We start from the raw sequence: 115343 nt of genomic DNA, 5'->3' as shown, positions 1-115343 counted from the left end.
AATAGAAAGTAGGGGTTATGGAATTAGAACAACTTGTGGAGCAGCACGAGGACAAGCTCAAGCAACATGACAAAGAATTATCTCGACTTAATGATATGTCGGTTGAAATGCAAAAGCAAATGAATGACGGTCTGACTCGTGTGGATGAATCCAATCGCTTTTTAAGAGAACAGAACACTCGTCAATCTGAACAAAATGCTCAAATATTGCAAGCTGTTATTAAAGGTAATGAAAGCTCAGATGAACATCAGTTTCAGTTGAAGCTGCTTGATAAAACAAACTTTTGGAAGTTGGCGCTTGGAATCGGCGGTTCTGCAGCAGCAATTTTTGCAGCATTAACTGAAATAATCAAAGTATTTTTTAAATAAAGGAGAAAGAACATGAAAACAATTGATAAAGGAACGCTTACACGTACAGTTTTGCTTTGGTTAGCTATCATTAACCAAATTCTAACAGCATTGGGTATTAATCCATTGCCGCTTGACGATAATACTGTCAGCACAGTTATCACAACAGTTTTTGCACTTTGGGCTTGGTGGAAGAATAACGACTTCACTCATGCAGCTAAAAAAGGAACTGAACTTACAAAAAGTTTGAAAAATGGAGATAGCGTTCAAGTAGTTAAGGCATCTGATGCTGACCATGAATTCACAGAAGGAGGCGAATAATGTCAAGTATTGAAAATATGATAGCTTGGATGCAAGCACGAAAGGGTAAGGTAACTTACTCAATGACTTCACGAATGGGGCCAAACTCTTATGATTGTAGCTCGTCAGTATTCTTTGCCATGATTGCTGGTGGATTTCTGTCGGTTGGCTCAATGGGTAATACTGAAACTTTGTTTGGAATGTCAGGAACAAAACTGGAAGAAATCAGTCGTGGAGAAGTGCAACGTGGGGATATTTTTATCTCAGGCACTCCAGGCGGTTCGGCTGGTTCAGACGGGCACACAGGTATTTTCTTAAGTAACGGTTCATTCATTCACTGTTCTTACACTCACAATGGAATTGCGGTTGATACGAATGATGCATACATGAGCACTCGCTTGCCACATCACTTTTATCGAATTGTTGGTTCAGGTTCAGGGAACACTGACAACAAGCCACAAATGGTTAAATTAAATGTTGATGGTCAGTTTGGTAATGCGACCGCTAAACGATTACAAGAATACTTTGATACGGCTGGTAAAGACGGAGTAATCAGTCACCAGTACAAACAAACCTTTAATCAAAATATCTATGCGGCACAGTTTGATTCATCACTGACAGGTTCAAACGTGGTCAAAGCATTGCAAAGGTTCTTAGGAATCGGACAAGATGGGTTGTTTGGCCAAGGGACTATTAAGGAATTGCAAAAACATCTTGGAACGACGCAAGACGGAACTATCAGCCCAGTTTCTGATTCTGTGAGAGAATTACAACGTCGATTGAATGCGAATAAACTATAAAAATTATGCCTGACTTCGGTCAGGGCTTTTTTTGTTAATAAATGTTACTTCGTCATTTTATTGATATTGTTATAATGATGGAATCATGAATGCTATTCCAATTACAAATACAAATAGCTAAGTGTTTATGAAGAGATAAAGCGCCCTTTTCCAAAGCGAGGGCGTTTTTTCTTTACAACGGAAACAGTAAATTGTATAATAATTTTATCCTTTTACATAAGGTTATAAATAACTCCGAGAACATCGTTTTGACTAAGTGACGGTGTTTTTTATTTGAAAACGAATACAAAAAGTAGTAGAATGAATTCATCTTACCTATATAAGATAACGTCTGCCCTTAAACAGGGCTTTTTGTTCTAGTTAAGGAAGTAGATATATACTATATTTACCCAAAAATATATAATTTTTCATAAATTTACTCCGAGCGTCCCTCTCCTAACTGGGGCGCTTTTTTTTATGCTATAATATAGTCGGGATGTTTGTGAGATTTCATCCTATTCCTAGAGTCAAGCCATTCTTCGGAGTGGCTTTTTTCAAATAAAAAAACTCTAGCTGGATGACTTCAAGGAGTCCAACTAGAGGATAATGAGTGTTAGTACAAATTCAGAAAAAGATTTACTATATACAAAACATAAGAGGTACTAACAATTTAAATATTAACAATTTTTCAGACAATTGTCAATTATTTATAGTAGTGTGTTATAATAGTTTTAGTGGATGAGAAAAACATTCAATTACACACACTTGATAATCTGCAGTTCCATCCACCCAGATCTTATATAATAACCAAGATAAGTGCTACAGATTATCATACTAGGTTCTTTAGCTCAGTTGGTAGCTAACCGTTCGGTCGCTGGTTCGAGTCCAGCAAGAACCATAAATAAATGGAGAGTGAAAAAAAGAGGGGGGAAATCTTGCTAACTCTTTTATAATAGCGTTTTAGAAACTCCCCTCGCCTCCATTGAATGGATTTTATAGAATCCAAAAGTATTAGTAATCGTTCAATAGAGCGGTTTTTGTTTTTTGAAAATAGTTGTAGATAGTTAAAATACAAAAAAAGGCAGACCCAAAAGCAGACCCAAAAAATATAAAAAACTAGCTATTTTTAGCTAGTTAAAAGTCAATGTATGCAGAGAATTTATCTCCGATATTATCTTTAGTGAATTCTGTGATATGCGTATAAACATTCATAGTAGTTTTTTAATCATCTATATTAAACTTGTTTAAAAGTCATACCTGAATCAAATAGTAAGCTAGCATGGATGTGTCTAAATGCGTCAATTCTGATAGGTTCAATGTTTTTTCTTTGAATATCTTAAACCGAAATTTGATGAATTAAAACAAATGGAAAAGATTACTTTAAAAGTAACGAGTATAGTTTTTATCGTGATATTATTTTGGTTCTTATAAAAAAAATCTATAAAGAATTTATTCAAAAGAAATTCTTTCAGAAATACTTCCAAGCACCACCTGTGGTGCTTTTTATGTACGGCTTTTGAGTCTTTGTATTGGTTTGGTTACGAAATGGGTTTGTTTTTGTAATGCTTAGCTTAAAGTGATATACTCTAATCGTTGAATTATTAAAGGACTCACAATATTTTTGAGGATTCTTGTTTTATTTATATATATAAATGTGATGTCTAGGAGGATATTATGAAAAAAATAGGTTTAGTAATTTTAGCAGCAATGGCATTTATAATGGGAGGGGTTATTAATGCACACCAAGTTTCTGCAGATACAGATCCACTTCACGAAAGATTATATAGAGTTTATAATCCAAATTCAGGTGAACATTTACTTACACCTGCTGGTTGGGAGATTCTAACTTTAGAAAAAGCGGGATGGAAATCTGAAGGAGTCGCATTTTATATCCCATTAACTGAACCTCCATACTCAGGATATCCAGTTGTGCAACGTTTATATAACCCGAATGCAGGTGGCCACCATTATACAACAAGTGATTTTGAAGCTGCTAGCCTTGTTTCTATTGGGTGGAATAATGATGGAACAGCATTTAGATTCCCAGTTGCTAAAGCGAATACTGGAGTCCCTGTTTATCGTCTTTATAATCCAAATGCAAAAGTAGGTTCGCATCACTTTACAATGAGCTCTTTTGAAAGAGATTCTTTGATAAAAGCCGGCTGGAAAAATGAAGGAATAGCATTTAACGCTTATACTAAATAAAAAAATTATTAAAAATAACCCTGACTTTGGTCAGGGTTTTATTTTATTTTTTTTATAACAATGTGGCGAAAGCAATAACTAATATTCAAATGATTGTGCAAGTTAAGTTATCTAGCGATTTATTAGATATCATCGTGTAAACAAAAAGTACGAGAATAATTGGGCTTATACTTGCTATAATCAAATATAGCTGCTGTACTTCACCAATATTTCTGTGCAGTTTATTCCGTGTTACCTATGAAATACACTAATTCATATTAAAACAACAATAAATAAGTAATAATGAACAGATAAAATTATACCTACAAAGTTTGATTTAATCTAAATAAAATTAAAATTCTGAATATAATGTCAGTCATCTGCTGCCATTTTTATTTTTATAATCGACCATTTTACTTGAAAATATCTATACAACTTCATATAATTGAATTATCTATACACCAATTTCTGTCTTATAAAGTAATTTATTCTATAAGATATTTCAGTGTGTAGCAAGACGTTTAAATTAATTAGACGTCTTTTTATTATTCATTAAGAAAAGAAGTGTGTAATGAATTTATTCCAGTCGCCTATCACTTTAGACGCTTTTTTATAAAAAAACCGCTAGAATTTTAAAAACTAGTGGAATTGATGTGTACCAGATCTTTTAAGTTAAAAATAAATCATGATTTCTATATTTTAGAATGGTACATTATAATTCTATCAATTTTAGCTTAAACGAATAATAAGTTTTATAAAATTAGTATGATATGATACATCTTCTTAGACACTATTTCTAATTTATTGATTGAGATTTTTTAAGCATTGTAATTACAAAATAATTGGAATTATAAGAAGGATAGGGAAATTCAAATACTAGTCATCAAAATATAAATTTAGTTCACAATATATTGATGAAGAAAATAAAAAACCTCTACTAGACAACAAAATAGTAGAAGAAATTATTTCAAAATTGGCCGGATTCTGATTATAAAAAGATAATGTGTAAATAGCAAATATAGTCAATAAAATAGTTTTCTTTGGCCATGATTATTATAACACTAGATAAAATATTTTGTCGTTAACAAAAGCTAACAAAAAAACTTAAATTTACTAAGAATGAGAGGCCAGTAAATGAGTAACAATAAAACTAACTCGACTAGCTTTATTAAACTAAAAAATATTTTAGCACTAATATTATTACCTATTATTAACTAATAATAGCATTCCTTACGCTCATAATTTGATATTAGGGTTCCACAGTGAACGAATGATAAACTTAAAATAAAAAATTATCTCGATTAGTAAAAACTGGTTCATGGGAAAAGCTGATATGATAGAAGAGGAGCCTAAGAATTTGATAGTAAAAATTTACAGAGTATTAGATAAATATATTAAAAACTCCTCATTACAATAAGGAGTTTTATTTTTTTTGAATTAAATATATCTTTAATCACAAAATTTAGAAGTAGCTATTTTATGCTGGAAAATTATTTACTGCATATTGAGCTTCTTTAGCCGTAAATTTTCGCCAGCTGCAGAATATTAGCTAAAGGTTTACCGATTGAAAATAGGAAGTCAAAAGATTTTTATGTACAGATAAAATTTCTTTGTATTGTATTGGGTGCCTACTTGGTTTGTTTTTGTAACAATAGATAAAAACGATATACTTTATTAATCAATGGAGGATTACCCAAGCCTGGCTGAAGGGAACGGTCTTGAAAACCGTCAGGCGTGTAAAAGCGTGCGTGGGTTCGAATCCCACATCCTCCTTAGACAGCCAATGTATATTGGTTATCTTATCCATCATCTTCCTATATGAAGATTTCTTTAAATGGCCCGCCAATGGTGGGTTTTTCATGTTATTATCGCCCCTCGCCTTCTCATCGTTGAAAGGTGGAATAGTCAACTGTCAACTAAGAGAAAAAATATAAATTATTATATAATATGTTAATAAAAATAAGTGGAGTATTATTATGAAAAAAGTATATTTTCTTTGTACAGGTAACTCTTGTCGTTCTCAAATTGCCGAAGGTTATGGGCATAAAAATTTGGAAGGGTGGGAGGTTCGGTCCGCAGGGATAGAAACGCATGGTTTAAATCCCCGTGCAGTTAAAGTAATGGCAGAAGAGGGAATAGATATTTCTTCTCAGAAATCTGAGCTAATTGATTTAGATTATTTTAATGAATGTGATTTGATAATTACTTTATGTGGAGATGCTCTTGATAAATATCCGATGATTCCTAAAGGAGTTAATCACGAACACTGGGACTTACAAGACCCTGCTTGTGCGACAGGGACAGAAACAGAAATTTTGGCTGAGTTTAGAAAAACAAGAGATTTAATAAAAGAAAAAGTTAAAATGATTGAAAAATGATTTATTTTATCTATTAAAAAGGAGTAAAAATGAAGTATAAAATCGGACAATTAGTAAATTTACCAGAAACAAGATATAAAGGAATTATCGGTACAGTAATCGCTGAAAACAAAGCAGGAATCTTAGTTAGGTTTAACGGAAGTCAACAATTGTATTTTAAAGAAGAAGAACTTAAAGCATATAAAAAATAAATAAGTTTTAACTGATTTCGGTCAGCTTTTTATTTTCATTTATTATATAATGTTTATCGCTTTCATTTTGTTAGTGATAGTATTATAATAAAATTATAAGAATAGGTGGAGGTATTATTATGGCGAAACAGTATAAAAAAATATTAGTTCCTGTCGATGGTTCTGACCAAGCTTATAATGCGGTTCGAGAAGGAGTGATGTTAGCGCAATGGTCTGAAGCGGAGTTAATTGTATTGACCGTTAAAGATTTAGTGCGATATTATGGCATTGCTAACTATGGTATTGTTGAGACTCCAGGATTGGATAAGTTGGCAAATGATATTTTACTCAAAGTAGGCTCTATTATTCCAGCAGAATCTAAATTCAAAACGCAAATTTTATCGGGTTCTCCAAAACGAGAAATTGTTCAATATGCTAAGGAAAACGATATTGATTTAATTGTCATGGGGGCAACAGGAGCAGGAGCGTTTGATAGATTACTTGCAGGATCTACGACGAATTATGTTGTCAATCATGCACCTTGTGGTGTAACTATCGTTCAAGGATAAGAATCAGTTTATAATAAAAAGACCTATCATTAGTGATAGTTCTTTTTATTTTTTATATCTAATTTATACTGATATAATCTAGTTGAGGAGAAATTTATGATATCACTTATTTTAATAATTATTGTAGGAATAGAGCATTTATTGTTTGGATTTATTGAGATGTTTGGAGGAACAAAGTTACAAGCTGACGCTTTTGGTTTTGATGAATCTGAATTAAAAAATAAGACATTACAGGTTGCGCTCTCCAACCAAGGGATTTATAACCTTGGTTTTGGTTTGATGATTATAGTACTAGCCATAATGAATGCAGCTACTTCCGTTTTTATTATTGCGATGCTTTTTGTCATCTTAGTTGGAATCTATGGTGCTTTGACAGTGACGAAAAAAATATTATTTGTTCAAGCTTTACCGGCACTTGTAACTTTAATAGTTCTTTTGCTATCGCTTTGAACCTAAAATTAACTTCTTTAAGGATAAAAAAACGCTGCGATTAGCGTTTTTTTATTTCAAATTTATTTAGTGGTTTAGTAAGTGACCAATAATAAATAAAATCCAGATATGTATTGGATAAAAACCATAGAAAAAATATTTTTCAAAGGTTGAAGAGCGACCACCCTTTTTGCCATTGTATAGGTAAATAAAAGGAAGAACGGTGATGATTAGGAATTCTGGGTTAAGAGAAATACTTTGCCAAAGCGACATGGAAGTGTCAAAAGAAAAGGCCTGTAGAAGAAATAAGATTGATAAAAGTAGTGTACCAATATAAAGAATCCAATCTTTTCCACTTTTACGTGATGCGTACATTAAATATGGAAGGATTAGAGCAACTAAACTTGCTTCTGTAAATATTGAAAGAGCTGAAACGAAAATGAGCGGAAAAATCAGCAATATTTTCTTCTTTTCTATAATAGTATCAAGGAGCCATACAGCACCAAAACCACAGGCTAAACTCAGAAAGATATTTGGATTAAGGATAGTAAAAAAACTTATGGAGACATTCATGAGATAATGTATGACTAAATTTCCGAGAGCCATGACTGCTCCAGCAACTAGAAGGCGTGTTAGATATTTTTTTCGACTTCGGGTATAAAAGAACCCTTCAATCATTAGAAAAAAGAAGAGAGGAGAGACAAATCGGGATGCCATATCTAAGATAGAAAAATCGGGTATCCCAGGAAGTCCTAGAAGAACTTCTAGGTAAATATGGTCAAGTAGCATGAAGATGATTGCTATTATTTTAAGTTGATAGCCAGATAAACCAAAACGTTGTTTCAAAAAAGTACCTCACAAAAATATATTTTACTTATCTATTTTAATATGGAAAATAGAAGGCATAACTTACGTTTATGTAAGGTCAGTTTTGAGGAAATACTCATTTATATTTCAGAAATAAATTGTTTGGAGTCAAGAAATCTATAAATCGCAAAACGGTAATAAAAAAAGCGTTGTTTAGACGCTTAATCAAAATTGCTATGTCTTCCCCAATTTATTGCCATTAAAATAGTCACTATTGGCAGAGCGTACAACCAAACAAGTGATATCAGAGCTCCAGGTAGTAAAAAGACTAGAAAGATTTTAATTCTTTCCAGATTTCTCTTTCGAAGAGTAGCACTCCCATTGTATTGTTTATAAATTATTTGACTGAAAACAATCAAACTAATCCAAGGAATTAAATAGGTTGAAACATAGGCTAAACTTGCAGTCAAAGAGTTTGGATGTTCTGCGTGTGCAACAGTTGAAAAGGGGAAGAGACAAACAATAAGTAGAATCCAATGATTAGACCAGAGAATTAACTCATCAATTTTATTTGATTTGATAAATGTCATTACATGGTGCAGTGAGTTCCAAATGGAAGCAAGAGCAACAAAAGTAGTGACATAAATAAGGAGCATAAGTAATACATTGGGTGAAAAAAGATTTCCGTCTTCTGGGACTTTAAATTCTAAAACTGTTAGGGTCATTACTACGGCAAATATTCCGTCAGTAAGCGCCTCTATTCTGCTTTTATTCATACTTATAATTATAGCAAAAAAAGCTAATAAACTCTGTTATAGAAAGAGCTTATTAGCTTTTTATTAATATCTTATATAGGTGTTGTTAGTTGAATCACGAGTGACTAGATAGAAAGACCCATCTGGCAAAACTTGATAAAATCCCACTGTTCCACTTCCACCACTTGCAAGTATTTTATTGGAAATTACACTAATTATGCAAGTATCTCCATCTTTATCAGGAAGGAAACTATAGTTTTCTGCGTCTGCACCAAAGAAAGCTTTAAAATAGGTGAGTACAGATGATTCTGTAAAGTTATTTGGATCTAATTTGGCTATAAACGAGATGTGCTATTAGTGTCAATTATACGAATGTCATTAATTTTATTTGCTTCATTATTAAAATTAAAGATAATTTTCCTTGATTGAATTCATAAGTTTGGCTAAATGGAGCAGATTCTGTTTTAGATTATGAAAAGAATACAAAGAAATATATCTAAATAATAGATATTTAGATTAATTTAAGCTAGAATGATTTTAGGAGGAGTATCAGATGAAAAAGTTAACAAAAAGGCAATTTGCTGCTATTGGAGCGGTGGCAGTTTTACTTATTGGTGGAGTAAGCTTTGCATTAGTAAAACATAATGAAACTGGTGGAGTAAAGACAAATACTTCTAGTTTAAAAAGTAGCTCAAAAAAGGAAATGACTTCAAAAACTAGTGAAATAAAAGAAAGTCAGAAAAGTTCAAGCAGCCAATCATCAAGTAGCAGTCAAGAAGAAACAACTCAAAGTCAGTTGAGTGTGGACACAAAGAATTTAACTGAAAATCAATTTGAGCAATGGGTAGCAATCACGCAGAGCAATCAAATGCAAGATACTCATCCTCTTCGAATTACTGTTTCTAAAAGTGATAATAATTTGTATCAAGCAAAAATAGATTACACTGCGACACGAATTGATTCCGTTAACTCTTATAAAGTTAATAGCTCAGGAGAACTTGAAGCGATTGACTTTGAACATTATCCGGGAATGAAAGTTGTATCACAAAGTTTTCCAGAAATTAAACAGAATCAATTAACAACGAATCAAATAAATATGTGGGTAGTAGCTGTTCAAGATGTTTTATTTGAACAAAAGGGGTTGAAACCTGGGATTGATGTGGTTTATGATTTAGAAACGGTTACTGATGGTAGTATCGCAAATGTGAAGGCTTTTAAAATCGATTATACACCTTCCGCTAATGGGGGTGCCGATAATGCTAACAAAACATTAATTAACGAATTTAGAATTAATTCTGATGGTAATTTAGAGATTAAAGAGGTAAATTGTGAGACTGGTTACAGAATTATATCTAAAGTTTATATGGATACTTCCATGGTTCAATAAATGACAGTTTTTAAAATGATCTAAACAATTTTTGATCTTATCAGGAATTTGTTTAAGGTCATTTTTTTATGAAAATCATTCAAAAGTTTGAGAATCATTTTGAATTTTATAATATAATATAGAATGCAGAAGGAGTATTTATGTTAAAAATTGGATCTTATATCCTATTATTTTATTTGACTTTTAGGTTATCAAAACATTCGTTCGAATTTGAAAAAGTTAGCAGGCTTGAATTAATTATTTTGCCTTTGTATTCAACGCTGATGTTTTTTATCACGATGACTTGGGGTGAAGAAAATATAATGGTGGCTATTATATTACTCTTTTTATCATTTTTGGTGGGATGGCTGCAAGCTTCAAAAGTTGAATTTAAAGATGAGGGAAAAGAGGATAAATATCAACGTCCGATTGTTTTGATGAAAAAGAATTGGTCTTATATAATTGGTTGGGGTATTTTGTTTTTATTAATAATTGGTGCTCATTTTTATTCAAATTCACACATGGAAGTGGAAGAAGTAGTGACGGAATTCTGGAAAGAAATAGTTAAAGAAATTTCAATATTTGCTAGATTTAATGCTAAAGATGGTTGGGAAACTTGGTTAATAACAGGGGTTTCAAGTTTAACTTTTACGGCTTTTATAAAAAGTAAAAATAAAAAATTGGAAAAAAGTTTAGCGAGAAAAAGAAAAAATAGTTCTTTTAGTGAGTAGATATTTTTGTGATTAACAAAAGTTACCAATAAATGGTATTGAAAGCGAACTCGAAAATGGGTAGAATTATCTTATCCAATATCTCTTAGATTTTTCAAATTTCCAAGAATTTGATTTAACAGATATAATAACCAATAGTGACCTCTTGAAAGAGGTCATTTTTTATTTCAAAATGTGATATAATAATTGACAGAAATAGAGAGAATTTAAGGATATAATGATGGAAAATAGTTTAAATATCATTGAAAAAATGAATCCTAATCAAAAAATAAATTATGATCGTGTTTTTCAAAAAGTTCGTGAAAGTTGGGAAAGAGATTCTGTTCGTCCCAAAATTTTGCTTCATTCTTGTTGTGCCCCTTGTAGTACTTATTCATTAGAATACCTTACGCAATCAGCCGATGTGACGATTTATTTTGCTAATTCAAATATTCATCCGTCAACTGAATATACAAGAAGAAAAATGGTTCAAGAACAATTTGTAAAAGATTTTAATGAACGGACAGGAAATAATGTTCAATTTATTGCTGCCGAATATGAACCAAATGTCTTTTTACAAATGGTTCGTCAAAAACATTTAGAAAATGAACCTGAGGGTGGGAAACGTTGCACCTCTTGTTTTGAAATGCGATTGGATATAGTTGCTGAGAAGGCTTTAGAACTTGGTTTTGATTATTTTGGTAGTGCTTTGACTTTATCACCAAAGAAGAATAGCCAATTAATTAATGAAATTGGTCTTGATATTCAAAAGATTTATGATGTGAATTATCTTCCAAGTGATTTTAAGAAGAATAATGGTTATAAACGTTCAGTAGAGATGTGTAAAGAATACGATGTTTATCGTCAATGTTATTGTGGATGTATTTTTGCGGCTAAAGCACAAGGAATTGATTTAAAAGAACAGAATCGAGAAGCTATTAAATTTATTAGAAATCAATCATAATCATAGATTTGTATTTAAAAAATAAGAAAATAACTTGACAAAAAAGCCCATTTTTAATAAAATGAGGGTAACTTAAATATTCCAAAGGGGAGTAGCGTCGGTAAGACCGAAACAAAGTCGTCAATTCGTGAGATTCTCACCGGCTTTGTTGACATACTTATGTATGTTTAGCAAGACCTTTGCCAGTTTTGATATCTGGCAGAGGTCTTTTTTTGTAAAACCTCTCATGATATCAGTTAGAAATAAAGGAGAATCATTATGCAGCCTTACAATCAATCCGTCAATGAAGTTTTAGAGGAAACTAAAAGTCAATTCGAAGGTTTGAGCCCAAAAGAAGTTGAAAATCGTCAAGCTAAAGATGGTTTCAATGAATTGAAAGAAAAGAAAAAAACTTCAACTTGGGAACTTTTTATTGATACTTTGAAAGACCCAATGGTTATCATCTTACTTTTAGTTGCTTTTGTCCAACTTTTCTTGGGGGAATTTGTTGAATCACTTGTTATTTTCATTGTTTTGATGATTAATTCAGTGGTTGCGGTCGTGCAAACTAAACGAGCAGAAAGTTCTTTAGATGCTTTGAGACAGATGTCGGCACCCTCAGCTAAAGTTTTACGTAATGGAGAGAAAACATCAATTCCTGCGCGTGAGCTTGTTGTTGGCGATATTGTTTCACTTGAGGCCGGTGATTTTATTCCAGCAGATGGACGTTTAATTGATGTTCAAAACTTACGTGTCGAAGAAGGAATGCTGACAGGTGAGTCTGAACCGGTTGAAAAATTTTCAGATGTCATTGAGGGAGAAGTTGCACTTGGTGACCGCAAGAATATGGTCTTCAGTTCAAGTCTTGTTGTTTATGGACGAGCAGATTTTCTTGTAACAGCAATTGCTGAGCAAACTGAGATTGGTAAAATTGCTCAAATGTTGGAAACTGCGGAAGCTAAACAAACGCCACTTCAACAAAAATTGGAAAAATTTGGGAAACAATTAGGTTGGGCAATTTTAGCGCTCTGTGCTTTAATTTTTGCTGTTCAAATTTTGAGACTCTTTACGACAAATCAAACGGCTGATATGCAAAAGGCTGTTCTTGATTCATTCATGTTTGCAGTTGCGGTTGCGGTTGCTGCAATTCCTGAAGCTCTTTCATCTGTTGTTACAATCGTTTTATCTGTTGGAACAAATAAAATGGCAAAACAGCATGCGATTATGCGTAATTTGCCAGCTGTAGAAACATTGGGTTCAACTTCAGTCATTTGTACTGACAAAACCGGAACTTTGACTCAAAACAAAATGACCGTTGTTGATTCTTTCTTGCCAACGCAAGGCAGTAAAGAACTGACAGATTTAACACAGGCAGACCAAAAATTGTTACTTAATGCAATGGTGCTTTGTAATGATTCATCATTTTCACAAGAAGGTCAGCTACTTGGTGACCCTACTGAAGTGGCTTTAATTGCTTACAGTGATAAAATCGGTTATCCATATCAAGATTTAAGAGAAAAATCACCACGTCTGGCTGAATTTCCATTTGATTCAGAACGTAAATTGATGAGTACAATCAATGATTTTGAAGGTCAGAAAACAATTTTTGTTAAAGGTGGCCCAGATGTACTCTTTAATCGCTGTAATCAAGTTTTCTTGGATGGAAAAGTGCAAGAATTTACTCCTGAATTGAAAGAGAAATTTCAAGCTCAAAATGAAGCTTTCAGTCAAAAAGCGCTTCGTGTATTAGCTTATGCTTACAAACCTGTCAGTGATAATAAGACTGAACTCACACTTACTGACGAAAATGATTTGATTCTGATTGGTCTGTCAGCAATGATTGACCCACCTCGTGAGGCTGTTTATGATTCTATTGCTGAAGCAAAAAAAGCCGGCATTAAAACGATTATGATTACGGGTGACCACAAAACGACAGCACAAGCCATTGCCAAAGATATTGGTTTGATGAACGAAGGAGATATGGCGCTCACTGGTCAAGAACTTGACGCACTGACTGAGGATGAACTTCGTGAAAATTTAGAAAAGATTTCGGTTTATGCTCGTGTGTCTCCTGAAAATAAAATTCGGATTGTTCGTGCTTGGCAAAATGAGCATCAAGTAACCGCGATGACTGGTGATGGTGTAAATGATGCTCCAGCCCTGAAACAAGCTAATATTGGGATTGCAATGGGTTCAGGAACAGATGTAGCAAAAGATGCGTCAAGTATGATTTTGACTGATGATAATTTCGTATCAATTGTTTCTGCTGTATCAATTGGTCGTGTGGTTTATGATAATATCAAAAAATCAATTAGTTACCTTTTCTCTGGAAACTTAGGAGCGATTATTGCGATTGTCTTTGCTTTGGTCGTGGGCTGGGTCAATCCATTTACTGCTTTGCAACTTTTATTTATTAACTTGGTCAATGACTCTGTCCCAGCAATTGCCTTAGGGATGGAAAAAGCAGAACCAGATGTTATGGAAAAAGCTCCTCGTCAGTTAAATGAAGGAATCTTTGCCAATGGGTTAATGCGGGTTATTTTGATTCGGGGTTCATTGATTGGGATTGCGGCGATTATTTCACAATATGTTGGACAAAAAACATCACCTGAAATGGGTGTGGCTATGGCCTTTACAACTTTGATTTTGGCACGTACTTTGCAAACTTTTGCTGCACGTTCAAATTCACAAAATATTTTAAAACTTGGTTTTACAACGAATAAGTACGTTTTGATGGCTGTGACTTTCTGTCTTGCTTTATACAGCTTGACTACTCTTCCATTCCTCAGAGAAATTTTCTCAATTCCAGCTGCTTTTGGTTGGTCTCAATGGATTGTAGCAGCAGGGCTTGCCGTAATTGCTGTAATCTGTATGGAAATTCTCAAGTCAATTAAAGGCGTTTTTGAAAAACATTAAAATTTTAAAAAAATCACTGACAAAAATCTGTCAGTGATTTTTAAATACTTGAACTTTTATCATATTGATTTAAATGATAAGTTTCAATCATATTGATAAGTTTGTCAGCATAAGTGGGGTCTGTTGCATAGCCAGAATTTTGAACGGCTTTAGCAGCAGTTTTATAATCAGTTGCACTAAGAACCGAAGCGTATTGTTTAGAATTCCAAGTTGTTCCGTAAAGGAAAAGCTGGGTGTGTGCCGAAACTGAGTCAGCAAAATTTGGATAAACACGGAAAACACCTTGGACAGTGACCCACTGACCATTTTCATATTCTTGCGTAGCAAGCGAAACCTTTGGCACATCACCAGATGCTTTGACACCAAAAAGATTATGATATTTGCTTGCAAGTTCGCTTTTGCCAAAATTAGACTCAAGACAGGCCTGAGCGATGGTGATAGAAGCGAGTACCTGACTTTCTTTTTGTGATTTTTGAGCGAGTGGAGCAATTTCTTTGATGAATTTATGTTCATTAATTTCTTGAAGTTGTGCTTCAGACGGCTTTTGTGCTTGGTTATTAAAAATTTTATTATAGACTAAGATTCCTAAAATAACTAGGAAAATAAAGATGAGCTGTTTTAACAAGGATTGACGTCGATTTGGTTTTCTTCGTCGAGTTTTATATTTCATAAAAATAGTTTAACATAAAATTCAAGTTCTTGGCTTAAAAATCAATATTTGTTATACTAAAATTAGTTAAGAAGTAAGCGATAAAATTTCTGTCAGTAAAATTTTACTGACAGCCATAAATTTTTACTGACAGAATCGGTATTGTCAATAAATAATTAAATAAAAGTCATGGAGGCAATCAAATGAATTTTTATGATTTTAGTGCCGTTAAAATGAACGGCGAAACTGTTTCAATGTCTAATTTTAAAGGCAAAGTTGTAATTGTGGTCAACACTGCAAGTAAATGTGGCTTTACACCGCAATTTGAAGGACTTGAAAAGTTGTATGAAAACTATAAAGACCAAGGATTGGAAATTTTAGGTTTTCCCTGTAATCAATTTGCTAATCAAGACGCTGGCGAAAATTCGGAGATCAATGAATTTTGTCAGTTAAATTATGGAGTCACTTTCCCCATGTTTCAAAAAATTAAAGTCAATGGTAAAGAAGCACATCCCCTTTATCAATTTTTGAAAAAAGAAGCAAAAGGGGCACTTAGCGGGACCATTAAATGGAATTTCACAAAATTTTTAATTGACCGAGAAGGAAATGTTATTGAACGTTTTGCGCCAAAAACGGAACCTAAAGAAATGGAAGAAGAAATCCAAAAATTACTTTAATTAATTTCTTAAGGAAAAGTGTTTTAAAACTTGTAAAAGCTCAATTATTTTGCTAAACTAATAAACAATAAAACTTTTAATCTAGTCCAGAGAGGCTAGCAAGGTTGTGAACAAGAAATATTATCCTTAAAAGTTACTGACAGAACTGTCAGTAAGTTGCTAAGGCATTTTAGGACACATCTGCTAGGTTTCTGGCAGATGTTTTTGCTTTATTTATGACATTTTAATGTTGAAAATAAAGTGCGCAAGGAGCGAAGCGGGTTGTGAATCATTTGCAACGAAGTTATGCTTTACTACAAAGGAGAAAACAAATGCCAAAACGCAATGATATCAAAAAAATCATGATTATCGGTTCTGGACCAATCATTATTGGTCAAGCCGCAGAATTTGATTATGCAGGAACACAAGCCTGTCTTGCACTTAAAGAAGAAGGCTACGAAGTTGTTTTAGTCAATTCAAATCCGGCAACAATCATGACTGACAGAGAAATAGCTGACACTGTCTATATTGAACCAATTACTTTAGAGTTTGTCAGTAAAATTTTGCGTAAGGAACGTCCTGATGCCTTATTGCCAACACTTGGTGGACAAACAGGACTTAACATGGCAATGGAATTATCCAAAACAGGAATTCTTGAAGAGCTTAATGTTGAACTTCTTGGAACAAAATTAAGCGCCATTGACCAAGCAGAAGACCGTGAGCTCTTTAAAGAATTATGTGAAAGAATTGGTGAGCCACTCTGTGCCAGTGATATTGCAACAACGGTTGATGAAGCTGTTGAAATTGCTGACAAAATTGGTTATCCTATCATCGTCCGTCCAGCATTTACCATGGGTGGAACAGGTGGAGGAATTTGTGATACCGAAGAAGAACTTCGTGAGATTGTGGCAAATGGACTAAAACTTTCTCCAGTAACACAATGCCTAATTGAAGAATCAATTGCTGGTTATAAAGAAATCGAATATGAAGTTATGCGTGATTCTGCTGACAATGCGATTGTTGTCTGCAATATGGAAAATTTTGACCCAGTTGGAGTCCACACAGGTGACTCAATCGTTTTCGCACCAAGTCAAACGCTCTCAGATAACGAATATCAAATGCTTCGTGACGCTTCACTAAATATTATTCGTGCCCTAAAAATTGAAGGGGGATGTAATGTTCAACTTGCCCTTGACCCACACTCTTATGAATATCGTGTAATCGAAGTTAACCCACGGGTAAGTCGTTCATCAGCTTTAGCTTCTAAAGCAACAGGATATCCAATTGCAAAAATGTCTGCTAAAATTGCGATTGGGATGACGCTAGATGAAATCATTAATCCAGTCACTAATAAAACTTATGCCATGTTTGAACCAGCACTTGACTACGTTGTAGCAAAAATCGCTCGCTTCCCATTTGATAAATTTGAAAATGGTGACCGCCACCTAGGAACACAAATGAAAGCAACAGGCGAAGTCATGGCAATTGGACGTAACATCGAAGAAAGTCTACTAAAAGCTGTACGCTCACTTGAAATTGGTGTTTTTCATAATGATTTACAAGAAGCACAAGAAGCAGATGATGAAATCCTCTATGAAAAAATGGTTAAAACACAAGATGACCGACTTTTCTATGTTTCAGAAGCGATTCGTCGTGGAATTCCGATTGAAGAAATTGCTGATTTAACCAAGATTGATATTTTCTTTCTTGATAAATTACTCCATATCGTCGAAATTGAAGACCAATTAAAAGTAAATATATTTGAACCAGAACTCTTAAAAACGGCTAAGAAAAATGGATTTTCTGACCGTCAGATTGCCAAATTATGGAACGTTAGTCCAGAAGAAGTAAGACGTCGTAGACAAGAAAATCAAATTATTCCAGATTACAAAATGGTTGATACTTGCGCGGCTGAATTTGAAAGCTCAACACCTTACTTCTATTCAACTTATGAATGGGAAAATGAATCTAAACGTTCAAGCAAAGAGAAAATAATTGTACTCGGCTCAGGTCCCATCCGAATTGGACAAGGAGTTGAATTTGATTATGCGACAGTTCACTGTGTAAAAGCACTTCAAGCCCTTGGAAAAGAAGCAATTGTCATCAACTCTAATCCAGAAACCGTTTCGACAGATTTCTCAATTTCAGATAAGCTCTATTTTGAACCACTAACTTTTGAAGATGTGATGAATATCATTGACTTAGAACAACCAGAAGGCGTGATTGTTCAATTTGGCGGACAAACAGCTATCAATTTAGCGGAACCTCTCTCTAAAGCTGGGGTTAAAATTTTAGGAACACAAGTTGAAGATTTAGACCGTGCTGAGGACAGAGATTTATTTGAAAAAGCATTACAAGATTTAGAGATTCCACAACCACCAGGAGCTACAGCAACAAATGAAGAAGAAGCTGTTGCTAACGCCAATAAAATTGGTTATCCAGTCCTTATTCGCCCATCTTTTGTTTTAGGCGGTCGAGCAATGGAAATCATTAATAATGAAAAAGACCTGCGTGATTACATGAATCGTGCGGTAAAAGCTTCACCTGAACATCCAGTACTCGTTGATTCTTATTTACAAGGACGTGAATGTGAAGTCGATGCAATCTGTGATGGCACAGAAGTTCTTCTTCCAGGAATTATGGAACATATTGAACGAGCAGGGGTTCACTCAGGTGACTCAATGGCTGTCTATCCACCACAAACTTTTTCACAAGAAATTATTGATACAATTGTTGATTACACTAAACGATTAGCAATTGGTTTGAACTGCATCGGAATGATGAACATTCAATTTGTTATTTTTGAAGAACAAGTTTATGTCATTGAGGTAAATCCACGCGCGTCACGGACTGTTCCCTTTTTATCTAAAGTGACAAACATTCCAATGGCACAATTGGCGACACAAATGATTTTAGGGAAAAACTTGAAGGATTTAGGCTACACAGAGGGCTTAGCAGAAACTCCTGATATGGTTCACGTGAAAGCACCAGTCTTTAGCTTTACAAAACTAGCAAAAGTTGACAGCTTACTTGGTCCAGAAATGAAATCAACAGGTGAAGCAATGGGTTCAGATGTGACCCTTGAAAAAGCACTTTATAAATCATTTGAAGCCGCTAAACTGCACATGGCAGATTATGGTTCGGTCTTATTCACAGTTGCTGATGAAGATAAAGAAGAAACGCTAGCACTTGCTAAAGATTTCGCAGAAATAGGTTATTCATTAGTTGCAACTCAAGGAACTGCAGCATTCTTTAAGCAAAATGGACTTTATGTCCGTGAAGTTGAAAAACTAGCTGGTGGAGAAGATGAAGAAGGAACATTAGTTGAAGATATCCGTCATGGACGCGTTCAAGCAGTTGTGAATACAATGGGAAATACTCGTGCCTCATTAACAACGGCTACCGATGGTTTCCGTATTCGCCAAGAAGCAATTAGTCGCGGTATTCCACTTTTCACATCACTAGATACTGTTGCTGCAATTTTAAAAGTAATGCAAAGTCGTAGTTTTACAACTAAAAATATTTAAAAAATAAAAAGTTTCAAAATTTAATTTGTCTATAACAAAACCATTATAAGAAAGAATGTTCTAAGGATTACTATCCCTGAACAAGGATATTATAAGTCGTCAGTTTGTTACTACTTGTCTTATTTTCATTATTTTGTTGTGGAAACATAAAAAACTCAAAAAGAGAAGAAACGAATGCTTAGTAAAAAAACTTCCTTTTACTCTAAAATAAAAAACTTTCATTTTAAACGGGAGTTTTTTATTATTTTATTAGGGGCTTATACTAATATTAAATATTCTAATATTTTATTCTATTATTGGTCTTAAAGCAGTAAATCAATTAAAATTCCTCCATCAGTCTTAGCTATGACTCTGTTTGTAAGCTAATAATTATTTTTTTTGGTAAAATAATTAATAGAAATAGATTTGAGAAAGATGAACTTTTGCAAAAAAATTATGATTATATTATTTAATAAACCTTATGATGTACTAACAAAATTTACTGACGGAGAGGGGCGGAAAACTTTAAAAGATTATATTAAAATACCAAATGTTTATGCTGCTGGAAGATTGGATAAAGATAGTGAAGGTTTACTTTTACTGACAGATGATGGAAAGCTCAATCATTTACTGACAGATCCAAAATCAAAATCTTACAAGACTTATTTGGTTCAAGTAGAGGGAGAATTTTCGTCAGAAGCAGCGCAAAAGTTGCAAAAAGGTCTTCTATTAAAAGATGGAAAAACATTGCCTGCGAAAGTAAAATTAATTGATGAACCGGATTGGCTTTGGGAACGGACTCCACCAATTCGTGAACGAAAGGCAATTCCGACTAGCTGGGTTGAAATTTCAATCAAAGAAGGAAAAAATCGGCAAATTAGAAGAATGACGGCAGCGGTCGGTTTCCCAACGCTTCGATTAATTCGTTGGTCAATTGGTCAATATTCACTGGGTAATCTAAAATCTGGGGAATATAAAATTATTCAAAAATAAAAAGGAATCATTTTGTGATTCCTTTTTATTTAGAAAGAACGCCCGCCACCAGAACCGTCACTGAAATTATTGTTATCAGAAGAAGGACGAGGGATAATTCTTGTAGTTATAAATGTATTGACTAAAATATCTTCACGTTGATGGAGTTCTAAATTACCATTTCGGCCGTAATCGTAACGCCATACGGCATGAGCGTCTTTCATTTGATAACGACGATAGATGGTCCAAACGAAGCCACCAGCTGCAATCAAAGAAATGATAAGAGCAATCAAAATTGATAAGGGTTGAAAGCTGCGATGGAAAGTTACAGCTCCTGTTTCGGAATTGATAGAATACTTTCTTGATGTTGGAATTCCTGCTTGGTAATATTTAGAAACTTGGTCAAAAAATCCACTGACAGCCTGATAATAATTATTGTCAGTCAATTCGGGTTGGACAATGTCTAAGGTTTTTTCAATTCGACTCGAAGGCAAGTAGTATTTAAGATTTCCTGTTGCCCAAATATAAACTTTACGTAAGTTCATATTAATGACCAAAACGACACCGTTGTTTTTAGCGCCTACTTTATCAGCTAGATAAGTTTTTGCCATTTGACTAGCAGGGGTAGAGCTATCTGTCGTGACAACATAGACACCCGCTTTTGTTTCATTAGCCAATTTCTGAGCTTCTTGTTCAAGGAGGGTTACATTTCCACCTAAAAGCTGAAGATTATCTTCAAGACCTGACGAGAACGTCGCCGCTGATGTTTTTGGTGCAATGAGTAAAAAGAAGATGCTTAAGAAAAATAAAGAAAGAAATACTAATTTTTTTCTCATGATAGCAAATACCCCACAATAATTCCAAGAAGAAGCACTAGAATAAAGATTCCAATGGCAACTGTCCAAAGTTTTTTCTTATCAATGGGTAGAAGTCCGGCTACTTTACCAGTTTGACCATTCATCGCGTAATAAAAGAGACGGTCATTGCCAACTTCTTTATAAGTAACCAGCCAGATTGGGAGTAAAACGTAATCTTCATCGATATTTTTAATCTGCTGATTACTTTGTAAATTACTGACAGAAGTATAACCGACAATTGTTGATTCCATTAATCCGTCAGCATATTGACGAAATTCCCGCTCAACATTTTCTTTCATATCAGGGAATTCAATATCTCGTTTTTCAGTTAAAAAGCCAGAAAGATATTGATTTTTAAAAGGAATAGCAGCAGTCATATCAAAAGGCTGAACGGCGCCAACCATCTTGTCTGACAGATTTTTTTTCAAGGCATTTTTGATTAAATCTTTAAATTTTGTCTCTCCGCCCCGCTGAATCTCATATTGAGAATGCTCAGTGTACTCGGTATCGCCAACCATCCAAACGCGTAAATTGGTGGCTTGCGCCGAAATACCGCCAGATAATTCAGCATCAACAGCCCAATAGGGGAAATAAACGCCTGATAGATTTTGAATTTGTTTTTTGTCAAAAAAGGCCTTGGGAACAAATTTTTTCTTGCCCACCCAGTCTAAAAATTGTTCTTCAGCCGCTTTTCTCTCAATTTGAAAAGGGAGAATTTTTTCGGGAAGAAATTTACCCGACAATCGCTCGGTCAAAACAACTGGATTATGACAATAATAGCACCAAGTTGAAGCAGTTGTTGCATCAGTGACGATTTCTGCACCACAAGATGGACAGAGAAATAGTCCAATTTCTTCGTCAGTGTTTTCGTCAGCTCTTTTTTGGTCGCTGTCAGTAATTTTTTCCTTTTCGTCAGTCGTTTCAGCGTTACTGACAGAGCTGATAGGACTGTCAGTAACTTTTGCTGGCTCTTGCTTGGCCTCGAAATCAGAAACTTCTTGTTCCGTAAATGTTGAACCACAATATTCACAGTGAAATTTTTGATTTTTGGGTTCAAAAAGCAGTGGACCTCCACAATTGGGACATTTATGTGTAAGAACTTTGCTTTCGCTCATCGTTACTCCTTACTTTTAAGTTATGAAACCTGCTTATTTAGCAGGGGAAATTCAGTTAGAAACTAAAAGAATTTTCATCAGAAATAAATTCTTAAAAATACGCAAAGACAAGCAGCCCTAAGTTAGAACTACTTTATCTTAAATCATTATTTACATGATTTACATGTCTTAGAGCGCTTTGGCCACAAAAGGCTTACCACATTCAGGACAGAATTTAGGAACACCATTCGCCAAATTAACGACTGCTCCACACTCGTTACAAGCCATATTTAATTCAGGCATAACAGGAGTTGCTGAGGGTTTCGCTTGCCCACAATTTGAGCAGAACTTACCGGTATTTTTAGTATTACATTCAGGACAAGTCCAAGTATCGGCCTTGTTCTCTGCTTGGGCTTGCATTTGAGCTTGGTTAGTTTGTGAAAAACCAGCTAGATTTTGTCCACCCATATTCATTCCCATAAAGGCATTTGTCGCACCACCAGTGTTTGAACCAGCGGCTTCAAGACCACGAGCAACAGCTCCTTGGACAAAACCTTCACGGATAGAAGGGTCACCAAGCATTGCGCCTTGATTACGCATGTTAATCAATTTTTGACTGTCATCAGTGTAAGAAATACTAGCGACAGCAACGGAAACAATTTCCATTCCTCGCAACTGTTTCCAATCTTCATCAAGAACAGAGGCCATGTATTTGCTGAGCTCCATACTTTTTGAAGTTAAGAATGAAACCCGTTCGCCTTGAGCAGAATATTGGTTAATTGACGTATTTAAAGCCGTTAAAAATTCAGCCAAATATTGGTCATTAATTTCTTGAATTTCGACATGGTCAGCATTTTTAGGAATGACGTTTGCGTAAAAAGCAAGAGGGTCAGTGATTTTTATTGAATAAGTTCCATGTGTACGCAAGAAAAGCTCTGCATTATAAAAATTATCAAAGTATTGAAGAGGTGTCGCTGTTCCAAATTTAATGCCTTTAATTTCTTGAAGATTGACATAATAAACTTCTTGTTTTTGAGGAGTTGTTCCACCAAATTTGAAACGGAAGAAGCTTTCTTGAATTGAATCACGCAAATCACCATTAAAAAGACTTGGCGCAGTGTCGTTTTTGACAGTATAATATCCAGGTTCAGCGGTGTAATCAATAATTTTACCACCATCCACAAGAATCATCATCATGTTTTCATAAACGTGAACGATAGAACCGTCAGTAATTACGTCTTCGGTTCCTTTACGATTAGAACCACGTTTTGCATCTTTTCTTACTTTAATTCCCTTAGTGAAAACCGTTTGGTCTGACATTTCATTTGGCTCAATGACCTCAAGCCATTGGTCAGCCAACGCCCCACCGAGTGAACCTGTTGCAGCTTTAATAATTCCCATGTATTCTTTTACAAACAAATTCAATTCAAAACAAAATTTTAGAGAATGAATTTGCCTTCCTTTCCTTTAGTGAATAGCTCAGCTATTTGACTTAATTATATCAAATTTCTCTGACGAAACCTATCAATTATTTGAAAATTTACTAAAATCAGACTAAAGTCGGAATTTATTGATTCTCTCCTGTTTCTTTAAATAAATTCTTGTATCATAGGATTAACAAGTTAAGGCTTGCATTTTATCAGATTTATAGATATAATAGATAAGTTATAACTTTCGTACAGATAACATAAATTATGTTGAATTATACAGAGGCGAAATTATTATTTTAGGATAATAATTTCGTCTCTTTTTGTTTAGTTTTAGGAGATTTTATTGCATGAATAAAAACAACCATTTCCACTTATTGGGGGCAGTGATTGCTACAGGGATTTTGTCATTTTCTGGCGTTTTGATTGAAACGGCGATGAATGTGACTTTCCCAACGCTGATTAATGAGTTTGGACTTTCTACTTCAAAAATACAATGGGTAACGACGATTTATCTGCTTGTGATTGCGATTACGATTCCGCTCTCTTCTTATTTTAATGAGCGATTTTCAGCAAGAAAACTTTTCTTGGTCGCTAATCTTATCTTTTTAGTTGGGGTTTTAACCAACTGTTTCTCACCAAATTTTGCCATGCTATTATTTGGCCGACTTTTACAAGGGGTGGGAACCGGGATTGGTTTACCTCTGATGTTCCACCTGATTTTGACTAAAGCACCACTTCATAAAAGAGGAATGATGATGGGGATTGGGACTTTAACGACTTCCATCGCTCCGGCTATTGGCCCAACTTATGGAGGAATTATTTCTAATTCGCTTGATTGGCGTTATATCTATATTTTCCTTTTACCTTTGGTGGTAATTTCTTTAGTGCTTGGTTTGGCTTGTCTTCCAAGAGAAGGGGCAAAAACGCCTAAGAAATTGGCGCTTCGTCCAGTTATTGCATTATCAATCATGTTCTTTGCTTTCATTTCGGCTCTAAGTGCAGAGCATTTAATGACTTTCGCCTTACTCTTTATTGTAGGATTGGTTGGAGCTTTCTTGTTTGTTCAATTCAACCGCAAAGAAAGTTTAATTGATTTAGGAATTTTGCAAAATCACCGATTTGTGGCGCTGATTTTTAGCCTTTTGGTATATCAAGCTTTGCTATTAGGTCTATCTTTTGTTTTACCAAGTTTTATTCAAGTTTCTGCGGGATTTAGTTCATCAGTGGCGGGACTATTTATGTTTCCTGGAGCTTTGATTGGCGCAGTTTTAGCACCAATTTCTGGGAATGTTTTGGACCAAATTGGTGCCAGAAAACCAATTACGACTGGTTTGATTTTAGCAGCCCTTGGTCTTGCATTGCTCTTCGCCTTTTTACCAACAAAAAGCCTTGCTTTACTCTTGGTGGCACACATTGTCGTGATGTTAGGTCTTGGGATTTCATATAGTAACTTAATGACTTGTAGCTTGAGCACTTTAGCTACTGACCAACTTTCTGATGGAAATGCTTTGGTCAATACTTTGCAACAATTTATTGGTGCAGTAGCAACAGCAGTTGTCGCAACGACACTTTCAATTTTCCAAGGACTCAATGGCTTCAAAGTTGGAACGAGTCATGGAACTTCAATTATTTTAGCTCTATTTTTCATCTTAATTATCGTGAGTTTAATTGTCAGTTTCCCAAATTTGAAAAAAATTAGGGCCAATCATTAAAAAAATCTTTGACGAATGACACTTTTTTCGTTATAATATTTTAAAACCTTTAACTAAGTCCAGAGAGGCTTGCAAGGATACGGAAAATTTAATTTGGTTTACTGACAGCTTAAAGATGAACTTTTTTAGCCCATTTATTCTGTCAGTAAATTACCAGTTTTTTAGTACACTTGTAAGTTCTCTTACAAGTGTTTTTTTGTGTCAATTAAGGAGTTGTCAGTAAATCTGATCTTTCTGTCAGTAATGCGATTAACATGAGTATTTTATCGATAAATAAAAGAAGGTTCAGCAAGCTGTAGCTTCTGTCCGAATAAAGAATGGAGAAATAATGCCTAAGTTACAAGAGATGATGACGATTGTCAGCCAACGTGAGGTTGCTTCTAATATTTTCGAGATAGTTTTTAAAGGAGAGCTAGTAGAAGAGATGGATTTGCCGGGACAATTTTTACATCTTGCGGTGCCTAATGCTAGTATGCTTTTACGTCGCCCAATCTCTATTTCCAGTTGGGATAAAGTCGCAAAAACTTGTACGATTCTTTATCGAATTGGGGACGAAACAAGTGGAACTTATGAAATTTCAAAATTACAAACAGGTGCAAAAATTGATGTAATGGGCCCACTGGGAAATGGTTTTCCAGTAGATGAAGTAGTTTCGACTGATAAAATTTTAATTGTCGGCGGAGGAATTGGGGTCCCCCCTCTCTATGAATTGGCTAAACAACTTGAAGAAAAAAACTGCCAAATGACCATTTTGCTAGGTTTCGCTTCTGAAAAGGTCAAGATTTTAGAGAAGGAATTTGCTGAACTAAAAAATGTAAGCTTGAAAATTGCAACTGACGATGGCTCTTATGGAACAAAAGGTCATATTGGGATGTTACTGGAAGAAGTTGATTTTGAAGTTGACGCTCTTTATACTTGTGGTGCGCCAGCCATGCTCAAAGCTGTTGCAAAAAAATATGACCAGTTGGAACGACTTTATATTTCAATGGAAAGCCGGATGGCTTGTGGAATCGGAGCATGTTATGCTTGCGTTGAACATGATAAAGAAGATGAGAATCATGCCCTTAAAGTCTGTGAAGATGGCCCTGTATTTTTAGGAAAACAACTATTACTATAATTGGACTACTCTATCAGCATAAAAAAATCATCAGTAGAGCTGATGATTGCCACAAAAAAATTAGGAGAAAAAATGACCAAAAATAATCGTCTGTCAGTAAAATTACCCGGACTTGATTTAAAAAATCCAATCATTCCAGCTTCAGGTTGTTTTGCCTTTGGTGAAGAATATGCCAAATATTATGATTTGAACAAATTAGGGTCAATCATGGTCAAAGCAACAACCCTTCATCCTCGTTTTGGCAATCCGACACCCCGTGTGGCTGAAACAGCGAGTGGCATGCTTAATGCAATTGGACTACAAAATCCAGGATTAGAAGTTATAATGGCCGAAAAATTGCCTTGGCTCAATGAAAATTTTCCAGACCTTCCGATTATTGCTAATGTAGCTGGTTCTGAAGAAGATGATTATGTGGCTGTTTGTGCAAAAATTGGAGATGCACCCAATGTGAAAGCCATTGAATTAAATATCTCATGCCCTAATGTTAAACACGGCGGACAAGCTTTTGGGACAGATCCAGATGTTGCAGCTGCGCTAGTCAAAGCTTGTAAAGCGGTCAGTAAGGTGCCTTTGTATGTGAAACTTTCACCCAACGTGACCGACATTGTTCCGATTGCAAAAGCAGTTGAGCATGCTTGCGCAGATGGATTGACAATGATAAATACACTGATGGGTGTACGTTTTGATTTGAAAACACGAAAACCTGTTTTAGCAAATATCACAGGTGGATTGTCGGGTCCTGCAATTAAACCAGTTGCACTCAAACTCATTCATCAAGTGGCTCAAGTAGTTGACATTCCAATCATTGGAATGGGCGGGGTTGAAAGTGCTCAAGACGTTTTAGAAATGTATATGGCAGGAGCTTCAGCCGTTGCCGTTGGCACTGCCAATTTTGCTGACCCATTTGTCTGTCCAAAAATCATTGAAAAATTACCAGAGGTAATGGATCAATATGGAATTGATAGCTTAGAAAACTTGATTCAAGAAGTTAAAAACTCAAAAAAATGATTTTATTATTAGCTAAAATTACTGACAGCCTGTTTAATCATTCTGTCAGTAAAATGCGACCAAAGCGAGCATTTTATCCATAGCTAAAAGAACTGTCAGCGGAGCTGATAATTCTCTCGTTCGTTAGCGACCAAAGCGAGCATTTTATCGATAGTTAAAAGAATTGTCAGTGGAACTGATAATTTTCTCGTTCGTTAGCGACCAAAGCGAGCATTTTATGGATAGCTAAAAGAATTGTCAGCGGAGCTGATAATTCTGTCATTAAATATTTAGAAAAAGGAAGTAGAAAAAATGCAAGAAAATAGACCTGTCATTGCCCTTGATTTCCCTGAATTCTCAGACGTAAAAGATTTTCTCGAAAAATTTGATCCGTCAGAACAATTGTATATTAAACTAGGAATGGAACTTTTTTACACGGCTGGACCCCAAGTTGTTTACTATGTAAAATCGCTCGGTCACAGTGTATTCCTTGATTTAAAACTCCATGATATTCCAAATACTGTTGAATCCTCAATGCGTGTTTTAGCACGTTTAGGAGTGGATATGGTTAATGTTCACGCCGCTGGTGGTGTTGAAATGATGGTCGCGGCTAAACGTGGTTTAGAGGCTGGAACGCCAGTTGGACGGCAAAGACCAAAATTAATTGCGGTCACACAATTAACCTCAACTTCTGAGGAAATTATGCAAAATGACCAAAAAATTATGACTAGTCTTGAAGAATCGGTTATTAATTACGCACAAAAAACCGCTCAAGCAGGACTTGACGGTGTCGTTTGTTCGGCACATGAAGTTGAAAAAATTAAAGCAGCGACATCGAAAGAATTCATTTGTCTCACACCAGGAATCCGCCCAGAAGGTGCAAGTAAAGGCGACCAAAAACGAGTAATGACACCTAAAGAAGCAAGAACAATTGGTTCAGATTATATTGTTGTCGGCCGTCCAATTACCCAAGCAAAAGATCCAGTAGCTAGCTATCATGCGATAAAAGCAGAATGGAATCAATAAAATGAAAAAATTACTTCACTTTTTGGTTGTGTTACTTGGAATATTTGTAGCTTTTATACTGGCTCGATTATTCATAGAGATTTATACGATTGTTGGTGATGTTTATTTACAAGTTGATAATAAAACAATCACTCTTTATAAAGTTTTAGCCGAGATTGATTATTTATCAGTTGGGATTACTTTTGCGATGGTTTTTGCTTACATGCTCCTATTAGACTTAATTGTTGTTGTCGTCGTAAGGTCATGGTTTAAAATTCAAAATAAAAGTCAAAAACAAAGTCAAAAAGTGTGGAAGAATAAATTTACTAAATTTTGGTTTCGCTATCGGTCAATACATATTACTTTTATCTTACTCTCAATCTTTACTAGCCTTTCACTGACGGCACCTGCAATGGTCATGAATAGTTTTACTGCGATTGTTTCTATTTCAGTATTGGTGATTAATCTCAGCAAAAAAATCGGCTAAAAATGGCCGATTTTTTTATTTTATTGGATTTTTTGCAGGAGTTCCGGCTTTGCGTGGGTATTTTTTAGGGGTTTCTTTTTTCTTTTCAATCAGAGCAATGTGACGCTCATCACCGTTAGGCAATTCATAAGCGACTTCTTTGATAAATTTTCCGCCAAGTGTAGCAATTGCCTTTTTAGCGTCATTCAATTCTTCTTCAAATTGAGCTGCTTTTAATGACAATAAAATACCATTTTTCTTGAGAAAGGGAATCGTAAATTCAGTTAAAACAGAAAGTCTAGCAACCGCACGGGCAGTAACAAAATCAAAAGTTCCACGATAATTAGCATCCTGACCAAAATCTTCAGCTCGTCCGTGAAGTAAAGTCACATTTTCGAGGCCTAATTCCTCTGTCAGTAAACTTAAAAAATTAATTCGCTTATTGAGAGAATCAATGATAGTCACTTTTAATTCAGGGAAAATAATTTTCATTGGTAAGCTAGGAAAACCAGCTCCAGCACCAATATCTAAAATGCTGACAGGTTGGTCAGTAATCAATCCATATAAAATTGGTGCAATAGAATCATAAAAATGTTTTAAATAGACTTCATTTTTTTCAGTAATTGCTGTCAGGTTAATTTTTTCATTCCATTCAACCAAAAGTTCAAAATAGCGTTCAAACTGTTTGATTTGTTTATCAGAGAGTTGAATATCAAATTCTGTCAGTGCTGACAAAAATTCATCAGGGGTCATAAAGTTCGCTCCAAAAGTTTTCTAGTAATTTCAGCAATTAGCTCACGATTTTTACCTTTTGGTAATTTATCAATTAAATTTAATGCTGAAAGAGTATAAGATTTTGCAAGTGCTTTGGTTTTTTCAAGGGCATCAGAAGTTTTGATAAAATCATAAACTTCATCAAATTTTTCATTTTTAATTAATTCAGAAACAAGAGCATTGTTTTCTTGTAAAGCAAAGAGAACAGGAGCAGAATAAATGCCTTGTTTAATGTCTTCAAATACCGGTTTTCCAAGCGTTTGAGCAGTCGATGCATAATCTAAACAATCATCCATAATTTGGAAAGAAATTCCAATATTCATTCCAATTTTATAAGCTCGTTTGGTCAATGTATTATTTTTAGAAATTAAAGGAGCAACAGAAGCAGAAAGTGCAAAAAGTTCTCCCGTTTTTCCTGAAATATTTTCAATATAATCATCTAAAGTTTGTTGAAGATTAAAATGATGATTAAGTTGACCAAGCTCACCACCTAATAAACGCTCAATTGAACCAATATTTTTGGTTAAATTTGATAATTCTAATGAGTGTTCAGACATTAGACGAAAGACAGCAATAAATAAATAGTCCCCAGCATAGACGGCAATTTCTGGTCCGTATTTTGCTGACAAAGTAGCTACGCCACGCCGTGTGTCTGCGTGGTCAATGACATCATCGTGAACCAAAGTCGCTGTATGCATCATTTCGACAGAAGCCGCAAGTGCCAATCTTTCATTTTCAGAAAGATCAGTAAATCTTGAAAATAAAAGTAAATAAGCTGGACGCAACATTTTTCCGCCCGCATCAAATATATCAAAAATAGCCGATTTAACATCTGAATTTTTGATGGTAACGTGGCTTTTCATTAATTGTTGAACTTGAACCAATTCTTTTTCAAGCTCTGGATAGTCTTTCCAAAAGTTATTTTTTAAGTCCATTGTTTACTTTCTTTAATAAATAGTTCTTGAATAGGTTTAACACGTGTAATTAATTGATTCCCAGCAATGCCAATTGCAAAACCAGCAAGTATTCCAAAAAAGGCAAGCCAAGGCAAATAAAGCATAACAGAAGTTGTTTTAGCTAAAAGAGAAGCCATTGCTAATTGGCCAAAATTATGAAAAAATCCACCAACTGTCGAAATTCCAATCATTGAAACCAGTTTTGGTCCAAATTGCTTCATCAAATACATGGCTAACAGAGATAAGATTCCGCCTGCAAAAGAGTATAGAAAAACGGAAAAACCAGTAAAAAGTGCTGTAATTAATAGACGAAGAATTTGCATGACCCAAACTTGTCGCCATCTTAAAGTGAAAACTGCAATAATCATCACCAAATTGGCAAGGCCCACTTTAGCTCCAGGTGCAAAAGCAAAAAAAGGAGGTAAAGAGCTTTCAATAATTCCCATAACTACCGCAGCAGCTGTCAATAGAGAAACATAAACGTATTCTTTAATATTCATACTTTATAATCTACCTGTTCATCCTTTTGACCACTCATAACTTCAATCACTAAATTATGAGGTAAACAGACGATAGTTTCCCCAGTCTTAGAAATATAGCCCCTTTGGACGTCAATTTGGTCTTTACAATTGGCTTCGACAACCGCAATTTCACCATTTTTAACTTGTATTTTATTATAATCGCCATCTTTATCACGGTAGGTCCAAGTTTGATTTTTATTTAAATCAAAAGTTTTAATCACCTTACCACTAATTCTTAGTTCGGCCTGAGCTCCTTTGGAACCAGTAGCGAAGAAGAACAAAGTTGAAAAAGAAGCGATGAACAGTAGAAAAATAATAACAAAATCAAGCGGTTTTGTCTTTATGCTTTTAAAAAAATTAACCGTGTTTTTAAAGAAGTTCATTAAGGTTAATTATAGCAGAATTAATGAAAAAATTCACGAAATCAAAAAGAAAAAGCCTTTCGGCTCTTTCTTATTTTTTAGTGATATTTTTTGAGTCATCTTTAGAAAGCTCTTTTGCTTTTTCAATGATGTAGTTTTTCAAATTCGCCCCGATTTGTGGGTGTTCTAAACCATATTCAATTGTTGTTTCAACAAAACCAAGTTTATCACCAACATCATAACGTTTTCCAGTAAATTCATGAGCAAAAACGCGTTGTGTTTTATTCAAACGTTCGATAGCATCAGTCAATTGGATTTCATTTCCAGCACCGGGAACTTGTGTTTCTAAAACATCAAAAATTTCAGGAGTTAAGAGGTAACGACCGATAATTGCAAGGTCAGAAGGAGCTTCATCAACATTTGGTTTTTCGACAAAACGTTCAACATTGTAAAGGCCTTTAGAAACTTCACCGTTAGGGTCAATGACACCATATTTATCAACATCATCATGAGGAACTTTCATAACCGCGATTGTTGAAGCGTGAGTTTTTTCATAATCATTGATTAGGTCTTTAGTTAAAGGAGTTTCATTCCCAGTAATATTCATCAAGTCATCGCCAAGCATGACTACAAAAGGCTCATTTCCAACAAAAGCTTTAGCTTGAAGAACGGCATGTCCCAATCCTTTTGGATGAGATTGACGGATAAAGTGAAGATTAATATCTGTCGTTTCTTCAACAAGTTTAAGTAATTCTGTTTTTCCTTTTTCAAGCAAATTTTGTTCAAGCTCAATGTTTGAGTCAAAATGGTCTTCAATAGGACGTTTTGCTTTACCAGTAACAATCAAAATATCTTCGATTCCTGATTTCAAGGCTTCTTCAACGATAAATTGAATAGTAGGTTTGTCAACGATTGGCAACATTTCTTTGGCAATCGCTTTAGTTGCTGGCAAAAAGCGAGTTCCGAGACCAGCGGCAGGAATAACAGCTTTACGTACTTTTCTGGCTTTAGTTGGAATAGCGTTTTGTTTCATGGATAATAACTCCTTTATAGTTAGATAAATCGTATTTACTTTTTATTTATTATTAATGAATTCATTTTCGGCACGAGTTTCGCGGCGCATGATATCAAGAATTCCAGTTTTTGCATCTAGATTTTCATAGAGAACTTTGTAGATTGTTTCGGTAATTGGCATATCGATATCTAGCTGTTGAGCAAGCTCAAAAGCAGCTTTAGTGGTTGAAACACCTTCAATAACCATTCCCATATTTTTTTCAATATCAGCTAACTTTTCGCCGCGACCAAGAGCATCACCCGCACGCCAGTTTCGTGAGTGAATTGAAGTACCTGTTACAATTAAGTCACCAACACCAGACAAACCGCTATAAGTTAAAGGTTCAGCTCCCATAGCCACACCTAAACGAGTAATTTCGGCAAGACCACGTGTAATAATTGCTGCTTTAGCATTATCACCAAAACCAAGACCGTGAAGAGCACCCGCGCCTACGGCAATAATATTTTTAAGGGCACCGGCTGTTTCAACACCAACAACATCAGTATTAGTATAAAGACGGAAGTAGTCGTTGCTAAAGATTGCTTGAGCGTATTTCGCTTCATCATGGTCTTTAGAAGCTGCAGAAATTAAAGTAATATCACGAACAATTGTTTCTTCAGCATGAGAAGGGCCAGAAACTACCACGATTTCTCCTCGCAATTGAGCGGGGATTTCTTCTTCAAGAATAGTAGAAATTCGCTCATGTGTCCCTTGTTCAAGCCCTTTAGAAGCGTGAAGGATGTGTACTTTGTGTTTGAGGACTTCGGCTACTTGTTTTGCGACCAAACGTGTTACTTTTGTTGGTACAACAAATAAAATGGCATCAACATCTTCTAAAGCTAAATCTAAACGATCAAATGCTTTTATTTTTTCATCCAAAACAACATCTTTAAAATAGCGTGTATTTGTATGCTTTTCATTAATTTCAGCCATCTGTTCTGGGTTATTTCCCCAGATACGAACTTCATGACCATTATCATTAAGAACTTGTGAAAGTGCAGTTCCCCACGAACCTGGGCCTAAAACTGCAATTTTTTGTGGATTCATAGAAATGATCCTTTCTTTCGTTTTGGTTTCCTTTACATTTTAACATAAGCAAGAATAAAAATCAGCCCTAAGTATGATTTAGGGTTCAAATATTATGATAAAATAGAGATATATCCGAAAGGTTATTCTTAAAAATGAAATTTAAAAATTAGAAACTTGTGAGAACAGGACGCAAGCGGGAGGAAAAAAATATGCCAGTCAGTTTATTTATGAATCATCAGGACATGATGTTCGGTTATGGTCATCTAGGAATCGTGAATGTGATTTTTGGATTAGTTCTCTTTTTCTTAATTATAAAAATGATTATCGGAATTAGTTTTATGCGAAAAAACCCCGATGAAAGAGAAGAAGGATATAAGGATAAAGGAATGAGCAAAAAAGAAAATATTGAACGTTACCACGAAGCAGGACTCTCAGATACGGATATTAAAATTTTCCGTGAAAACTTGTCAGAAGCAAAAGAAAATATCAAAACTTGGGAAAAATTATTGAAAAAAGAAGATGATTTACAAGTTGTTGAATCAGTGACAGGTGGTTTAGAAGCCAGCAAACAAACGTTTAAATATATTGTTCAAAATCCACAAGAACTCACAAAACAAAATGAGTTTCTATATAAAGACTTGCCAAACATGGTCAAATTGTCAGAGAAATTTATTGAGATGAAGAAACAGTCAGTAAGAACAGAAGAAATCAATCGTGATTTAGATGAAACCTTACTTTTGATAAAAACACTCTCACATTCAATTTCTAAAAACTACCATGAAATTTTGATGGACGATGTCAATGTCATCAAACATCAAGTTGATTTTGACAAATAATTTTACTGACAGACATTTTAAAAATTCTTGTCAGTAAAACTGATGATTCTGTCAGTAAAAAAACAAATATTCCTGTCAATTTTGGCAGGAATCATTTATAATTAAAAGTAAAGAAATATAAGTATAGCAAAGGAAATTAAAGATATGGATAATCCAATTTTAGATGATTTGATGACCAATGATAAAGTCATTAAAGAGGCAGAGCAATTAGATGAACAACAAAAGTCAGAAATTGTAAAAATGCACGAAAAAGCCTCTTTAGCAGCAGTAGAAGTTCTTTCTACGGAAGAATTAGAAAAAGCAAAAGAATTATCAAAACAGTTGGATGAATCAAGTGCTCAATCTGTCATTAACTATGGAGCAAGCGCCCAAGATAAGATTTCGGCTTTTTCTCAAAGTGTCTTAAATAAAGTTCAGGCACAAGATTTGGGTGAAGTTGGTTCTTCACTGACAGATTTGATGTTTAACTTACAACAAGCTAATCCAAACGAATTGGTGGCTGAAAATAAAGGGATTTTTACCAAAATGTTTGGTAAAGTTAAACGTTCAATTTTTGAAGTGACGCAAAAATACCAAAAAATTGGGGCAGGTATTGATAAAATTTCTGCAAAATTGAACAATGAGCAACAAGGACTTTTGCAAGATAATGAAATGCTCGATAAACTTTACGATGAAAACTTGAATTATTTCAAGGCTTTGAATGTTTATATTGCAGGTGCTGAATTAAAAGTCCAAGAATTAGATACAGAAATTATTCCGCAAGCTCGAAAAGAAGCTCAAGATTCGACTGACAATGCCTTGATTGTTCAAAAAGTGAATGATTTAGAATCATATAAAAATCGCTTAGAAAAACGAGCTCATGACTTGCGTCTTGCTCGTCAGTTGACAATTCAACAAGCCCCACAAATTCGTCTCATTCAAAATACCAATCAAGAATTAGCTGAGAAAATCCAAACTTCAATTAACACTGCCATTCCACTATGGAAAAATCAGGTTGCGATTGCTTTGACCCTCTTAAAACAAAAAGATGCTTTGACAAGTCAACGTATTGTTTCAGAAACAACCAACGATTTGTTGCGTAAAAATTCAGAAATGCTTAAAGCATCAACAATTGAGGCTGCAACTGAAAATGAACGTGGTTTAGTAGATATTGAAACATTAAATTTAACTCAACAAAACTTAGTTGATACTATTCAAGAAACCATGAGAATTCAGGCCGAAGGACGTCAAAAACGTCAACAAGGTGAGGTTGAACTTTCTAAAATGGAAGAAGAAATTAAAGAAAAATTGTTACAATTATCAAATAATAAACAATTAAATTAAATTTTAAAATTACTGACAGAAATTGAGCGCTATTTTCATCTGCTAAAGCATGATTTGTATAGGCTCAGGCAAAATCTGTCAGTAATTTTTTATAGCGATAATTGGTATATACTGTTTATTGACAAAAAAGATAAAGGGTGCTAAAATTAAAGAAAAAGAAGAGGAGATATTTATGACTTACTATATTAAAGCAGATCAATTTTTCTACGCTTATGAAACAAAAAAAGGTGGTTTCTTAGAAATTACTGATGGAAAATTTGGAGAGTGGACTGAAGAAGCACCAGCAGGAGCTGACATTTTAGATTATTCAGGTCAATCAATTGCCCCAGGTCTTGTTGAAACACATATCCATGGTTTTGGTGGAGCGGATGCCCAAGATGCTGAAGTTGAAGGAATTATGGGAACAATGTCAGAAGGCTTGTTGTCAGCAGGGGTCACTTCATTTTTACCAAGTCCTTTGACCGATGATCATGAAGGATTGAAAGCAGTTTGTACGGTTGTAGGAGAACATTACCAAGAAGCTCGCGGAGCCAAAGTTCGTGGTATTTTCTTTGAAGGTCCATTCTTTACAGAAGAAAAGAAAGGGGCTCAAAACCCTAAATACATGCGCGATGCCAAAATGTGGGAACTTGAAGATTGGCAAGAAGCTGCACATGGAATGCTCAAAAAAATCGGTCTTGCCCCAGAACGTGATGGTTCAGAAGACTTCATCCGTAAAGCAACTGAATCAGGTGTTGTTATTGCATTGGGACATTCAAATGCGACTTATAAACAAGCAGTTGCTGGGGTACAAGCTGGAGCATCTGTTTGGGTTCACACCTTTAACGGAATGTCTGGAATGACTCACCAAGAACCAGGAATGGTTGGAGCAATTTTAAATACGCCAAACACTTATGCTGAGTTAATTTGTGATGGTCACCATGTTCGTCCAGAAGCAGCTGAAATTGTAATGAAAATGAAAGGTGGTGACCATGTTGTTTTGATTACAGACTCAATGCGTGCCGCAGGACTTCCTGACGGACCTTATATGCTTGGCGAATACGAAGTAGAAGTTCGTGACGGAGCCGCATGGCTTCCAACAGGACGCCCTGCTGCTTCAATTTTAACACTCAAAACAGCTGTTAAAAATGTCATTGACTGGGGGATTGCCACACCAGCAGAAGCAATTATGATGGCTTCATTGACACCAGCAAAATCTGTAAACATTGATGATGTTTGTGGTCAAATAAAACCAGGTTTGTCAGCTGATTTTATCGTTTTAGACAATGATTTTGATTTAGTTGCAACTTATCTTGATGGTGAAAAACGCTATGAAGCGTAATATAAAAAATGAATTTCGCAAGGAATTCATTTTTTTATGAAAATATTTCATTTTTCAAGTTGAATAATCAGAAAAATAAACAAAAAGGTAAAAGATTATTTACTTTTTTGTTAAAATATAAAAGAATAGAATGGCTATTATTATGTCATATTATAGAAGAATTAAGAGCAAATGAAGTCTATAAATTTTATTTGAAAATGCTAGAAAACCCTTGCAAAATAAGGCTTAGAAAAAAAGAAACAATGAAAACGTTTCATACAGTTTGTAAAGAGATTTTTTTATAAATACGTGATATAATGAACTAGACAACAAATGAACATGGTAAAAATATTAATAACGTTTACGTATTTTTGCTATGTATCTCAATTTCGGAGGACAGATTTAAATGAAACGCATTGCAGTTTTGACTTCTGGTGGTGATGCCCCAGGAATGAATGCGGCTATTCGTGCAGTTGTTCGCAAAGCAATTTCTGAAGGTATCGAAGTTTACGGTATCAATCACGGATATGCGGGCATGGTTGCGGGAGATATTTTCCCGCTTACGTCAGCTTCAGTTGGTGATAAAATCGGTCGTGGTGGTACATTCTTGTATTCAGCACGCTACCCAGAATTTGCTCAAGTAGAAGGACAACTTGCTGGGATTGAGCAACTTAAAAAATTCGGTATCGAAGGTGTCGTTGTAATCGGTGGTGATGGTTCTTATCATGGAGCTATGCGTCTTACAGAACATGGTTTCCCAGCTGTTGGACTTCCAGGAACAATCGATAACGATATCGTAGGAACTGATTTTACAATTGGATTTGATACAGCTGTTTCAACAGTTGTAGATGCCTTGGATAAAATTCGTGATACTTCATCATCACATAACCGTACTTTCGTTGTAGAAGTAATGGGACGTAATGCTGGAGATATCGCTTTGAATGCTGGTATCGCTGCTGGTGCAGATGATATTTGTATTCCAGAAAAAGAATTTAAGTTTGAAAACGTAGTTAACAACATTAACAAAGGCTACGAAAAAGGTAAAAATCACCACATCATCGTTCTTGCTGAAGGTGTAATGACTGGTGAAGAATTTGCTACAAAACTTAAAGAAGCTGGTTATAAAGGAGACCTTCGCGTTTCTGTCCTTGGACACATCCAACGTGGTGGTTCACCAACAGCTCGTGACCGTGTTCTTGCTTCACGTATGGGTGCTCGTGCCGTTGAATTGCTCCGTGATGGAATCGGTGGCGTAGCCGTTGGTATCCGTAATGAAGAACTTGTAGAAAGTCCAATTCTCGGAACAGCTGAAGAAGGAGCACTCTTTAGTTTGACTACTGAAGGTGGAATCAAAGTAAATAACCCGCATAAAGCTGGTCTTGAACTTTACCGTCTTAACTCAGCACTCAACAATCTTAACCTTAACTAAGTTACTGCAAATCTGTTTCTAGTTAAGTGTTAAACGCATAATTAGGGCAGAGATATATAATTAATCATTATAGGAGAAAAACACAAAATGAATAAACGTGTAAAAATCGTCTCAACTCTTGGACCTGCTGTCGAAATTCGTGGTGGCAAAAAATTTGGTGAAAGCGGCTATTGGGGAGAATCTCTTGACGTCGAAGCATCAGCAAAAAACATTGCAGCTTTGATTGAAGAAGGCGCAAATGTCTTCCGTTTCAACTTCTCACACGGTGACCATCCTGAACAAGGTGCTCGTATGGCAACAGTTCACCGCGCTGAAGAAATCGCTGGTCATAAAGTAGGTTTCTTGCTTGATACTAAAGGTCCTGAAATGCGTACAGAACTCTTTGCTGACGGTGCTGATGCAATCAGCGTTGTTACTGGAGATAAATTCCGCGTTGCAACTAAACAAGGTCTTAAATCAACTCCTGAATTGATTGCTTTGAACGTAGCTGGTGGTCTTGATATCTTTGATGATGTTGAAATCGGTCAAACTATTTTGATTGACGATGGTAAACTTGGTTTGTCATTGACTGGTAAAGATGCAGCAACTCGTGAGTTTGAAGTTGAAGCACAAAATGATGGCGTTATTGGTAAGCAAAAAGGTGTTAACATTCCTAACACTAAAATTCCTTTCCCAGCTCTTGCTGAACGTGATGATGCGGATATCCGTTTCGGACTTTCACAACCTGGTGGAATCAACTTTATCGCTATCTCATTCGTACGTACTGCAAATGACGTTAAAGAAGTACGTCGTATTTGTGAAGAAACTGGAAATCCACACGTACAACTTTTGGCTAAAATTGAAAACCAACAAGGTATCGAAAACCTTGATGAAATCATCGAAGCAGCTGATGGTATCATGATTGCTCGTGGTGACATGGGTATCGAAGTTCCATTTGAAATGGTTCCAGTTTACCAAAAATTGATCATCAGCAAAGTTAACAAAGCAGGTAAAATCGTTGTTACTGCAACAAACATGCTTGAATCAATGACTTACAACCCACGTGCTACACGTTCAGAAATTTCAGACGTATTCAACGCTGTTATTGACGGAACTGACGCAACAATGCTTTCAGGTGAATCTGCTAATGGTAAATACCCACGCGAATCAGTTCGTACAATGGCTACTGTTAACAAAAACGCTCAAACAATGTTGAAAGAATACGGACGTCTTCACCCAGAACGTTACGACAAATCAACTGTAACAGAAGTAGTTGCTGCATCAGTTAAAAATGCTGCAGAAGCTATGGATATCAAATTGATTGTTGCTTTGACTGAATCAGGTAACACTGCTCGTTTGATTTCTAAACACCGTCCTAATGCTGACATCTTGGCTATTACATTTGACGAAAAAGTTGAACGTGGATTGATGATTAACTGGGGTGTAATCCCAACGATGACTGAAAAACCTTCATCTACAGATGACATGTTTGAAGTTGCTGAAAAAGTTGCTTTGGCTTCAGGTTTAGTTGAATCTGGTGACAATATCATCATCGTTGCTGGTGTTCCAGTTGGTACTGGTCGTACAAATACAATGCGTATCCGCACTGTTAAATAATTTGTCAATTAAGAATCTTAAAACAATAATGCCTGCCGCTATCGACAGGCCCTATTGTTGAAAAGATTATATTTTATAAAATACTCGTTTATAATTTGAAAGGAATTAAAGAAAATCATGGCTGATAAACAACGTAAAAAAGTTATCCTTGTAGGTGACGGTGCTGTAGGTTCATCATACGCTTTTGCTCTTGTAAACCAAGGGATTGCACAAGAATTAGGAATTGTTGACCTTTTTAAAGAAAAAACTCAAGGAGATGCAGAAGACCTTTCTCATGCCTTGGCATTTACTTCACCTAAAAAGATTTACTCTGCAGACTACTCTGATGCAAGCGACGCTGACCTCGTTGTCTTGACTTCTGGTGCTCCACAAAAACCAGGTGAAACTCGTCTTGACCTTGTTGAAAAAAATCTTCGTATCACTAAAGATGTTGTAACTAAAATTGTTGCTTCAGGTTTCAAAGGAATCTTCCTTGTTGCTGCTAACCCAGTTGATATCTTGACATACGCTACTTGGAAATTCTCAGGTTTCCCTAAAAACCGCGTTGTAGGTTCAGGTACTTCACTTGATACTGCACGTTTCCGTCAAGCATTGGCAGAAAAAGTTGATGTTGACGCTCGTTCAATCCACGCATACATCATGGGTGAACACGGTGACTCAGAATTTGCCGTTTGGTCACACGCTAACGTTGCTGGTGTTAAATTGGAACAATGGTTCCAAGAAAATGACTACCTTAACGAAGCTGAAATCGTTGAATTATTTGAATCTGTACGTGATGCTGCTTACTCAATCATCGCTAAAAAAGGTGCAACATTCTACGGTGTCGCTGTAGCTCTTGCTCGTATTACTAAAGCAATTCTTGATGATGAACATGCAGTACTTCCTGTATCAGTATTCCAAGATGGACAATATGGCGTAAGCGACTGCTACCTTGGTCAACCAGCTGTAGTTGGTGCTGAAGGTGTTGTTAACCCAATCCAGATTCCATTGAATGATGCTGAAATGCAAAAAATGGAAGCTTCTGGTGCTCAATTGAAAGCAATCATTGACGAAGCTTTTGCTAAAGAAGAATTTGCTTCTGCAGTTAAAAACTAAAAATAAAAAGAGTTGGTTGAGATTTCAACTAGCTCTTTTTATTTTAAATTAAATTTGTTAAGCTAAAAGTATAATAAAAAAGTCTGTTCATCAACAGACTTTTTTATTTTTGTAAATTTATTTAGATTTGATGTAGTTAACACCATCAGCCTTAGGCGCAATTGCTTTTCCAAGAAAGAGTGCCAAGACAATAATTGTAAAGACATATGGAGCCATTTGTAGGAATGAAGAAGGGATTTCTTTGATTCCAGGGATTTGACCACCGACAACAGCAAGTGAGGTAAAGAGCCCAAAGAGAAGTGATGATAACATTGCTCCAATAGGATTCCATTTACCAAAAATCATCGCTGCAAGTGAAATGAACCCTTGACCAGCAATTGTTGAAACTGAGAAGTTACCGGAAATTGCTTGAGCATAAATTGCACCACCTACACCACCGAGGACACCTGAGAGAAGCACACCAGCCCAACGGTAGGCATAAACGTTGATTCCAAGGGTATCAGCTGCTTGTGGGTTTTCACCAACTGAGCGAAGGCGAAGACCGAAACGTGTTTTAAATAGAACGTACCAAGCGAGAATGGCTACAACAATTGCAAGAAACCCTGGTAGAGAAGTTTGACTAAAGAAGATTTTACCAATGACAGGGATGTTTGATAGTAGTGGAACGTTCCAATAACCGATTTGTTCACTGATATTAATTTGACCTTGTTGATAGAAAACTTGAAGTAGGAAAACTCCGAGTGCTGGAGCCATCAAGTTGAGTACAGTACCAGATACGATATGGTCTGCTCTTAGATTCACTGTAGCCACCGCATGAAGAGAAGAGAAGAGAGCACCAATTAAAGCTCCAAAAAGGATTGAGAGCCATGGAGTCATACTTCCAAACATTCCGGCAGTAGTTAAGTTGAATACAACGGAACTGAAAGCTCCGATAGTCATTATTCCTTCAAGACCGACATTGACGATACCGCCTCGTTCGGAGAAGACACCACCAATACTTGTAAAGATTAGAGGAGTTGAATAGATGAGCATATTAGCGACAATGATTTGTAAAGTATTTACAAGATTCATGCTTTTTCTCCTTTCTTCTTAGCAGCTTCTGATGCTTTGATTTCTTTAGCTTTTGGTAACATGACTTCGATAATGAATTTCACTGCAATGAAGAAAATAATTGAAGCAGTGACGACTTTAACGATTTCTGGTGGGATACCATCATTTGTCATACCAGGAGCACCTGTTTGAAGAACTGAGAAAAGAAGAGCGGCAAAGAGAATACCTATAGGACTATTACCACCAAGAAGTGCAACGGCCATCCCGTTGAATCCGATGTCGAGGGACGCTGACTGAGAAACAAAGTTTTGCATGTATCCAAATCCGTAAACAACACCACCAAGACCAGCAAGGGCACCAGCGACAACCATAGATAGGATAAGGGTACGTTTTGCTGAAATACCAGCATATTCTGAAGCATCAGGATTTAAACCAACAGCTTTGATTTCAAATCCTAGAGTTGTTTTTGTAAAGATAATCGCCATAATCACAAGGGCAATCAATGCAATGATTAATCCAATATTTAAGGTTGAATTATCAGTTAATGATGACATCCAATTTGTTCTGAAAGAAGCATTGGCACCAATTAGTTTTGTCTGGTCAGTAGTATTATCCATCAGGATACTTTTTTGGAACATGCTATGAATCATAAATGTTGAGAAGAACAACATGATATAGTTTAGCATGATTGTGGTGATAACTTCTGATGTTCCAAGGAGAGCACGAAGAATACCTGGTATGAATCCCATAAATGCACCGAAGAACATTCCAATGATTACAACTAAAGGAATCATCAATAAACGTGGGATATCTGGGAAACTCAAAGCAAACCACATCGAGCTAATCCAACCAGCAAGTGCTTGACCAGACATCCCGATATTGAAGAGACCCACTTTCATTGCAACTGCAAAAGATAAAGCGGTCAAAATTAGTGGGCCCATTGTTTGTAAGGTTTCACCGATTGCTCTTGCATTTCCTAAAGCAGAAATGAAGAGGTCTTCATAACCCCAAATTGGGTTGTAGCCAAAGGCTAGCATGATAATTGCTCCCAATAAGAAACCAAAAACAATGGCTACCAGAGGAACAAGGACTTTTTTTGTTTTACTATTCATTTATGTTTCCTCCAACCATTAAAATACCGAGCTCTTGTTTTGTGGTTGTTTCAGGGCTTACAATTCCCTGAATTTGACCATCGTGAATAACAGCGATTCGGTCGGAAACATTTAGAATTTCGTCAAGTTCAAAAGAAATAACAAGAACTGCTTTTCCTTCATCACGAGCTTGGATTAAACGTTTATGAATATATTCAATCGCACCAACATCGAGTCCACGAGTGGGTTGTGATACGATTAGGAGGTCAGGATTTCGGTCGATTTCACGGGCGATAATTGCTTTTTGCTGATTACCACCAGAAAGAGAGGCAGCAGAAACCCACTCACCAGCACCACGAACGTCAAATTCTTCCATGAGTTTGCGAGCGTGACTATTTATTTGATTATAATCAAGGAAACCATATTTGCTCATTGGTGGTTTGTAGTAGGTTTGCAAAGCAATATTTTCGGCTACTGTCATTTCCAAAACAAGTCCGTCCCGATGTCTGTCTTCTGGGACATGCCCGACAGATTGTTCTGTGATTTTACGGGGGCGTTGGTTGGTGATATCTTTATTGTGGAGTTTGATAGAACCGGAATCAACCTTTGTCAAACCAGTAATAGCTTTCACTAATTCTGTTTGACCATTTCCATCAATTCCGGCAACCCCTACAATTTCACCGGCACGAACATCAAGTGATAATCCTTTTACTTTTAGAGATCCGCGACTTTCTTTGATATTTAAGTCCTTAATTTCGAGGACAATATCTTTAGGTTGAGCGGGAGCTTTCTCGGTGATGAATGAAACTGAGCGTCCGACCATCAATTCTGCAAGTTCTTGGTTCGTTTTGTCACCAAGTTCAACAGTATCAATTGATTTACCACGACGAATAACTGTGATACGGTCAGCTACCGCACGGATTTCATCCAATTTATGTGTGATGAGGATGATTGACTTTCCTTCTTTAATTAAATTCTTCATGATTTGCATCAATTCAGAAATTTCAGCTGGAGTCAAAACCGCTGTTGGTTCATCAAAAATTAAGATATCAGCTCCACGATAGAGTGTTTTTAAGATTTCAACCCTTTGTTGCTGACCGACAGAAATATCACGGATGAGCGCATCAGGTTCAACAGAAAGACCATAACGCTCAGAAAGTTCAAGTATTTTTTTCTTAGCAGTCTTTAAATCGAGATTGATTCCTTTAGTAACTTCATTACCAAGGATGATGTTTTCAGTAACTGTGAAGGCGTCAACTAACATGAAGTGTTGGTGAACCATTCCGATACCGAGGTTTGCTGCTTTAGACGGAGAGTCGATATTTTCGAGCTTTCCCTTAACGTGGACTTCACCTTCGCTAGGCTCGAGGAGTCCTGAGAGAATGTTCATCAAGGTTGACTTACCGGCTCCATTTTCGCCGAGCAAAGCATGAATCTCACCTTTCTTCAACTCAAGATTGACTTTGTCATTAGCGACAAAATCACCAAAACGTTTGGTGACATCAATCATTTGAATGACAGTTTCATTTGCCATATTGGCTCCTTCTTATAAAATAATATAATAATGTAAATTGTAAAAATTACAAATTTAATTATATCAAATTTGTCCAATTTATGAAAGCCCCGTCATTCCAATAATGAGAGTGCTTTTCCTAATAATTGGTTTTTAAAAAAGCTTGGTTAAAATACAGTTATTTTTCAGTTAAAAAGATTTTTTTTGTCGCTTTAATAAATCAATTTCAATACTGATTGTTACTTCCAAGGATTCAAATTTCTTTAAATTTTCAATTCCTTCTGGTTTGATTTTCCAATAATGTGGTGTCATCAATAGCAGACTTAATAAATCTTCGGTAGATTTAATGGTAACTTTATATGAAAAATTTTCTTGTTCAACGCAAAAGCCGGGGAAAGTTTTGATAGATGAAGTTTTTACTTTTTCATGAATTTCAGGATAAATAATATTTTTTAATTCGATAAGATGATTGTTTGCGGCTCTGACAATAATAATATTTCCGTCGTCAGTAAGAATTCGGTCGATTTCTGGAACAGAATATTCGGCAAACATTGATAAAACGGTGCTGACAGATTTGTCCTTGAAAGGAAGTTTGGCAAAATTAGCGACTAACCAATGAATCATTGGATTTTTTTTAGCTGCCATGCGAATTCCTAATTTAGAAATATCCATTCCATAGAAATTAGAGGCTTTCGGAGCAATCTCTTTTTGGAAGCGTGAAAGGTAGTAGCCCTCGCCGCAACCAATATCAAGGATAGCTTGGTCAGTTGAATGAGATTTTTTAAGTCTTTGATTAACTCTATCTGATAGTTTTTCATAATAGCCTTTGGCGAGAAAGTCGCGTCTGGCTGCCATCATTTCTTTTGAGTCGCCAGAAGTTTTTTTGGCATTTAAAAGAAGGTTGAGGTAACCTTCCTTAGCTAAATCAAAAGTATGGTTATTTTCACACTTATAAGTATTTTGTTCCTTTATGAGCAAGTGGCTGCATACAGGGCAGCTGATGATTTCAGACATTTGTTCTCCAATATAAAAATTAAGTTTTGTCAGTAAAATTTACTTACCAATTTTGCGAGATTTAATGACAGATTCGTCAGGAGTCACTCGAATCGTTTTTTCACGGTCATAAGTAACAAACCCTGGAGCTGTTCCTGTTGGCTTGTGTAATTTTTTGACATCCAAAACATCTACTTGAACAAGGTTGGAATAGCGTGCTTTGCTGAAATAAGCTGCTAATTCCCCAGCAAAAGTAATTGTTTCATCAGATGGATTTGCATTTCCTGTAATCAAAACATGGCTTCCCGGAATATCCTTAACGTGAAACCAAAGATCGCCACGGCGTGAAAGTTTGAAACTGACTTGTTCATTTTGTAAGTTATTTTTACCTACTAAAATAATTGTTCCATCTTCAGCTTGATATTTTTCTGGTGGGAGCATTTTTTGCTTTTTATTACGATATTTTTGCTTAATATAGCCTGTTTGAATTAATTCTTCACGAATATCAGCAATTTCAGCAACGTCAGCATTTTCAAGATTTGATTCAACAGATTCTAAATAATGAATCGTTTCCTTGGTTTTAGCAATTTGCTCTCCTAAAAATTTGACGGCTTGTTTCAATTTTTGATAACGATGAAAGTAACGTTGAGCATTTTGAACAGGACTTAAAGCTGGATTTAGAGCAATTTCAATTGGTTCATTAGTATAGTAATTTTCCAAAGTTACACTTGCTTTATCATTAGGAACTTGATTTAAAAATGTATTAAGCAGTTCACCTTTTTGACGGAAAATTTCAGCGTTGTCAGTCGCAAGTAATTCTCGTTCTTGTTTTTTTAATTTATCACGATTTTTCTTCAGTTCATTTTGAATTTTTTTAATGACAGAAGCAGCAACCTGTTTAACACGGTCACGTTCGGCCTTATCCGCATAGTAAGTATCAAGCATTTCAGAGAGGCTGTCAAAACTTACAAATTCGTCAGCAAGTTTGATACTGGAAAAAGTATCATTAGGATAAATTGATGGAGTGACTGTCAGTAATTTTTCATTGAATTCTTTTACTGACAGACCTGTCAACGCATTTTTAGAATCACGTCCGATTCCTTGTAATTTTTGTTGTAATTGTTCAGTTTGTAAAGCTTCAAAAATTTCTTCGTCAGTAGCTTTGAAAGGGTCAATAGCAGTATTTAAAGGTGGTGCAATATAAGTTGAACCTGGTAGAATTGTGCGATATTGATTCTGTGAAAAGCCAATATGTTTAATGGATTCAATAATTTTTTGCGAGGTTTTTTCTAGTAGAATAATATTACTATGTTTACCCATAATTTCTGTAATTAAAGCAATTTTTAAACTGTCACCAATTTCATCTTTGGTTGAAATATGGAGAATAATCTGACGATCATTGCCCACTTGTTCAATTTGTTCAATAAAAGCGCCAGCTAAATATTTGCGTAAAATCATCACAAAATTATTTGGATTTTGTGGATTTTGAAAATCAGTTTTGGTCAGCTGAACACGACCAAAAACAGGGTGGGCTGAGAGTAAAAGTTTATGAGATTTACCAGCTGACCGAACTGTTAGAACAAGTTCTTGGTCAAAAGGTTGATTAATTTTTTGAATACGTCCACCAACCAACGGTTGAAGTTCAGCCGTCATGTGGTGTAAAAAAATACCATCAAAGGACATTAGGTGCCTCTTTCGTTTTATAATTCTTATAAGCAGTTTTCACTGTTAATTAGGGAGTGATTATATCTTTTCGATTTATTGGCAAACCTGTCAGTAAATATGAGAAGTTTTATAATTATTTCTATGCCAATTTTACCAAAAAAAGAGTAATTTTTCTTCTATTATTAAAGAAGGGCTTGTATTTCTTTCAAAAATTTTGAAAAAACTTTGGATAAGTGAGAAAGTAACTTTTATCAGTAAAAAATGTTAAAATAAAATAGAAATAAGTTCAGGAAAATTAGTAAATTAGAAAATATAGGATAATTAAATGAATAAAATTGTCGGCATAGTTGAGCGTATTCTACGGATTATCATGTTTGTCGTTGCTGTGGCAATGCTTGGAGGAGCTCTCTTTTTATTAGGCTTGCATCAAACAAATAAAAACTTAGAGAAAATACCTGTTTCAGGAAAAATTGTTTACGGAACAGAGGTTAAAGCAATCCATGAAGTAACATACAGTTTTGAAGGAAAAGAATATCAAAAAAGACCTTTAGATGTATATTTTAGAAAATTAGGAGATGATGGCAAAAAAATTACTGTATATGTGGCTAAAGACCATCCTACTCGTATTTTCATTTCAAAGACTGGGCGACCACTCATCGATTCAGCAGGACTAATTGGAGGTTGGAGCTTGGTTTTATTACTAATTTTATTTGGAGAACATCAACTTTTGCGTAGAATGAAAATGTTAGAAGAAAATTCCGAGAAATAAATAAAATACAAAATAAAATCATATAGAATAAAAATACAAAAATAAAATAAAAACATAAAAATAAAGAAATCGCTATCATTGGCGATTTTTTTTATTTTTAAAATGTCATCTAAAATTGATAGAAGGTCCTGAAAACGGGGGATTTGAGACTTAATTGTTTTCACACAAGCTCTTGTGAAAGTCAGCAATGGTCAAGCAAAAACAAAAGTATTTTTATGTTTTTTTATAAAAAAATGATGTATAAATAGTGTATAGAATAGATTACTTAATACATGTTGCTTAAAAATATTTTATGCCTGATCAACATAAGATATTTTCCCAAACGATTTAGGAGGAATTTGACAAAATGGAAATGCAGAAACAAAAACCACCACGTAAGAAAAATAAAATTATTACTAAACGTAAAGTATTATCAGCAACGATGTCAGGAACTCTATTAATGACATCGGTAGTTATTCCAACAGCTTACAGCCTTCTTTCTAATCAGATCACAGCACAAGCAGCTGCCTTGAATATTGACCTATTGCAAAATATCACTTCAAGTAATAATAGTGGTACAAGTACAACTAATCGATGGACCAGTAATTCAGGGAGCCACAATGTAGATTTTACCATCTCTGGTGGTGCTTTAGCGAATATCTCTGTACTACCAGGAACAAGATATGCTACTTTGGTGGTCCCGCCAGAGCTACGAGGTTATGTGGCTGCTACCGGGAATACTTCAGTCTCTACCAATATCACCATTGATTTCAACAAAGTTGCCCTCATTACTGCTATTGTGAATGCTGGAGATACATTGATATCTGATATTGCTCCGCTCTTGAGTAGTAATCCTTTGGTTACTCTTAACCTAGCTCAAGTGACTCAACAGCTCAACCTTTTACGAGGAATTCAAGATATTGGCGGTGGAACATTTACATCTACAACGACATTAAGTAATGAGAATGCACTACTTAGTGCACCATTAGATGATGGAGTAGGACATATTTTATCTCTGAACGTGAAAACGATTCTTCAAAACCTGGAAACCGCTGTTAATAATCTCAATGCAACAGGTCCAGGGGCTATAGCGGTCAATGCTGCTTTAACTCCTTTAAAGTTGGTTTTAAATGGAGCTATCGATGATGTTTTATTACCATTAACTAATGGAACAGGTAATATTTTAGATTTATTGTTAAATGTCTCAGCTCTCGGTGATACAACAATTACTATTCCTACCAAAATAACAGCGCCAACAACTATCCAAAGTGATATTGATGCAAAATTTGTAGGATCCGCAGTTCAGACAACTTTACTGGATGTTAACATTCTGAGTGGTGCAAATGGTATTTCCTATGTTTATTTAGCTGGCGATGTTAATTTAACGCTTGTCGCGCCAACTGGTGATTTGACAGCTACGACTTCAGCGGTTGGTGCTGCAGATGCGAGCGCGACTTTTCCGACAACTTTGAAAAATAGTGCTGGTGCAGATATACCAGTAACTTCTAAAATCACGAATGCTTCAGGTACAGCAGTAACGAATGGTCAATTGACAGCTGGCGCCTACACAGTCACCTATTCAGCCACAGGTTATGACGATGTGACTCAAAGTTTAGTCGTTAGTGACCCAGCAGATACGACCGCCCCATCTGCCCCAGTTGTCAATGATGTGACGGGGAACAGCACGAATGGCTACACTGTGACTGGGACAGCCGAACCAGGTTCGACAGTCACAGTCAAAGATGAGACAGGAACGCCGATAGGTACAGGTACCGCTGGTGAAACTGGTGATTATAGTGTGACACTTCCCGGTAGTGTTGGTCCTAACGCTCCGTTGACTGTAACCGCGACTGACAAAGCTGGAAATGAGAGTGCCCCAACCTCAGCGACTACTCCAGCAGATCCAGTGAGCCCCGTTCTAGTCGCACCAACTGGTAATTTGACAGCTACGACCTCGGCAGTAGGCTCGTCAGATGCGACGGCGACTCTTCCGACAACTTTGAAAAATAGTGCTGGTGCGGATATATCAGTAACTTCTAAAATCACCAATAATTCAGGAATAGCAGTAACGAATGGGCAACTATCAAAAGGAACCTATAAGGTGATTTATTCGGCATCAGGTTATAAAGATGTAACCCAAAACTTAGTCGTTAGTGATCCAGCAGACACAACTGCTCCAGAAGCTCCAAGTGTTGATACAATAACTGGGAACACTGATACAGGTTATACAGTAGGTGGTAAGGGGGAACCTGGATCCACAATAACAATTAAAAACCCAGCAACTGGTGAGGTTTTGGGAACTACTATAGTGGATAAAGATGGAAACTATAGCATCAAACTTCCGATGGGGGTTAAACCGGGTACTCAACTTTCAGCTACCGCAACTGATGCTGCAGGAAATATAAGTGATCCAACAGACTTTATTATTCCGGTCTTGACTTCTGGAATGGCAATAGGTAATAGTGGGGATAATATGGGTGGTAAGTATTTCTCAAGTGGTAAATTACCAGCAACAAATGGTGCAGACACTGGCTGGCTTGGTGTAATTGGAACAGTCATTCTATCTCTGCTTGGCAGTCTATTGTTCTGGCGTAAAAATAAAAAGGAGGATGAAAGCTAACACCTATAAAATTTTTCAAACAAATAATTAGTTAAAGTTTATAAAATACGATAGAATAAGAGAGTCAAGGCATATCCAACCTTGACATCTCTGAAATTCTTTTCAAATTACAAACATTGAGCCAGTCCATTCGACTGGCTTTTTTGTTGTTTAATGGGGTATTCAAATTATCTATATCAAAAGTAAGCTTTTTTCTTCATAAAATGTTATTTTTTTGGTATAATTACGTTAAGAGAATGAAATGATTCTCTATATCCTTTAGATTTTTTTTAAGCTATATAGTAGTTTTAGAGGTGGCCTATTCGGTTAATCATCTAAAAGCACTAATGGGAGGAAATCAATTGTCTAAAAAAATATCAGTAAAAGTGGTCAAAAATAGTAAACAACAAACAGAGAGAAATACTCTGCTTGCAGACACCTTTGAAAATCGATGGTTCCAAAACGAATGGAAGCATAAATTTAAGACATTAACTTCTGGGGGGAGAAAATAAGTATTAAACAAAAGCCATCAAAATGATGGCTTTTATTATTTAATAGGGGCATGCATAAAAACTATAGTTAAATAACAAAAAAATTAAATAAAAATAATAATATATATTGACAAAAAATAAAAGATTTAATATAATATATTTGTAAATGAGAAAAAAATAATAAAAAACAAAAAAGGAAATTATGCCATGATTAAATTATTTTCTTCGACAAACTGTAGCTCAAGTAAAAAAATGAAACAATGGTTAATTACAAACAAATTAGAATTTGAAGAAATAAGTATCTTAGAAAATACTTTATTAAAAAAAGATATTTTAAGAATACTCTCATTAACAGAAACTGGAGTAGAGGAAATTATCTCTAAAAGAAGTAGTGCTTATAAAAAACTATCAAAAATCATTGATTTTGATGCGCTCACTCTAAATTCACTTGTAGAGTTAATTGTTCAGAATCAAAAATTACTGCGTCGTCCACTTGTGGTGGATGAACATAGGTTGCAAGTAGGCTATAATGAAGATGATATTCGTAAATTTCTTACACGAAAAGTCAGGCAGCTTGGCATGATGACCGCTATTGAAAATGTTCGAATTTGGGATCAGGCAAAATAAGAATATCTAGTGAGGATTTGTTGAATTTTCAAAATATCTCTGTCTTATATTTTGAAAGTTAATTTTTGATTTTTGACTAATAAAAAGCTACAATTTTAACTATAAATAATTTGTTATCTATAAATTACTATAACTGAACTCGTTTAAAAATAGCGAATTCAGTTATTTTATGGAAAAAATATGTAGATTGAGAGATAAAATGAGAATTACAATTGCCGGTGCAGGAGCGATGGGGAGTCGTTTTGGTTTAATGCTTCATAAAGGTGGCAATGAAGTAACCCTTATAGATGGATGGCCTGAACACGTTAAAGCGATTAAAGAGCATGGTTTGCGAGCTAATTACAATGGAGAAGAACTCACCGCTCATCTATCGGTTGAGTTACAATCTGAGATTTCTTCTAAAGAAAAAACAGATTTAATTATTTTGTTTACAAAAGCCATGCAATTAGATAAGATGCTACAAGATATTAAACCATTAATTGACGAGCATACCAAGGTACTTTGCTTACTAAATGGAATTGGTCACGAAGATACTATAGAAAAATATGTTTCGAAAAATAATATCTTTATTGGTAATACTATGTGGACTGCTGGATTAGAAGGTCCAGGTAAAGCTAAATTATTTGGTGATGGTTCGGTTGAGCTACAAAATCTTATTTCAGGTGAGGAAGAAACAGCTAAAAAGTTAGCAGAAATATTATCAGAATCGGGACTGAATGCTAAATATTCTAACAATATTCATTATTCTATTTATAGAAAAGCTTGTGTTAATGGAACAATGAATGGACTTTGTACTATTTTAGACACTAATATGGCCGGATTGGGTGAAACAAAACCAGCACATGATATGGTTGTTACTATTGTTAATGAATTTGCAGCAGTAGCAAAATTTGAGAATGTAAACCTTGATATTGCTGAAGTAGTTCAGCACGTTGAAACCTGTTTTGATCCATCCACAATTGGATTACATTACCCTTCTATGTATCAGGATTTGATTAAAAATAATCGATTGACAGAGATTGACTACATTAATGGGGCTGTTTCACGTAAAGGTAAAAAATATAAGGTAGCCACACCTTATTGTGATTTCTTAACACAATTAGTTCACAGCAAAGAAGAGTTATTAAAAGCAAAATAATAAATAATTGAATTTATTGAAATACTAGTGTTAATGCTAGTATTTTTGTTTTATCAGATATTCTATCAATGAATAATATAAAACTATTTGATAATGTTATAATGAAAGGTGAATATTATAAGGATTAAGATTATTTTTGGGGGATAGAGATATGAAATTTTTACACACATCAGACTGGCATATTGGAAGAACACTCAATGGTTTTTCTTTATTGGAAGAACAAAAATATGCATTTGAGCAAATTTTATCTTTGGCAAAACAAAATCAAGTTGATGGAATTATCATTGCTGGAGATCTTTATGACCGAGCAGTTCCGAGTGCAGAATCAGTCATAACATTCAATCAGATGCTGAGAGAGATGAATATTATAGAAAAGTTTCCTATTTATATGATTTCAGGGAATCATGATGGAGCCAAAAGACTAAGTTATGCTAAGGACTGGTTGGATTATAATAATTTACATCTACGAACATCCCTTGAGGAAGCCTTTATTCCAGTGGAAACAAAAGAAACTCAGATTTTTTTACTTCCCTTTTTTGACCCAATGGATGCAAGAATATATTTTTCGAATCAGGGATTAGATGAAGAGGACACAAAGCAAATTAAGACAATTGATGATGCGATGACATTGGTAATTTCTAAGATGAAAAGTCAGTTCAATAATAAGAAAAATCAGGTTTTAGTCACTCATTTTGCGGTGAGTCCTCATAAAGAAGAAATTGTTTTAACAAGTGAAACCTCATCTAAAGTAGGTGGATTATCGACCTTAAATGTTTCACAGTTTGCAGATTTTGATTATGTTGCGTTAGGTCATATTCATACTAGGTTAGCTTCCCCAAGTGATAAAGTACAGTATTCGGGAAGTCCAGTAAAATTTAATACCAAAGAAGCGTCAACACAAAAAGGAATCTTTGTTGTTGAAATTAAAGAAAAAATGCTCAATTCTAACTTTCTTCCATTACAAGTTAAAACAGATTTAGTAGTTCTTGAAGAAGAATGGGAGCAACTAATAAACCGTGATTTTTATGAAAGGCAACCACTTAATAAAGCTTGGTTTGCGATTACAATTAAAAATTTTGATCGGACGAAACTCGTGGGACAAAATTTACGTGCCCAACTCCAAAAGATTTATGGAACAATTATAGAACTTGACTATCAATTTGAAAAAAAACAATTAACAAGAAGTAGGAGTCAAGATATTGAAACGTTAGATAATGTGGAAATTCTTTCTAGTTTTTATAAATTTACTACAGGGGAAACGCTAGATGATGTACAAACAGCAATCATCGAAAGTACATTTAATGAATTAGAAGGAGAAAAATAAAAATGAAGCCTATATATTTGGAAATGAATTATTTTGGCCCCCATGAGAATTCTGTCGTAGATTTTCGACTGCTAGATGAATCTCCTATATTTCTAATTAGTGGGGACACAGGCGCTGGAAAATCCACGATATTTGACGCGATGACATATGCTTTGTTTGGAACAACAACGGGTGATAGAGATGCCAAAGAAATGAGAAGTCAGTTTGCAACAGCTGATGATAGGACAAGCGTGACATTTTATTTTAAACAAGGAAATCTTTTATACAGAATTGAAAGAAGTCCTGAACAAAAACTCTCAAAGAAACGAGGCAGTGGATCTACTCTTCAAAAATCAACAGCGAAATTAGCTATTGTAGATAGAGTAAAAGGAATCGAGAAAAATAATATTGCAATAAATCCTAAAAACGTTGGAGAAGAAATCACTCGTCTTTTACATCTGAATGCCGAACAATTTAAAAAAATAATTCTTCTACCTCAAAATGATTTTTCGAGATTTTTGAAGTCTTCTACTCCAGATAAAGAGGCAATATTAAAAAGAATATTTGGTACCTACATTTTTACATCTTTTAGCAATGAGATAAAGGCTAAAAATTCAGAGATGAATGTTGTTTATTTAGAATATGATCGAAAACAACAAAATTTATATGAATCATCAATTTGGAATCCTATTGAATTAAAAGAACTAGAAGATGCAGCTGAACAAGAAAAACTGGATCTAGTCACGTCTCTATGGAAGGATCGTGTTGCGAGAAAAAATGAGATAGAAGGTCAAACTTTTGAACAAGAAGAAAAAGTAATTTCGATAGAAATAGCTTATAAATCCGCGCTGGAATTAGAAAATCAGTTTAAAAATCTAAATAATTTAGAAAATGATTACCAGCAGAATATTATTGAAAAGTCAGCTATTTTTGAAGGAAATTCCGAATATCTAAAAAAATTGAAATGGGCCTCTCCCTTAAAAGAAAGTATTCATGAATTAGAACAAGATATAAAACAGTCAAAAAGTTTAAAAAATAATATTGCTGGGATAATTTCTGAAAAAGCAAAAGATGAAATTCTTTTGAAAAAATTAACAAACGAAAAAGAGGACTTAAATAAACAGCAAGAAAATATTAATGAGAATAAAAAAGTAGCAGAAAAAATATTTATCCAGATTCAGCTATCACTTCAAGTAGAAAAAAAACAATCAAAGGTAGAGGAGTTAAAGTTAGAGCAAGCTGATAATCTCACACTACTAGAAAGTTTTAAAGCTAACTTGGGACAAGCAGCCGAAAATATTTCAACTCTTCAAGATGATGTTATTTCTGATGATTACTTTATTAATAAAAGAGAAGAGAGAAATCAATTAGAATTAACATTTCGAGGGAAATTAATTCCGACCTTTCAGAAAGTGAAACATTCAAAAGATGATATTGTTGGGTTAGAATTAAAATTAAAAGAAAACACAATAGCGCTTTCTGAAAATAAGGACAATCTAGAAAAGGCTAAATTTGCTTATAATGAAAAATTAAAAGGTAGAAGACGCTTGATGATCGCACAGCTGCAATCTGAGTTGCAAGAAGGCGAAGCATGTCCCGTGTGTGGTGCATTAGAACATCCGTTTACAGAAACTATTGAAGAAAGCTCTTATAAAGAACTTGGAAATTTATTGAAAGAGATTGATGAATCACAAAAGAAACAAACAGTCCTTTTGGAGAAAAATAAACAATTACAACAATTAAAGACTGAACTTAAAACTAGTCTTGATTTGAAAAAAATAGAGGCAGATGAGTTTGAAAAAGAACTTTCAATTCTTTATAGTGAATTTATTGCTGATTATTCACAAATATTTCCGGATTCCTTTGATGAAGTATCTATTGATGAAAGTCTTTTAAATTTAACGAAATCGTTAGAGTTGGAAGAGGTAAAAAATGATGAAACAAAAGTAAAGCTTGCTGATTTGGAGTCAAAAAAACTTGAATTACAGGAAAAAGTAAAAGACTTTGAATATAGTAATCAAGAGTTTAATAGACAGATAGAAAATTTAAACGCTGAAATAACGGAGATAGGGATTACTGAAACAAGTTATAATTTGATAAGGAAGCGAAATAGGCTAATGGAAAAAGCTGATTTATTTGAAAAACATCTGTCAGAACTAATGGCACAACTTTCAGATATTAAAATAAAAATTTCTTCACAAACGGCCAGCTTAAATTCATTTGAAAGTCAAGAAGCAACATTACTTGAAAGGATAAGCGCCAATAAAGAAAAAATAAAAGAAAAATTTTCTGAGCAAGAGGCATTCACGACAGAATTTCAAATATTAAAAGAGTGGGCTTATGATGATGATTTAATTCAGATTTCCCAAAAAGTTGAACAATATAAAGCAGATAAAGCAAGATTGAAAGTCGAAATTAAAAATATTCAGCAATTAATTCAAAATAAAAAGCGACCAAATCTTGCATTGATTGAAGAAGAAAAAAAACAGACAAATGAAAACTATGTTTTTTTGCAAAAAAAATTGGTGTCTGCTGAAAATGAAGTAGAGCAAGCGAAGTCAATTCTTAGTGAATTAAAAAAAGTCATAAAACAACAAGATAAGGATGCTAGCAAAAAATCTGCAATTACTAAGCTTTATAATGCAATTTCAGGTAGAGCTTCCGAAGATAAACTAAGGCTTGAAACATATGTGGTTCAAAATTATTTAGAAAAAATTCTTGATTATGCTAACCTTCATTTTATTAATCAGTTGTCAAACAATAGATATCGATTTGAACTTGCTGGCGAGGGAAATAATCGACGAATGGATCATGGCTTAGATATTAATATTTATGATAATGAAACAGGGGCGGCTCGTTCAGCTGATACCTTATCGGGTGGAGAAACATTTATAGCCGCATTGTCAATTGCTTTGGCTTTAAGTGAAGTCGTACAAAATACAGCTAATGGTGTCCAAATAGAAGCACTATTTATTGATGAAGGATTTGGTTCTCTTGACCAAGAAACATTACAAAAAGCAATGCAAGCTCTTGAACAAATTGGTGAAAATAGATTAGTTGGAGTAATTAGCCATGTAGAGGAAATGAAAGCAACTATTGGACAACAAATTATCATAAATAAAATGGGGGATGGTAGAAGTAATATTAAATCTGTCATTAAATAACTCTTCGGCTTATCACAATAAGTTTTTAAAATAAACGTAATTTATATATGTCTATTATAGCTTTACAAGTTAGGAAATGATACAATTATTTGATATAAGTGAATAAAAATATATTAGTAGGAAAATAATGGAAAAGAAGAGTTTAAAGGAATTTTTACCGATTGGAAGTGTTGTTTTAGTTGCTGGTGGAAAAGAAAAGCTGATGATTATTGGACAAAAACAAATGAAAGTAGATACTAAACGTGAATTTGATTATGCAGCTATCGTAGCTCCAGAGGGATACCAAAATTCTGACTCTATTCGTTACTTTAATAGAGAAGAAGTTGTATATATTTTTCAAATGGGTTTTTACGATAATTAAATAAAACTGTATAAAAGTTATATCTAATAAAAAAAGCAAGAAGTTTCTAATTTCTTGCTTTTTTATATACGGAGTTGGATTAATTGTTAGCCATTTCAGGATTCATCCACACGGGCTCTAAACAATTACCATCAGGGTCTTGGACTTCTAGACCATACATCATTTCTTCAGGAATACCATTATCCAAATGGATAGTTTTTCCACCATTTTCATCCGCTAATTTTCCGAAATCCTTCACAGACTGAGCGTTTGCAAAAGTAAAAGAAATTAATGCTGAACTTGATGACTTCGTATCTGCAATTTCTTTTTCGCCAATAAATGTTTTATAACGAGCGCGTGATAATAGCATGATAAAGAAATTTTCATCCCAAATCATACAACTAACTAACTCATCCGAGAAATCGGGGTTCTTTTTGAAACCTATTTTTTCGTAAAAAGCGGTTGATTTCTTAATATCAGTAACTGGAAAATTTACAAAAACCATAGTTGTCATATTCTTTTCCTCCTTGTGTATATGAAAACGCTATCTAAATGTTCTTACTTGAAGTATAACAAATAATAGTGTAGGAATCTAAACTTATGACTTAAACTTTTTGAGAATAAATTCTGGAATTTAGTATTGAAAGAAAACTGGTGAGTTTTCAAATATATTAAATAATATTAAAAATAGATAGCCTTTGCAAAATATATTGATTTAATTTTTAGGTCATGCTATAATCGTGAGAAGGATTAATTAGTTTTGATTTACTATCATAAGGAGAAAAACAATGATAAATACTAAGAATTTAAATGTATTCTATAATGAAAATAAAGTCCTGAAAGATATTCAACTAGAAGTTATACCTGGGAGAATCACTGGTATTATCGGACCAAATGGTGCAGGAAAATCTACTTTAATCAAGGCAATTCTTAATATTGTTCCACATTCTGGAGAAATACTGATAAATGGTGAGGTAAGTAAAAAACAATTGAAAAAGATTGCTTATGTAGAGCAAAAAAGTGACATTGACCATACTTTTCCAATTAAGATAAAGGAGTGTGTATCTCTTGGAACTTATACAGGATTAAAATTGTTTCAGAAACTTGGTGCAAAGGAATGGTCTAGAGTATCTGAAGCTTTACAGAAAGTTAATTTACTAGACTATGAAAACAGACAGATAGGAGAACTATCAGGTGGTCAGTTTCAAAGAGTTTTATTAGCAAGATGTCTGGTCCAAGAAGCAGACTATATATTTTTAGATGAACCATTTGTTGGGATTGATTCGATAAGCGAGAAAATTATTATGGATATTCTTCAGGATTTGAAACATCAAGGGAAGACCATTTTAATTGTGCATCATGATTTGAGTAAAGTGAAAGAGTATTTTGATGACATAATTATTTTAAATAGAGAATTAATTGCATATGGACCGATAAATGAGAACTTTAGTCAAAAATACTTGAAAAAAGCTTACGGTGATAATATTTTTATAGGAGATTAGGAATTAAATGATAGAAAATTTTATAAATGGTTTATATGAGTTCCACTTTTTACAAAATTCTTTAGTTACTGCGGTAGTGATAGGGATAGTTTCAGGAGCAGTTGGCTGTTTTATTATTTTAAGAGGAATGTCCTTAATGGGAGATGCGATTTCTCATGCAGTACTTCCAGGTGTAGCCATTTCTTATATTTTAGGAATAAATTTCTTTGTAGGGGCAATTATTTTTGGATTATTGTCGTCAATAATTATTACTTTCATAAAAAATAATAGTATTATCAAAGGTGATACTGCAATTGGAATTACATTTAGTTCGTTTCTAGCCTTAGGTGTTATATTAATCGGAGTTGCCAATAGTTCAACAGATTTGTTCCATATTCTTTTTGGAAATATTTTAGCTGTACAAGATATTGATAAATGGCTGACAATAGGAGTTTCGGGAATTGTTTTAATAGTAATCATCCTTTTTTTTAAGGAACTTTTAATTACATCATTTGACCCCTTAATGGCAAGAGCAATTGGAATGAAAGTTAATTTATATCACTATCTTTTGATGGTTTTATTGACGTTAGTATCCGTAACTGCGATGCAAAGCGTCGGAACTATTTTAATTGTTGCTATGTTAATTACGCCAGCAGCAACAGCATATTTATATACAAATAGCTTGAGGAAAATGATAATTCTCTCCTCTTCACTAGGGGCAGTTTCTTCCGTTTTAGGTTTATTTATAGGTTACAGCTTTAATATTGCTGTCGGTTCAAGCATTGTCATTACTTCAGCTATCATTTTTGCAATTAGTTTTTTAGTTTCACCAAAACAAAATTTTATAAAAAAGAAGGTTAAAATTGATGATTGAAAAATATAAAAATATATTGATAACTTTTATAGCACTAGCTGCTATCGTTTTTCTAGTAGGTTGCTCAAATAAAAAAACAGACCAAGTCACAGATAAAAAAATAAATGTGGTCGTGACTAATTCAATTTTGGCAGATATCACAAAAAATATTGCTGATGATAAAATCAATTTGCATAGTATAGTTCCGGTTGGAAAAGACCCGCATGAATATGAACCATTGCCTGTAGATGTTCAAAAAACTTCTAAAGCAGATTTAATCTTTTACAATGGTTTAAACTTGGAAACAGGTGGAAATGCATGGTTTACAAAACTAGTGAATAATGCAAATAAAAAAGAAAATATTGATTATTTTCCTGTAAGCACTGGAGTTGAGGTCATTTATCTTGAAGGAAAGAACACTGAAGGAAAAGAAGACCCGCATGCTTGGCTCAATTTAGAGAACGGGATTATTTATGCAAAAAATATTGAACAACAGTTATCTAAAAAAGACCCAGTTAATAAGGATTTTTATAAACATAATTTAGATAAATATGTTAAAAAATTATCTGATCTTGATCAGCAAGCAAAATCTAAATTTTCTTTAATACCTGAAAATGAAAAGATGATTGTAACGAGCGAAGGTTGTTTTAAATATTTTTCTAAGGCTTATAATATTCCCTCTGCTTATATTTGGGAGATAAATACAGAAGAAGAAGGCACGCCAGATCAAATAAAAAATCTGGTTAGAAAGTTAAGAGCTACTGAACTCAAATCGCTTTTTGTAGAAAGTAGTGTTGATAATCGACCAATGAAAACTGTTTCTAAGGATACAGGAATTCCAATTTATTCAACAATATTTACAGATTCAGTGGCGAAAAAAGGGGAAAATGGGGATAGCTACTATAGTATGATGAAATGGAATTTAGATCAAATTTATAAAGGTCTTGCTAAATAGTCTTTAAAATTCATATACTTTCAAAAAAGGACTTAATTTTAGTTCTTTTTTGAAATATGTAAATTAATTAATTTATGAGGAAATATTCGCTTTATAGATTTGAAATTAGACTGATTAAAATACTTAACTTAATAAATATTTTAGTATAATTAAAAAAGGAGGCTGAAATGAAATTGCTATTAATTGATAATTATGATTCATTTACTTATTTGCTTGCACAGTATTTTGAGGAATTAGATTGTAGTGTAACAGTGGTTAATGACCAAGATAAAATGAGTCAGAAAATTAGAATTTCTCCGGATTTTATTTGTGAAAATTATGATGCGATTATCATTTCTCCAGGTCCAAAAACACCAAAAGAAGCCGTTTTTAGTAGGGATGTAGTTCAACTATACGCTGGAAAAATTCCTATGTTAGGAATTTGCTTGGGTCAGCAAGTCATTGCTGAATGTTTTGGAGGAAATGTTGTTCTTGGTGAGAGGCCAATGCATGGAAAAATTTCTGTCATTCGTCATAATTATCAAGGAATTTTTAAAGGACTTCCACAAAATTTGAAAGTTGCACGTTATCATTCGTTGATTGTCGATAAACTACCTGATGATTTTGAAATTGATGCGCAGAGTGAGGATGGTGTTATTCAGGCCATTCATCAGCCAAAATTAAAATTGTGGGCTTTACAATTTCACCCAGAAAGTTTAGTTACTGAATATGGTCATGAAATGTTAAATAATTTTTTGAAAGTGGTGTAGTCTTTTGAAGGAATTTATAATAAAAAATACGGATATTTGGAAAATTTTCCTAAAATATTATCGGTCAGATGAAGAAATTGTTTTTTTACATAGTAGTCAGGTGACCGAAAATGAGCATTATAGTATTTTAGCTCATAAACCTTATAAAAAGGTTTCAAAATATAAGGGTCAAGTGTTTTTTAATGGTGAAAAAAAGAAGTTCAATTTTTTAGATGCGGTAGATTTGCTGAAGGATGAGAGAGTTGAACGACCTAAAAATTGGCCTTTTTATCCAGAATTATTGGGTTTTGTAAGTTATGAGCAAGATCCGGCTTGTTTTGCAGCTTATGATGAAGTTTTACTTTTTGACCATAGAACAAAACTGTTACGTGTCGTGCAATTTGAACAAACTGATGGCCAATATTGGCTGACTGAATCGGAAGAAATTGAAGTGGATTCAGAGATTGAGTTCGATGTTCAGAATGGCATAGGGGCTGTTTTTATTGACCAAACGAGGCAAGAATATATTGCTTCAATAAAAAAAATACAAGATTATATGAAGGCTGGCGATATTTATGTTGCCAATTTGACGCAACAATTTGAAATTTGGTCCGATCAAAAACCTATTGATGTTTTTAAGAAAACAAGGAAACAAATTCCTGCTCCTTTCTCATCATTTTTACAATATCCTGAATGGAAAATGACGCAAATTTCAAGTTCTGTTGAACGCTTTGTTTCTATTCATAATGGAGCATTAATTTCAAAACCCATTAAAGGAACAATTGCCAGAGGAGAAAATGTTGTAGCTGATAGATTACAAAAGAAAATACTTTCCGACAGTAGTAAAGAACGGTCTGAGTTACTGATGGTGACGGATTTATTGCGTAATGATATTGCCCGAATTAGTCAACCTTTTTCTTTGTCTGTCCCTAAATTTGCAGAAATTGAAACTTTTTCTCATGTTCATCAACTGGTGACTTCAATAAAAAGTAGAATTAAAGAAGATTTGACTTTTTCAGAATTTATGACGGCTTTATTTCCGGGAGGTTCAATCACAGGTACACCTAAGAAGCGGGCAATGGAGATTATTAAGGAAGTTGAAAAACAACCTAGAGGAATTTATACAGGGATGCAGGGTTGGTTAAGTCGAGAAATGGATTTGGATATGAACATCGTGATTCGGACATTAGTTCATGACGGTGAGCATTATCAGCTTGGTGTAGGCGGTGGAATTACGTTCGAGAGCGAAGCAGAAGCAGAGTTTTCAGAGATTTTACTAAAAGCAAAACCCTTTTTAGATATATTAGGCCTGAAAGATGTTCCAAGTATTTTATTTACAACAGGCCTTGTTAAAAATGGTGAATTGTTAAATTTAGAGGGTCATGTCAATCGCTTGAAAAAACAATACCATCATGCAGATTTGGAAGAAAAATTGAGAATATTTGCCCAAAAGGTTACTGACGGGGTTTTACGTATCAGTACTGACGGAGATTCTTTGACCCCTGGGATTCGTCAGTTGACCCATTCAAATGAGGCCTATCGAGTTAAACTGTCGTCAATTAATGACAAACCTAGTCTTTTGTCTAACTTTAAACTTTCAGGCCCAGATTTTCAAAAGGTCTTTCGTCAGGAAGTCTTAGAAGCGAAAAAAGAAGGGTTTCAAGATATTCTATTTCATACAGATGGTTTGATCAGTGAATTATCAATCGGAAATTTTGTGGCAAAAAAGGGGAATCAGTACGAAACGCCAGCCAAATATGCTCTAAAAGGAACTTTTTTAGATTTATTTGCGAAAAATCATACGCTAATATATAAAGATATTGCGATTTCTGATTTGAAAACTTACGATCGTTTTTATATGACAAATGCTGTCAGAGGATTAGTTGAAATTAAAATTGATGGAATTTCCTAATATAGTCCTTGGTTTTACTGACCAAGGGCTTTTTTGGGGCAAAAATTACTGACAGAATCTGTCAGTAAAAATATTCTAAAAATTTACTGACAAAAATAAATTAAAATTAAGAAATACATCTCAAGTCTGAATTTTTAATCGCAAAAATGAGTTACAATAGATTTTATAAAGGAGAGGAGCGTGAAGATGATTAAAATCTACCAAAAATCAAGTTCAAACCAGTCAGCTGAGCGCGTTACCAGTTGGTTTAAAAAGCGAAATATTCCTTATGTTGTCATTTCCAAAACTTCATTATGCAAAGAAGATATTGTCAGAGTTTTAGAGCTTTCAAATAAAGGTTTTGAAGAAATTATTGTTTCGGAATCAAAAGCACCCAAACTTTATTCGGAACTAAGAAGTTCTTGTGATATGGACCAAATTTCGACGGAGCAAATGATTCAATTTATTTTGAAAAATCAGCAATTATTGCGTTCACCAATTACTTTTGATGACCGCCGTTTACTTATAGGTTATAATAACGAAGATATTCGGACCTTTATTCCTTGGCGTCTCCGTTAGTGAATTTGCCCTGCTCTTTTGATATAATAATTTTAATGACAAAAGACAGGACATTAAGATGAAAATTGAACTTTTTGAGGAAGATATTCCCGAATTTAGTAATGAAATGATGACATTAACCCAAGTTTTTGCTGCTTTTAAATGTGGTGAAGACTTGCAAATGGCACGTTATAATTTAAAGAATCAGTCAGAAATTTTTCAAAACTATCCTCAAGTGACACAAATGTTGGGAAAAAAGGATGTCTTACCTCTGACCCTTGTAGATGGCGAAATAACATTGATTGGTGACTATCCAATGGTGGAAGATTTGACAGAAATCACTGGTTTAAGTTTTCAAAATCTCGGATGTGAAGAAGACTGTCAGGACTGTTCTTGTCAGTAAAATTTACTGACAGAAATGATTAAACTCAAGAAACTAATAATAAAAATAAAAAACCTCATAGTTCTGAGGTTTTTTTGTGTAATTTAATTTTTTTATAAGCCCACTCGTAGTGCGATGACATAGAAGACTGAAAATATTGACCCAGACTAGTTGAACCTGTCCAATCAAAATATTTTTTTGTGAACAATTCTTTGTTTGAAAAATTTTCAATGAGGGTGATTAGCTCCATATGGCTTTCAGAAAGTTGTAGTGTTATCTCAGATAATGATTTTTTTTGCCCATTTATTTGAAAATTATCATTCATTTCACCATAATTTTTCCAATTATAAGGAGAGGGCAGAAAGGGCGTTTTCTCTCCTCTTTTATTTTTTTTGACAAAGTTGATTAATAACTGATGCCACTCATAGAGATGAACCATGACGTCTCTTAGATTTTTATCTCTTGCCCAATGCTTTTCTTTTTTATCTTCAACTTTAAAGGTAAAATTGGTATTTTTTGTTTCTTCGTTTAATGAATTGATTAGTGAACATAATTTCTGCCAACTTTCTTCAGAAAAAGTAATTAATTCCTCTTTGGATTGGGCTCTTGCCATTATAATCCCTCCTGTTTTAGATTTTACTAATATTCTATCATAGTTAGTCAGAGTTTTCTTCTCCAAGTGACGGCTCTTCTGACAGCTTTACTAATCCAAAAGTTATGCGATAAATGAAATAAACTAGGATATTGTCCTAGTTTTTATTTTAAATCAGTTTTTTCCGATATTGATTCAGAGTCATTCCCGTCCATTTACGAAAAGCTCGAGTGAAAGAACTGACCTCAGAATATCCTAAGAGATAAGAAATTTCATCAGTTGTGAGATTTAAATCCTTTGAAAAATGGAGAGCCATTTTTTTCTGAACGGATTGTAACTCGACTTTAAAAGTAGTACCAGCTTGTGCAAGATTTCTTTGAAGGGTTCTGCTACTAATTCCTAGTTTTCTTGCTACATTTTGAATGGAACAGTCTCCAGAAGGAATCAAGAGTTGGACTTCTTTATGAAGGCTATTGATGAAGTCAGAAGGAGTTTTGATTTCTTCCAGCTGACGATTCAGTTCGGGTTCTATCATCCGCCACATACTATTATTTCTGGTCAAAAAAGGTAGTTCTAAATCTTGGAGATTAAAACTCAAAAGATTATCATTTTTTGAAAGCTCAGGAGAAATCCCAAAAACTTCCAAAATTGAAGAACTGAATGGATAAGGACTGATTACTTTTTCAGGAATAATATTTTGGCCTGTTCCAGTTCTTAGAATACTTAAAATAATAAGTTGCTCATTAAATAAAGAAAAACGTGAAAGATTTTGTATTTCAGAAATATCATTTAATTCAACTTGAACATGTTTTTCTTGAATACTGACTTTAATTTCAACTGGAGCAATGACATTTTTATATTTTGCCAAACGTTTTATAGCTTGTAAGCCATTTGCAGAAGAAAGAGCGACGAAAAAGATGGGCATAAATAATCCAAAATTTTGGACATCACTTATCAAAAGAAGTTGTTCATCAGTCAATTTTTTTGATAGGACCTCTTGAAATTTATAAAATTGTTGATTCGTTAAAACAATTTCCTCTTTCCAAAGCAAATTTGGAATTTGGGCTTCTTCTAAAAGAAGGTTCAAATCTAAATGATGTAATTCGAGAAAGTTTTGAAACTGTTGGTCAATACTTATTTTCATAATTTTCCTTATTTTATTAACTGGCCCGCATGATTAGCCAATCAAAAATTCTTGTTGGCAGAATGGTATGAAGAAAGACAAGGGGCTTTGCTCCAAAACCGATTAAATAACGAGCTCTCATCCTTTTTGAGCTGACTGCCTTTGAAATCGTTTTTGAAATTATTTTAGGGTCAGACATCATGTTCCCAGAATACTGTTTTCTCATACCGGTAGCTGTTTTTAAGGCGGCTTCTTCGTAAGTTCCTCCTTTGGCAGACTCCGCTAAATGATCGGCTGCGATTAATCCCCAATTGGTTTTAATTCCTCCTGGTTCAATTAAAGAAACATCAATGCCAAAGGGTTTAACTTCCATCCGGAGGGCATCGCTAAAAGCTTCTAGGGCATATTTCGTTGCATGATACCAAGCACCAAAATAGGTTGTGAATCTACCGCCCATTGAAGAAATATTAATAATCCGGCCAGCTTTTTGGTGACGCATGTGAGGTAAGACTAGTTTAGTTAGAGCAGCTAGTCCAAATAAATTTACCTCAAATTGACGTTTGGCCTCTTCAAGCGGAACATCTTCGATTGCCCCATAAGAACCATAACCCGCATTATTAATTAGTATATCAATTTGTCCTTCGTTGTCAATTATTGTATCTACCAATTTACGACAAGATTCTTCATTTGTAATATCTAGATAAATTGGCTCGACCCCTACGCTTTTTAATTTCTCAAGTTTGTCCATTCTTCGTGCCGCACCATAAACCTTATGTCCATTCTGAGCTAAAAGCTCTGCTGTTTGATAGCCAATCCCACTACTTGCTCCTGTGATTAATATAATTGCCATATCTATTCTCCTTTATTAATTATAAAACTATTATAGATAAAATTTAGCAAGAATAAAATGACATTTGACGCCAAATTTAGGGCACTTTGCGCCATTTTTAAAAAAGATAAAAAATTAAATAGATTTTCTTTGATGTAATATTTTTTATTTCATATTATTATATCGTAATTAATTGACATCAATTTGCTTTTGACTTATAATTAAATCTGAAAGAGGTAATAAAATGAAAATTACATTTAAAACTTTGGATGGTCGCACATTGAACAAAGAATTTATTGATGCTAATGACTTTATTCGTCAACAAAACCTTGAAATTCCAGCAATTGATGATTATGCAAAAGTAGTTGAAGTTCTTATCGATGAAAAACCTTATGATTTTACAGGTAATATTGCTGATTTGTACTTCAAATTAAACAAATAATCTATTTACAAACGAAATTAAGAAACAAAATGACCTTCTCAAACTAACTTTGAGGAGGTCTTGTGATAGTTGAATTAGAAATACAATTTAGTTAGGAGGAAATAAGATGAAAACTTTTAATTATGGTAAAGATGAATTACAAGCGCTTGACCTCTATCAGCCAAAAGAATGGAACGGAAAAACTTTAGTATTGATTCATGGAGGCGGTTGGTGGCAAGGAGACAAAGGCAAAGAAAAAGAAGTTGCCACAGGATTAGCTATCGAAGGTTATCAGGTTGCAGCTCTGAATTATCGTTTGGCCACACAAGCTAAAAATCTTTTTCCAACCCAAGATGAGGATGTTGAAGCTGCCTACACTTGGCTTCTTAAAAATATCCCAGATTTCAAGGCTGATAACATCGCTTTTATTGGTGGCTCAACAGGTGGACATTTAGCTGCTTATTTGGGACTGACAAAAGGTCGCCCCTTTGTCAGTCTGTCAGGACTTTTAGATTTAAAGGGGTTTTATGAAAATCATAAGGAAACGATTCCTAAACAATTAATCATTGCTCCAGACTTACCCAGTAAGAAGATTGACCAAGCGGGAGCCAATGATTCTTACTATAAGTGGATTATCGAAAACTTACTGGCGTCAATAAATGATGATAGTTTAGAAAAGGCCTCTATTTTTTCTAAAGTAACTAAAAAGAGTGGACCGGGCTTGCTTTGCAACTCAATGAATGAGCTTGTTCCTACTTATGAACATCAAAAATTAGCAGAACTATTGCGACAAGAGCAAATTCCAGTAGAAACTTGTCTACTTAACGGTTCAAGACATGGGGAGACTTATATTGATGACATTTGGCCTAATCTTTTAAACTTTTTGAAACGTTATATCTAATGATAAAAACAATCAACTCAGTAGTTGATTGTTTTTTAATTTATTTAGTAGAAGACTTTATCATTTCGATAAGCTTTAAAATTTCATCAGTATGAAAATTGTTTGATTTATAGAGGGCATAAAAACCATTTTTAACTCCAGTATAGTGATAGTTATAATCTTTTTCAAAATATTTTAGAAAACGAGCAGAAATGAAAGTTGCACTATTTTTATTAATATTAATATTTGAGAGGGCATCTTGAGTCGACTCAACTGCAGTATAAGGTAAGTGTGAAAATAATGGATTATTTTTTTCCAATATTTTGTAAACATCAATTTTACTTTTACTGACAATAAGAGAAGTGACTTCTCTTTCTAGTGGTTTTTTACTGACAGAAATAATTTCATCATCAAAAATTTTTTTGACCGAAATATCTGCTGACAGAACGGGCTGACTAGAAGCACTAATAAGTGCCAAATCACAGTAACCATTTTTCAATTCTGTCAGCGCATTAAAAGAAGAAGTGCTTTTGATAATTAAGTTAGCCTGATTAGTTTCATGATCGAAAATTTGAGGAATTACAAAATTTGTCATTAAAAAATTTCCTGAAATCCGGAGAACAGAAGAATTTTTTAAGAGTGATTCTGCGGAAACAATAGCGTTCTCAAAAAAGGAGCGAATAATTTCATAAAGCTGAATTCCAAGAGCTGTCAGCTGGATTCCCTGACCATTTTTTTCGATTAGGTGAACACCATAAGCAGACTCAAGTTTTTTGATTTGGCTACTGACAGCTGGCTGACTCATATAAAGTGCCTCTGCTGCCCTTGATATTGACTGAAATTTTGCTACATGATAAAAAATTTCAAGTTGATGTGTATTCATTGATATCTATTTAACTTTCACTTGTAATTGATAGTAGTCTGATTAAGACCTTATAAACGATTGACATATTTTTCACCAATTTCATTGGCATATAATTCCATGACCTTAGTCCAAAAACTGCCCTCTTTATCGCCAGATTCACTAAAATATTGCTTCATTTTATTGATTTGATTTTCATTCATACGTTCATCTAACATGTTTCCTTGTTCGGTCAGATAAAGCTGTTTGATTCTTTTGTCATTTTCATTTGGCTTGAAATGAACCAATTCTTTTTCTTTTAAATCATTCATAGGACCGTTCAAAGCTTGTTTAGAAATATCAAGCACTTCAAGTAATTCATTAACGGTCAAGCCAGGAAGTCTTCCAATGAAAAATATAATTCGCCGATGTACTTGACGAATCTCGTAAGAAAGTACTAGGTCGTCCTCTTGTTTAATAAATGCACGGTATCCGAAGTAAAATAAAGCCAAATCTCTAGTAAAATTTAAGTTATCGTTTACTTCTGAGTTTTCTTTAGTCATAACCCACTCCTTTTATTAGTCTATTATACTTGATAATTTAAATAAGTCAATATCGTTGACTTATTTAAAGAAAAGCGTTATTCTATAAATGTCAAGTTGATTGACCAATATATAATAAAATATGGAGGAATGCGATGTATACAGTAGGAGATTACCTATTAGACCGATTACACGAGTTAGGAATTGAAGAAATTTTTGGAGTCCCTGGAGACTATAACTTACAATTTTTAGATCAAATTATTTCCCGCAAGGATATGAAATGGGTCGGAAATGCTAATGAATTAAATGCTTCATATATGGCTGATGGCTATGCTCGTACTAAAAAAGCTGCCGCATTTCTTACAACCTTTGGAGTAGGTGAATTGAGTGCAGTTAATGGATTAGCAGGAAGTTACGCCGAAAATTTACCAGTAGTAGAAATAGTGGGATCACCTACATCAAAAGTTCAAAATGAAGGAAAATTTGTTCATCATACGCTGGCTGACGGTGATTTTAAACACTTTATGAAAATGCACGAACCTGTTACAGCAGCTCGAACTTTACTGACAGCAGAAAATGCAACCGTTGAAATTGACCGAGTACTTTCTGCACTATTAAAAGAAAGAAAACCTGTCTATATCAACTTACCAGTTGATGTTGCTGCTGCAAAAGCAGAGAAACCCTCACTCCCTTTGAAAAAAGAAAACTCAACTTCAAATACAAGTGACCAAGAGATCTTGAACAAAATTCAAGAAAGCTTGAAAAATGCCAAAAAACCAATCGTGATTACAGGACATGAAATAATTAGTTTTGGCTTAGAAAAAACAGTCTCTCAATTTATTTCAAAGACAAAACTACCTATTACGACATTAAACTTTGGAAAAAGTTCAGTTGATGAAGCTCTCCCTTCATTTTTAGGAATCTATAATGGTAAACTCTCAGAGCCTAATCTTAAAGAATTCGTGGAATCAGCCGACTTCATCCTGATGCTTGGAGTTAAACTCACAGACTCTTCAACAGGAGCCTTCACTCATCATTTAAATGAAAATAAAATGATTTCACTGAATATAGATGAAGGAAAAATATTTAACGAAAGCATCCAAAATTTTGATTTTGAATCCCTCATCTCCTCTCTCTTAGACCTAAGCGAAATAGAATACAAAGGAAAATATATCGATAAAAAGCAAGAAGACTTTGTTCCATCAAATGCGCTTTTATCACAAGACCGCCTATGGCAAGCAGTTGAAAACCTAACTCAAAGCAATGAAACAATCGTTGCTGAACAAGGGACATCATTCTTTGGCGCTTCATCAATTTTCTTAAAACCAAAGAGTCATTTTATTGGTCAACCCTTATGGGGATCAATTGGATATACATTCCCAGCAGCATTAGGAAGCCAAATTGCAGATAAAGAAAGCAGACACCTTTTATTTATTGGTGATGGTTCACTTCAACTTACGGTGCAAGAATTAGGATTAGCAATCAGAGAAAAAATTAATCCAATTTGCTTTATTATCAATAATGATGGTTATACAGTCGAAAGAGAAATTCATGGACCAAATCAAAGCTACAATGATATTCCAATGTGGAATTACTCAAAATTACCAGAATCATTTGGAGCAACAGAAGAACGAGTAGTCTCGAAAATCGTTAGAACTGAAAATGAATTTGTGTCTGTCATGAAAGAAGCTCAAGCAGATCCAAATAGAATGTACTGGATTGAGTTAATTTTGGCAAAAGAAGATGCACCAAAAGTACTGAAAAAAATGGGCAAACTATTTGCTGAACAAAATAAATCATAATTTATAAATAGTAAAAAACATTAGGAAATACCTAATGTTTTTTTGTTGACTAAATCAATCCCTCTTTCTTTAGAAAACCTTAGTTTCTCAAAGACAACTTAATTAAGCCTGCCAAATATAAACTAGAGAAGTTGGAAGAAAATTCCATTTGCGGAAGAGTTCCTTTAGGAAAAATCTCTCTGAGTTCATCCTTTATTTTTTCTATATTTAAGAGCTTCTCCCAAACTTGAGGAATAAAGATGATTAATTGATGGGGCGCATACATTGCGATAATTGTTTGAATCGAATCAAATACTTTTAGATAAATCTCGTTTTGACTCAATGGAAATTCAGCAGTTCTAAAAGTAGGAAGATATTTTATTTCCCCACTGATATTATTGCTTCCTTTAAAAATAGTTTGATTAATAATCAAAGAAGAACCCGGCGGAAATTTTTCTGGAAAATAAATGCCTGATAAAACTTCATTCTCCTCTAAAGCATAGCCTAGTGTGGCGGCGTTAATATCATTTTCAATGATGGTTTCAATCTGAGTTGAATCTCTAATTTCTTTAGCGAGATTAATATTTTTAAGCGGTGAAAAATCCATAATACGTAATTCTCCATCAATCTCAACCCCAGTAATACCACAAGTAATTAAAACGATTTGAGGAAAAACACTTCTAAAATGATTAATATTAAGCAGAAGTTCGTCTAAATTATTAGTCTTTAAATTTTTTTGTTCAATGACATTTCCCAAAAGATCGACAATATGATAATTGACCACTAAATTTTTATCATTTTCGATAAATTGAAGGATTAGTATTAACTCTTTAGTAGCATTAAATTCATAGGCTGTTGCAAAACGACCGCCAGTTTTAGCATGTTTATCAAGAGATTTAATGGTATCACTTTCAAGAAGTTCCATAATAAGTTTATTAATTGTAACAACACTTAGTTGAGTCCCATCTGATATTTGACGAATTGTAAGTGGTAAATGGGCATTTTTAATGTAATCAGAAATTAGTTCCTTATTGTGTTCTTTGATATTTTTAGGTTTATAGGCTTTCATAATTCTCCTTATATGATCATTTTTCAAAATAAAAACGCTTTACTAATTTTGATAAAAAAGATATAATGAAATCAACTTATTAAAGTTTGTTAATAAAGTTTATTTAAAAAAATCGGCCTGCTCTTATTATTCTTAATAAAAGGAGCAATCATTGCCATTAGAATCATTATACCACTATTTTTAAAAGATTATCCAGCAATTGGATAAAGCTAGCTAGAAAATGGAGAAACAGAATGCACATCGAACACGTAGCAATTTATGCTGGGGATATTGAAAAAATAAAAGCTTTTTATGAAAAATATTTTAATGTCACTTCAAGTGATTTATACCATAATCAAAAAACAAGCTTCAAATCTTACTTTTTAACCTTTGACTCAGGAAGTAGAATGGAAGTCACAACAAAAAAATTCTTATCAAATAGAATTGCTGAGAGTTTAGGATATGCCCACATCGCCATTGCAGTAGGTGATAAACAAGCAGTAGATGAATATGCTGAAAGATTTTTAAAAGATGGTTATCCATTACTCAATGGTCCTCGTACTACGGGGGATGGCTATTATGAAGCAGTTATTCAAGATCCTGAAGGGAATTTGATTGAACTCACGACAACACTAGATGAAGAACATAAAAAATAGAGAGTGGGTAAGATGTTTTGGCAGTTGATTTTGATTATCAAGAGATGTTGTTAGGTAACTTATACCTTGCTGGGAATATTTTGCCAGAAAACAAATCTATCCACGGCAAGAAGATTATCCAAAAAATCAATAATACTCCGATTGAAGAAAAAGAAACAATCGTTGCTTTAGAACGGCAAGTTTTTGGGGAAACAGGGGACAACCTTTATGTAACTCCCCCGTTTCAAGTGGATTATGGCAGACACGTAGAAATTGGAAATAATTTCTATGCAAATATGGATTGTATTTTCTTAGATATTAATAAAATAAAGATTGGCAATAATGTTATGGTGGGTCCACGTGTCAGTTTTTATACGGCAGGTCATCCAATAGATCCTCAAATTAGAATAGAAGAACTTGAATTTGGCTTGCCTATCACGGTTGAAGATAATGTATGGATTGGTGGGAGTGCCACTATCCTTCCAGGAGTCACCATTGGTAAAAACTCAATCATTGCTGCGGGCGCAGTAGTGACGAAAGATGTTGCAGCCAATACAATTTTCGGAGGAAATCCAGCTCAGCTTATCCGAGCAATTAATGAAGAAGACAATCACTATTGGAACAAGAAAAAAGAAGAATATCAATCAAGATTAAAAGAAAAATAGAAATAAATCGATATATTTTTTAAAATTGGAGATAATGTATGATTAAAGCAATCGCCGTAGATATGGATGGGACCTTTCTTAATTCAAATAATGACTACGACAGAAAAGCATTCCTTGAACTCTTTAAAAAATTAAAAGCGAAAGAAGTGAGATTTGTGGTAGCAAGTGGAAATCAGTACGCTCAAATAAGTTCTTTTTTTCCAGAAATTTGGGAAGAAATAACATTTGTTTCAGAAAATGGCGGACTCGTATTTGAAAAGGGAAATTTATTAATAAAAAAGACCATTGCTAAGCCAATTATTCAGGATACTTTGACTCTTTTAGAAAATACTTCCTACAAAGTTGGAATTATTCTTTGTGGTGTACAATCTGCCTATATCCTCAAGAGCGAAAACACTGTTTTGAAAAAGGAAGCAGCAAAATACTATTTTGCACTCAAAGAAATCGATTCATTTCAAGACCTTCCAGATGATGAATGGGTAAAAATTGCCCTTCAATTAGAGGATAAAAATGCTTTTTCGATTATTGATTTAATGAATGAAAAGAATAATTCTCAACTAAAAGCCGTATATAGTGGACATGGAAGTGTTGATTTGATTGCAAACGAAGTAAACAAAGGGAACACACTTAAGCATTTATTGAATCAATGGGAAATCAAGCCCGAGCAATTTCTAGCTTTTGGTGATAGCAATAATGATTTAGAAATGTTAGAGCTCGCCGGCTATAGTTATTCTATGGCTAATGCAAGTAAACAAGTGAATCAAGTAGCAAAATATCAAGCACCATCAAATGACGAAAACGGAGTAATTTCTACTATCAATGCTTTATTTGATAAATTAGGCTAAAACTTTATGAAGTGGAAGGAACAAGTAAAAACCACTTCATTCTAAGGCAGTAAACTTAAGAGTAAATAATTGATATTATAATGAACAACAATAATTTTGACCTCCTATAGAAATATGATTGTAGAGCTCTCACCAAGCACAAGGACATTATAATGATCTAAGTAGCAATAAATCTTGTCTTTAATTTGATTTACTGTCTTAAAATGAAGTGGCTAGCTTTTAACTCAGATTCCTGAACAAAGAAATACTAATAAAAGAAAGAAAATAATATGATTAAACTTGTACTTACAGATTTAGATGGTACTTTCTTAAACAAAAGCGGTAGTTTTGATCAGTCTTACTATGAGAAAGTTAAGACAATAATGGATCAGAATAATGTTATTTTTGCCCCCTGTACTGGTAAACAATGCGAGCGGGTTGAAGAACTCTTTGATACCGATATTTCTAAAAATATCTGGATATTGGGTGATAGTGCAACACGAATTAAACATGAAGGTAAATATATTTATGAGTCCTTATTACCAAACAAGTTAGGACTTCAAATTATTGAAAAACTAGAAAATATTGCATCAGATCATATTATTATCGCTTGTACCCCAACCGCTGCCTATATCAAGTCAACGGTCTCTGAAGAGGATGCTCAAAAAATAAGAAAATCATATGCTGTCGTCAAAAAACAGGCAGATTTACAAAATATTGAGGAAGACTTTGTAAAAATAACCGTTTTTGATCAAAAACTGAGAGCATTTGAAAATGTTAAAGAGCTGTCCGAATTTGAAGCGCAAGCCTATATCGTGGCCTCAGAAGCAGCATGGATTGATATTTCCAACTATAATGTTCACAAAGGAACGACCGTTCAAGCACTACAACATATTCTTGGGGTAACAAAAGAAGAAACAATTGCCTTTGGCGATGGACTCAATGATATTGAACTATTAGAAGCCGCTGGCTGTAGCTTTGCCGTTAATAACGCCTTTGACATCGTAAAAGAAAAAGCTGATTTCATAACAAAATCAAATGAAGAGAGTGGCGTTCTTCAAACAATTGAAAAGTTGTTACTTTTACAAAAATGAAAGGAATCATAGGTCTAAGTTGATTGATTAAAATGCAAAGGACAATAATACCTATTGTCCTTTTTTATGTTTTATTATTAAAGATTATCTACTACATTAATTTTGATAGCAAGACTCATAACTTTTACTTATATCTGCTTAATTAAAATGTATTTTTAAAAAGCTATTTATTTTACTAAAATAATTTTTGAGGTGAAAAAAATGCTAGAAATTTATTTAATACGACATGGACAAACAAAGTGGAATCTCGAAAAGAAAATGCAAGGTTCACTCAATTCTGATTTGACAGTTGAAGGAGTTGAGCAAGCAGTATCATTAGGAAAAGAACTGAATAAACACTATTTTAATCATATTTACTCAAGTACAAGTCCTAGAGCTCTGGAAACTTCTCGACTAATATTTGGTGATGAAAAGAAAACTTCATCAGATTTGCTAGGTGAAATCGCTATGGGCGCGTGGGAAGGAAAAACTTATCAAGAAATTGAAAAACTCGCCCCTCTAGAATGGAATAATTTCTTTAATCATCCCTTTAATTACTTTCCCTCTAAAGATGGTGAATCATTTGCTCAACTAGAAGCTCGACTAAAAGTTTTTATCAAAGAAGAAGGACTCAGGGAGCGCTCAGGCAAAATCGCAATCGTTTCTCATCGCATAACGATTAGAATGCTGATTTCTCTCTTATTAAACAATAAAGAACTCTATGGCGAGATGGATCTTAGCTCGACATCATTGAGTATCATCGAAATAGAAAATAAAAATGCAAAATTAAAGCTCTTAAACTCTACGGCGCATTATTAATAATAAAAAATCAAATCAGAAAATGATTTGATTTTTTTATCAATATTATCGAAGAAATAAAATCCCAATTCCGATAAAAACAAGTAGATAAAGAAAATTTAAAAGCGTAAAAAGGCCGAAAAATTTCAAGGTAGATTGATCTTTAACATTCAATTGATATTGCCTTAAGGCTAGCAAGTTAGCCAAAGAAGCCACCAGTGTTCCCAAACCACCGATTGTCACTCCCAAGTATAAAGGAGAAAGTTGCCCGGTAAATTTTGATAATAAGACCGCAGCAGGAACATTGCTGATGACCTGACTAGATAAGATAGAGGTAAAGAAAATAGAGAGGTCATTATTCATCAGCTGGTGAAGCCAATTATGAATCAAAGGAATACGCCCAAGTGCACCAACAATAATAAAGAAATTGATAAAAGTTAAGATGATTCCATAATCCACTTCTTGATAAACTTTTTTCTCGATAAGATAAGCACAGATCAAGCTTGCAATTAAAGAAATCCAAACAGGAATCAGAGCTAATACACCCAAAAGTACAATTAAGGTCGTGAATCCTAACAAGTATAGATCTCGTTTTTTGATAGAAAATACCTTGTTTTCTATCTGACTGACAGCTCTCTTTGAAAATAATAAGGCACATAAAAATAAAGTCAATAAGCTGACCAATCCTAAAGGTAAGGATAGTTTGAAAAATTCTAAAATTTTTAAATGATAATAAGAGACCAAATACAAATTTTGAGGATTACTAATAGGTGTAATCGCACTACCTAAGTTAGCATAAATGGTCATCAAACTAATCAAGCCAATTTTAGGTAACTTCACCTTTCGGTCAATATTAAAAACAATCGGCACCAAAGTTAAAATCGGCACATCATTTGTAAAAAACATCGAACCAAAGAAAGACAAGAGTAGCACCACTAAAGCCACTTGTCTCAGGTTTTGACATTTATCAATAATAAAGGACGCAAAATATTTTAAAATACCAAGAATTTCAAAAATAGAAATAAGAATAATCAAGCTCAAAAGAGCCAAAATGGTTTTCAAATCAATATCAGAAGCTCTGACCGTCCCAAAAATTAAAGAAAGTAGCGCTAGAGCGAAAGTAAATAAAAAGGTTTTATCAGAAAAAATACGTTTTAAGGTAGTAGTCATGAAAGTTCCTCATCAGGAAGTTATTTTTAATTAATTTTAGCATAAAACTAACATCTGTTATTCTTTTTAAAACTACAAGATTTAACTGTTTCTAGTAAAAAGATTATTTTTGTTGTGAGCCGCCAAACATTTTATAAGCTCTCCCTCACTATTAAGATAATTATAAACTGTAACGAAAATATTGACCATCTAAATTTAGTATTTGCTCTATTTTATAGCCTATAAGCATCGTTATTATGATATAATTTTAAAAGATTCATTTACAAAGAACTGAAAGGAATGCAGTTATGACTTTTTCTTATAAAAGACTTTGGAAGCTGTTGATAGATAGGGAACTTAGCAAAAAGCAGTTAGCTGAACTTGCTGGGATTAGCCAATACACCGTGAATAAACTAAATAAAGGTGAGTCGGTGACAACAGAAACATTATCTAAGATTTGTGATGCATTGAAATGTAAGATAGAAGATATTTGTGAAGTAGAAAGTAGCAAAAAAGAAGATTCAACTCAACTGGGGGAATAAGCGTGATTACATCAGGAGAAATTAAAAGCAGACTATGGGACGGAGCGACGGAACTTCGTGGCTCAATGGATGCCAGTCGTTACAAAGACTATATGCTTGGCTTAATGTTTTACAAATTTTTAAGTGATAAAACCTTAGAGACATTTAGAAATACTGCGGGCTTAGGCAGAATATCAGAATCAGAGTTAGTCGAAGAGTACACCCAAAATCGTGAAGAGTTAGGGGAAGAACTGGATAAGATGATTCAACAGGCCTTGGGCTACTTTGTAGCACCCGAATACTTGTATCAAAAATGGATAAAAGATATCAACACAGGAGATTTTGAAGTTCAAAAAGTAACGGATAGTTTAAATAATTTCGAAAAGACTATTGCCGTAACAGGTGACTCCGATGATTTTAAAGGTCTTTTCTCAAGTTCGACTTTAGACTTGACTGATACTGCTTTGGGTAGCAACTTAAATGAGCGTAACAAAAGTATTAAAGCCTTAATCAATCTATTTGCTGACCTTGATATGGTTGCTTTGCAAAAGAGCGATGTGCTCGGTGATGCATACGAATATCTGATTGGTCAGTTTGCCATGGAATCAGGGAAAAAGGCCGGAGAATTCTATACGCCAAGACAAGTTTCAGAAATAATGGCGCAAATTGCAGCTAAGAACTCAAATATCCAATCTATCTATGACCCAACCGTTGGTTCTGGTTCACTTTTATTAACTGTGGGAAAACATCTGAGCAAAGAAGTGCAAAAAGATTTATCTTACTATGGTCAAGAAAAAAATACAGCCACTTATAACCTGACACGTATGAACTTGCTCTTACATGGGGTACGTCCAGAAAAGATGACGGTAAGAAATGCGGATACTCTATCTCATGACTGGCCTGAAGATCCGAGTCAAGCAAATGTTGGGGTACAGTTTGATGCGGTTGTTATAACCCACCATACTCACTCAAGGATTGGAATAAAGCTGGCTTAAAAGTTAGTGACCCTCGCTTTGAGATTGCAGGGACATTACCGCCTGATTCTAAGGGAGACTTTGCCTTTCTTTTGCATGGCCTTTTCCACTTGGGAACAAATGGTACAATGGCGATTGTCTTGCCTCATGGTGTGCTTTTTAGAGGTGGCTCAGAAGGTGATATTCGTCAAAGACTTTTAGAGAAAAATCAAATTGATACCATCATTGGCTTGCCGAGCGGAATGTTTACCAATACGGGTATTCCAGTCATCGTGATGGTTTTGAAGAAAAATCGTCCAGTTGGAGAACCCGTTTTAATCATTGATGCATCTCGTGGTTTTGTCAAAGTTGGCAAGCAAAACGTTCTACAAGAAAAAGATATTGCCAAAATCGTAGATACTTATTCATCACGTGATGAGATTGAAGGCTATAGCCACCTAGCGACTCATGAGGAAATTATTGCTAACGAGTGGAATATGAACATCCCAAGATACGTGGCAGCTGATAATGATGAGATTGCTCAAGATGTAGATGCGCATCTATATGGTGGAATTCCTAAGTCCAACATCGATGAACTGTTGGTATTAAATAAGAGTGTTCCCGAAGTGATAAACTCATCATTTGAAGTATTGCGCGAGGGCTACCTGATGCTAAATAAGAGCATGGAGCAACTGACAGAAGAAGTTATCAATGCCCCACAAGTTTTGGCAAAGAATGATGAGTTGAGAAAGATTGCTGAAAGTTTTGTTGCTAAGTATTGGGATATTCTCCGTCAGGTCAATCCTGATAATGATTTGACGAGTCTCATGTCAGAAATGCTTTCTGAGATAAAGACAGAGGTTTCCAGTATTGAATTTGTAGACGCATATAGTGCTTACCAAATCGTGGCTGAAATCTGGAAAGACAGTCTGACTAAAGACAGTGAATTGATTGCAGCAAGTGATTTTTATACCATTGGCCGTACGCGTGAGCCAAATATGGTGACAAAAGGGTCAGGCAAGAATAAACGTCAAGAGCAAGATGGCTGGATTGGTATGCTTGTGCCAAATGAATTGATAGCCAAACGTCTCTTTGCTTCAGAGCAAGAAGAAATCGAAGCGTTGAAAAACAAAGCTCAAGAAATCGACAGCGAATTGTCTGAGCTTGTAGAAGCTGCCAAAGTCGAGAATTCTGAAGAATATGAGGCCCTTTACGAATCGCTCAAGAAAAATGAGGATGACGAGCCACAGGATGCTTTTGAAGCTAAAATGATCAAGGCTGAGCTGAAAATAGCAGAAAAAGGAACATCTGAATTTGAGTGGCTAAAACGTGTTGAAAAACTTCTGACGGATAAAAGTTCAACGAATAAGTCCATCAAAGAAAAAGAAAAACAACTCAAAGAAGCGGTTGAATCTAAGATTGAAAATCTGACAAATGAAGAGATTGATATGCTGGTTTTTGAGAAGTGGTTTGCGGGTACAGTAGATGCTCTTGTAGGGCTAGTTGAAAAACCTTTGCGCGCAGAGCTTTCAACGATTGCCCTTCTTGAAAATCGTTATACTCAAACATTCAATGAAATTGATGCACAAGTTTCAGAGCTAGAAAAAGCTTTTGAAGCACTTGCGAGTGAATTGGTGGTGATTCAATGAGCAAAAATAAAAAATTAGTACCGAAAAGACGCTTCAAGGAGTTCCAAAATTCTGACGCATGGGAACAGCGTGAGTTGGGGGAAGTTGGTCAGATAAATACTGGAAACACACCTCCAACTTCAAATTCTCAAAACTATGAAGATGATGGTTTGTTATGGGTAACTCCTACTGATATTGACGGGAACATAATAAGAACTACTGCTAAAAAGTTATCAAAATTAGGAATTAAAAAAGCAAGAGTAGTACCAAAAGGTTCAATTTTAGCAACTTGTATTGCAAGTATAGGAAAAAATGCCTTAATACTAGAAGATTCGGCATTTAATCAACAGATTAATTCCTTAAGTCCAAACGAGAATAATGATTCATATTTTCTATTAACTCAGTCAGAATTATGGTCAAAGAAAATGCAGTCGATAGCAGCTTCTGGAACAATGCAGATTATAAATAAAACAGAGTTTTCAAAGTTATCGTTTTATTTTCCAGTTCTAACGGAGCAAAAGCATATCGGAGAATTCTTTAGTAGCCTCGACCAAACCATCACTTTTCAACAACAGAAGCTGGAAAAACTACAAAACATTAAAAAAGCATACCTCAATGAGATGTTTATTTAGGAAAGGAGCGTAAGCTGTGAGTAATGCACCTAAAGATGCAAGTGAAAAAGCCTATCAAGAGAACTTTGTAGCTGAACTGGCAAAGTTTAAATGGCAAACACCTGACTTTTTGAATGGGAATAAACAAAAAGTTACCGTTCAAAGCCTCATTGATAACTGGCGAAGTGAGCTCAATCGTCTGAATAATGACCAGCTTGAGGGGATTCCCTTGACAGATGGGGAGTTTGCTCAAGTGCTGTCAAAAGTTGGGCAAATTAGCAACTCCTACGAGGCAGCTAAAGTGCTGGCGATGGAGGAAGGAAAAGGTAAGATTGACGGAATTTATCGAGATAGCCATCCGCAAGTCACTCGCAAGCAAATCACGTTAACCATCTTTAAAAAAGCCGAAGTGCGTGGCGGAGAATCAAGCTATCAGGTGGCGAGTGAAGTGGAGACGCCTAATGGCAACCGCTTTGACATTGTGCTTTTAATCAATGGCTTGCCACTGATAAATATCGAGCAAAAGCGGACAGACAAGTCGATTGATGAAGCTTTTGGACAGTTCCAGCGTTATTACCGTGATGGCGAATATTCCAATAACTTCATGGCCTTTTCGCAGATGATGGTGGTTACGACAGAAATCGAAACGCGCTACTTTGCCACACCAAAAACAGTTAGTGACTTCAATCCTGCCTTTGTATTTCACTGGTCAGACAGAGATAATAAGCGCATCAATGACTGGAAAAAGGTAATAGAACACTTTTTGATGATTCCAATGGCACACCAAATGGTGGGCGATTACTTGGTGATTGATGAAGCCAAAGAAGAAGAGAATCGCAGGCATATGCTCATGCGCCCTTATCAGGTTTATGCTCTTCAATCCATAGAAGGGGTAGCCTTTGGTTGGGATAATGATGAAAAGATTCCGTATGGCGGCTTTGTTTGGCACACCACTGGCTCAGGGAAAACAATCACCAGCTTTAAGACAGCTCTATTCCTATCTACAAGAGCGGGTTTTGATAAAGTGATTTTCCTCGTTGACAGAAGAGAGTTAGATAGTCGTACAGGGGAAAATTTCAAAGCATACGCTTCCTATGAACCGATAGATGTCGATGATACCCGCTCAACTTATCAATTGAAGAAGAAACTCGGGAATGTGAAAAATGGCATTGTCGTAACAACTACTTTTAAGCTGAATAATCTGATTGATGATCTGAAAAAGAATCAAGACTATAGTCTTTCAGAGAAACGCTTTGTTTTTATCATCGATGAAGCCCACCGTACAACCATGGGACAAATGATGGGAAATATCAAAGACTATTTCAGAAAAAATGGTTTGTTCTATGGCTTCACAGGGACACCCCTCTTTGATGAAAATAAGGTCAAAGGCAAAATCAATAAAAAGAGTGAACTCATCAATACGACTGAAAAACTATTTGGGCCTGAACTTCATCAATATACGATAGACCAAGCGATTTCTGATGGGAACGTCTTAGGATTCCATGTGGATTACATCAATACGGGTGAATTCAAGAGTTATGAAGATTTGCGTGAAGAATTGCAGGATAAAGCTTTAATAGAAAATCCAGATGTCAATAAAAAAGAGCTTGAACGTAAATATGCAGTGATGTCCGAGCTAGAAGTGGAAAAAGAAGCAGCTAAGCAGGAAGTCTTGATCTATCAAGATGAAACGCATATTCCACGTGTAGTGACAGAGATTTTGGAGAATTGGGAAAGTCAATCCCAAAATCGAGAATTTAATGCCATTTTAACGGTTGCTCGTAAAAAGCGTGTCATTGCCTATTATAAAGAATTTAAAAAACAATTGATTGAGCGTGATGAAAGTCTTAATATTGCCATGACTTTCAGCTTTGGCAACGAAAATGATCCAGAAAATCCAGCACCGAAAGAAGCGGCGATGATGTTTAAGGATTATAGCCAATATACGGGTATTGAATATATAGCTGGTGACAAGAAACATGGAGAAGATGCCTACTTTGAAGATGTAGTTGAGCGTGCAACACGTGGCGGGAGCGGACGAAATCCTAAGAATATTGACCTCGTAATTGTAGCAGACCAGCTTTTAACGGGCTATGACTCTAAACGCTTGAATACATTATATGTAGATCGTCCTTTGATGCTGCAAGGACTGATTCAAGCTTACTCGAGAACGAACCGAGTATTTGGAGCAACTAAGGAATTCGGAACGATTATTAACTTCCAGTATCCAAGGATCACCGAAGAGATTGTAAATGATGCCCTAAAACTTTATGGCAGTGGCGGAAAAAGCAGTCGGGTAATCGTTGACCATTATGAGATTGCAGTGAGTAAGTTGAAGAACTTGCTCGGTGAGTTGGTATTGACCTTGTCAAAACCATCGGAGTGGACTGAAATAAAAGATGATGACGATAAGAAAGAAGAGTTTAAGATCGCCTTCTTTGCAGCAAGCGACCAGATGAATTTAGTGCAACAATATTATGAATATCGGTGGAATGATGAAACTTTTGGCATGACTGAGCATACTTGGCTTCAGTATATCGGTTCCTATAAGAACCTTTTTCCTAGACCAGAAGGACCAGGATCCGGACCTCAGCCCATAAAACAACTTCAAGGTAAGACAAAGCTGACCAATACTCAAGTGATTGATGCGGCTCATATCTTAAGTTTAATCGGTGCAAGAGTAGGTTCTACAGATGGAATTCAGACAGTTGATGAGGAAACAAAACGGATTATTTATGAGCAGATTCAAGAACTTAGTAACATGGGGGAGGCAGTAACTGCTGATTTACTCCGTGAGTTTGTAGAAGATGAGCTCTTTAAAGGACATCTATCTTCAAGAATCAACTTTGATGAGGCGTTCGATAACTGGAAAAAAGAGAAACTCCAAGTAGAGATAGAAAAATTCGCAGATTATTGGGGAATTCTGGATATGGTCACTCTTAATAGGTCTGTTAATTTGTATTCAGATAGTCAGCCTGAAATCATTCCTTACATTGAAGAAATAAATAATAGCGTCAATCATGAAATTGCTCTAAATAAAGAGAATAAAGGTCGCCTAAAACACATTATTGAGTTAGGGAAAGCCCTCCCTAACTGGATGCATGAAATAAAAAGTCGATTATCATAAAAAGAATAAATACGAAAAAGGACAGGAGAAATAATTCTTTTGTCCTTTTTTTATTTTTCATGTTCCTTTTACTAAAAACCCCAAACACAACATCTCCCAGTTCACATCGTAAGAAAAATCAGAAAAACAAACTGTGAAAGCGCTATATTTATTTTTAGATAAAAACTTGTATATAAGTTTTGTAATAAACGAAAGAGATAAACCATGAAATCATCTATCTTTATTCCATATCTTCTAAGAGATGGTGCAATCATACAAAGAAACCAAAAGAATCATTTTTGGGGTTATGCGATTTCAGGACAAGAAGTCACTTTGTCGTATGAAGAGATAATTTTAAAAACTAAATCTGATGAAAAAGGTTATTTCGATATTATTCTTCCAGCACACGAAGTAAGTGAGAGCATTGACTTTAAAATCTCAACAGCTGATGCAAAAATTGTTCTTAAAGATATTTGTTTTGGCGATGTTTTCCTGCTTGGAGGTCAATCCAATATGCAACTTTGGATGAAACGTCTCAAAACACGCTATCCTGATGAGATAGAACAAGCCAGAAATCCTTTGCTTCGTTATTTTGAGGTGCCACAAGAGCCTTCTTTCAATAACATTAAAACAGAATTAACATCAGGACAATGGAAAAGAGCAATTGTCGAAGAATTAAAGAATTTGTCAGGGATAGGTTATTTTTTTGCTAAAGAAAAATTTTCAGAAGATGGCATACCAATAGGCTTGATTACAACAGCAGTTGGTGGGACACCGCTTAACGCTTGGTTGAGTAAAGAGTCTTTAACCAAATTTAATTCTCTTCCACCAGCCTATAATGCTTTAAAAAATAAAGAATATCTAAAAGAAATTCAAAATCTTGATAAGATCTATCAAGACAATTATCAAAAACTTTGCGAAGAAACAGATGAAGGTTTACATAAATCTTGGCAAGTCCCTAACTTAGTTGATATGAACTGGTCTGAGATTTCATTAAGTGATACTTGGAATGAAAAATATACTTTTCCAGGTACACTTTGGTTAAGAAAAAGACTTCAAATTCCAGATAGATTTATTGGAAAGGAGGGGGAGTTGCGCTTTGGAACAATGACCGATGCTGATGTTATCTATGTCAATGGAAAGAAAATAGGCAATACTGACTACAAGTATCCACCTAGAAATTACAAAATATCTAAGTTAAGAAAAAGTTTTACGATTGCAATTCGCCTTAAAATTTATAATGCTCCTGGTGGAATAACTCATAGTAAGCCTCATATTCTCTTAGTTGGAGAGAATCGTTTAGATTTAAATCATGGCTGGAAAATTAGGCGAAGCAGTACATTGCCCGAACGTCATAAAGCATACTTTATTAATTATGAACCAACTGGTTTATACAATGGTATGATAGCAACTTTGCAAAAGTTAAAGTTTGCAGCTATTATCTGGTATCAGGGTGAAAGTGATGCAGGTAGTCCGAAAAATTATGGCCCACGTTTTCGCGAATTAATCGAAAGTTGGCGAAAACTTTTTAAGCAACCAAATTTACCTTTTCTTTATGTCCAATTACCAAATTGTGATACTGAAAAAGATGCAGATTGGGCAAGACTTCGTGAAGAACAAAAAGAGGGGTTAAAAATATCACGAACAGCCATGGTCGTGACAATCGGAGATGGAGAAGATGATGACCTCCACCCTTTAAATAAAAAAGATGTCGCTCATAAACTATTAAACGCTTATCACAATGTTAAATTATTCCCAAATGGTTATTGTATAGGTCCTCTTGCTAAAGAGGCTATACAGGCCAAAAAGAATGTTATTATCCTTTCATTTGATACTTTCGGGAAAAGGTTTAGCGTTGAGAAAAATAAAAATTTTGAACTTTATCAAGGAGGACATAGTTATAAAGTAAAAACTTACCGTCAAGTTGGGGAGCAAATCATTTTGGAGCTCCCTGCTGACCTATCACTTCAACCCGATACGAAAATCAGTTACAACTGGAGCAATGCTCCGCAAGCATTTATTTGGAATGAAGAGGGATATCCAGCCTCCCCCTTTGAATTAAATATTCAATAAAAAACTCATAATAGGAGAAAAACAAAATGAATCTCGCAAAAAATTGGAAAAAGATTTGCCTTGGCTCTGTTGCTTTACTTGCAACGGTAACCTTAGTTGCTTGTGGCTCAAGTACGAGTAGTTCAAAAAAATCTGCCAGTAATGCTGGTTTGAACAAAAAACAAACTATTACATTATGGTCATTTACTACGATGCAACCACAGATTGATGAATTAAAAAAGGAAAAACCAAACCTTACCATCAAACAAGTTGTTGTTCCCTATGCTAACTTTCAAACAAAACTAGACTCTGTTTTGGGAACAGATAAAGCGCCAGATATGGTGGCGTTAGATGCAGGTTTTGTTGAAAAATATGTTCAATCAGGTAAATTAACAAATCTTGGAGATTACGGAGTTGCTTCAGCCGCCAAGGGGAATTACCAATATACGCTTGATATGGGGAAAGATAGCAAAGGAAAACAAGTAGCAGTTTCTTACCAAGCAGCTCCGGGGGCTTACTACTATAATACTAATGTTTTCCAAAAATATTTAGGTATTGCTCCAAATGACGTAGCTTCTGCTCAGAAAGCTTTGTCTAGTTGGGATGCAATTAAGAAGACTGGCGAAACAATCAAAGAAAAATCTGGTGGACAAGCTTATCTTTTTAGCTCACTTGAAGAAATTTATAATCCAGTTATTGGTGCAAGAAAAGATGGTTGGGTGATTGATAATAAACTTAAAATTGATAGTTCAATGACTGATTCATTAGATTTGATGAAAGAAGCTGTTTCAGAAGGTTGGTGTCAAAATACAACACCTCAAACTCCTGACTGGTATGGTGGAATTTCATCTAACAAGATTGGGGCTTATGCAATGCCATCTTGGGGGCTCTTTTATTGGTTGAAAAACTATGCTAAAGATACAGCTGGAGCATGGCGCGTGACAGAAGGGCCGGTGTCTTATTCATGGGGTGGAACTTGGCTTGCAGGAGTTCAAGGTTCTAAAAATGCTGATGCAGCTTCAGCACTCGCTGTTTATATGGGAACAAACAAAGAATTCCAAACATGGGATGTCAAAACACAAAATGACTTTGGCTCAGTGAAAGCAATTAATAAAGAACAAGGTAAAGATGCCAAGGTCAGTTTGATTGGTGGACAAAATCCTTATCCTGTTTGGTCAAAAGTTGCAGATACCATTAATGGTAAAAATCAAACACAATATGACCAAAGTATCCAATCAATTTGGATTAATGACGTTGTTAACCCTTATGCTACAGGAAAAGTCACTAAATCTAAAGCACTCGATACATTCAAGTCAGATGTTAAGTCTGCTTATCCTAATATTGAAGTGAAATAAGTACATTTAGAAAACATAAGAGAAGCAAGGACTATGTTTGCTTCTCTTTTTATAGTAAGGAGATAAAATGGAAAACACTAAAAAAAGTGTTCGAAAGAAAAAATCAAATTTTGAGAAATATAATCGTTTTGGTTATTATTTCTTAATTCCATTTTTTGTGGGATTTTTACTTTTTACACTTTATCCAATGATTTATTCAATTGCGATTAGTTTTACCAGTATGAATGGTTGGCAATCTTTTTCAGATGCAACTAATGTTGGCTTACAGAACTTTATAACATTACTGACAAGCACTCCACTTTTTATGAAAGCATTGGGTAACTCAGTAATGCTTTGGATTTTTACTTTTATTCCACAAGTGCTTTTAGCTTTAATTTTAGCAGCTTGGTGGACGAATAGAAAACTAAATTTAAAAGGAAGTGGCTTTTTTAAAACAGTATTTTATTTACCAAACATGATAATGGCAGCTTCTATTGCAGCCTTATTTGGTGGGATATTTGGCTATCCAACAGGTCTTGCAAATCTACTCTTACAAAATCTGCATCTCATTAATCATCCTTTTAATTTCTTTCAATCGGTTTGGGGGACAAGAGGGATTGTAATCTTCATTCAATTTTGGATATGGTATGGTCAAACCTCGATTGTTTATATTGCAGGGATTACATCAATAGATGAGGGACTCTTTGAAGCAGCTCGAATTGATGGAGCTAGTGATGGTCAAATATTTAGACGAATTACTTTGCCTTTACTGAGACCCATTGTACTTTATACCTTTGTTACTAGCTTTATTGGTGGTTTGCAGGTCTTTGATATTCCTTTTATTATGACCCAAGGTGGCCCACAAAATGGAGTTTATACTCTGTCCATCTTTATTTATAATCAAGCCTTTGCTTATCGTAATTATGGCTTAGCTTCAGCAGCCTCTGTACTTTTATTGATTATTTCCGCTGTTGTTTCTATTCTTATGTTCCGTGGATTTAGAGAAAGAGTAAATATTGGAGGTGAAGAATAATGGAACCTAAAAGTATGAGTAAGCAATTAAGAGTACGTCGAACATTGATTTACATCTTTTTTGGAATACTGACTTTATTAAGTTTAATTCCATTTATTTATATGTTAGTGAATTCCACGCGCTCTCTAGTTCAAATTACCTCAGGTGTATCGCTTTTACCTGGAAGTTCTTTGGCTCATAATTTACAAATATTAAAAGGTTATGGGATGAATATGTGGCAAGGAATGGGAAATTCAGCTTTTATTTCCATTACGTCCACAGCTATTTCTATTTATTTTTCAGCTTTATCAGCTTATGCACTAACGGCTTATGATTTTAAAGGAAAGAAAATAATCTATGGTTTTATAATTGCTTTGATTATGATACCGGGGCAAGTTTCAATGATTGGTTTTTATAAATTCATGATTCAGTTAAATTTACTTGATAATTATATTCCATTAATTTTACCTGCAATATGTGCGCCAGCATCCATCTTTTTCCTTTGTGAATATATGAGTACTGTTTATAACAAAGACTATGCTGATTCAGCCAGATTAGATGGTGCCAGCGAGTTGAAAATTTTCCATAGAATTATGCTTCCAATGATGAAACCGGGTTTAGCAACAATGGGTATTTTTGGCTTTATTTTCTCTTGGAATAACTTTATGATGCCATTAATTTTGATTACTAATCAAAAACTATATACTTTACCTATGCAAATACAGGTATTAACCGCAAATGGTGGTGGCGGTCATGTCGTAGAATGGGGAGCGGTATATGTCGGCGTTTCGATTGCAATTGCGCCTACTATTCTCGCTTACTTACTTCTTTCACGCTTTATTATAGCTGGTGGAAATGCAGGAGGTGTTAAGGGGTAACATGGAAAACTTATTACTAAAAGTTGCACCAAAAGAAGAAATTGACAAGAAACTAGAGCATGTCTTTGAAACGCTCTTTGGACAAGATTCTCCTGAACGTATTTATTTTGAAGAAGGGGATATGACATATATTGTTGATACGGGCAATGATGATGTCAGAACCGAAGGGATGTCTTATGGGATGATGATTGCTTTGCAGTTGGACAAACCAAAAATATTTTCTCAGTTATGGAAGTGGGTGAAAACCTATATGACAGTACCTAAAGGTCATGAAAACGAGGGATATTTTATCTGGTCTTGTTCACCTAATGGTCAAGCTAATAGTGACGGTCCGGCTCCAGATGGGGAAGAATATTTTGCGGCAGCATTATTACTGGCTGAAAAGAGATGGAAAATCAAAGAATATGGGGATGAAGCGAGAGCTTTACTTCATGCGATGGTTCATAAAGGGGAAAATCAAGATGGCTATCCTATGTTTGAACCAGAAAATACTTATATTAAGTTTGTGGCTCATCTTCATATGACTGACCCTTCTTATCATTTACCACATTTCTATCAACTTTATGCCAAATATGGCAATCCAGAAGATTCGGCCTTCTTTCTAAGAGCTGAAGAGGAAGCTCGTAAGTTTTGGCTCAAATCAGCAAATACTAAGACTGGATTGACACCAGAATATGCGGATTATGAAGGACAACCTTATGATATTGATGGGCATTGGACCTTCTATAGTGATGCTTATCGGACGGTTGCCAATATTGGCTTGGATTGGCTTTGGGAGCACGAAGAGATTGGACAAAGTCAGATTGCCGTAAATATCCAAAAATTCTTTGAGCCTTATCTTGAAAATGATGAAGAAATTCATGTTTTTAAAATTGATGGTCAGCCTTTAAGGAAAGAAGAACAGACCGCGGAAGGCTTTCCACCGCTAAAAGTTCATCATCCGATTGGTCTTTGGTCAACTTTAGCTCAAGCCTCACTTGTCACCAATGATTTTGATTCCGCTTTAGCTTTGAAATATCTCAAATACTTCTGGAATTTGAAAGTTAGAAGAGGGAAGTATCGTTATTATGATAATCTGCTTTACTTTTTTGCTCTTCTTGCTTTATCTGGATATTATCAAAAAGAATGGTCATGAAAGGAGAAAAGAGTGACAAAAGAAATTGCCTTAACTTTTGATGATGGACCTTGGGGAGCAAGGACGCTCTGGGTGCATGACGAACTCATAAAGCGACAGATTCCAGCAACTTTCATGATCTGGGGTGAGCATATGGTAGATTATCCTGAAATTATGAAAGCAGCGGTAGAAAATGATCTTTTTACTTTTGGAAATCACACATATAGTCATCCTCATTTGACTGATTTATCGGAAGAAGAAGTTTTGTCTGAGATAAAAAGGACAGATGACCTCTTTTACCGACTGACAGGTATGACTTTTGATTTTGTTCGTCCACCATTTGGGGATTGTGATGCTCATACTTTATCTCTCATTAATCGTCCGTTAATCTGTTGGTCTTTGGATACAATGAGTTGGAATCATGGTGATCCGGCTAAATGTTTTGAAGCTATCCATAATGCTAAAGATGGCGATATTGTCTTGATGCATGATTTTCAAGAAGCTGATGTTTTTGCTTTGTCCTCTATTTTAGATTATCTACAAGAAGAAGAGTTTACTTTTAAATCGATTCCTGAACTTTTAGGGGCTCAACTTAATGATGAAGCTTATATCTATTACTCAAGGGATAAGCGAGCAAAAGTCGGTTTTAATGGTAGTTGACCATAAGTTTAAATAAGAAAGGGAGAAAATGACGATTGATGAAATGTGGCTGAAGTCTTCAGTCTTGAAAGAACGACTGGCCGAGGAGATTTTTTATGTTGATGTGACAGTTGAAGATAAAATCACGCTTCGTTTGCGCTCAGAAATCAGTGAATGGTTAGGTTGTCAACTGACAGGAGAAAAGTCAGAAGCAACAGTGGTCTTGTCAGTAAAAAGTGATCTGGATGATAATTTAGAAGCTTATGAAATCAGAGAAAATGAGATTATTGGTGCTTCGTCAGTTGGTTTGCTTTATGGATTTTATGCTTATTTGCGTATAAAACTAACAGGGGCCAAATTATCTGAAAAATCAGCACCTAATCAAGCTTTGCGGATGATAAATCACTGGGACCAAGTGGATGGTACTATTGAGCGTGGTTATGCTGGTGAGTCTATTTTCTTTGGTCGCTTCGGTTCAAATGATAACACAGACACAGGATCCTTTGCTGTCAAAGACATTGGAACAGATATTTTTCGTAATGATTTCACGCGCTTAGAAATGTACGCTCGCTTTCTTGCTTCCATTGGAATTAACGCAATTTCACTAAATAATGTGAATGTTAGAGCTTTGGGAACAAACCTGATTATCTCGCCTTACATTGAAAAAGTAGGTGAGATTGCTAGTCTTTTTGCGACTTTTGGTCTCAAGACCTTCTTAGCCATTAATTGGGCAGCACCAAAATTAATTGGTGGAGTAGAAACGTCAGATCCCTTGGATGAAAAAGTGTCTTCATGGTGGCAACAAACTATTGACCATATCTATAATGTCATTCCTGATTTTGGTGGTTTTGTTGTTAAAGCAGACTCTGAGGGTGAACCTGGTCCTTATCAATATGGTCGAAATCATGCGGACGGAGCCAATATGCTTGCTAAGCTTTTTGAAAAATATGGAGGACTTGTTATTTGGCGAACTTTTGTATATAATTCGCAAACGGACTGGCGGAATCGTAAGAATGATCGAGCTAAGGCAGCTTATGAAAACTTTATGCCCCTTGATGGTGATTTTGCAAACAATGTGATTTTACAAATTAAATTTGGCCCTATTGATTTTGGAGTGAGAGAACCTTTGATGCCCTTGTTTGGGGCACTTAAAAAGACTAATCAATTAATGGAATTTCAAATCACGGCCGAGTATTTAGGACATCAAATTGACTTGAACTATGTTCTTCCTCAATGGTTGGAAATGATTCATTTTGATAACTATGGTCAGCCAAAGGACACAATCAGAGTAAACTCTCCTATAGCGACAAACTCAGGTTTTGTTGCCATTGGTAACGTGGGAATGGATGAAAATTGGTGCGGAAACAAGCTAGCCCAAGCAAATTTTTATGGTTTTGGTCGAATGGGTTGGGCCAATGATTTAACAGCAGCTAAGATTTTGCAAGAATGGATTGCGTTGACTTTTCCAGAGGTAAAAGAAGAGGTAGGAAAAGAGATTTTTGAGCTCATGATTGATTCTAATCAAACATATGAACTCTACAATGCACCACTTGGTGTGGGTTCAATGATGGTTCCTCATTATCACTATGGCCCTTCCATCAATGGTTATGAATATGATCGTTGGGGAGCCTATCATTTTGCTGACCGCAATGGTCTTGGAATAGATCGAACAAGTGCGACAGGAACTGGCTATGCTAGTCTTTATGACTCAGAAGTAGCCAAAATTTTTGAGGATAAAAGTAAAACTCCAGATGAAATTCTACTTTTTTTCCATTATGTCGAATATGGGCAACTTTTAAAAAGTGGAAAAACATTGATTCAGACCATTTATGACCAGCATTTTGAAGGCTTTGAGCGAGTAGAGTCTTATCTTAAAAGTTGGCAGACATTGATTGGAGAAATTGATGAGCTAACATTTAAGAATGTGCTCGAACGCTTGAAGCTACAATTAGAAAATGCCAGAAATTGGCGAGATCAAGTTAATACTTATTTTTATCGAATGTCGGGTATCCCAGATGAAAAAGGTCGGGAGATTTATCGATGATTTTAGAAAAATAGCTAGTATGATATACTAGCTATTTTTTAGTTTATACGATTGATTTTACAAGCATATTTAAATAGTTTATCTGATATAATGGATTTAGATAAAAACAGGACATAATCTTTAATTAAATCTAATAAAATTTTACTGATGTTAAAGAGTTAAATTTATTAAGGTTAGTTAAAAAATAGAAGGGTTTAGATGACTTGAAGGCTAAAAATGAAATTTCTAAAGAGCGAAAAAAAACCGTAGAAACTGCGATAGAAATTATAAAAAATAATCTTGAAATCAGTCAAAATTTATTAGAAGGTCGATTTGAACTTTATCCAGAAAATCGTCGTCGTTCAGTCAATAAAGTTATTTATCAGAGCCAGTATTTTCAATTAGTTTATAATTTAAATCACAAATCATTAGCAATTGAGAGAAAGGGGGATTTAATCTACTCTGCCATTCCTTATGATACAGGAAGAAATTATATACAGAAAGCCTCTATTGAAGCAATCTTGCATCCGAATGAAACAAGAAAATATATTGAAAGTCATGAAAATAATCTAAAAAAATATTTGGCTTTATCTATTTTTCAATTAACAGGACAAAGAGTTGCACTTGATTCCAATGAAGTAAAGCAGGCTTATCAACAAATTTTTATGGACCCTTTGTTTGAAATGCAAGTCTTTGGAAGGATGATGCAACATGATGAAACGGGCCCTCTTTCTGCTAATCTGGCTGGAAAATTTTTACACAGTGAAAATAGAAAAACTGGAATTTCGCCTTATTTAGCCGAATACTTGAAATTTGTTGTTGAAGTGACGCAGAATTTACCGATTTCAACGGATGGTAAAAATGTTCATTTGCTTGATTCTGCCCATGAACAACCAAAAGAAAATGTTTATCTTGACCAAAGCAAGAATTTAGCACTTTCATGTCAGTCAGATTTGAAAGTTGGTTTAGAAAATCTTCCTGCCCCACTTAAAGTAGAAATTGAAAACATTCAAATTGCTGAACCTATTAAAGAAGTGGTGACCAAACCACTACTGAAATCAAATGTGGGTAATCAATTGAGGAATTTACGGAAAAATTATGTTGCACATAGTCAAAATCCTAAAGACCTTGAGCAGTACTTTGAAAATGTTCATTCTACTGAAAATAATAATAAAATTAATGTTATTTCAGATATTGATAGTCAGGATGGAAAACTTCCTTTCTCTAATCCTAACTTCAATATTTTAGTAGGAAATATCTCTGATTCTGTAGTTTCAGATTCAAAAATACAAGGTATTTATGTTATTGGAAATCATGAGTTATCAGAAATTCTTTCAGACCAAAAAGTTTTTTCTAAAAGTCAATGGGATGATTTTAGAGAAAAAGAATGGTTTAAGGATTTAGTTTTAAACCCAGATCAGGCATGGCCAAAATTACCAATAGGGGATAATTCCTTTTACGAACTCATAAAAGAGGAGTTAGCGCAAAATTATCCCAAAATGAAGATATTAAATAATGAATCGGTGATTTATGAGGGAGTGCGTTATATTGGCTTAACCATACCAGTGGCTCTTGTAAAGCGAAAGAAAGAACTGCAAAATTTTATTGCTATTGAACTGAAAAGACTTCTTGCTCAAGATAAACAAATTCCAACAGTAGTTGTTTCTCACGCGCCATTATTTAATGAATTAAGTATGCTTTCACCAAAGAGCAGCTCCTATAACAAATCTTATAAATGTGCTCATAGGGGGATATTAAGTTTATTCGAAGATTTTAATATTATTGGAGCAATTCATGGCCACCATCACATTCCAGCCTTATCAGGTCAATCAAAAATGGTCAAATTTTCTAACAAAAATATCTTTGTAGTCTGTTCCATTTATTCAAAAATTAATACAGGATTTGAGCTTGCAAAATTGTTACCTGATACGAATATGGAGAAACCTTTAGGACTTAAGGAAGATAAAAATTAATAAAATATTTATAGGAGAAGGATGAATGAAAAAATTTTTTATTGGTATACTTTCACTACTCATACTTTTTACAGTTACGGCTTGCAGTAAGACCAATAGTTCATCAAAAGATAGTAGTCAAAGTTCGACAAAATTGATAAGAGAGTCTTCAAAAGAAAGTCAAACAAAACAAGTTAGTTCAACAAAACTTAGTAGCAGTAGTAGGCAACAAAGCTCAGAAAATATATACTATATTCAATTAAAAAAAGCGTGGCAAGATGAATTAGATTACGTTAATTCGATAAGTGGTCCTCATATCAAACAGGCAGTTCAATCACCTGAATCTGCCGCAATCTTTAAATCTAATGAATTAGTCAATCAACATCCTGAAGACACCTCTGTAATCAATGAAAATTTGAAAAAGGTGCTTTCAGGTCAATGAGGAAATTAAATGAATAATCTAAAAAGTCTTTGTAATTAAGTCTTTTTTTAGTAAACAGAAATTACTTAACCGGTTGACAAATTACAAAACTTTAGATATACTTAACTGGTTAACTATATAAGGAGGTGTCTTTTGAAAAGTGAAATTTAATAGAAATTAAATATTTTTTTGACTATAAAGTTAACCGGTTAATCAACTACTAACTGGTTTGGTATTTATCTCTGGAGTAAATGAGTAAAGATGATTATTTTTAGGAGGATTTTAAGAGTGAACTTAATCAAGTATAAGAAAAAACGGATTATTAGTGTATGTTTAGGATTAGTGGCTTTAATATTTTTAGCTGCTTGTCAGAATACAAATTCAAAAGAAAATGAAAAAAATGTCAGTTCAAAACTATCAGTTGTTACCACTTTTTATCCCGTTTATGAATTCACAAAGAATGTTGTGGGTGAGGCTGGAGAAGTATCACTATTAGTACCAGCAGGTACAGAGCCTCATGATTATGAGCCTTCAGCAAAAGATATGTTGAAAATTAATCAATCAGATCTTTTTGTTTATCATAATGATAATATGGAAACTTGGGTAAGAAAGTTGAAAAATACTTTGGGAGAAAAATCGCCCAAGATTATCGAAGGAACAAGAGAAATTGTTTTACTTCCAGGTTCTGATGATGAGCATGAGCACTCAGAAAATGAAAGTGATCACCATCATGAGTATGACCCACATACTTGGCTTTCACCAAAGATGGCGATTAAAGAAGTAAAGACAATTGAAGCTCAATTAAAGAAACTCTATCCTAAACAAGCTAATCTTTTCAGTGAAAATGCTGAAAAATATATTAAAAAATTAAGTAAACTTGATCAAAAATACAGCGAAGAACTAAAAGATGCTAAGCAGAAAAATTTTGTGACTCAACATGCGGCTTTCCGCTATTTAGCATTGGACTATGGTCTTAATCAAGTGTCTATTGCAGGTTTAAATCCTGACAAAGAGCCTTCGGCTAAAAGATTGGGGGAATTAAAAAAATATGTTGAAGCTAATAGTATTCAGTATATTTATTTTGAAAAAAATGCTAATGATAAATTTGCCAAAACACTCGCCAAAGAAGCAAAAGTAAACGTTGAGGTGCTTAATCCATTAGAAAGTTTGACGAAGAAAGAACTTTCAGAAGGCGGGAATTATATCAAAGTTATGGAACAAAATTTAATAGCACTTAAGAAAACAACAGAAACTGAAGGAAAAGACATTCAAGCAGAAGAGAAAAGTAAAGAAGTAAAAACGGTTGCCAATGGTTATTTTTCTGATGCTGATGTGAAAAACCGTTCCTTAAGTGATTATAGTGGAAATTGGCAATCAGTCTATCCTCTCTTGGAAAAAGGAGCATTAGACCAAGTGTTTGAGCTTAAATCAAAAATTAATAAGGAAATGTCAGCTGCTGACTATAAGGATTATTACACAAAGGGTTATAAAACGGATGTTGACCAAATTTTAATAGATGATAAAACGATGAGTTTCATTAAAAATGGAGTAAAAGAGAGCTATACATATCAATATAAAGGTTTCAAAATTCTAAACTATAGTAAAGGAAACCGTGGGGTTCGGTATTTATTTGAATCAAGTGATCCCAAAGCTGGTGAATTTAAATATGTTCAATTTAGTGATCATAATATTAGTCCTGTAAAGACAAGTCATTTTCATATTTTCCATGGTGGAGAGAGCCAAGAAAAAGTTTTGGCTGAATTAGAAAATTGGCCAACTTATTATCCGAAAAAGTTGACGGGCTTTGAGATTGCTCAAGAAATGATTGCACATTAGTAGTAGTAGTTATTTGTCTACGTAAATATTCAAACATATTAAAAAAAAGAAAGAAGAATTCTGCCGGATAGAATTCTTCTTCTTTTTTATAAGTATTAACTTTATTTGACTTTCAAGGCTTTCGACTTTTCTAAGAGGAAAGGTCTTAGGTATCCCACTGTATTTGATAAAGGAAGCACATCTGGACTTAAATTGATGTTTAATTCATTTATGAGGTAGTTTCTTCGTGTTATAATTCTTTGCCATAGTTCGGGATATTCATTTTTAAGTTCATTTTTAAGTGACTGATCAGCAACAGCTACGCATTCTTCAGCACTTACGCCTGCTAAACCTTCTACAGATGGAATAATATCAATTTGAAAAATCATTCCACTAGCAATTTTCACTTTTGAATTTTTATAGAAAGGAGAGGCCATCCATTCTTCATCAGCGACATAGTGCCCTGGATTTAAATGCCAATTATACTTTGCTTTTGGCAAATTTTCATCAATCATTTTATAGAAATCATTTCCTAACATTCCGATGGAAATATTTTCTAGCCAAGAAACGACTCCTTTATAATAAGGAATGACAAGATCAGTAATATAATGTTTTTGATTATCTGGCAATTCTTTTTCTTCATTGATTAAAAAACCAGTTCGACTAGACAAGCCTCCTTTGAAACCTGTTGTCATTGAAATTGGTTCTCCAAAGTCTATTTCTTTATAAGTGGGATAGAAGTTGGCCTTTTTAAATCTTTCTCCAGAAGCTGCAATTGTAATTACAGAATGGGCTTGTCCTTCATCAGACAGTATTGCGCCAATTTCACTTTCTTTCATTCCTATTTTAAGCTGATTCATGGCATTTAGAATGCAACGAGAGGCAAGATTTGCTCCATATTCATAATGCGCGAGTTCGTTTGCATTGTTTATCGTCCGAATTCCTTTTGGACCAATGAGGAGTTGAGCAGCGTTAGTTAAAATTGTATCTGTTGAGAGTGAATTCTTTACTGCGTCTACGATAAAGTAGGGAAGATCAAATAATTCTGAAGGCTCTTCATTTTGTGTTGTAAACATCTTCCAGCCAATCAAGCCAATTTTTTTGTTTTTATAAAGTTCTAACTCCTTAAAAATCTGAGTTAGACTTTTTTCGTTATCCATGGGTTGATTTGGCAAAGAAAATTGAGGGTAATGAATAAGGTTAGCTTCAATTCTTGAGTGTTTAGACATTTTTAAATTCTCATTACCCAAAACAAGCGTGGCTTTATCATTTTTATCAATAATGAGTAATCCTTCCTCAAAACGTGGAATAAATCCAGTAAAGTATTCAAAATTGCTGCCATGTTCTTTGTCTGCATAGATAATTAATGCATCGTATTGTTCTTTAGCCATTATTGATAAAAGCTTTTCTTTTCGGTCCTTTAATGTTTTGTCCGTTAGTGTAACCGGTGGAACATTATTAAAGAGCTTTGGTTCGTTTATTTTTTCGTAAACAATTTCTTTATTCATTTATAGTCACCACTTTCACATTATTATCATTTAAATTATTCATCAATTCACCTTCAATTTTTTCATCGGTGATGAGATAGTCTATTTCTTTTAAATCACAAATTTTAAAGAAGCCTTCTTTATTAAGTTTGGTATGATCTGCTAAGGCTATGACTTGCTTTCCTTGTTGAATCATTTTTCTTTTGACGAGGCCTTCCTCTTCAGTATGAATAAATAAACCATTATTAGAAAGAGCGAAAACGCCTAAAATTGTAAAATCAACTTGATATTGAGAGAGTTTTTCAACGGTTTCCGCGCCGTACAAGAATAGTTGATTCTTGTTTAATTTTCCGGGAAGAAGTTGTACAGTTGCCTTCTCATACTTCGAAAGTAATATTGCATTGGTGAGGGAGTTTGTGATGGTTGAGATAGAGAAGTTATCAAGTTGTTTTATAGCAGCTTCGACGGTTGTTGATGAATCAAAAATAAGAGTGCTATGATCTTTTATGAGATTTTTTATTTTACTTGCTATTTTTTTCTTTAAACTGCTGGAAATATTTGAGCGTTCTTCATAATTCAAAATCTCAGCCTCTTTGCCGATTGGAATTGCTCCACCGTGAACTCGATGCAATTTTTTTCTGGATTCTAACTTTATTAAATCTCTCCTAATTGTATCTTTTGAAACTTCAAGTTTTTGAGCTAGAAAATCAATTGTGGCACTGCCTTCTTTATCAATGATTTGGCTAATTTGGGATAGTCTTTCTTCTAATAACATTCTCTCTCCTTTTTAACTATCATAACACAGCACACGAAAATAAGCAATAAGTTGCGATTGTTTAATTAAAAATATGCTAAAAATGCAAATTAATGCAAAATGTTTATTTATCCTATTATTATAAATATATAATCGTTTTAGTTTTTGTTGTCATGTTATAATAATTATGATATCAATATGGAGAATGAAGTAAGAATGAAAAAAAGTAAGTTAAAGAAAATTTTAGGCTTTTCGGGAGTGGTAATACTGATAATTGCTACGTTTATATTTTTTTACCTTAAGACGAATAGCTATCATCCCACTTCTGAAGCTTTAAAAATTTCACAAAAAGCTGAAGTTCAGAATGATACCCTTATATTTAAAGGAAGTCCTAAAAAAACAAGCATTATCTTTTATCAGGGGGCTCTAGTAGATAATAAGAGTTATAGTATTTGGGCAAATAAACTTGCTAAAGCAGGATATACGGTTTATCTAATAAAAGAACCTTTAAATTTAGCAGTGTTTAATCCAGATAAAGCTTCCTCAATTATTAAAACGAATAAAATCAATAATTATGTGGTCGGTGGCCATTCATTAGGTGGGGTAATTGCAAGTCGGTTTGCAGAAAAAAGAATATCTGATTCATCATTAAAAGGAGTTTTCTTTTTAGCTAGTTATCCTGATAAAAAAGGAAGTCTAACTAATTTTAATGGAGGAATATTATCTATAGTTGGTTCTCAAGATGGGGTCCTAAACTGGTCATCATATCAAAAGGCGAAACAATATCTTCCACAACAAACGAAGTATATTACTATAGAAGGTGGAAACCATAGTGGATTTGGGAGCTATGGTTTTCAAAAAGGAGATAAAAAGGCGTCAATTTCTAATCTTCAACAGCAAGAAGCAATATTTCAAACATTAAAGAATTGGCTTATAAGACTAGATTAGATATTTTATACTAATAGTAAAAGGACTTCATTATGACCTCTAAATCTTTTTTGATATAATCGATATATTACCCTTAAAGTAGAGGAGAAATAATGAATTTAGAAATAAAAAATGTATCTAAAACTTTACCGGAATATCGTCAAGTCATAGATTTAGTTAAAAATTCTTTTCCTAAAGAAGAACAATATCCAATTTGGTTGCTAAAACTTTGGGCCTTGAAGAAAAATGTACATTTCTGGGCTTACTATCAAAATGATGAATTTTGTGGTGTTTCTTACCTTGTGAGTCATGAAGAGATGACTTTTGTTTTATATTTAGCAGTTAATAATCAGGTTCAGTCTAAAGGTTATGGTTCAGCGATTTTAGAAACTTTAAAAGAAAAATTTTCAGATAAAAATATTACTTTGAACATTGAGAGACTTGATCCGAGTGCAGATAATTATGAACAGAGAGTAAAACGTCTAAAATTCTATAAAAAGAATGGTTTTTATGATACAGACTACACAATTACTGATCGGGGAGAAACTTTCTTAACTTTGACAACATCCCCCTCTTTCTCTGTAGAGGTTTTTAAAAAGGTCTTAAGAGAATTAACTTTGGGTCTTGATTTATTAAAAATCGGAAAATCTGAATCCTGAAAATTGAGGATTACAAAAAAAGTTGAAAAATGCTAAAATGGATAAGGTAATCTTTGTCCATTTTTTATATTCTTTTGGGTTTAAAAGAGGGCAAAAATTAGAATTCAAATTTGTATTCTTTTAGTAGAATAAAAACTCAGCTAAGTCTTGATTCTTATCTGAATGTGAAATTATAAATATGTAAAAGCTGTAGAGATTACAGTTGATTTGAGGAGTATTAATATGGTGATACAATGGTTGAATAACATAACTTCTGATTCCTTTAAAAATAGTTTATGAAAATAGATAAAATTTAGAAAAAAACTAGCCTTAAGCCCTTGTATATCAAGGGCTTTTATGTTTCTTTATAATATATACATCTTATAAAATAATTTTCAAGACTCTGCGTAAATTTATTTGATTTGAGCAATAATAAGCCATAAAATTCATTTTTTGCCCCCAAATTTGCCCCCATTTTTGGACGATCAAAAAAGCTAAAAAGGCAACAAATAGCTCAACCATGGGCACAAAATATATCAAAATTTGAACGCAGGAAAGGACCTTTTCATATCGCGCTCTTTAGTTAAATTAAATGCTATTAGGAATGGCGGATATTTCTACTATTTTTTATTAGAAATAAAGAATAAAACAAAATATATTTTTTTACGTAAATCTAGTTCCTGTTATCGAAATAATGGTTTTTGTTCACGAAAACTGGATTATTGTTCCTAAATATGATATATTTATATACGGAGGTGATAGTGTGCATACAGAAATTTTAAAGATAATTGAGGGAAGTGTCACGAATGACCGTCAAAAATCTCTCAACTACGCAAAGAAGCTGGCAGATTTGTATTCTGAAAATGGAGAAAATAAAATTGCTGAGAAAATAAGAAAGATTATTCAAGAAAAAGATACAAATTTAGCCACACTGGATAGTATGATTGCAAGACCATTTGATAAAGAAACAAAGATGGAAATGGTTGATATTTCTCTTCCAACAGAAAATAATGAGGTACTTATTTTCAATGAAATTATTGAAAATGAAATTGCAGATTTCATATTAAGTTATACAAAGAGAGATAATTTGATGTCAAAGGGAATTGAAACAAGTAACCATCTTCTTGTATATGGCCCACCTGGTACTGGAAAAACCTCCTTGGCAAAATATGTTAGCCTACAAACAGGACTCCCATTAGTGACTGCTAGATTAGATGGATTAGTGTCTTCATTTCTAGGGAGTACGGCAAAAAATATCAGGAAAATTTTTGATTATGCCTCAAAAGAACCGTGTATTCTATTTCTAGATGAATTTGATGTCCTTGCTAAGATTCGAGATGATAAAAATGAATTAGGAGAATTAAAACGTGTAGTGAATAGTTTGTTACAAAATATTGATAATTTTAGTGAAGATAGTATTTTAATTGCAGCAACTAATCATGCTCAATTGTTAGACGAAGCAGTTTGGAGACGATTTACGAAAGTTCTAAAATTAGATTTACCAAATGAAAAATTGCGTAGGGAATTGATTCTTGAATTTTCAGCTTTAATGGAAAACAATTACCAAAATGATTCAAAAAAGATAAAAGTATTAAGCAATGCAATGGAAAAATTTTCTCCAGCCGATATAAAGAGTGTCATTTATTCAGGAGCAAAGAAATCAATTCTGAACAATAGTGAACAAATGAACTATGGCCAAATTATATATGAGATTTTTTTAAAAAAATTTTCTGATGAAGGAAGTATTGAAAAGGCAGTAGAATTTTTAATTGCTTATAAAGTGCCACAGCGAGAAGTTGGAGAAGTATTAAATATTTCAATTCGGCAAGTGCGTAATATCTTAGAGGAGAGAAAAAATGGTAGATAAAAATCCAATATTGAATTTCAATCCTAGGGAGTTTGATTCTGGGAAAACACCAGGGGGTGGAAATACAGATAAGCCAAGTTGGACGCTAAAAGAACAAGAGTTAGCTATGCGAGCTGAACGTTTAAGTTCTGAAATAGATGGATTAAACGTATCATGGGATGACAATGAAAAGTATGGTTTTTCCAAGTTGATAGATATTGAGTTTATTGAAAAAGCCAAGGCAAAAAGTCATCAAAAGAAAATCCTTGATTTGTTTTCTGGGAGCGGTGGCGTTAGACAAGTTGGCATGTCTTCAGAATTCACTATGACTCTGAAAATCAAAAATGCAGATGATTTTCGAATAATCAAAGAAAAGTTGTCTGATCCCGAAAGAAACGATGTTTCGATTTCGGCAATCCAACAAATTCAATCTTTTGAGCCTATTTTCAATACTTCTGGGAAATCAGCTATTTATAAGGTCTCACTTATAGATTATTTGATAGAAAATGAAAATAAAGGCGCATATTGCTTGATAGAGAAACGGCTAACTGAACATAAAATAGATTTTTCTGCTTTAAGATATGGAAATAAACCTGTTATTGAAATCAGAGAAGATAATTTAGATAAATTGACTTTTATAAAACAGTTGCCAATCAAATCATTAGAGCCAATGGAGGAAACACCTCCCTTTCGATTTCAGTCTATAAAAGGAATGCCTGATGTACCACTTCTTGAATTTGATCCAACCAAAAGATACCCATTAATAGGCTTGATGGATTCAGGAGTTACACAAAATAAATATACAAAAGGATGGGTTACTCGGGGAAATGGTTGTCAATATGAAGAGAACAATTTAGATACAACACATGGAACTTATATTTCCACTTTGTTGATTCATGGTGATAGGTTAAATAATTATTCTGATTCTGAGAGTGTTGGATGCATAATTATTGAAGTACCAATAGTTCCTAAAAAAGCGATTACTGAAGTGGAACTTGTGGGGAATATTGAAAGGGCAGTCCAGCAAAACCCAGAAATTGATATCTGGAACTTATCTGTGAGTCTTAGTGGAGAGATTTCCGAAAATAGATTCTCGGATTTTTCGATTGAATTAGATAGAATTCAAGCAGAGAATAATGTGCTGTTTTTCAAATCGGCTGGGAACGATGATTCTTTTTATCGTGGTGGGCAAGCTGGAAAATTGAGCATAGGAGCAGAAACAATTCATGGTGTGACTGTGGGGGCGATGAATAGAGCTTCAGACAATTTTGGTTTTACAAAAGCTGAATATCCTGCGCCTTATTCGAGACGAGGGAGAGGTCCTGCCTCAATCATTAAACCTGATTTGTCTTTTTATGGCGGAGATGTATTTGCAACGAAAAAGAATCCAACTCAGTATGTGGATTTTGCAACAATTGGCGAGATGGGATTCGGTGCAAATGAAGAAGAAATTTATCAGGTTGGAACTAGCTTTTCAACACCAAAAGTAGCAAAAATAGCAGCTGAGATTGCAGATTATTTAGAAATGGAAGACTTTAATCCTTTATTAATTAAAGCATTATTGATCCATTCAGCTTCTTATAGTAACAACTTACTCATTTCTGAGGAAGATAAAATAGAAAAGTTGGGTTTTGGGAAACCTAAGCCAGTCTCCAATATTGTCTTTTCAAGTTTAGGTTCTTCAACCTTATTACTTAAAGGAGAACTCGAAAAAGGAAAGAATATTGATATACTTAATTTTCCGTTTCCTAAAACAATGGTAGAAAATGGGAAATTTAAAGGACGTTTAACTGCGACATTGGTTTATAACCCGTATCTTGAAGGTGAGCTTGGATCGGAGTATTGTCAATCTAATTTACAATTCAAATTAGGTACGTATGACAATATTGTCCCTGTTGAAGGTAGATTTGCTGTTTTTAATCCTTATAAACGCGAAGGATCAAAGAATATATTTTTGAATAGTATTTATTCAAAAAAGAAAATTAACCAAAATACTCAATTTGGTACGGAGAGACTACAAATTAAATATGGAGACAAGTACTATCCAGTTAAAAAATATACTTATGATTTGAAAGAATTGTCTCCAACAAACGAAAAGTACATCACGGAAGACAAGAAATGGTATTTATTCTTAGAGGGACAATATAGAAATTTTGTTCAAGATAAATACGATGGACTTGAAAAAGGGTTAGCTATGGAGTATTGTTTGCTAATCAGTATTACAGATCCAGAAGAAGATGTTGATGTCTATACAGGTATAGTCCAAAGCTTAGAAGAGAATAATTTTGTTTATAATGAGGTGCAAGTCGGAGCAAATATTCAGGTTGAACATGATATTGATTGACAGCATAGCAAATGGTGTAAATATTGTCCTGAACAAATCTACTTTATTTGAAGTACATGTTTATTTTCAAGCAGAGGCTTTGTCAGATTTGACAAGATCATAAACGAGTAATAAACAGGTATCTCCCCAACTCCTCCGTCCCATGCTAAACTAAAGGCAAGGAAACGGAGGAGTTTTTATGTCATCACTTAATGAAATTGTCCCCATCACATTGGAGTCACCGGCACCTCCCAAAGCACCAGCACCGTCCAGTCAGTACTTCCCCATTTGTAAGATTGAACGCAAGAACTTGAAAATTGAATTTTACCCTGACTGTAACGAGAACGTCCTCAAAGTCATTCTCAGGGAGGTGCTCCATGTTTGATTGGACAAGCGCTGAACACCTCTACTTGGTTTGTGGGAAGACAGGCTTAAGAAAAGGCATTGATGGCCTCGCCACAGTGATTCTGGAGCAGTTTGACCTCAATCCCTATGAGGATGGCCTCTTTCTCTTTTGTGGCAATCGCAAAGACCGCTTTAAGGCACTCTATTGGGAGGGCGACGGCTTTCTCCTGCTCTATAAACGCTTTGAAAATGGAAGACTCAATGTCCCAAGCATCAAGACAAAGTAAAATTACCTAGTTCCCAACAAATGCGTTGGCTTTTGGAGGGACTTTCCATTGAGCAAAAACGTAAAATCGAGGGCAGTCTACCTGGTCAAATTCATTAAATAAAAAGCACCGTGAAAGCCTATGAACACTGGACTTTTGGTGTTTTTTTGATATAAAGAAAGAGAAAAATTTACAAATCGCTCAACCATGGGCATAAAAGAGCTCAAAATTTGAACGCAACTCAAAAATTCACAAAAAAATTCACAAAACGGCGTATTGAACAGCGCAGAATTTTTTGAGACAAGCCCCTAGTGTTTAAACAACGGAAAAAGTCTTCTCTAAGCCAATCGAAAAATTGGTGGAGAAGACTTTTTAACATCCCCTTATTCAGATGAAATTTTAACTCATAACTCTTGACGTAGAAAACTAAAAGATGTATAATAGATCAAAAGTAAAAATCGAAAGGAGTCGCGCTAATGGAATCCGCCCTCGTCTATACCCTCTTTGCCATTCTCTTCCGCCTCATTTTCTTAGCCCTCAAACTGGCAGTTGGTCTTGTCAAAGGAATCTTTAAAGTCCTCTGGTTCATTCTCAAACACCTTGGAATGGGAATCAGTCACCTTGGCACCAAGCCTGCCTAATGAAAAATGAAAGGACATCAAAAAATGATTATTACAACGCTCGACGCACTGCGAGTCATTCAAAACAATACTCAAGCTACCTTTACCTTTCCGCTCTATGATGTTTTATCGGGAAACACTAAAATAGCTCCTAAAATCCCGACACTTGCGGCAGGGAGTGAGACCTTTTGGCTCATGGATCAAGGTGTCGCAGTCCCAAAAAGTCACTACGACCTTGTAGGTTTTATGCGCGACCTCTGGGACGATGTAGCGGCCATAAAAATGAATGGCAAAGCCATCGCCCAACGTGCCGCTTATGGAAGTCCAATGTTAGCACTGGATGAAACACTCTTTAAGCCAGACGCTTATGACGCGCTCATTGAAGCTGACATCGTAGGAGAAAAAACAGGACGTGAAATCGTGGTGGGGGATTTGACAGAAGAAGCGGCGGCGTCTCTCATGCGAGGTTTTATCCGCTCGCAGGAGAAATAGTCATGGCCAGACCCAATCAATACCATACGGTGGTTGAGCCAAAACTAGAAGACATTCGAGCGCTTCGCAAACAAGGACAGTCGCTTGAAAAAATCGCACAAAAGTTAGACCTGAAATTGGGACACTTGACCTATTATCGTAAGAGTTACCCAGACTTAGACGAGGCACTTAATACCCCGTCCGAAAAACCACCTAAGCACTCTGCCGAATTCAATCGTCTAAAAAACTACAATTCCTTACGAAGTTTCATTCGTACCCAGTCCACCCCAGAAGAACGGCAGGAATACTTCCGCCTCATCTTAGAAAAGGCAGACCATGCTGAAGTCAAACGTTATCAAGCCATGATTTCAAACTTTAACAAACAGCACAACTCCTAAAATTGAGAGATAGAAGAAGCGAGGTTAACAACCCCGCTTTTTGTGTCCCTCAAGGCACACGTCCGAGGCGACGTTAAACCAGACGCTAACGGTCAAGTTTCGACTTGGCCGTTTTTTCATGCTTACTTTTTAAAGAAAGGATTTTTTATGTCACACACAAAACGCAAAAACCATGCACCGTGGTTGATTGCAGGGAGTGCCCTAGCACTCATGACCTTAGGAGGCGTGCTCAGCCTCCAAGCAAGCACCCAAACAAAGCCCAAGCCATCCGCAGAGCCTTCCATGGCACAGGCGGCCGAGAGTCTCGCTACCCTTGCCCAAAAGACCGCTTATGTCAAGGCAGCGAGTGATGAGAAAGCTTTGGCGGCCACACGAAAGCTCACTAAGGGTGGGAAAATTAAAGGTGGCGCGCTCACACTCACCCCAAAAGCCACGACGGCTAAAGGGATTACGGAAAACACCCAACAAGCCATGAAGGCTGAAGGTCAGGCCTTTAGTTCAAAAGCGGGACAAGCAGAAGCGAACCGCTTGGACAGTCAAGCTCACTCTCTAGGAATTGACACCTTGACTAAATGGGCAATGAGCGCACAAGAGCTTGCGACCCTACAAAAAGGTCAGGCTTTTAGCGCCTATGTCACAAAACTCAAACAAGAAGCCAACTGGGAGAATTGGTCACCAGAGATGCAGGAACTCTTTGAAAGTGGGAATGCGCCGTTAGATGCGACCATTCACGTCACGGTCAAAAAAGGAGAGACCACTTCGAGCTCGTCTGCGGTTGAAAACCTCCAACAAATTTATTCGGGAGAACTGGTTAAATTTATCCCGCTTGCTGAAAGAGGAAAAATTTTCAATGCGGCAGGACTCAAAAAGTTCAGTCAAGCACCTTTCGTGGACGCAAGTGGCGATGCCACAATCTTCTTAAAAGCGAAAAGTATGCAGGGCAAAGCTTCCACGCAAGACCTCCTCACTCAAATCTTGAAAGCGAAGACCCTAGATGAGGCCATGCGTACCTCGCTTAAACAAGGATTGACAGCTAAAGAAAGCACACCAAACGAAGGCCTACTTTCTGATTTCTTGGGTGGCTTAGTAGCCCACGCGGATAGTACGAACTTTAGTGCCTCTGGGAGTGGTTGGGTGATTGGGAGCGATGGGAATTTCACCGCCACCAGTAATCAAGCGACGGATTATTTCATCAATGACCCTAGTGGCGACGGTGGTGGCTGGGTCTTAGCTCCCAATGGGCGCTATTATCCGTCCTACTGTATTGATATTGCGGACGGTGGCGCGACAGAATCATCCAGTTATGTCTTAAACACCGTCAATAACGGAAACAATGGGCTAACGGGCGGTGCCAATGCTGGCAATATCGCCAATCTCCTCCCGTCTGATCCGACGAGCTTGAATGATTTAATGGACTTGCTTTATGCCGCAACAGAGGTGGCTCTTGCAGGAAATAGTCAAGGGGTGGACGCAGGAACTGCTCAAAACCTGACGGCTAATGTTGCGGTTGTGGAGCAGGCATTAAATGCCGCTCACGGTACTTATGGCTCTTTTGCTCAAATGACAGACGGTCAAATCATGGCGCAAAGCACATGGGCAGGGACTTGGATTGGCGATAACTGGTCAAAGATCACAGCTCAAATGACAAGCGACCAAAAGAATGCGCAAGGTACGGCAGGACCAAGTGCGACGAGTAACGACCTGATGATTATCGGCATGGGAAGTGCGGACACAGGAATTAAAGCCCCTGACGCGTCAAGCCTGTCTGAAAAACTTCCCCTTAAAAGCTCGGACGGGAACGCAGAGCTCTACGTGGGAGACAATGGCAAACTCTGGGTCAAAGCCTTAAAACCAACGAATGGGACAGTAACTTTTCCCAAGATTGAAACCCAAGGCACGGCAGGCACTTCACTAGGCACCGCGCCTTTTTATATTGCAGATAAAGCCAATAACTCAGAAGGAGCTGGCCTTCAAACACGGCTCGCCCCCGTGGGACTCTTTAAAGCAGGTACCCCACAAAGCGGCGCAATTAACGTGTCCATTAAAATGCTTGCCATGGGGGAAAACAAAGGGCAAAAAACACAAAGTGGGAACTCTAACCCGACAGGCTTCTCCCAAGCAGGCGCGGTCTTAGAAGTGGAAAATGTCGCCACAGGCAAACGCCTCAAAGCGTCTGACGCGATTGATTCCAATGACCCAATTAAGGCAAGCAGCGGTACGTTAACGACTGGTAGTGATGGAAACTTGCAACTGGAGGTAGGCGCTGACGGGAAATATGGCCTCACCAATCTCCCCATTGCAGACGATAAGGGCAATTACGACACCTATCGCTATGTGGAAGTGAAAGCCCCGAAAGGCGAAGCACTGAGCGTCCCTGATGAAAAAGGAACCTTCAGTTTTGAAGCAAGCGATTCAGTTGATGCCACGTCCCACAACCTAGAAACGGCAGACACCCTTATTCAGGATAGCCCAATGGTTGAAACGGGTATTGCAAAGATTGACGCGGACACGACCTTCCAAGGCACGAATGGCAAACCTGATTTGTCTGGCGCTGAGCTAAGCTTGTATGTGAAAACATCTGATTCAGGAACTACCGTTATTAACGGAGTTTCTAAAGTCGGCACCTTTGTCCCCGTCAAACAAAGCCAAGGCATTGACCCCAATACGGGTAAAAGTGCGGCGGTGGTCTTGTCTGTGGACGCCCATTATGCGCCTAACGCCAACGGAAATATTGTGCTTGTGACGAATCAAGACGGGGTGGCTGGAAAAGTATCCCACCTTGCCCTGCCAAATAGCGATGATTTATACTGGTTTGAAACGAAAACACCGAAAGGCTTTGCGAATAACCCTGACGGCCTTTCGGAACACTTTGAAAGCAGTAATGCCATTGATGCCGCAAATAACAATCTGGAAGATAATCATGCAACGAGCGGCACAATTTCAGATAAACCCATGCTGGCGCTTCATTTAGATAAAAATTCCACCAATCCTGCCTTTGATACGGTGCTTGGAAAAGCCACTTATGAAGCCGTTGATGAAAAAGGCACACCGCTGACGCTTGACGAGGGACTGGACCCCAAAACAGGAACAGCCGCTAATATTTACGTAACGACAGGCACACTGGTTAAAAATGACCAGCAGCTCTTGGAGGTTGAGGCAACAAGTGACGGCAAAATTGACCTCCAAAACATTGATGGCACCAAGGTTTCAGGAAACCTCCATTTTGTGGAAGTAAACCCTGCCGATGGCCACGCAAAGAGTAACGTCAAAGTGGAGGAGACGATTAAGCCTGACACCTACAGTTCAGACGACACAAACTTTGAAGCAAGTGCCACAACAACCGATAAACCCATGGGGGAGCTTGCCTTAACCAAGATTGACGCCGATACCAAGTCAAGTACGACCCAAGGCGCAGCGCTCTTACAAGGTGCTACACTTGGCCTATACGCTGAAACGTCCACGAGTGGGACGACCATGATTGAGGGCGTAACTTATTCAGGAACGCTGGTGCCTGTCGCGCAAAGTGCAGGGGTTAATCCCAAGACAGGCGAAAGTGCTCCCGTGGTGCTCTCAAATGGGGGAACTTATGCCAAGGACGCAGACGGAAAGGTCGTCTTAGTGTCTGATTCCAAAGGTAACTTTGGCGAGGTTCAGAATCTGGACTTGTCGCAAAACCTGACCTACTACGGGATTGAACTCCAAGCGCCTTATGGCTACACCCGAAACACCAACGCCCACGTCTGGAACTTCTCCAAAGATTCTAAGGTGGATAGCACCACCAATAACTACGAAGATAGCGACAACCTCAAAGGGACGATTGCAGATCGCGTGGTTGATTTTGACTTCATGTTTGATAAAGTCGCAGGCGATAATGGGGCAACGGGTCTTAAAGGCTCAGGCTGGACGCTCACACCCGTCTCAGGCACAACGACCGCCGCAAATGCCATGAATACCCTTGGAAAATTTAATAATAGTGAGCAGACCAATCTGATTGGACGAGATACCATGATTTCGCCCGATACAGGCCTTGCGACTCCTGTCACGAAAGTCAGCCAGCTCTATCTGGGCGCGACGCAAACCTCGCATAACTTCACAGACCCCCAAGGAGCGTTAGAAACAGGCATGGTAGAGTACGACCATGTCCAAGCAGGAAAATATATCGCCAGTGAAACAACAGTGCCTGACGGCGAAACCAAAGCCCATGACATGGAAGTGGACATTTTACCTGACGGAACGACCAACGGTGCGCCTGATGACTATGAGTTCAAAGTCACAGACGAAACCACCCACCATGTCTTAACGGATCAGGACATTCCTGTGTCTTATGACCCGACCAAAGACGGACTGTTGCTCTTAGATGATAATAACCTCCTTGGTAAATTCAATCTCGGACAGATTAAGGATAATCCGATTGTGCCACCAACGCTTACCACAAATGCTTTTGATGAAGCGACAAATAAAGCAACGCTTGGGCTGGGTCAAGTCACGATTGGCGATAATGTTACTGCGACAAATGTCGCAAGTGCTAAAACGTTGACAGGGGTCTTGGTAGATCACTCTGGAAATCCCGTCAAAGATGGTGCAGGAAATGTGATTCAAAAAAGTGAAACCGTGTCACCAGATAATCAAGGCAATCTGAATACGACGCTCGCTCTCCCACCATTTGATGATGAAGACGCCCTAAATGCTAAGTTTACCGTGGAAGAAACATTGCTTGATGAAACGGGCAAAGTTTTGGTAGAAGATAAAAATTATCAGAATAACCCGACGGAAACCGTCACGGTAGGTAAAGTGCCGACTTTTAGCACACAGCTTTCAGATAACGTGCTTAAATTCGGAAACAATGTGCTTCAAGATAAAGTTTCAGGTAGTGGCTATGAACCTAACCAACAAGTCCAAATTAATGTGGACGGTATGATGGATCAGGCGACGGAAAAAGTGCTCCCTGCTACAGGAAGTAGTATTTTAACGGCGGACGAGGACGGGAAAATCTCAGGAGAGGTCGCAGTTAACGTGGCGATTTCTGACGTAGCTCTTGCAGACCACCATTTGACTGCCTATGAATCCGCCTTTTTAGTTATCAATGGTAAAGTAAGCACCAAGCCTGTCGCCAAAGCCGATAACCCGACAGATAAGAACGAGACAGGCACGGTAAGCAAAGTTCCTGACGGGGCAACTCAAGTGAGTACCGCAACGGTACAAGTGGGTCAGAACACGATTGAAGATAACTACCAAAGCACCAACGGCAGTTATGTATCAGGCACGCAAGTCTTGGCAAAAGCAGGCGAGTGGGACGTAACGAAAAACAAAGCCATTTCCGCAACGGGTGAAGCGACACTTACCGCAGACGATAATGGAAAGCTTGACGGGAAAATCCCCGTAACCTTTACGCTTGATAATTCTGAAATGGGCGATACCATTGTCACGACGGAAGCGGCCTATCTGGTTGTTAATGGTAAGCCAAGCACAACGCCTGTGGTCGTGAATGACAGCCATACCGATAAAAAGGAAATGGTTCAACTCCCTAATTTCCAACCGCATAAAGAGGATAATCTCATCGCAGGGACAGATAAAAATGGCAAGTTGTCCTTGACCAGTGTCTTAGAGGACTTGCAAGAACTGCAAGACGACCGTCAAAATATCTCAAATTTTGCCTTGACCAACCAGAACTGGGATTTAACAACTGATGAAACAGGACCTACCTATCAAGCAGAAGTGGCAACAACCGCTAAAAATCCAGCGGTGAATCAGTTTGAAAAAAATCGCAAAATGAATAACAATAATCGCAATGTCCTGCTCGGCCAAACTTACGACTTTCCTTTGATGTTGGATGTGCGCAATTTGAACCAATCAGCCCAAGAAACTGAAATTCAAATGACAGATGACTTGCCAACGCAATATCTGAACCTTTTACTGGGTCAAATCACCATCCGAAATAGTGAAGGTCAAGTCCTTTCTCCTAGCCTTTACATCGTGACGGCAGGAAAAGAAACGAAGGGCAAAACCCCGATTACCATTGCTTTCAAGGCCACAAAGGAAATCAAAGATGCGAACGGTCAAACCGTTAAAATTGTGGACACCACTAAAATCCCGCTTGGCGAGCGCTATTTCATTGACTTACCCGTCTCGGTCAAAGACAGCACCCCAAATGGGACGAAAATTGTCAATACGGCCAATGAAACGGTGTTTGATACATCAGGTCATCAAGTCACGAAAGCGACCGAAACTCGTCAAAATCAAGTAGTCACGCCAAGCGGCAGTACAAAAGTCGAGAAAAATACCCTGAAACCTGTGAAAGACGCGACCTATGTGGACGACTGGACAAGTGATAAAGACCGTCCGCTCACTGTTGGACAAACTTATACGGTTAAAGTCCCAGGCTTTATCTGGGATAAGACAACCAACCAAGAAGTGAAAGCAACAGGTAGCGTGACTTTTGTGGCAACTGCACCCGTCATGACCGTTAAAATTCCTGTCCAGCTAGATGCAAGTTCGCTTTCTGGGCATGATTTAGTCACGATGGAAGACTTATTCATGAAAGACGACACAACGAAAAAGGACATCAAAGTCGCTGAGTTTCGGGATAAAAATGCCACGTCTGAAACGGTTCATGTCGAAAAAACAAGCGTTCCGCAAACACCTCAAAGTCCACAATCCCCGCAGCCGCCAAAGACTCCGTTACAAGTCATCACGAGTGTCTTACCTAAAACAGGCGATAAAGGTGGCGGACTCTTAGCCGCTTTGGGTGCTCTTGTTCTTCTAAGTGTAGCCGTATTGAAACGCAAAGCGCTGGTTAGCTTGAAGCGCAAGCTCCGCCGTAAATTGAAAAAATGAAAGGAGAAATTTTAATCGTGAATTATCACAAACGCGAGGGCAATCGGGAAAAGAACACAAAGACTTTTTCGAACCAAGAAGAATTTGATTATGCGACTAATTTTGAGGACGGCTAGTCCTCATTTATAAAAGCACACACCGTTTAAGGTAGTTTCGACTGCCTTTTTTAATTTTAAAGGAGAAATAAAATGTCAGAAGTACAGAAAATTATTACCGCGATTGGAG

100 protein-coding genes, 2 tRNA genes and 2 pseudogenes (2 of these 104 cut by a window edge) are annotated in these 115343 nt (G+C 35.4%); 76 read left to right on the top strand and 28 right to left on the bottom strand.

Features of this window, described 5'->3' with window-relative positions:
- From PYW37_RS07395 to PYW37_RS07375, 5 genes are all read left to right on the top strand, one after another.
- On the top strand, positions 1-5 hold the final stretch of the coding sequence (locus PYW37_RS07395) for a hypothetical protein (RefSeq protein ID WP_025017282.1). Its footprint begins 232 nt before the window's first position; the window shows 5 of its 237 coding nt (coding positions 233-237); its start codon lies off the left edge, out of view; it ends in the stop codon at positions 3-5.
- Between the two features lie 12 nt (positions 6-17).
- Positions 18-368: a hypothetical protein gene (locus PYW37_RS07390; RefSeq protein WP_023164508.1), complete on the top strand. Its 351-nt coding sequence runs from the start codon at positions 18-20 to the stop codon at positions 366-368.
- Between the two features lie 12 nt (positions 369-380).
- Positions 381-668, top strand: coding sequence for a phage holin (locus tag PYW37_RS07385; protein WP_010905390.1), 288 nt, complete (start codon positions 381-383; stop codon positions 666-668).
- On the top strand, positions 668-1447 hold the full coding sequence (locus PYW37_RS07380; RefSeq protein ID WP_059232555.1) for a peptidoglycan amidohydrolase family protein: 780 nt from the start codon (positions 668-670) through the stop codon (positions 1445-1447). Before PYW37_RS07385 ends, PYW37_RS07380 begins: the two co-directional genes overlap by 1 nt.
- Before the next feature lie 816 nt (positions 1448-2263).
- Positions 2264-2324 (top strand) — tRNA-OTHER (locus tag PYW37_RS07375).
- A gap of 236 nt (positions 2325-2560) precedes the next feature.
- Here the strand turns inward: PYW37_RS07375 and PYW37_RS07370 are convergent.
- Positions 2561-2744 (bottom strand): annotated as a pseudogene (locus tag PYW37_RS07370) (site-specific integrase); the annotation flags it as partial.
- A gap of 356 nt (positions 2745-3100) precedes the next feature.
- Between PYW37_RS07370 and PYW37_RS07365 the strand changes: the two are divergent.
- The 6 genes from PYW37_RS07365 (at position 3101) to PYW37_RS07340 (ending at position 7177) form a co-directional block, all read left to right on the top strand.
- Positions 3101-3631 carry a hypothetical protein gene (locus PYW37_RS07365; RefSeq protein WP_023189140.1) on the top strand — a complete coding sequence of 177 codons (531 nt, stop codon included), beginning with the start codon at positions 3101-3103 and terminating at the stop codon, positions 3629-3631.
- A gap of 1662 nt (positions 3632-5293) precedes the next feature.
- Positions 5294-5383, top strand: a tRNA-Ser gene (locus PYW37_RS07360).
- Positions 5384-5586: 203 nt separating this feature from the next.
- Positions 5587-5988 (top strand): arsenate reductase (thioredoxin), encoded by a 402-nt coding sequence (gene arsC, locus PYW37_RS07355; RefSeq protein WP_023189141.1) that lies wholly within the window; start codon positions 5587-5589, stop codon positions 5986-5988.
- A gap of 29 nt (positions 5989-6017) precedes the next feature.
- Positions 6018-6179, top strand: a complete 162-nt coding sequence (locus PYW37_RS07350) for a hypothetical protein (protein ID WP_003130483.1) — start codon at positions 6018-6020, stop codon at positions 6177-6179.
- Positions 6180-6298: 119 nt separating this feature from the next.
- The gene (locus PYW37_RS07345) at positions 6299-6727 is read left to right on the top strand and encodes a universal stress protein (protein WP_003130484.1); all 429 of its coding nucleotides are present in this window, start codon (positions 6299-6301) and stop codon (positions 6725-6727) included.
- Between the two features lie 96 nt (positions 6728-6823).
- A complete protein-coding gene (locus PYW37_RS07340; RefSeq protein ID WP_021469905.1) occupies positions 6824-7177 on the top strand; it encodes a DUF1304 domain-containing protein in 354 nt (117 codons plus the stop codon).
- 66 nt (positions 7178-7243) lie between these two features.
- Here the strand turns inward: PYW37_RS07340 and PYW37_RS07335 are convergent, their stop codons facing one another.
- The gene (locus PYW37_RS07335; RefSeq protein ID WP_003130487.1) at positions 7244-8002 is read right to left on the bottom strand and encodes a TraX family protein; all 759 of its coding nucleotides are present in this window, start codon (positions 8000-8002) and stop codon (positions 7244-7246) included.
- A 182-nt stretch (positions 8003-8184) separates the two neighbouring features.
- Positions 8185-8739 carry a TMEM175 family protein gene (locus PYW37_RS07330; RefSeq protein ID WP_023189142.1) on the bottom strand — a complete coding sequence of 185 codons (555 nt, stop codon included), beginning with the start codon at positions 8737-8739 and terminating at the stop codon, positions 8185-8187.
- A 532-nt stretch (positions 8740-9271) separates the two neighbouring features.
- Between PYW37_RS07330 and PYW37_RS07325 the strand changes: the two genes are divergently transcribed.
- The 4 genes from PYW37_RS07325 (at position 9272) to yoaB (ending at position 14653) form a co-directional block, all read left to right on the top strand.
- Positions 9272-10105 (top strand): hypothetical protein, encoded by an 834-nt coding sequence (locus PYW37_RS07325; RefSeq protein WP_023189143.1) that lies wholly within the window; start codon positions 9272-9274, stop codon positions 10103-10105.
- Between the two features lie 140 nt (positions 10106-10245).
- Entirely contained in the window at positions 10246-10815 is a 570-nt protein-coding gene (locus PYW37_RS07320) for a hypothetical protein (protein WP_025017119.1), read from the top strand.
- Positions 10816-11035: 220 nt separating this feature from the next.
- Positions 11036-11758, top strand: a complete 723-nt coding sequence (locus PYW37_RS07315; RefSeq protein WP_023189145.1) for an epoxyqueuosine reductase QueH — start codon at positions 11036-11038, stop codon at positions 11756-11758.
- 258 nt (positions 11759-12016) lie between these two features.
- Positions 12017-14653: a cation-translocating P-type ATPase gene (gene yoaB / locus PYW37_RS07310; protein ID WP_017864606.1), complete on the top strand. Its 2637-nt coding sequence runs from the start codon at positions 12017-12019 to the stop codon at positions 14651-14653.
- Positions 14654-14693: 40 nt separating this feature from the next.
- Here the strand turns inward: yoaB and PYW37_RS07305 are convergent, their stop codons facing one another.
- Positions 14694-15323, bottom strand: coding sequence for a glycoside hydrolase family 73 protein (locus PYW37_RS07305; RefSeq protein WP_012897981.1), 630 nt, complete (start codon positions 15321-15323; stop codon positions 14694-14696).
- Positions 15324-15505: 182 nt separating this feature from the next.
- On the opposite strand from PYW37_RS07305, the gene PYW37_RS07300 reads away from it, so the two are divergent.
- From PYW37_RS07300 to PYW37_RS07290, 3 genes are all read left to right on the top strand, one after another.
- A complete protein-coding gene (locus tag PYW37_RS07300; protein ID WP_023189147.1) occupies positions 15506-15979 on the top strand; it encodes a glutathione peroxidase in 474 nt (157 codons plus the stop codon).
- A 311-nt stretch (positions 15980-16290) separates the two neighbouring features.
- The gene (gene carB / locus PYW37_RS07295; protein WP_023189148.1) at positions 16291-19485 is read left to right on the top strand and encodes a carbamoyl-phosphate synthase large subunit; all 3195 of its coding nucleotides are present in this window, start codon (positions 16291-16293) and stop codon (positions 19483-19485) included.
- Between the two features lie 435 nt (positions 19486-19920).
- The gene (locus PYW37_RS07290) at positions 19921-20457 is read left to right on the top strand and encodes an rRNA large subunit pseudouridine synthase E (protein WP_025017118.1); all 537 of its coding nucleotides are present in this window, start codon (positions 19921-19923) and stop codon (positions 20455-20457) included.
- Positions 20458-20486: 29 nt separating this feature from the next.
- Here PYW37_RS07290 and PYW37_RS07285 read toward each other — a convergent pair whose 3' ends face one another.
- The 3 genes from PYW37_RS07285 to PYW37_RS07275 all read right to left on the bottom strand — a co-directional run bounded on the left by PYW37_RS07285 (position 20487) and on the right by PYW37_RS07275 (position 23788).
- A complete protein-coding gene (locus PYW37_RS07285; protein WP_023189149.1) occupies positions 20487-21272 on the bottom strand; it encodes a TPM domain-containing protein in 786 nt (261 codons plus the stop codon).
- Positions 21269-22408, bottom strand: a complete 1140-nt coding sequence (locus PYW37_RS07280; protein ID WP_044009659.1) for a TFIIB-type zinc ribbon-containing protein — start codon at positions 22406-22408, stop codon at positions 21269-21271. Before PYW37_RS07280 ends, PYW37_RS07285 begins: the two co-directional genes overlap by 4 nt.
- A gap of 168 nt (positions 22409-22576) precedes the next feature.
- Positions 22577-23788, bottom strand: a complete 1212-nt coding sequence (locus PYW37_RS07275) for an SPFH domain-containing protein (RefSeq protein WP_003132414.1) — start codon at positions 23786-23788, stop codon at positions 22577-22579.
- Positions 23789-24164: 376 nt separating this feature from the next.
- Here PYW37_RS07275 and PYW37_RS07270 point away from each other — a divergent pair, with 376 nt between their 5' ends.
- The 5 genes from PYW37_RS07270 to PYW37_RS07250 all read left to right on the top strand — a co-directional run bounded on the left by PYW37_RS07270 (position 24165) and on the right by PYW37_RS07250 (position 29125).
- Complete coding sequence (locus PYW37_RS07270) at positions 24165-25529, top strand: MFS transporter (protein WP_023189151.1); 1365 nt, start codon at positions 24165-24167, stop codon at positions 25527-25529.
- Between the two features lie 328 nt (positions 25530-25857).
- Complete coding sequence (locus tag PYW37_RS07265; RefSeq protein WP_023189152.1) at positions 25858-26646, top strand: dihydroorotate dehydrogenase electron transfer subunit; 789 nt, start codon at positions 25858-25860, stop codon at positions 26644-26646.
- Between the two features lie 72 nt (positions 26647-26718).
- Positions 26719-27654, top strand: a complete 936-nt coding sequence (locus PYW37_RS07260) for a dihydroorotate dehydrogenase (RefSeq protein ID WP_025017116.1) — start codon at positions 26719-26721, stop codon at positions 27652-27654.
- Between the two features lie 291 nt (positions 27655-27945).
- On the top strand, positions 27946-28659 hold the full coding sequence (pyrF, locus tag PYW37_RS07255; protein WP_012897963.1) for an orotidine-5'-phosphate decarboxylase: 714 nt from the start codon (positions 27946-27948) through the stop codon (positions 28657-28659).
- A 1-nt stretch (position 28660) separates the two neighbouring features.
- Positions 28661-29125, top strand: a complete 465-nt coding sequence (locus PYW37_RS07250) for a hypothetical protein (protein WP_012897962.1) — start codon at positions 28661-28663, stop codon at positions 29123-29125.
- 15 nt (positions 29126-29140) lie between these two features.
- Here PYW37_RS07250 and rsmG read toward each other — a convergent pair whose 3' ends face one another.
- The 6 genes from rsmG to PYW37_RS07220 form a co-directional block, all read right to left on the bottom strand.
- Positions 29141-29857, bottom strand: a complete 717-nt coding sequence (rsmG, locus tag PYW37_RS07245; RefSeq protein ID WP_003131091.1) for a 16S rRNA (guanine(527)-N(7))-methyltransferase RsmG — start codon at positions 29855-29857, stop codon at positions 29141-29143.
- The gene (locus PYW37_RS07240; RefSeq protein WP_025017115.1) at positions 29854-30813 is read right to left on the bottom strand and encodes a polyprenyl synthetase family protein; all 960 of its coding nucleotides are present in this window, start codon (positions 30811-30813) and stop codon (positions 29854-29856) included. The genes rsmG and PYW37_RS07240 overlap by 4 nt, the downstream gene beginning before the upstream one ends.
- Positions 30804-31334: a Gx transporter family protein gene (locus PYW37_RS07235; protein ID WP_003131089.1), complete on the bottom strand. Its 531-nt coding sequence runs from the start codon at positions 31332-31334 to the stop codon at positions 30804-30806. Before PYW37_RS07235 ends, PYW37_RS07240 begins: the two co-directional genes overlap by 10 nt.
- A complete protein-coding gene (locus PYW37_RS07230; RefSeq protein ID WP_012897960.1) occupies positions 31331-31738 on the bottom strand; it encodes a NusG domain II-containing protein in 408 nt (135 codons plus the stop codon). The genes PYW37_RS07235 and PYW37_RS07230 overlap by 4 nt, the downstream gene beginning before the upstream one ends.
- 70 nt (positions 31739-31808) lie before the next feature.
- Positions 31809-32750, bottom strand: coding sequence for a UTP--glucose-1-phosphate uridylyltransferase GalU (galU, locus tag PYW37_RS07225; RefSeq protein ID WP_017864588.1), 942 nt, complete (start codon positions 32748-32750; stop codon positions 31809-31811).
- Positions 32751-32792: 42 nt separating this feature from the next.
- A complete protein-coding gene (locus PYW37_RS07220; RefSeq protein WP_012897958.1) occupies positions 32793-33818 on the bottom strand; it encodes an NAD(P)H-dependent glycerol-3-phosphate dehydrogenase in 1026 nt (341 codons plus the stop codon).
- Between the two features lie 191 nt (positions 33819-34009).
- Here PYW37_RS07220 and PYW37_RS07215 point away from each other — a divergent pair, with 191 nt between their 5' ends.
- The 6 genes from PYW37_RS07215 to PYW37_RS07190 all read left to right on the top strand — a co-directional run bounded on the left by PYW37_RS07215 (position 34010) and on the right by PYW37_RS07190 (position 41379).
- On the top strand, positions 34010-34636 hold the full coding sequence (locus PYW37_RS07215; RefSeq protein WP_010905895.1) for a 5-bromo-4-chloroindolyl phosphate hydrolysis family protein: 627 nt from the start codon (positions 34010-34012) through the stop codon (positions 34634-34636).
- A 144-nt stretch (positions 34637-34780) separates the two neighbouring features.
- On the top strand, positions 34781-35959 hold the full coding sequence (locus PYW37_RS07210) for a toxic anion resistance protein (protein ID WP_023189156.1): 1179 nt from the start codon (positions 34781-34783) through the stop codon (positions 35957-35959).
- A gap of 172 nt (positions 35960-36131) precedes the next feature.
- Positions 36132-37280 carry an N-acetylglucosamine-6-phosphate deacetylase gene (gene nagA / locus PYW37_RS07205; RefSeq protein ID WP_025017114.1) on the top strand — a complete coding sequence of 383 codons (1149 nt, stop codon included), beginning with the start codon at positions 36132-36134 and terminating at the stop codon, positions 37278-37280.
- Positions 37281-37665: 385 nt separating this feature from the next.
- Positions 37666-38688 carry a 6-phosphofructokinase gene (pfkA, locus tag PYW37_RS07200; protein ID WP_003131080.1) on the top strand — a complete coding sequence of 341 codons (1023 nt, stop codon included), beginning with the start codon at positions 37666-37668 and terminating at the stop codon, positions 38686-38688.
- A gap of 87 nt (positions 38689-38775) precedes the next feature.
- Positions 38776-40284 carry a pyruvate kinase gene (pyk, locus tag PYW37_RS07195; RefSeq protein ID WP_003131076.1) on the top strand — a complete coding sequence of 503 codons (1509 nt, stop codon included), beginning with the start codon at positions 38776-38778 and terminating at the stop codon, positions 40282-40284.
- A gap of 117 nt (positions 40285-40401) precedes the next feature.
- On the top strand, positions 40402-41379 hold the full coding sequence (locus PYW37_RS07190; RefSeq protein WP_025017113.1) for an L-lactate dehydrogenase: 978 nt from the start codon (positions 40402-40404) through the stop codon (positions 41377-41379).
- 117 nt (positions 41380-41496) lie between these two features.
- Here PYW37_RS07190 and PYW37_RS07185 read toward each other — a convergent pair whose 3' ends face one another.
- The 5 genes from PYW37_RS07185 to PYW37_RS07165 form a co-directional block, all read right to left on the bottom strand.
- Positions 41497-42450 carry an ABC transporter permease gene (locus PYW37_RS07185; RefSeq protein WP_017864585.1) on the bottom strand — a complete coding sequence of 318 codons (954 nt, stop codon included), beginning with the start codon at positions 42448-42450 and terminating at the stop codon, positions 41497-41499.
- Complete coding sequence (locus PYW37_RS07180) at positions 42447-43541, bottom strand: ABC transporter permease (protein ID WP_025017112.1); 1095 nt, start codon at positions 43539-43541, stop codon at positions 42447-42449. The genes PYW37_RS07185 and PYW37_RS07180 overlap by 4 nt, the downstream gene beginning before the upstream one ends.
- Complete coding sequence (locus tag PYW37_RS07175; RefSeq protein WP_017864584.1) at positions 43534-45054, bottom strand: ABC transporter ATP-binding protein; 1521 nt, start codon at positions 45052-45054, stop codon at positions 43534-43536. The genes PYW37_RS07180 and PYW37_RS07175 overlap by 8 nt, the downstream gene beginning before the upstream one ends.
- Positions 45055-45222: 168 nt before the next feature.
- Positions 45223-46047, bottom strand: coding sequence for a putative RNA methyltransferase (locus tag PYW37_RS07170; RefSeq protein ID WP_025017111.1), 825 nt, complete (start codon positions 46045-46047; stop codon positions 45223-45225).
- Positions 46048-46086: 39 nt separating this feature from the next.
- Positions 46087-47709 (bottom strand): Rqc2 family fibronectin-binding protein, encoded by a 1623-nt coding sequence (locus PYW37_RS07165; RefSeq protein WP_012897952.1) that lies wholly within the window; start codon positions 47707-47709, stop codon positions 46087-46089.
- Between the two features lie 307 nt (positions 47710-48016).
- Between PYW37_RS07165 and PYW37_RS07160 the strand changes: the two genes are divergently transcribed.
- The 8 genes from PYW37_RS07160 to PYW37_RS07125 all read left to right on the top strand — a co-directional run bounded on the left by PYW37_RS07160 (position 48017) and on the right by PYW37_RS07125 (position 58122).
- Positions 48017-48460 carry a hypothetical protein gene (locus PYW37_RS07160; protein ID WP_017864582.1) on the top strand — a complete coding sequence of 148 codons (444 nt, stop codon included), beginning with the start codon at positions 48017-48019 and terminating at the stop codon, positions 48458-48460.
- Between the two features lie 346 nt (positions 48461-48806).
- A complete protein-coding gene (locus PYW37_RS07155; RefSeq protein WP_023189161.1) occupies positions 48807-51059 on the top strand; it encodes an adhesive domain-containing protein in 2253 nt (750 codons plus the stop codon).
- Between the two features lie 341 nt (positions 51060-51400).
- Entirely contained in the window at positions 51401-51550 is a 150-nt protein-coding gene (locus PYW37_RS07150; protein WP_012897949.1) for a hypothetical protein, read from the top strand.
- Between the two features lie 186 nt (positions 51551-51736).
- Positions 51737-52156, top strand: a complete 420-nt coding sequence (locus PYW37_RS07145) for a Spx/MgsR family RNA polymerase-binding regulatory protein (RefSeq protein ID WP_023189162.1) — start codon at positions 51737-51739, stop codon at positions 52154-52156.
- Positions 52157-52355: 199 nt separating this feature from the next.
- Positions 52356-53294, top strand: coding sequence for a 2-dehydropantoate 2-reductase (locus tag PYW37_RS07140; RefSeq protein WP_021722833.1), 939 nt, complete (start codon positions 52356-52358; stop codon positions 53292-53294).
- Positions 53295-53445: 151 nt separating this feature from the next.
- Positions 53446-54618, top strand: a complete 1173-nt coding sequence (locus PYW37_RS07135; RefSeq protein WP_023189163.1) for an exonuclease SbcCD subunit D — start codon at positions 53446-53448, stop codon at positions 54616-54618.
- Between the two features lie 2 nt (positions 54619-54620).
- Positions 54621-57761, top strand: coding sequence for an SbcC/MukB-like Walker B domain-containing protein (locus PYW37_RS07130; RefSeq protein ID WP_044009660.1), 3141 nt, complete (start codon positions 54621-54623; stop codon positions 57759-57761).
- Between the two features lie 127 nt (positions 57762-57888).
- Positions 57889-58122 carry a DUF4176 domain-containing protein gene (locus PYW37_RS07125; RefSeq protein WP_003131046.1) on the top strand — a complete coding sequence of 78 codons (234 nt, stop codon included), beginning with the start codon at positions 57889-57891 and terminating at the stop codon, positions 58120-58122.
- A 79-nt stretch (positions 58123-58201) separates the two neighbouring features.
- Here the strand turns inward: PYW37_RS07125 and PYW37_RS07120 are convergent, their stop codons facing one another.
- Positions 58202-58615, bottom strand: coding sequence for a VOC family protein (locus tag PYW37_RS07120; protein WP_017864575.1), 414 nt, complete (start codon positions 58613-58615; stop codon positions 58202-58204).
- A 274-nt stretch (positions 58616-58889) separates the two neighbouring features.
- On the opposite strand from PYW37_RS07120, the gene PYW37_RS07115 reads away from it, so the two are divergent.
- From PYW37_RS07115 to PYW37_RS07085, 7 genes are all read left to right on the top strand, one after another.
- Complete coding sequence (locus PYW37_RS07115) at positions 58890-59603, top strand: metal ABC transporter ATP-binding protein (protein WP_023189165.1); 714 nt, start codon at positions 58890-58892, stop codon at positions 59601-59603.
- Between the two features lie 7 nt (positions 59604-59610).
- On the top strand, positions 59611-60456 hold the full coding sequence (locus PYW37_RS07110) for a metal ABC transporter permease (RefSeq protein ID WP_023189166.1): 846 nt from the start codon (positions 59611-59613) through the stop codon (positions 60454-60456).
- On the top strand, positions 60449-61390 hold the full coding sequence (locus tag PYW37_RS07105) for a metal ABC transporter substrate-binding protein (RefSeq protein WP_010905883.1): 942 nt from the start codon (positions 60449-60451) through the stop codon (positions 61388-61390). Before PYW37_RS07110 ends, PYW37_RS07105 begins: the two co-directional genes overlap by 8 nt.
- Positions 61391-61557: 167 nt before the next feature.
- Positions 61558-62139 (top strand): anthranilate synthase component II, encoded by a 582-nt coding sequence (locus PYW37_RS07100; protein ID WP_023189167.1) that lies wholly within the window; start codon positions 61558-61560, stop codon positions 62137-62139.
- 4 nt (positions 62140-62143) lie between these two features.
- Positions 62144-64030 carry an aminodeoxychorismate synthase component I gene (gene pabB / locus PYW37_RS07095; protein ID WP_023189168.1) on the top strand — a complete coding sequence of 629 codons (1887 nt, stop codon included), beginning with the start codon at positions 62144-62146 and terminating at the stop codon, positions 64028-64030.
- Positions 64031-64216: 186 nt separating this feature from the next.
- Positions 64217-64588 (top strand): ArsC/Spx/MgsR family protein, encoded by a 372-nt coding sequence (locus tag PYW37_RS07090; RefSeq protein ID WP_017864571.1) that lies wholly within the window; start codon positions 64217-64219, stop codon positions 64586-64588.
- A gap of 58 nt (positions 64589-64646) precedes the next feature.
- Complete coding sequence (locus PYW37_RS07085) at positions 64647-64970, top strand: arsenic metallochaperone ArsD family protein (RefSeq protein WP_025016821.1); 324 nt, start codon at positions 64647-64649, stop codon at positions 64968-64970.
- Between the two features lie 55 nt (positions 64971-65025).
- Here the strand turns inward: PYW37_RS07085 and PYW37_RS07080 are convergent, their stop codons facing one another.
- The 3 genes from PYW37_RS07080 to PYW37_RS07070 all read right to left on the bottom strand — a co-directional run bounded on the left by PYW37_RS07080 (position 65026) and on the right by PYW37_RS07070 (position 67514).
- The gene (locus tag PYW37_RS07080) at positions 65026-65562 is read right to left on the bottom strand and encodes a ClbS/DfsB family four-helix bundle protein (protein WP_025016820.1); all 537 of its coding nucleotides are present in this window, start codon (positions 65560-65562) and stop codon (positions 65026-65028) included.
- Between the two features lie 148 nt (positions 65563-65710).
- Positions 65711-66685, bottom strand: a complete 975-nt coding sequence (locus tag PYW37_RS07075) for a helix-turn-helix domain-containing protein (protein ID WP_003130257.1) — start codon at positions 66683-66685, stop codon at positions 65711-65713.
- Between the two features lie 16 nt (positions 66686-66701).
- Entirely contained in the window at positions 66702-67514 is an 813-nt protein-coding gene (locus PYW37_RS07070; RefSeq protein WP_014570620.1) for an oxidoreductase, read from the bottom strand.
- Positions 67515-67737: 223 nt separating this feature from the next.
- Here PYW37_RS07070 and PYW37_RS07065 point away from each other — a divergent pair, with 223 nt between their 5' ends.
- Positions 67738-67935, top strand: coding sequence for a DUF4649 domain-containing protein (locus PYW37_RS07065; RefSeq protein ID WP_025016819.1), 198 nt, complete (start codon positions 67738-67740; stop codon positions 67933-67935).
- Positions 67936-68041: 106 nt separating this feature from the next.
- A complete protein-coding gene (locus PYW37_RS07060) occupies positions 68042-68815 on the top strand; it encodes an alpha/beta hydrolase (protein ID WP_025016818.1) in 774 nt (257 codons plus the stop codon).
- A gap of 40 nt (positions 68816-68855) precedes the next feature.
- Here PYW37_RS07060 and PYW37_RS07055 read toward each other — a convergent pair whose 3' ends face one another.
- On the bottom strand, positions 68856-69677 hold the full coding sequence (locus tag PYW37_RS07055) for a LysR family transcriptional regulator (protein ID WP_025016817.1): 822 nt from the start codon (positions 69675-69677) through the stop codon (positions 68856-68858).
- Between the two features lie 50 nt (positions 69678-69727).
- The gene (locus PYW37_RS07050) at positions 69728-70198 is read right to left on the bottom strand and encodes a MarR family winged helix-turn-helix transcriptional regulator (protein ID WP_023189171.1); all 471 of its coding nucleotides are present in this window, start codon (positions 70196-70198) and stop codon (positions 69728-69730) included.
- A 134-nt stretch (positions 70199-70332) separates the two neighbouring features.
- On the opposite strand from PYW37_RS07050, the gene PYW37_RS07045 reads away from it, so the two are divergent.
- A complete protein-coding gene (locus PYW37_RS07045) occupies positions 70333-71979 on the top strand; it encodes an alpha-keto acid decarboxylase family protein (RefSeq protein ID WP_025016816.1) in 1647 nt (548 codons plus the stop codon).
- A 79-nt stretch (positions 71980-72058) separates the two neighbouring features.
- On the opposite strand, the gene PYW37_RS07040 is transcribed toward PYW37_RS07045, so the two are convergent.
- Positions 72059-73027 (bottom strand): ROK family protein, encoded by a 969-nt coding sequence (locus PYW37_RS07040; RefSeq protein ID WP_023189173.1) that lies wholly within the window; start codon positions 73025-73027, stop codon positions 72059-72061.
- A gap of 233 nt (positions 73028-73260) precedes the next feature.
- Between PYW37_RS07040 and PYW37_RS07035 the strand changes: the two genes are divergently transcribed.
- The 5 genes from PYW37_RS07035 to PYW37_RS07015 all read left to right on the top strand — a co-directional run bounded on the left by PYW37_RS07035 (position 73261) and on the right by PYW37_RS07015 (position 77022).
- Entirely contained in the window at positions 73261-73662 is a 402-nt protein-coding gene (locus PYW37_RS07035; RefSeq protein ID WP_023189174.1) for a VOC family protein, read from the top strand.
- A gap of 17 nt (positions 73663-73679) precedes the next feature.
- Entirely contained in the window at positions 73680-74306 is a 627-nt protein-coding gene (locus PYW37_RS07030; protein WP_023189175.1) for a sugar O-acetyltransferase, read from the top strand.
- Between the two features lie 38 nt (positions 74307-74344).
- The gene (locus PYW37_RS07025) at positions 74345-75151 is read left to right on the top strand and encodes a Cof-type HAD-IIB family hydrolase (protein ID WP_021722847.1); all 807 of its coding nucleotides are present in this window, start codon (positions 74345-74347) and stop codon (positions 75149-75151) included.
- Positions 75152-75420: 269 nt separating this feature from the next.
- Positions 75421-76224 carry an HAD family hydrolase gene (locus PYW37_RS07020; protein ID WP_023189176.1) on the top strand — a complete coding sequence of 268 codons (804 nt, stop codon included), beginning with the start codon at positions 75421-75423 and terminating at the stop codon, positions 76222-76224.
- Between the two features lie 201 nt (positions 76225-76425).
- Positions 76426-77022 (top strand): histidine phosphatase family protein, encoded by a 597-nt coding sequence (locus tag PYW37_RS07015; protein WP_025016815.1) that lies wholly within the window; start codon positions 76426-76428, stop codon positions 77020-77022.
- A gap of 45 nt (positions 77023-77067) precedes the next feature.
- On the opposite strand, the gene PYW37_RS07010 is transcribed toward PYW37_RS07015, so the two are convergent.
- Positions 77068-78171, bottom strand: coding sequence for an SLC13 family permease (locus PYW37_RS07010; RefSeq protein WP_023189178.1), 1104 nt, complete (start codon positions 78169-78171; stop codon positions 77068-77070).
- A gap of 287 nt (positions 78172-78458) precedes the next feature.
- On the opposite strand from PYW37_RS07010, the gene PYW37_RS07005 reads away from it, so the two are divergent.
- From PYW37_RS07005 to PYW37_RS06935, 15 genes and pseudogenes are all read left to right on the top strand, one after another.
- A complete protein-coding gene (locus PYW37_RS07005) occupies positions 78459-78692 on the top strand; it encodes a helix-turn-helix domain-containing protein (protein ID WP_023189179.1) in 234 nt (77 codons plus the stop codon).
- 2 nt (positions 78693-78694) lie between these two features.
- A complete protein-coding gene (locus tag PYW37_RS07000; protein ID WP_023189180.1) occupies positions 78695-79666 on the top strand; it encodes an N-6 DNA methylase in 972 nt (323 codons plus the stop codon).
- A gap of 17 nt (positions 79667-79683) precedes the next feature.
- Positions 79684-81273: pseudogene (locus PYW37_RS06995) on the top strand (N-6 DNA methylase); the annotation flags it as partial.
- On the top strand, positions 81270-81884 hold the full coding sequence (locus PYW37_RS06990; protein ID WP_023189182.1) for a restriction endonuclease subunit S: 615 nt from the start codon (positions 81270-81272) through the stop codon (positions 81882-81884). The pseudogene PYW37_RS06995 and the gene PYW37_RS06990, both read left to right, overlap by 4 nt.
- Positions 81885-81900: 16 nt before the next feature.
- Positions 81901-84990, top strand: coding sequence for an HsdR family type I site-specific deoxyribonuclease (locus tag PYW37_RS06985; protein WP_025016814.1), 3090 nt, complete (start codon positions 81901-81903; stop codon positions 84988-84990).
- A 204-nt stretch (positions 84991-85194) separates the two neighbouring features.
- On the top strand, positions 85195-87042 hold the full coding sequence (locus tag PYW37_RS06980) for a sialate O-acetylesterase (RefSeq protein WP_044009661.1): 1848 nt from the start codon (positions 85195-85197) through the stop codon (positions 87040-87042).
- A 26-nt stretch (positions 87043-87068) separates the two neighbouring features.
- Positions 87069-88376: an ABC transporter substrate-binding protein gene (locus tag PYW37_RS06975; RefSeq protein WP_025016813.1), complete on the top strand. Its 1308-nt coding sequence runs from the start codon at positions 87069-87071 to the stop codon at positions 88374-88376.
- Positions 88377-88443: 67 nt separating this feature from the next.
- On the top strand, positions 88444-89388 hold the full coding sequence (locus PYW37_RS06970) for a carbohydrate ABC transporter permease (protein ID WP_044009662.1): 945 nt from the start codon (positions 88444-88446) through the stop codon (positions 89386-89388).
- 14 nt (positions 89389-89402) lie between these two features.
- On the top strand, positions 89403-90245 hold the full coding sequence (locus tag PYW37_RS06965; RefSeq protein ID WP_032944550.1) for a carbohydrate ABC transporter permease: 843 nt from the start codon (positions 89403-89405) through the stop codon (positions 90243-90245).
- A gap of 1 nt (position 90246) precedes the next feature.
- Positions 90247-91380 (top strand): family 8 glycosyl hydrolase, encoded by a 1134-nt coding sequence (locus PYW37_RS06960; RefSeq protein WP_025016812.1) that lies wholly within the window; start codon positions 90247-90249, stop codon positions 91378-91380.
- Positions 91381-91392: 12 nt separating this feature from the next.
- On the top strand, positions 91393-92019 hold the full coding sequence (locus PYW37_RS06955) for a polysaccharide deacetylase family protein (RefSeq protein ID WP_025016811.1): 627 nt from the start codon (positions 91393-91395) through the stop codon (positions 92017-92019).
- Between the two features lie 28 nt (positions 92020-92047).
- Entirely contained in the window at positions 92048-94042 is a 1995-nt protein-coding gene (locus tag PYW37_RS06950) for an alpha-glucuronidase (protein ID WP_023189190.1), read from the top strand.
- A 203-nt stretch (positions 94043-94245) separates the two neighbouring features.
- Positions 94246-95994, top strand: a complete 1749-nt coding sequence (locus PYW37_RS06945) for a metallophosphoesterase (RefSeq protein ID WP_025016810.1) — start codon at positions 94246-94248, stop codon at positions 95992-95994.
- Between the two features lie 25 nt (positions 95995-96019).
- Positions 96020-96415, top strand: a complete 396-nt coding sequence (locus tag PYW37_RS06940; protein WP_023189192.1) for a hypothetical protein — start codon at positions 96020-96022, stop codon at positions 96413-96415.
- A 240-nt stretch (positions 96416-96655) separates the two neighbouring features.
- Complete coding sequence (locus PYW37_RS06935; RefSeq protein WP_025016809.1) at positions 96656-98230, top strand: metal ABC transporter solute-binding protein, Zn/Mn family; 1575 nt, start codon at positions 96656-96658, stop codon at positions 98228-98230.
- A 101-nt stretch (positions 98231-98331) separates the two neighbouring features.
- On the opposite strand, the gene PYW37_RS06930 is transcribed toward PYW37_RS06935, so the two are convergent.
- On the bottom strand, positions 98332-99717 hold the full coding sequence (locus tag PYW37_RS06930) for a M24 family metallopeptidase (protein ID WP_021722852.1): 1386 nt from the start codon (positions 99715-99717) through the stop codon (positions 98332-98334).
- Entirely contained in the window at positions 99710-100471 is a 762-nt protein-coding gene (locus PYW37_RS06925) for a DeoR/GlpR family DNA-binding transcription regulator (RefSeq protein ID WP_012897898.1), read from the bottom strand. The genes PYW37_RS06930 and PYW37_RS06925 overlap by 8 nt, the downstream gene beginning before the upstream one ends.
- A gap of 177 nt (positions 100472-100648) precedes the next feature.
- Between PYW37_RS06925 and PYW37_RS06920 the strand changes: the two genes are divergently transcribed.
- The 9 genes from PYW37_RS06920 to PYW37_RS06880 form a co-directional block, all read left to right on the top strand.
- Positions 100649-101398, top strand: a complete 750-nt coding sequence (locus PYW37_RS06920; protein WP_074453812.1) for an alpha/beta hydrolase — start codon at positions 100649-100651, stop codon at positions 101396-101398.
- 92 nt (positions 101399-101490) lie between these two features.
- Positions 101491-102036, top strand: a complete 546-nt coding sequence (locus PYW37_RS06915; RefSeq protein WP_017864553.1) for a GNAT family N-acetyltransferase — start codon at positions 101491-101493, stop codon at positions 102034-102036.
- A gap of 742 nt (positions 102037-102778) precedes the next feature.
- A complete protein-coding gene (locus PYW37_RS06910) occupies positions 102779-103882 on the top strand; it encodes an AAA family ATPase (RefSeq protein WP_044009663.1) in 1104 nt (367 codons plus the stop codon).
- Entirely contained in the window at positions 103872-106205 is a 2334-nt protein-coding gene (locus PYW37_RS06905) for a S8 family peptidase (protein WP_025016808.1), read from the top strand. Before PYW37_RS06910 ends, PYW37_RS06905 begins: the two co-directional genes overlap by 11 nt.
- Positions 106206-106561: 356 nt before the next feature.
- On the top strand, positions 106562-106816 hold the full coding sequence (gene tnpB, locus PYW37_RS06900) for an IS66 family insertion sequence element accessory protein TnpB (RefSeq protein ID WP_025016806.1): 255 nt from the start codon (positions 106562-106564) through the stop codon (positions 106814-106816).
- A gap of 644 nt (positions 106817-107460) precedes the next feature.
- A complete protein-coding gene (locus PYW37_RS06895) occupies positions 107461-107907 on the top strand; it encodes a hypothetical protein (RefSeq protein ID WP_133278195.1) in 447 nt (148 codons plus the stop codon).
- 2 nt (positions 107908-107909) lie between these two features.
- Positions 107910-108284 (top strand): hypothetical protein, encoded by a 375-nt coding sequence (locus PYW37_RS06890; RefSeq protein ID WP_025016804.1) that lies wholly within the window; start codon positions 107910-107912, stop codon positions 108282-108284.
- A 147-nt stretch (positions 108285-108431) separates the two neighbouring features.
- The gene (locus tag PYW37_RS06885) at positions 108432-115118 is read left to right on the top strand and encodes an LPXTG cell wall anchor domain-containing protein (protein WP_044009664.1); all 6687 of its coding nucleotides are present in this window, start codon (positions 108432-108434) and stop codon (positions 115116-115118) included.
- Between the two features lie 188 nt (positions 115119-115306).
- On the top strand, positions 115307-115343 hold the start of the coding sequence (locus tag PYW37_RS06880) for a hypothetical protein (RefSeq protein ID WP_044009665.1). 191 nt of this gene lie beyond the right edge of the window; 37 of the gene's 228 nt are visible here — the first part of the coding sequence; it begins with the start codon at positions 115307-115309; its stop codon lies off the right edge, out of view.

This window comes from Lactococcus lactis (assembly GCF_029023865.1).
Classification (GTDB): domain Bacteria; phylum Bacillota; class Bacilli; order Lactobacillales; family Streptococcaceae; genus Lactococcus; species Lactococcus lactis.
The sequence above is the reverse complement of the archived record's forward strand: the minus strand, read 5'-3'. Positions and strand labels throughout refer to the sequence as shown.

Coding starts and splice junctions, on each gene's coding strand:
- PYW37_RS07390 (WP_023164508.1), top strand. CDS start 18: ATGGAATTAGAACAACTTGTGGAGCAGCACGAGGACAAGCTCAAGCAA.
- PYW37_RS07385 (WP_010905390.1), top strand. CDS start 381: ATGAAAACAATTGATAAAGGAACGCTTACACGTACAGTTTTGCTTTGG.
- PYW37_RS07380 (WP_059232555.1), top strand. CDS start 668: ATGTCAAGTATTGAAAATATGATAGCTTGGATGCAAGCACGAAAGGGT.
- PYW37_RS07365 (WP_023189140.1), top strand. CDS start 3,101: ATGAAAAAAATAGGTTTAGTAATTTTAGCAGCAATGGCATTTATAATG.
- arsC (WP_023189141.1), top strand. CDS start 5,587: ATGAAAAAAGTATATTTTCTTTGTACAGGTAACTCTTGTCGTTCTCAA.
- PYW37_RS07350 (WP_003130483.1), top strand. CDS start 6,018: ATGAAGTATAAAATCGGACAATTAGTAAATTTACCAGAAACAAGATAT.
- PYW37_RS07345 (WP_003130484.1), top strand. CDS start 6,299: ATGGCGAAACAGTATAAAAAAATATTAGTTCCTGTCGATGGTTCTGAC.
- PYW37_RS07340 (WP_021469905.1), top strand. CDS start 6,824: ATGATATCACTTATTTTAATAATTATTGTAGGAATAGAGCATTTATTG.
- PYW37_RS07330 (WP_023189142.1), bottom strand. CDS start 8,739: ATGAATAAAAGCAGAATAGAGGCGCTTACTGACGGAATATTTGCCGTA.
- PYW37_RS07325 (WP_023189143.1), top strand. CDS start 9,272: ATGAAAAAGTTAACAAAAAGGCAATTTGCTGCTATTGGAGCGGTGGCA.
- PYW37_RS07320 (WP_025017119.1), top strand. CDS start 10,246: ATGTTAAAAATTGGATCTTATATCCTATTATTTTATTTGACTTTTAGG.
- PYW37_RS07315 (WP_023189145.1), top strand. CDS start 11,036: ATGGAAAATAGTTTAAATATCATTGAAAAAATGAATCCTAATCAAAAA.
- yoaB (WP_017864606.1), top strand. CDS start 12,017: ATGCAGCCTTACAATCAATCCGTCAATGAAGTTTTAGAGGAAACTAAA.
- PYW37_RS07305 (WP_012897981.1), bottom strand. CDS start 15,323: ATGAAATATAAAACTCGACGAAGAAAACCAAATCGACGTCAATCCTTG.
- PYW37_RS07300 (WP_023189147.1), top strand. CDS start 15,506: ATGAATTTTTATGATTTTAGTGCCGTTAAAATGAACGGCGAAACTGTT.
- carB (WP_023189148.1), top strand. CDS start 16,291: ATGCCAAAACGCAATGATATCAAAAAAATCATGATTATCGGTTCTGGA.
- PYW37_RS07290 (WP_025017118.1), top strand. CDS start 19,921: ATGATTATATTATTTAATAAACCTTATGATGTACTAACAAAATTTACT.
- PYW37_RS07285 (WP_023189149.1), bottom strand. CDS start 21,272: ATGAGAAAAAAATTAGTATTTCTTTCTTTATTTTTCTTAAGCATCTTC.
- PYW37_RS07280 (WP_044009659.1), bottom strand. CDS start 22,408: ATGAGCGAAAGCAAAGTTCTTACACATAAATGTCCCAATTGTGGAGGT.
- PYW37_RS07275 (WP_003132414.1), bottom strand. CDS start 23,788: ATGGGAATTATTAAAGCTGCAACAGGTTCACTCGGTGGGGCGTTGGCT.
- PYW37_RS07270 (WP_023189151.1), top strand. CDS start 24,165: ATGAATAAAAACAACCATTTCCACTTATTGGGGGCAGTGATTGCTACA.
- PYW37_RS07265 (WP_023189152.1), top strand. CDS start 25,858: ATGCCTAAGTTACAAGAGATGATGACGATTGTCAGCCAACGTGAGGTT.
- PYW37_RS07260 (WP_025017116.1), top strand. CDS start 26,719: ATGACCAAAAATAATCGTCTGTCAGTAAAATTACCCGGACTTGATTTA.
- pyrF (WP_012897963.1), top strand. CDS start 27,946: ATGCAAGAAAATAGACCTGTCATTGCCCTTGATTTCCCTGAATTCTCA.
- PYW37_RS07250 (WP_012897962.1), top strand. CDS start 28,661: ATGAAAAAATTACTTCACTTTTTGGTTGTGTTACTTGGAATATTTGTA.
- rsmG (WP_003131091.1), bottom strand. CDS start 29,857: ATGACCCCTGATGAATTTTTGTCAGCACTGACAGAATTTGATATTCAA.
- PYW37_RS07240 (WP_025017115.1), bottom strand. CDS start 30,813: ATGGACTTAAAAAATAACTTTTGGAAAGACTATCCAGAGCTTGAAAAA.
- PYW37_RS07235 (WP_003131089.1), bottom strand. CDS start 31,334: ATGAATATTAAAGAATACGTTTATGTTTCTCTATTGACAGCTGCTGCG.
- PYW37_RS07230 (WP_012897960.1), bottom strand. CDS start 31,738: ATGAACTTCTTTAAAAACACGGTTAATTTTTTTAAAAGCATAAAGACA.
- galU (WP_017864588.1), bottom strand. CDS start 32,750: ATGAAACAAAACGCTATTCCAACTAAAGCCAGAAAAGTACGTAAAGCT.
- PYW37_RS07220 (WP_012897958.1), bottom strand. CDS start 33,818: ATGAATCCACAAAAAATTGCAGTTTTAGGCCCAGGTTCGTGGGGAACT.
- PYW37_RS07215 (WP_010905895.1), top strand. CDS start 34,010: ATGCCAGTCAGTTTATTTATGAATCATCAGGACATGATGTTCGGTTAT.
- PYW37_RS07210 (WP_023189156.1), top strand. CDS start 34,781: ATGGATAATCCAATTTTAGATGATTTGATGACCAATGATAAAGTCATT.
- nagA (WP_025017114.1), top strand. CDS start 36,132: ATGACTTACTATATTAAAGCAGATCAATTTTTCTACGCTTATGAAACA.
- pfkA (WP_003131080.1), top strand. CDS start 37,666: ATGAAACGCATTGCAGTTTTGACTTCTGGTGGTGATGCCCCAGGAATG.
- pyk (WP_003131076.1), top strand. CDS start 38,776: ATGAATAAACGTGTAAAAATCGTCTCAACTCTTGGACCTGCTGTCGAA.
- PYW37_RS07190 (WP_025017113.1), top strand. CDS start 40,402: ATGGCTGATAAACAACGTAAAAAAGTTATCCTTGTAGGTGACGGTGCT.
- PYW37_RS07185 (WP_017864585.1), bottom strand. CDS start 42,450: ATGAATCTTGTAAATACTTTACAAATCATTGTCGCTAATATGCTCATC.
- PYW37_RS07180 (WP_025017112.1), bottom strand. CDS start 43,541: ATGAATAGTAAAACAAAAAAAGTCCTTGTTCCTCTGGTAGCCATTGTT.
- PYW37_RS07175 (WP_017864584.1), bottom strand. CDS start 45,054: ATGGCAAATGAAACTGTCATTCAAATGATTGATGTCACCAAACGTTTT.
- PYW37_RS07170 (WP_025017111.1), bottom strand. CDS start 46,047: ATGTCTGAAATCATCAGCTGCCCTGTATGCAGCCACTTGCTCATAAAG.
- PYW37_RS07165 (WP_012897952.1), bottom strand. CDS start 47,709: ATGTCCTTTGATGGTATTTTTTTACACCACATGACGGCTGAACTTCAA.
- PYW37_RS07160 (WP_017864582.1), top strand. CDS start 48,017: ATGAATAAAATTGTCGGCATAGTTGAGCGTATTCTACGGATTATCATG.
- PYW37_RS07155 (WP_023189161.1), top strand. CDS start 48,807: ATGGAAATGCAGAAACAAAAACCACCACGTAAGAAAAATAAAATTATT.
- PYW37_RS07145 (WP_023189162.1), top strand. CDS start 51,737: ATGATTAAATTATTTTCTTCGACAAACTGTAGCTCAAGTAAAAAAATG.
- PYW37_RS07140 (WP_021722833.1), top strand. CDS start 52,356: ATGAGAATTACAATTGCCGGTGCAGGAGCGATGGGGAGTCGTTTTGGT.
- PYW37_RS07135 (WP_023189163.1), top strand. CDS start 53,446: ATGAAATTTTTACACACATCAGACTGGCATATTGGAAGAACACTCAAT.
- PYW37_RS07130 (WP_044009660.1), top strand. CDS start 54,621: ATGAAGCCTATATATTTGGAAATGAATTATTTTGGCCCCCATGAGAAT.
- PYW37_RS07125 (WP_003131046.1), top strand. CDS start 57,889: ATGGAAAAGAAGAGTTTAAAGGAATTTTTACCGATTGGAAGTGTTGTT.
- PYW37_RS07120 (WP_017864575.1), bottom strand. CDS start 58,615: ATGACAACTATGGTTTTTGTAAATTTTCCAGTTACTGATATTAAGAAA.
- PYW37_RS07115 (WP_023189165.1), top strand. CDS start 58,890: ATGATAAATACTAAGAATTTAAATGTATTCTATAATGAAAATAAAGTC.
- PYW37_RS07110 (WP_023189166.1), top strand. CDS start 59,611: ATGATAGAAAATTTTATAAATGGTTTATATGAGTTCCACTTTTTACAA.
- PYW37_RS07105 (WP_010905883.1), top strand. CDS start 60,449: ATGATTGAAAAATATAAAAATATATTGATAACTTTTATAGCACTAGCT.
- PYW37_RS07100 (WP_023189167.1), top strand. CDS start 61,558: ATGAAATTGCTATTAATTGATAATTATGATTCATTTACTTATTTGCTT.
- PYW37_RS07090 (WP_017864571.1), top strand. CDS start 64,217: ATGATTAAAATCTACCAAAAATCAAGTTCAAACCAGTCAGCTGAGCGC.
- PYW37_RS07085 (WP_025016821.1), top strand. CDS start 64,647: ATGAAAATTGAACTTTTTGAGGAAGATATTCCCGAATTTAGTAATGAA.
- PYW37_RS07080 (WP_025016820.1), bottom strand. CDS start 65,562: ATGGCAAGAGCCCAATCCAAAGAGGAATTAATTACTTTTTCTGAAGAA.
- PYW37_RS07075 (WP_003130257.1), bottom strand. CDS start 66,685: ATGAAAATAAGTATTGACCAACAGTTTCAAAACTTTCTCGAATTACAT.
- PYW37_RS07070 (WP_014570620.1), bottom strand. CDS start 67,514: ATGGCAATTATATTAATCACAGGAGCAAGTAGTGGGATTGGCTATCAA.
- PYW37_RS07065 (WP_025016819.1), top strand. CDS start 67,738: ATGAAAATTACATTTAAAACTTTGGATGGTCGCACATTGAACAAAGAA.
- PYW37_RS07060 (WP_025016818.1), top strand. CDS start 68,042: ATGAAAACTTTTAATTATGGTAAAGATGAATTACAAGCGCTTGACCTC.
- PYW37_RS07055 (WP_025016817.1), bottom strand. CDS start 69,677: ATGAATACACATCAACTTGAAATTTTTTATCATGTAGCAAAATTTCAG.
- PYW37_RS07050 (WP_023189171.1), bottom strand. CDS start 70,198: ATGACTAAAGAAAACTCAGAAGTAAACGATAACTTAAATTTTACTAGA.
- PYW37_RS07045 (WP_025016816.1), top strand. CDS start 70,333: ATGTATACAGTAGGAGATTACCTATTAGACCGATTACACGAGTTAGGA.
- PYW37_RS07040 (WP_023189173.1), bottom strand. CDS start 73,027: ATGAAAGCCTATAAACCTAAAAATATCAAAGAACACAATAAGGAACTA.
- PYW37_RS07035 (WP_023189174.1), top strand. CDS start 73,261: ATGCACATCGAACACGTAGCAATTTATGCTGGGGATATTGAAAAAATA.
- PYW37_RS07025 (WP_021722847.1), top strand. CDS start 74,345: ATGATTAAAGCAATCGCCGTAGATATGGATGGGACCTTTCTTAATTCA.
- PYW37_RS07020 (WP_023189176.1), top strand. CDS start 75,421: ATGATTAAACTTGTACTTACAGATTTAGATGGTACTTTCTTAAACAAA.
- PYW37_RS07015 (WP_025016815.1), top strand. CDS start 76,426: ATGCTAGAAATTTATTTAATACGACATGGACAAACAAAGTGGAATCTC.
- PYW37_RS07010 (WP_023189178.1), bottom strand. CDS start 78,171: ATGACTACTACCTTAAAACGTATTTTTTCTGATAAAACCTTTTTATTT.
- PYW37_RS07005 (WP_023189179.1), top strand. CDS start 78,459: ATGACTTTTTCTTATAAAAGACTTTGGAAGCTGTTGATAGATAGGGAA.
- PYW37_RS06990 (WP_023189182.1), top strand. CDS start 81,270: ATGAGCAAAAATAAAAAATTAGTACCGAAAAGACGCTTCAAGGAGTTC.
- PYW37_RS06980 (WP_044009661.1), top strand. CDS start 85,195: ATGAAATCATCTATCTTTATTCCATATCTTCTAAGAGATGGTGCAATC.
- PYW37_RS06975 (WP_025016813.1), top strand. CDS start 87,069: ATGAATCTCGCAAAAAATTGGAAAAAGATTTGCCTTGGCTCTGTTGCT.
- PYW37_RS06970 (WP_044009662.1), top strand. CDS start 88,444: ATGGAAAACACTAAAAAAAGTGTTCGAAAGAAAAAATCAAATTTTGAG.
- PYW37_RS06965 (WP_032944550.1), top strand. CDS start 89,403: ATGAGTAAGCAATTAAGAGTACGTCGAACATTGATTTACATCTTTTTT.
- PYW37_RS06960 (WP_025016812.1), top strand. CDS start 90,247: ATGGAAAACTTATTACTAAAAGTTGCACCAAAAGAAGAAATTGACAAG.
- PYW37_RS06950 (WP_023189190.1), top strand. CDS start 92,048: ATGACGATTGATGAAATGTGGCTGAAGTCTTCAGTCTTGAAAGAACGA.
- PYW37_RS06940 (WP_023189192.1), top strand. CDS start 96,020: ATGAAAAAATTTTTTATTGGTATACTTTCACTACTCATACTTTTTACA.
- PYW37_RS06935 (WP_025016809.1), top strand. CDS start 96,656: ATGATTATTTTTAGGAGGATTTTAAGAGTGAACTTAATCAAGTATAAG.
- PYW37_RS06930 (WP_021722852.1), bottom strand. CDS start 99,717: ATGAATAAAGAAATTGTTTACGAAAAAATAAACGAACCAAAGCTCTTT.
- PYW37_RS06925 (WP_012897898.1), bottom strand. CDS start 100,471: ATGTTATTAGAAGAAAGACTATCCCAAATTAGCCAAATCATTGATAAA.
- PYW37_RS06920 (WP_074453812.1), top strand. CDS start 100,649: ATGGAGAATGAAGTAAGAATGAAAAAAAGTAAGTTAAAGAAAATTTTA.
- PYW37_RS06915 (WP_017864553.1), top strand. CDS start 101,491: ATGAATTTAGAAATAAAAAATGTATCTAAAACTTTACCGGAATATCGT.
- PYW37_RS06905 (WP_025016808.1), top strand. CDS start 103,872: ATGGTAGATAAAAATCCAATATTGAATTTCAATCCTAGGGAGTTTGAT.
- tnpB (WP_025016806.1), top strand. CDS start 106,562: ATGTTTGATTGGACAAGCGCTGAACACCTCTACTTGGTTTGTGGGAAG.
- PYW37_RS06895 (WP_133278195.1), top strand. CDS start 107,461: ATGATTATTACAACGCTCGACGCACTGCGAGTCATTCAAAACAATACT.
- PYW37_RS06890 (WP_025016804.1), top strand. CDS start 107,910: ATGGCCAGACCCAATCAATACCATACGGTGGTTGAGCCAAAACTAGAA.
- PYW37_RS06885 (WP_044009664.1), top strand. CDS start 108,432: ATGTCACACACAAAACGCAAAAACCATGCACCGTGGTTGATTGCAGGG.